The following is a 101364-nucleotide window of genomic DNA, read 5'->3' as shown; positions in this document are numbered from 1 at the left end:
GCATCGAAGCGTCGACGGCCGAAGATCTTCCCGCGAAATGAGCCAACGGGACTCAACCCTCAGACCATGACCACTAGTGGTGAAAACCTGACGCTTGGTACCCGGCGCAGAAGGCGGCTCCCGGTGGCAACCGGTCGTTCAGCGCCCCATGCGAGCACGAAATTCGGCAGTCGAATTGGTTCGGGGAAACGGTTCCGAAGGCAATTGTACACCGAGAAAGGCACAAAGCGACCCCCACCCTTCGGAGACCTGATAAGTAAGAAGGCGCTCGGGCGGCAGCGTTGCTCTCACCGTTGCGTTATGTTCTTCATAGACGGCGATTGCATGATGACGGTCATTAAAGCGACCTCCAAAGACACCATTGCCAACTACTGCCACACCGAAGGACCGTGGGTCATTGCTGGCAGCGTCCATCGAAAGTCCTATTGTTTGCGCCACGCTGTCATACCAGGCTTCGGGGTCACGAACTGTGAGAACAACCTTTGCATCAGGGTAGTGATCGCTCACTTCGCGCCAGAAATGCGCCGTTGGCCAATCGACAGCGGAACGATAGCCGGCATATGCCAGATCCCAGTTCGGGAGTTGTCCCTGGCCCGCGGCGCGCCACAGCTCTTTCTGTTCGGGGTTGGCATTCACGTCTGCCATATGGTGGCAAGGCCCGAATCCAAGATGCTCTAATGCCAGTTTCAGCGAATACGTGCCGGTGCGACCCATGCCCGCGCCAATGACATCTAGAGACATGAGCATCCTCCGAGGTGACTCAATCGCTCAAAATACCGCCCTTCCTCCTATTTCGCTACATGAAGCTCTCCGGGTCGATTCCTGCCATACCCTGCGGGTACCGGGCGTCAGGTTTCACCACTAGTGTGCTCATTCCGATGGCTCCGAAGAGATGAAGCGGGTCAGAACTGACAACCTTGGGACCGGCCACAGAGGCAAGCCGCTCGCGGGGAATTGGGATTGGAGATCTGGTGGCAATCAAGGCCACCGTCCGCAGACGGGTCACTGAGGACCGCGTCAGCGTCTCCATCCCGACCTACGACTTCCCGCATTCGATCATTGACCATACGAAGGTGAAGAAGGGGCAGCAGATCGAGCTTACCTGCGAGGTCACGCGCATAGACGAGGAAACCGGCAGGGTGACCGTCGACCTGGGAGCACTGGTGACGGTCGACATCGACAAGATCAGGCTGGTGGAGAAATACGGCCGCAGAAGCGCAAGAAGTCACTGCGCGACATGGTAGATTAAAGTTATTGCACCTCACCATTCTCGATATGCGTTCTGAATGCTGTTTTCGGAACTGCTTGCCGTTGTGGCGCGTTCATGTTCCGTATCGGGAGATAGAAACATGTCTGTGCAAAACGAAGACTATCGAACGAACAGGGCCGACTACGCGATTGCCGTGAAGCATGACCGAAATGGAAATCGCGATAAACTGCTCGCACGAAAAAAGAAGTTGCTGGTGGCACGCGATCGGAGGTTGCTAGCAAACCCATCGGAAAGCGCGCCGGAACCGAAAGCCAGGACGCGCGGTTAGCGCGGCCGGCGTCGGACGCTGCTATGCCGACTGGACCATACTCGACGGCAAATGTCGTCGATTGAATCCCCAAGGTTCGTAGGGTTCCATCTGCGGACCCCATCTGCCGGCCGGCGCCCTACAGGCAATCTACCCCAACGCTCCCCAAGCGCCCGCCAACTTCAACAAATCATCCCCGGAACCGCTCGGTGGTCCAATGGATCTTGCCGTCGATCTTCATCGGCTTGTGGATCATCAGGCGCTTTGGCAGGTGTTCGGGGTGAACCTCGAGCAAAGTGATCTTCACCGTCGGCTTGCAGCGGCTGCAGTCGAATTTGAGCTTCAGTGGGTCGACACCGCCGCCGTAGACCATCATCAGGTCGGCCGAACGGCAGTAGCGAACATTGCCGCAGCTGCATTCCGCCTTGACGAGCATGTTATGCCGGGTCGCCTTGCCCAGCGTGTCGATCGGATCGTGCGCCATGCCAATAGAAAAGGAACATTTTCCTCGCCGGTCAAGGCGCCCTTGACATTTTTGTTCTCATTTCGTTCACTATTGGCCCAGCAGCACCAGGAAGCACGGGATGATGCGCAACCGTGGCCCCTCGCCTGCCCGGATCGATCGCGAGTGGCCGCATCAAGTCGCTCTGCCTGACGACCTATGCACGGGGCGCAGCTTCACATTGATCCGGGAATTTTGCGAAGAGCGCAGGCTGGCCCCAAGGAAAAGGCTGGTGCAGGCGATATGGCCGGACCACAGATATGAAAACTGGCGGCTCTACTGCTTCACGGACGAGGCCTCCGCACAGGCGTTCCTTGACCGTTTCCCAGGCGTGATGTTCGATCCAAAGCGCGACCGGGAAAATGGCAAGGCACAAGGAGTCTGGCGCCGAACGGGCGAGTACAAGAGAATTCTCGATCTCGGGCCGCTGAGCGTCCCTGAGATCCTGCGCAATTGAGGCAACGGCATGTGCGCACGTTTCACCAGGTATATGCCATGGTCGGGGATCCACCGGCTATATCGACTGACCGCACCCGCCGAAATCGGCCGCAACGACGCGCCGCGCTACAACATCGCGCCCACGGAAGAAGTGCCGTTCGTCACGGCCGGCGAGAATGGGGATCATAAGCTGCGCCAAGGACGGTGGTCGCTGGTGCCATGGTGGGCGAAGGAAATGCCCAAGGCGGTGATGTTCAACGCCAGGATCGAAACGGCCGATACGTCCGGCGCATTCAAAGATGCCTTCCAGTCGAAGCGCTGCCTGGTCCCTGCCGACGGATTTTACGAATGGACGATATGGCCGGCCGACAAGAAGTTCCATCCTTGGCACATCTTTCTGCCGGAGCATCAACCGTTCTCATTTGCGGGACTCTGGGCCTACAATTCCAAACTCGAAGTCACGAGTTGCACGATCATCACCGGGCCGGCTTCTGACCCAATGAACCAGATCCACGAGCGCCAGCCCGTCATCCTCGACCAGTCCGCTTATGAGGCTTGGCTAGATCCGGGGACGTTAGCGGAAGCAGCAAAGCAGCTGGTTGATCTCAACCTGAATGGCCAACTGCAGTTCTACCAAGTGAGCCGGGATGTGAACGCGACCGTGAAAGACGGGAAGCCGAATGACAGCCCGCACATGATCGAACCGATAGCGCTGCTATGAGCGACGAGATTATCCGCCTTCCCGGTGCAATGGAGCCCGTTACCCGGCCCGGCATTCAGCATCATAGGTGCGAGCACCCCGGCTGCGGCAAGAATGCAGGATGGGGCTTTGCCAGGCCGCGGCAGACGCCGCACTGGTTCTGTTTCGAGCACCGCGCCGACGGTGAACAATTTCTGTGAGGAGGCGTGATGAATCAGACCGCCAAGGCGACGGACGGTCATGCTAATTAATCAACTATGTGGCTATTCTGACACAGCAATTTTCAACATTTGAGTTACAACCCATACGAGAGTGGTTTGACCGAGGGGCGAATTTATGCGGATTTTTTCAGGAATTTTCTTGGCTGCGGCCATGAGCGTAACCGGGGCCTATGCAGCAGATGTGGTAGAACCGGTGGCCTCCATGGATCTCCCATATTCATGGACAGGCTTCTATGCCGGCGCAAACGCGGGCGGGGCATTCGGGGATGTTGACGGCGACTTCATCGGAATTCTCGGAAACGCCGACATCAGCAATTTCACCGGCGGTGTCCTGGTGGGTGCGAACTATCAGTACGGGCAATGGGTCTTTGGTATTGAAGGCGATATCAATTATCTCGGCTTTGAGGAAGAATTCTCGCCAGGCGGATTCGCCGGCGGCCTCGGTGCCGAAGCTAGCTTAGATGCTTTCGCCACGATCCGTGGCCGGGTCGGCTTTGCCTTTGATCGCTGGCTACCCTACTTCACCGCCGGCGTCGCGATGGGCGATGTGGAGATTGATGAGCACGTCTTTGGCGAGAACGAGAGCAAGTTCCAAACAGGCTATGCGGTCGGAGGCGGCCTGGAGTATGCGTTCAATAGCAATTGGAGTGCACGCGCAGAATACCTCTACGTCGATCTTGGCGAGGAAGATTTTGGCTTCGATGGTGCTGGTGCTGATCCATACGACGTGGAGACGAACTTCAGCGTCGTTCGCGCCGCCATTGCCTATAAGTTCTAACAAGGGCCAAGAATCGCATAGCAGTATGCTAACTGGTGCTGATGGTTCAGCCCACCAAGAGCTGACGGCCTAACCGTCGTCAGCCGCTTCCTCCCAGAAATCCTGCAACGACGCGTGTCGAAGGTCTTCCTCGCCCCTTAGATGCTTCACGCGAGCTTTGATCCCCGGCTTGACCCACTGCGTTGCCGGCCGCTTTGGCATGTCCTTGGGCGGTGGCCCGGCGTGTTCCTGCACCCGTTTCCAGAGCCGCTCCCGCATCTCGCGGTTGACGCTCACGAACGCACTGCCGACATATTTGCGGGTGCCGGGCTCGGCCATGAGGGCGAAAGCCGGCTTGCCCCTCTCGCGTTCGACGCCAAGTAGCTCGAACTCGCTTTCGGTGAAGGACTTGGTTTTCAGCCAATTGGTGGTCGGGCCGCTGCGATATTTGCTGTCTCGACGCCCAGGCCGGCCGCGTCGATCAGATGATAGATCGCATTAGCCTCGCCTGGCATGGTCTCACTGAACTGGATGCGGCTGTCAGACCCTATGAGACCGGCCAGGATTTCCCGCCTGTCCTCCAGCACCATGTCGCGCAGATCGTGGCCGTTGAGATGCAGGAGATCGAACGCGACGAAATAGAGGTCGTGCTGGCGCCTGGTGATTGCCTTGCGCAGCGCGGCAAAGTCCGAAAGGCCAGCCTCATTCAAGACGACGACTTCGCCGTCGATGATGGCGTTCTGTACGTTGAGACCTTTGGCTGCCTCGGCCAGATCGCGGTATTTGGAGGTCCAGTCGAGTCCGCGGCGGGTGAAAATCCGAGCGGCGCCGGCGTCGATGATGATCTGGGAGCGGTAGCCGTCGAATTTGGCTTCATGCATCCAGTCATCGCCTTGGGGCGGCTTGGCGACCAAGGTAGGCATCATCGGAGGAATGAACTCAAGCCGGCCGCCGGCACTCACTCGTTTAGGCACCAAATTGACTCTAGGCTCATCCGATTTGACAGCCAGTGGAACGGAACGTGACCATTTTACTAAATTAGCAATGATGAATGTAGAGCTTATGGTAGAACTAGCCGGCGACCGCCCCAAACCCCAGCCGGTCAGGCCCGGCGGCTACTCGTGATCCTTGAGGGGCTGTCGGGCCGCTCGAACTTAATTAGTGGAGCGTAGCAACCCCTCCTCCTCGGCCGCGGCCTCGAACGCCTTTCTTACATCGTCGGGCGTGCGCTCGCCTTTAATGAGAGCGACGCAGGCCTCGATGGCCTCCTTCCACTTAGGTCCCCACTTGGTCCACTTCATGAGTTCCGCCGCGGCACCCTCGACATTGGTACATACGTAGGTGAACCCAAGTCGGTCGGTTCCGATGTAGACCGGAGGGTGAAACCAATGGATACCCATGAGGGTGCCGCCGCCATTTCCGCCTGAGTTAAGAACGGTTGGATCGCCAGCCATGGCTACCTCTCCTACCTCTGAAATTATCATTGGCCGGCAAACGGGACGGGCTAGCCAAAGTGAACGGAACGTGGTTCCGCGGCTCCCGGCGGGGTCGTGGCCAAGTGCGCGTGCTTCTGGAAGATCGCAATTTTGTCGGGGTAGGTAATCCGGATCTCGCGTCCGCACCCCTCGCACTTGTAATGGGAAACGACCTGAAACCAGCTGCCGTTCCTGATGACGGTGAAGTTGCACTGCGGGCATTGGAAAGTCAGGCCAACAGAGAAAAGGCTGGGAGAGAGGGACATTGCAGCGCTTCGCTTTCTTGAGTGCTTAACGGCGGCTCTGGTTAGTCCAGCGTCTCGACCACAAAGGATGCAGCAATAAAATCGTCGGCATCGATTCTGCCCTTGCCGTCCTCCATTACGGCTGCGACCTTTTGAAAGGCCTTCAGTTCACTTTCGGTAATCCGGGCGCCGCGCATCCTCTCATTGAGGTCGGCCACGCGCATTCGCAGCGCCTGAGACGCTCCAATCTCACGGTTTGACATGGCGATCACATTCCTCCCTTGATGGCTTCCCGCCGCACCTTTCGGCACGGCGGGCTGTCCTCCCAGTCGCATTCGTCATTCGATAATTTTGATGATCTTGCGTGTGCCCGGGTCAACGACAACGGTTCGGTTGTCGACGACAACGGTGCGGTATTTGGTGTTGGGGACTTCATGGAGCTCGACCGTCTCGGGCAGGGTTGAGCCGATATTGAGCTCCACTCCGGGGATTTTCACCGACGCGAGCGGCTGCTTTTTCACATATTCCCTGATGACCGTCTCCTGTTCAGGCTCGATGATTACGTCCTGCGCGGCAGCGGCGCCGATGCCTGCCAGCAGCAGAAATCCCGCGGCGAAAGTTGAAAGATGCATTCTCATAATGGGCTCCTTGCGTGAGTTCCGCTGAACGGCTCGTCGTGCCAGCCCCACCCAACCTCAGGCCGCCGCAAACGTTCCCTGATTGGGCTTCGGTCTGCTCAAAGGTCGGACCTAAGTCTGACATTGCTGTCCGCATAGGGGCTAGGACGGGGCGCAGCCCGGAACCGGGACTGCCAGCACTCGTTGCTCGCCATGTGCTCACAGGAGAGAGACCATGGAGAATAGTATCCACCAAGCTCGCTGGTTACTCGCTCCGGTGTTCGCCGTATCGATCACGTTCCTGGCGATAGGAATCATCGTTAGCTAGGTAGGGCCACCCCACTTGAGATCTGCGCAGCTAAGTCCCTTCCTGCGCTGATAAAGGACCACCCGCCATTCCTCGATTTGGCGGGTGGTCCGATCAGGCTGGCCAGTCCGGCTGGGCGAGGCCTGTCAGCGATCAAGGTCAAGTGGGCGGCAATCACCTCACAGCAGGTCTTCGGCAACCCCGTCGAACTTCCTGAGGCCTACGCTTGGAGGCTTCTGCTTGAGAAGGCCCTGTTCAGAAGCGGCCGCCTCGAAGGCAGCGAACGCGGCATGGTGACTGCAATGTCCGGCCAAGCATTCCTCGACCATTCGGATTGCCTCAAGTCGGGACGGCTTGTCCATAAATGGCCATGGTTGCTGAAGCGCCGTCTCAGCATCAGGTATCGACGCAACCAGCATCGATCTGTGATTCAGGTAGATCGTAATCGGTATAAACGCCGGCATCTTTGTCGCTCTCCAGAATTGAAGTGGCTAAACGCAAAGACATGGCGGTGGTTGCATGAAGTTCGTCGGGGCTGTGGGGGCTTTGCGTTGCGTCTACCGACCTAACGGCAGTTTTGACGCTAAGACGAGTTCGTCCTCGTCAGTGATACCGGCCGCATAATTTGCAAGGATCCGGGACGCGAGGGCCTCACGTAGATGTACGGGGTCGCCCTCCCTCTTGAGCCGGTCGAACACACGGCCCAGCGTAGCTACTTCGGATGCACTGAAGACGCCAGATTCTTTGGCTTTTCGATAAATCGGCATACCACCCCCCTCCGGCTAAAACATAATACGATTCAGGAGAATCTCGGGCAACCAAAAAACCGCCGCGCCTTTCAGCGTGCGAGACGCCTAGTCTTTCACGATGGGGCCGCGATTATATCTAACGAATGCCTAGCGCTTGGCAGCTAGAGCCTTTGCTTCCCGGAGCAACGATGCCCAATGGAGCCCGAGGAAGACGATAAGCTCTCGGGCCTGTTCTTCGGTGATGCCGGTTTCTTTGACCAACCGTCGAACGACGATATCAATGTTGTTCGGCGCCCTATCCTGTTCGTCAGCCATAGGAAAGCTCCTTACGCCAAACTTCCCTATTTCGCACTTGTTCCCAATCGCGCGCAACGGAAACTCAAAGCGCGCTATGTAAGATACCAACTAGCGATGGCGTACCCTACCAAGCCCAGCATTGAGAGCGCATACAGAACCAGGAAAAACGGAACTACGGACGGTTGGCTGTCGAGGGCGGCATCAGTTTCTTCCAGTTCCTCGACCAGATTGCGATCCCGCCTCCTGGCCTTCGTGACCACCAAACCGTGCGGCCCAATTTTACTCTCAGTTTCTCTCGAAATTCTTTTCGCGATATCGGCTCGGATCACTGGATCCTCGGGCAGCTCGCCCGGAAACCACTCAGGAAGATTGTCGCCATCGTTCTTGTCCATGGCGCCAACAATGTTCTCTGCCTCACCTATGTTCCAAGCTTCTTAATGTAGAATTTTGACAAAGGCGCGAACCCCAACGGCGTGGGAAGGGAAAGGGCGGCTGTCGGGAACGACAAAATCAACCGTCAACCAGCCACCCAGACCAGCAGTGCGACACCGATGGCGTAGGGAACCAGAACAACCGCTAGCGCGACCCAAAAACCTGGGTCTGCCAAAGCGGCCAACTCACTGAGAAGTTGCCTCATGCCGGCGAAACGCGCACCCGCGCCTGGTGTTCCGTGTGTGAGCAGAGCCCGCGCCCCATGAGAAAGGACGCGGGCCGATCGGTGCATATGGGCGCCAGGTGCAGCGCGCCTACTACGACTTCTTGGTCTTCGAATTCCGCTTCGGTTTCGGTGCCGATGCAGCAGGGAGAGCAGTCTCGGCTTTAAGTCGTTGCTCCCGCAGCCGAGCCGTCTTTGCATCTCGTGCGACGCGCTCAATGTCTATTAATGCCCGCGCAGCATCCGACGTGCGCTCCTGTCGGTCGTGTCTTTCTTTATCGGTTAAGCCTTGCCTTTCCCGCATTCCCTGTCTTCGGTCTGACGGTACGGCGCTTTGTTGCCGCACCGAACCATTGTCGCCAGATCGTGTTCCCCCCAAACAACAAAAAAGCCCGCCGTACATCGGTAAGGCGGGCTGCATAGACTCCCAAAAGCACACGCCGCTCCTCTGGAACCCTTCAACCACTTTGCCGCCGCAGTAACAGCCCCTTGCTTGAGATGCGGCTTCGGGTGAAGGTGCGGAACCACGGGCGACGGTGCGCGTTAGTACGACCCTTGTGAGGATGTGCCATGCCAGCTCGCCCAATCGTATCGACAGCCGCGGCGATCCTGTTCGCCGCCACAAGCATGGCTTACGCCCGGCCGGATGCGCGCACCATGACTTGCGAACAGACGCAGCAGCTGATCCAGAGCCGGCGCGCAGTCGTCCTGACCACCGGCCGCAACACCTATGATCGATATGTCCGCCAATTTGGCAATGAGTGCGACCGGCCCGCCGTGCCCGTCGCCTCCTATGTCCAGACGCTTGAGGGTCAATGTCGGGTCCATCGATGCGCGGAATGGCAGCATTTCGATTTCCCGTGAGCCGGCTTTTGATCCAATGTCTGTTCGCGCGACGTCTCTGCCCCGCTCTTCACGGAGAAAAGCGAGAGAAGCCCGCGCCTCTGGCGGAGCGCGCGGGCCCCGATCGGGCCGCATCCCGATCTGCAGCGGGCAAGCGGGGGGCCATGCCCACTGGTCACAGACAATTTTTAGAACTCTCTAAAGTTCCACCCTCACTAGGACCTCGGAAATTGCAGGAGCCGGGCGCTTGGCACTTCCGGCACGGCGGCTTATTGCGGCGCTATGCCTTTAACGAGAGGAAGGTTTCCCGGTCGCCCATACCCTCTGCCAAGATTCCGCTGCCGACCGACTAGGGCAGCTTCTGGACAGCGCATCGGCCAAACAGGTGAAGCCGGCGTTGGGTTCGCTCCGCCAACGCAAACGCTTGCAAATTCCTGCACTTGCCGATGTCTTGATCAGCGTTCGCAAAAAGCGCCGACGGAAGGAGCCGGGTTGAGAGACCGGTCGGCGGCCCTTTGGGGAAGGTGGAACGTTTTCGCCCTCCTTGCCGTTGAAGCGGTCGGGAGAACGCTCGTGGTGGACCAAGTCGCGCAAGTTCGAACTGGTAGCTGCATTTGCCGCGGCGTAACGTTTCGCGTGACCGGCGATCCGCTTCGGGTTGGCATTTGCCACTGCAGCGACTGCCGCAAAGCCAGCGGGTCGATTTTCTCTGCGTTTGCAGTGTGGCCCCGAGGGGCATTTGAGCAAATGACGGGTTTCACCAGTACGTACGCGGGCAGAAGCTTCTGCTCGACTTGCGGCGGACGCGTGCCGTCGATCCGCGACGACGAAGTGGAGGTTATGATCGGGGCCCTCGACGAGGTACCATCGGACCTAACACCCGAATACGAACTCTGGACCGTACGTCGCGAAAGCTGGCTTAGTCCTCTGCCATCCGCAACGCAGTTCGAAAAGGACGCAGAAGCCCCCGGCAATGAAGCCGAGGTAGAACCACCTGAGCCCGCAAGCTAAAGGACGCAGGCACAACGCCAGAATGAAGGCCGCGGCGAGCAGCATGGCGACTAGTTCCCAGTTAATCCGGTAGATCATCGATCGATGTAGGCCCGCGCGGGTTTAGAATCGCGGCGGTAGATTCTCCGTGGAATGCAGCCGCTGTGGGGTCCGTCGTTGTTCCCTCAACGGCGGCGGGCTCCCCCTTGGCAGGACCCGTCAGGGCAGCTATGGAGTTTCGTCCCGACCGGCCTTGCCGATCGCCTCAAGCAATGATGCCAGCGTTGGCGGCAGTTCTGGTTCGACCTCCAGCCCAAGCAGCTTGTGTACGTGATGACGATTGTCTTCGGTGCCGATCAGCTCCCGAACGGCGTCGGCAAGGGTCTTATGGCCCGCTGCATCACGCTCTGCCATGTCGCCATGTCCCAACCCCGCCCGAGCCGCAACTCGCAGGTCACGGAATGGTTCCGTTAGGAGTCACGAATGTTTTGGGACCTAGGGCCACGTATGTCGACCATCAAATCTTAATCAGATTGTTGGGTTCGCTCCGCCAACGCAAAGGCCTGCAAATTCCTGGACTTGCCGATGTCTTGATCAGCGTTGGAAATAATCGAGAAGAACGCCGCACGGGCGATGTCCTTTTTCGACGCTTCCGGATGCTCCTTCTTTGCAGCCTTCAGGAGCTGTTTCGGTGTCATCTCTGGCGTCACTACCCGCATCAGCGTGTCGCTGATCGCCTGCAATTCGGTCGGGTTCATAAGAGGTTCCTCAACAATGGGTTGCTAACGTCCTCTTCTCTAAATGTCCCCCCGGTGTCTTCTGTTCCGGTAGTTGGTTGGTCGGAATGTTTGGAACAAATTTCTGAGCGCGAAGGACTGGCTGATCAACCGGGAGCCATTAGAGGATCATTCGCTTTGGTCGAAGGCTACCGCGCGCCCAAATGCCGGAGCCGCTGCCACGATAAGCTCGATCAGATCACAGTCGGTCACTTCCCAATGGGGGCCATCTTCGCGCACCGCTGCTATGGTGGCCTTAACGGAGACGATTCCGCCGTATGGCGCTGCCACGATGACCTCCGTAACAAGGTCCCTGACTGTGCGACCGTTGGTCGTCTTAACGTTCACCCGAGGGTCTCCCCGAGCCGCTGCCCAAGCTGCCATTTGTTGCACCTTCCCGGAAAAAAACAATGTACGATTTCGTACCAAAGGGGCCGGAATGTTTGATAGACTTGGCGAAAGCGTCGGCGATAACTTCACTGGATGATTGGCGAAGTAGGTCCAAACTCATATCACCGCGGCCGCCGCCCGCGCCTCCGCAATCAGCGCGGAAATCTCTCTGCGCTGCTCGATCGCTTCACAAGTGAATCGCCCGTGGCGATAAAGGCCATGCGCGGCGCCTCTGGGTGCTCCACCGCCAGCGCCATGGAAGCGACAGACGCGATGGCCACGTACAGCCGGAGCTTTGCAGCCAATCCCGCTGCGCTTGCTGCGAGCGTGACAACGCGGTGCGCGGTTCATGGGGTTATCGATCATTTTTCTTCACCTACCCCGCCCCTATGGGCGACGTTGCCGACGATGGCCTGGCCGCCTTTTTCAACGTTCACGCGCTCGACAATCACGCGCTGCTCTCCCTTGCTGCGATAGCGCTTCAGAGCCTCGACCTGGGCCACATACGTACGGGCGAGGCGGTTTAATGCCCGTTCCTGCGATTCCCTCAACTCCCACGTCTTGGCTTGTCCCATGAACATAGCGGTATTCATCGTGGCGAGGTGGATGGCGGCCATCTGGACACCTAGCGTTGCCTCGATCTGATCCTTCGGTCGGAGCCCGCATACCATGGAGAGGGCATAATTCATTTCCCCCTCACGTACCACGGAGCCGACCTGAGCAGCCTTGGCCAGTGAATCGAGAGTGCCGGCAAGGGAAGTGCCACTATCGGCCCCTATGGCTTCGGCCAGTAGCTCATAGCCGAGTGCGGGGTCAGGGTGATCCACCGCGAGCGAAGCGATGCGCTTACCACCATCGTCGCTGATCGAGACTTTTATTTGCGGAACCGGACGCCTGTTCTCGCGGCGCTTAGCGTAGGCGGCCTGTGATGCAAGTTCCCGCGCTGTCGGCTCATACGGCTTTGCAACCGGGTTTGCCGTCTCTGTCATTGGAGGGGCGGCAAAGTGGGACATGCTACGCTGCTGCCCGCTGAGAGCCTTGCGAAGCTGCTTCTCGAATGTACTCCGACAGCGTGAGGCCTCGCGTCATTGCTGCGGCGCGAAGTGCAGACTTCTCTTCCTGCGTAACCCGAAGCCGGATGTTTTCTATCATCGCTGCGCTGAGGCGCATGGTTCGATCTCCTGCGGCGAACACAGGAAATGTATCAGTGGCGGCTGGCGCTGGCGTTCCGCATCATCGGCAATGTGCGGCATAATCCGCAAACCGACACATCAAAAAAGGCGGCATCTGAGCCGCCTTCCTTTAAGAGTTTACAAGCTAGAGCGCGAACTCTTCGACACCGAGTATGTAGGCCGATTCCTGAAAACTTTCATTCTTTCAAGGGCTATTAAATTCAGGCATTCGCCTATACTTTTGCAGTCTTGAAAGCTTGACGCTTACTGCGGCTTGCCTTGGGAGATGCCAAATGCGCGTGTCCTTGCTTTTCATTCCACTGCTGCTTTTGCACATTCCGATTGTATCGCATGCCGCCGCCATCCACGACGCCGCCATGGAGGGCGATGTCGCGGCTATCACGGCGGCGCTCGATGCGGGCGCTGATGTAGATGAGAGTGATGGAAGCGCAACGCCGCTCTATCTCGCGGTCTTTATGGGCCACATCCAAGCAGCAAAACTGCTCATGGAACGGGGTGCGGACGTCAACGCCCAGACGGCTCTTGGTTCCCCGCTGATGGCGGCCATGGGGATAGACAAGATCGATCTCTTGAATCTATTGCTGGATGGGGGCGCAGATCCAAATGCCGACGGCAGCAGCCAACCCGCCCTTCATGCCGCCGTCAATCTCGGTTGTCTCGACTGCGTCAAGGCACTGGTCGAGGCTGGCGCGGACGTGAATGCGAGGGCAGAGGACGGCAAGACACCACTCCATATGGCAAAACGCGGGGGGCAACGCGAAGTTGCCGACTACCTCATGTCACACGGCGTCGTCTTGCCAACTCCAGCCCCGATCTCGATGAAGTTGGCTTCTGCCAATGTCGAGAAAGGCCGAACCTACTTCACCCGCGTGTGTGGGCCTTGCCACAACGCCGAGCCAACGGGAGGGAACAAAATAGGACCGAACTTGTGGAGCGTCGTCGGCCGCGACAAGGCAACTATGGCAGATATGCGTTACTCCGACGCCTTGCTGAGCTGGGAGGGTGTATGGACGTACGAGGACCTGAACAAATTTTTGCTTGAGCCCATGGCCACTACGCCGGGCGTTTACATGGAGATGCCTGGTGTCTCGGACGAGACCGAACGGGTCGACCTGATCGCGTACTTGCGCACGCTCAGTGACAAGCCGAACCCGCTGCCCTGAATCGATGAGTTCTCAAGCCTGCGTCGGCTAGTTTGCTCAATAGCCACCTTTGGTGGTCCCAAGGGGCGATTGAGCAAAGGCATGGGCAACCGATGAAACGTACTAGCCCCTCACCGTTCATCGACTGGTCGTCGTTTATGAGTACACGCCCTAGCCTCGCGTTGGGAATACTGGTGCAACGCGAAACTGTCTCCGGCAGCTACAATAGACAGTCCGACAGGATCGACCCGCCACGGCGCCTTAAGATGCAACTGCTTCCCAATCCCGTATCGTTTGCACCATCTGGCAATCGTATCGGGCGAAACCCCGGCAATCCCCGCCGCCTGCTGAAGGGTGAGGGGCTTTTGAACCTCTTGAAGGTTCGCCGCCTGACTGCATGCAGCATTTTCCGTGCTTTCCAACATCGGGCTAAGCCCCCTCTCTCTTCTCGGCGAGATAGGCAGCGATGCTGACAGTTCGAATCGGTGAGGCCGGCCCAAATGTTCCGCGCTCCTTCGATGCTGGCACCCCCAAGCACATGGCGGCATTCTGACCTTTCGCAGGCATCACCGGGCAGAGCGTGCGCTGCACCTTCCAGAGGGCAGGGAACAGCGGGGCCAGACGATGCGGCATCTTCTTGCCCTGGCGGCCAAGCCTCTTTGCCAGCCATAGTGCCTGTCGCTCGCTCTTGAGCGCACCGACATCAACGCCATGCTTGCGGAGCCATTCCCGCAAAGCGAACAGCGGCTCTGGCCATTCGTAGGAGTGGCAATCTTTTCTTGATGCCTTGAGGTCGTAGAGCGCTGCTCTTGAAGGCTTGCGTCCTTTCTTCCCTCCAAAGCCTCTTGCCGACGATGAGGGAATGCGTTCGTTCGCGATTTTGACGGTCTTAGTAAAAGTCTCCTTTTCTGTAGAATTCTCGGTTCCAGTCTCTTCTCCGTCTCGTGTGACTGTCTCCGTCTCAGTCTCCTTATGTCGACAGGGTCTCGACACAGTGTCGGGATTGTGTGGGGTCATGAGGCTCTCCTGGTCATGTAGGACGAGTTCCCAAGCCTTGAACCGTTGATGGTTTCCACGGTGCTTGGGATCAGGGCCGGTTGCAGTTCGGCTTCGGCTATTTCGCGCACGGCATCACTTTCGATGTCGGAGACTACGCGAACGATGGATTTCTGATGGCTGACGTTCATTGGCTTGTTGTGGCCAAACCAGCCAATGACGAAGTACTCGTCTGTATCGGGGTCGAAGGCGAGCAAGCCGCCCTCTACCAGGTGTCGACGAGCATTCTCCATCCGCTCGACCGGCCATCCCAGGTCGGCAGCGGCGTAGGCATCAGGCATTCTGAAACAGCCCGCGCTGGTCTGATGCTCGCTGGTCAACAAGAACATATGTAGGTATCTGGCATCGTCAGTAGGCAGCGCCCGAAACTTCCTTGATCGCCAAACCTTCGGACTGATCTTTGAGAATTCGCGGCTCATGTCGCGCCGCTCCTCTCTGCCGAAAACTCACCGTAATGGTATTGTTCTGCCGCTGTGCGTGCAGCTGCCGCTTCGTCGAAGCTACCAAAGGTCCCAAGTACGCAGTTTTGTAAATCAAGACCGATGAAGGCTTGCCAGCGACCACTAGCAGTCTGCGTAACGCCGACCCTGCCACTGCTGTTTCGCTTACCTGGCCGGCGGTTGCGAGCGTTCTGGAGCGGCGTCGCCTCTCGAAGGTTTATCCAACGATTATCGGCACGCATGCCGTTCTTGTGGTCGACCTGATGGGTCGGCCACTTGCCAGTCATAATGAGCCAGATAACGCGGTGCGCTTTGTAGAGTCGGTAGTCGATCTCGACTTGAGTGTAACCTTCACTCGTCCGCGTGCCTGCTAGCGCACCACTGAGGGTGCCCGGGCGAGCGACGCGCCAATTCAGAGCGCCGGTTTCCGGATTGTAGATCAGCAGAGCCCTTGCGCGTTGGGCAGTAAGGGCCGGAAGTAGGGGGCGGGGAGCCATCATCGCACCCCCAGACCTGCCAACCGGCAAACCTCAAATGCAGTTGCCGAAGGAACTCGAAAGCGCGCTGCAATGACTGCGACGGCATATGAACCATCATCAATTGCAATTGCCGTTTCGGGGTGAGTTTGGTAAAGAGATGCCGCGACAGCATTTCTATCTACCGAACCGGTCAGCCCTGCCAGGCTGGCCGTTTCCATTTGTAGGGTCATCGTCTTATCCCCCCACCTTCGGAAGAGATTCAACGTAGCTCTGAAGCTCGGATACCAATACGAGCGTCCGCTTGCCGTTCTTGCGTGGTGTGATTTTACCGGCCTTAAATAGCTTATAGAGGCCGCTCCGGCTAATGCCGGACATGCTCACAGCATTGGCGATATCGACTGATATTGTGGTCATCTGATCTTTGTCTCCATTTGGATGCACGTGGACGTTTGTGCATGGTGTGAGGATGACAAAGAGACGAATACATAAAAACGGGGGCGCGATTAATTTGCGCGTCGATTAGCGAGGCGATTTCTCAAAGGTAGAATCGATTACCCCGCATCGATTTCCTGAGCGGGGCGCCCCGCTCCCGTCCAAGCCCGCATTGTTGACTCGGGATAGCCGGCCAAAACACGTTCGCGGATACGGTCCACTTGCTTTTTCGACACTGGGTGGGCGAGCTTATAAAGATCTTGCTTTGAATGGGTTCGGCGAGTGGGCGAGGCGTCCACAATGCGGCGAAACTCGCGTTCGAACGCTTTCGACTTCGAGCCTGGCGCCTCGTTTGGTTGCTGCTGGGCGGTCCCAGCCTTTGAGACAGTAGCCTTGAACTTATCAAGGCTCGCCCTGTCGAAATAGACGAACTGATAGCCGTCACCGCCAACGCCAGAATCAAATGGCTTGTGGGGGTTCATCTGTCCCCAATAAAAGCGAACGGCGGCGCGTTCGGTATGCCACATGTGGGCGGGCAGCGGATCGCTTATCTTGCCTCCCTCTTTGGGACGCAAAGCAGCAACCAGTTCTCCCTCTGCGCACGCTCTGACTATGTGCGCAACAGCGCCATCAAAGCGCGCCCGTAACGCAGTCAAGCTTTCGTCCGCCTGCTCTGCTAGATCCAAACCGGCGGACCATTCATCTTCAGAGAACACCAGGGGCTTTGGACCATAGGCTCGATACTCGACCGGCGTTCTTCCAAATTCGGGCCGGTGCGTTCGCAGGAGCGAGTTGATGCTTTCCTTGTGCCATGGTTTCGCGCTCGATTGGGTTAGGCGGCCAAGCTTGCCGCCGAGCAGGGGAATTCTGGGAAAGTTGAGCGGATCGCTTGAAATTGGCTCGGCCCCGGTCCAAGCCTCGCCATAAACCGCTTGGCCCACTTCAATAACCGCGCGGGCTGCGAATACGAAGCCGGGGATGTTGACAGGCCACCGGCCTGGATCTCTCCAAAATTCAATACGAGCACTCATCGCAGCACCTTCGCGATGCACCTTGAGGGCCGCAGGGAAACCGGGGTGCTTACCGGCTTGTCAGATGGCCGTCCTATCCCTGCGGTTTCGATCAGACCTTTTGAACCTTTTGAGTGTTCCAGCTATGGGCCATTCGAGAATTTTTCATCCTCTGAGTTTCACGACATTATTGCCTTTCGACGCGGCGAGATAATCGGCCCAAGCCTGCATCAGCTTGCGGCGCTTCTCCAATGCGTCAGAGCGGCGATAGGCACGTTCGGTTTCGTCCCCGACCTTATGGGCCAGGGCAGCCTCCGCGACCTCACGCGGGAAGCTGGTGGCGTCGCCGCACCAATCACGGAAGGCAGAACGAAAGCCATGAACCGTAATTGCCGCCTGTTTCATACGCCGCAGCAGCATCATCATCGCCATGTTGGATAGGGGCTTCTCACCGTCGCGGGTAAAGACAAATTCGCCGGGTTTGTTGCCCTGGCGTTGCTCGCGTAGATACTCCAGAACGGCCAAAGCCTCTTTCGACAGCGGCACCGTATGCGGCGCCCCCGCCTTCATGCGCTCTTTAGGGACATTCCAGAGCTTTGCCCTGAAATCTATTTCTGGCCATTTCGCCCCGAGCGTCTCGCCGGACCTGGCAACCGTCAGGATTGTGAATTCCAGCGCCCGAGCTGCCATGGCCTCGGCCGCTCGAAGTCTCCCCACGAATGCGGGAACGTCAGCGTAGGGCATGGCCGGCTGATGGCCGCGCTGCAACCGCTGGCGCTTGGGCAGGAGGTTTCGGAGATTGCCACGCCATGCGGCTGGATTTTCTCCAGAGCGCCAGCCCTTCACCTTGGCGAACTCAAGAACGCGCTCGATACGGCCTCGAAGCCTTGATGCGGTTTCCGCCTTCACCATCCAGATAGGCGCCAGCACTCCGAGAACGTCCTCGGTTGTGACTGTGGAAACTCGCTTTGGCCTTATGCTCTCACAAAAACTGGTGAGGGTCTGATTCCATTGGTATTCGTGCTTCGCGTTGCGCCACTCGGATTTGATGGTGGCAATGTATTTGTCTGCGCACTCCCCAAAGGTCGGCTCGGCTTCCCTAGCCTTCTCTGCAATCGGGTCGCGGCCTTCCTCCACTGCCGAACGGCAGTCCACGGCCCTCGACCTGGCTTTAGCGAGCGAGACTGTGGGATAGGCGCCTAGGCCCATCTCCCGGCGCTTGCCGTCACGAGCCCACATGAACAGCCATGACTTGGAGCCCGAAGGCGAAACCCAAAGGTACAGACCGCCGCCGTCACTATGGCGGCCGGAAGCCTTTTCCGCTTTCACGGCTACATCAGAGAGTTTGTGCAGCGTTCGGGCCATCGTCCCCACTTCTATCCCCATTTCGAAGTGGGGATAGTACGGGACGGGGTGAAACAGTCCAAGACAATTAAATCCAGAACCCCAGTATTTTCAACGTCTCCGAAGATGGTGTGGGACGCCTTGAAACGGCAGTTCGGTGGACCTCAGCTCCACCAGCGGAAATTTACTCCAGTAAAATCAAGAAGATAGCTGTAGCGGCGCACCCCGAACGCGCTCTGGCGGGCTTTGAGCTTGGGGCTTTTAAACCTGACCATCAAGCCATTCTCGCAGATCGGGGTCCTCGTGACCTTCAGGGATAGGCGGTCTCGTTCTGACGTACCAGATCACGCCAAATCCAACTGCCGCCCACGCGCCAGCAACCACGAATGTGATGATGTCAGTCACTTCAAACCCCTAAGCCCGACACATCATTAGCTCGACCGAAATCGCCCCACAAGAGCAGAATCAGGTCGTTGCGGGAGTGGGCTGGTGCCTAGCCAAGGGAAGTCCTGCTGTTGTCAGACGCCTAACTAAATCCAGCCGTTCCGCACGGCTGTCACAGCCGCTCACGATGGCCTGCTCTGCGACGATCCGATGGCATTCGTCAGACAGGTTTGCGCATTGCCGGCGGCGACACGGTTGAAGCGGCCTGCACAATCGGCATAGTAGGCCGGTCGTGAACCACGGGAGGGCCACATGAAGCTCGGATTGCTCACCGCACCGTTTGCCGACACCCCGCTTGGCGAGGTCGCCGACTGGGCAAGTTCTGCCGGCTTCGAGGCGCTGGAGATCGCCTGCTGGCCGAAATCCTCAGGCGCAGCCCGGCGCTATGCCGGCACCAGCCATATCGACGCCGCCTCGACCTCGACCTCGCAGGCCAAGGAAATCGCCGCCGCACTGGCGGAAGAGAACCTGTCGATCTCCGGCCTCGGCTTTTATCCCAATCCGCTGCATCCCGATGCCGCCCACCGCAAGGCCGTCGTCGATCATTTGAAGAAGGTGATCGTGCTGGCGAGCCATATGGGCGTGCCTGTCGTCAACACCTTCTGCGGCGGCGACGCCTCAAAAACCATCGACGCCAACTGGCAAGAGGCACTCAAACTGTGGCCCGATATCATCGCCCATGCGCGCGACAACGGCGTCAAGCTGGCTTTTGAGAACTGCCCGATGATCTTCAGCTACGACGAATGGCCGGGCGGCCACAACATCGCCTATTCGCCCTATATCTGGCGCCGCATCCTCGAGGCATGGGGCGGCGACGTCGGCATGAACTTCGACCCGTCGCATCTGGTCTGGCAGATGATCGACCAGGCCCGCTTCATCAGGGAATTCGGCCCGTACATGCTGCATGTCCATGCCAAGGACCTGATGATCGATCATGATGGCCTTTACGAGCGCGGTATCCTCTCGGCCGGCATGGGCTGGCAGGTGCCGCGCATGCCGGGGCTTGGCGATGTCGACTGGAATGTGATCTTCTCCGGCCTCTACCGCGCCGGCTACGACGGAGCCATCATCATCGAACACGAGGACCGGCGCTTTGAGGGAAGCGACGACGACGTCAAGCGCGGCTTTCTGCTCGCCCGCGACGTGCTGCGCCCCTTCGTGAAATGAGGCCCCTTTTCGAACTGAACTGAAAACAAGGTGGAGGAAGACTGAAATGAAAAAATATCTGGCAATGGTCCCGCTGCTTGCCGGCGCGGCGTTTCTGGCTTCGGTGGGCATCTCGTCCGCTGAAGCCAAATACACGATCGGCGTCTCCAACACGGTGCAGGGCAATGGCTGGCGCGAGGAGATGATCTGCGCCATCAAGGCGCAGGCGCTTGCCTCCGGCGAGGTCACCAAGCTCAACATCGCCCATCGCAACACCGACGCCGCCGGCCAGCTCGAGGATATCCGCAACCTGATCAGCGCCAAGGTCAACGCAATCGTCGTCAACCCGGCCGATCCCGCCGGCATCAAGTCAGCGCTTGAGGAAGCCACCAAGGCCGGCATCGTCGTCGTCGCCGTCGACCAGGCGGTCACCGAGCCTTCGGCCTACATCATCTCCAACAACCAGGAACAGTATGCCTATCTCGGCGCCAAATGGCTGTTCAAGCAGATCGGCGGCAAGGGCGACGTCGTCTATATGCGTGGCGCCGCCGGCGCCTCGGCCGACAGCGACCGCGACAAGGGTTTTAAGAAGGCGCTTGCCGAATTCCCCGACGTCAAGGTCGTGCATGAGGTCTTCACCGGCTGGCAGCAGGACCAAGGCAAGCAGCAGATCCTCGACTTCATCGCCACCGGATCGCCGTTCAACGGCATCTGGACCTCGGGCATCGACAATGTGATCGTCGATGCGCTGGTCGAGTCGCAGACGCCGCTGGTGCCGGTGGTCGGCGCCGACAATGCCGGCTTCGTCGGCCAGCTGAACTCGGTCGAAGGCCTTGTCGGCGCGGCGGTGACCAATCCTGGTTCGATCGGCGGCGCTGGCGTGACCCTGGCCCTGCAGATCCTGAACGGCAAGAAGCCGGCGGAGCAGACCGTTCTCGTCGAGCCGCAGCTGTGGGAGAACGCCACCGAAGAGGGCAAGGCCAAACTGAAGGGCGTCGCCGATCCGTCGCTGAGCCCGGAATGGCCGGTCTCGATCTCCATTCCGGAATGGACCACCTACACCAAGGAGCAGATCATCGCCTGCAAGGGCCCTGGCGAGTAATCGCTGCCGCGCTTCTGCCTTCTCCCCTTGTGGGAGAAGGTGGATCGGCGCGCAGCGCCGAGACGGATGAGGGGTGCTGGAAGGAATGAGAAGTTGGTGTTCCCTGGAACACCTCTCATCCGACCTCGCTTCGCGAGGCCACCTTCTCCCACAAGGGGAGAAGGCAGGATCGCCATTTTAGACAACTTGCAACGAGAGCAACGCGATTTTGACCACCAACCCTCTCCTGGACGCCACCGGCGTCGTCAAGACTTACGGCGCAGTGGTGGCGCTGCGCAACGCGTCGCTGTCAGTTCTGCCGGGTGAGGTTCACGCGCTGATGGGCGCCAACGGCGCCGGCAAATCGACGCTGGTCAAAATCCTGACCGGCGCCATCCGCGCCGATGCCGGACGTATCCTGATCCGCGGCGAGACGCGCGACGTGCGCTCGCCCGCCGATGCGCGCCGCGCCGGCCTGCTTCCCGTCTACCAGGAACCGTCGCTCATCCCCGATCTCGACGTCGCCTCCAACCTTCGCCTGACCGACACGCCGGTCGAGCCGTTCCGCGCTTGGGTGCGCGAACTCGGCATTCCCGACCTCGACATCCGCGACATCGCGCGCGACATCCCGCTGGCCGTGCTGCGCGTGCTCGATCTGGCGCGCGCGCTGGCGGTCGAGCCCGACGTTTTGCTGCTCGACGAGATGACCGCGGCACTGCCGGCGAACCTTGCCGAAAAGGTGCTTGAGGTCGTTCGCCGCCAAGGCGACAGCGGCCGTTCGGTGATCTTCATTTCCCACCGTTTCGTCGAGATATCGGCGCTTTGCGACCGCGCCACCGTGCTTCGCGACGGCGAGACTGTCGGCGTCGTCGACATCGAGCCGGGCGTCGAGGAGCGCATCGTCGAGATGATGCTCGGCGCCAGGATCGAAAAGACGCGCGTGACGGCGCGCCAGGCGGGCCAGGCCGCTTCGCCTGGGGATAGCCGTCCACGCCTCGGTGTGGCGAACCTTCGTGTCGGCACCAAGCTCAACGACGTCTCGTTCGATCTGGTGAACGGCGAAGTCGCGGGCGTCGTCGCGCTCGAGGGGCAAGGCCAGGACGAGCTGTTCGCCGCGCTTGCCGGCTCGATCCGGCCGTCCGGCGGCACCATCGAAGTGGACGGGCAGCCGGTGAAATTCGCGCATCCGGCCGATGCGATCCGCGCCGGCATCGCCTATGTGCCCGGCGACCGCACCGAAGCGCTGACCATGCAGCGCTCGGTGCGCGAAAACATCGCGCTCCCGTTCAGCGCCGCCTTGCGCAACTGGGGACCGATCAACATGGCGCAGGAACGCTCAAGGGTCGTCAGCGCGATCGAGCGTCTGCAGATCGACACCCGCGCCCAGCGCGAGGTGCAGCGCCTGTCCGGCGGCAACCAGCAGAAGGTGACGATCGCCCGCTGGATCGCCGCTGAAGCACAGACCATTCTCTGCTTCGACCCGACGCGCGGCATCGATGTCGGCACCAAGCAGGAGATTTACAAGCTGCTGCGCGAACTCGCCGACCAGGGCAAGTCGGTGCTGTTCTATACATCCGAACTCGAGGAGGTGCAGCGTGTCTGCGATCGCGTCATCGTCATCTTTGGCGGGCGCGTCGTCGATGTCTTCCCCGTCGAACTCGCCGACGAACCGGCACTGATGCGCGCCGCCTACGGCTTGCCGCGCGGCGCCAAGGTGGACGTCGGCATTCTTGCCGATATCCACTCGAGCCCGGTGGCGAAACCTTGACCCGCCTCGTCCGCCGTCAGGGCTGGGTCGCCGGCCTGCTCGTCCTGTTCGTGGTCCTGTTGGTGATCACCAGGCTCATCCAGCCGGGCTACGGCAGCGGCGATTTCGGCTCGCTGGTGCGCGCGGTGCTGCCCTACGCCTTTGCCGTGGCCGCCCAGACGATTGTCGTCATCGCCGGCGGCATCGACCTTTCCGTCGGCGCGATGATGGCGCTGACCAGCGTCACCGCCGCCACGATGATGGACGGCGCCAGCGAGGAATACGCGCTTTTCGTCGTGCCGTTCGTGCTGGCCATGGGGTTGGTGCTGGGCGCCGTCAACGGCATGCTGATCGTCGTCACCCGCGTGCCCGATATCGTCGTCACGCTGGCCACCCTCTTCGTCCTGCAGGGCGCGGCGCTGCTGGTGCTCGGCGCGCCCGGCGGCGCGGTCGCCGAATGGCTGCGGGCGACCATCGTCGGCACCGTCTCGATCCCGGGCTTGCCAGAAATCTCTGCCTGGATTCCGAAGGCGCTGGTGCTTCTGGTCGTCTGCCTGTGCATCATCTGGATACCCCTGAAGCGCTCAAAACTCGGCTTGTCGATCTACGCCATCGGCAGCAGCGAGCTCGCCGCATTTCGCAGCGGCGTGCCGGTCGCGCGCACCAGGATCATTGCCTATGCACTGTCGGGGCTTTTCGCTGCCATGGGCGGGCTGGCGCTGACCATGAGCACCGGCATCGGCGCCCCCATTCCCGGCCCCTATCTTCTGGCCAGCGTAGCGGCGGTCGTGCTCGGCGGCGTCGCACTTGGCGGCGGCAAGGGCGGACTGCTCGGCCCGATCGTCGCCGTCTTCGTGTTGCGGCTGGTGCGCACCGACCTGACGCTGCTGGCCATCGATCCCAACGTCACCGCAATCATCGAGGGCGCGATCATGGTCGCCGTCGTCATGTTCGGCGCCTTCATCACCATGCGGAGCCGCCAATCATGAGCAATGGCGTGAGGCTGGTTTATGGGGTCGGTGCTCGACGGCGCCCCCCTCTGTCCTGCCGGACATCTCCCCCACGGGTGGGGAGATTGGCAGCTTCGGCGCCTCGCTTATTCTTGGAACGCCGACAATTGGCGAAAGCCGTCGCGCCGTCCGATCTCCCCCCAAGTGGGGGAGATGTCCGGCAGGACAGAGGGGGGCGCCGTAGAACGCCATCCTGTCCCGGCATCGCGCCACCCCAATCGCGAGCAACCTCATGAGCACAACCGCGATCCAACCCGTCCCCTTCGGCCGCCGCCTCAAGCGCTTCATGGCCGACCGGCCCTTGATCCCGCTGATCATCCTGCTGGTCCTCCTGGTGCTGGTGCTGCAGATCCTGCGCCCCGGCATCGTCAACGAGCGCTGGCTCGCCAACACCGTCAAATTCGCCATTCCGCTGGCAATTCTCGCCGGCTGCCAGACCATGACCATGCTGACCGGCGGCATCGATCTGTCGGTCGGGACCGTGGCGACGATGAGCGCCTTCATCATGGCGACGCAGGTCGTCAATCATGACCCGGCGGTGGCGATCCTCATCGCCTTGGTGCCGGCGGTGCTGATCGGCCTGGTCAACGGCATCGGCGTCGGCGTGTTTCGCGTGCACCCGCTGATCATGACGCTCGGCACCAGCCTGATCGGCACCGGCTGCCTGCAGGTCTATCAGCGCACCGTCATCGCTTCGGGCGCCAAGATTCCGCCCTTCCTGGCCTGGTTGGGCACTGGCCTCACCTATGGCGTGCCCAACGCGCTGCTGCTGTTCGTGCCCATCGCCGTCCTCATCGTCTTCACCTTGAACCGCACCGGCTTTGGCCGCCTGCTTTACGCAGTCGGCGACAATGAAGGGGCGGCACGCCTGTCCGGCGTCCGCTACTGGCAGGTCATCACAGCGCTCTACGTCATCTCCAGCGTGCTCGCCGGCATCACCGGGCTGCTCTATATAGGCCTGATCAAGGCGCCGTCGCTGTCGCTCGCCGAGCCGCTGGTGCTGCCTTCGGTAGCGGCCGCGGTGATCGGCGGAACCTCGATCTTCGGCGGCCGCGGCGGCTACACCGGCACGATCATCGGGGCGCTGATCCTCACCGTGCTGACGACCCTGCTGACCATCCTACAAATGCCGGAAGGCGCGCGGCGGATACTGTTCGGGCTGATCGTGCTGTTCGTGACGGCGGCGTATTTGCGGATTATTGAGGATCGGTAGGGGAAGCGCTGGAGCCGGGGCCTCTTTTGACCGAAGCATAGTCTACGCCGCCTGAACGATCTCGACCAGTTCAACGTCGAACACCAGATCCTTTCCGGCCAACGGATGATTGACGTCGAGCTTGACGCTGGCGTCGTCGACGCCGACGACCGTCACCTGCATGGGGCGCCCTTCGGGGGTTCTGGCCTGCAATCGAGTACCGATATCGAGGTTGAGGTTGTCCGGCACCCTGGCGCGGTCGACGGTCATGACCGCTTCGGGGCGGTGGAGGCCATAGGCAGCGTCGGCGGGAACGGTGACGGTGCTTTTCGCGCCTACCTCCATGCCCTCGACATGGGTCTCAAGGCCGGGGATCACTTGCCCTTCACCGAGCTTGAATTGCAGCGGTTCGCTGCCGGAAGAATCGAATTGAGTGCCGTCGGCTAGACGTCCAGTATAATTGATGCGCACGGTGTCGCCATTCTTGGCCTGTGTCATGGCAGTCATCCTTTGGGAGTTTTTGAGGGACCGGCCAGAGTTCTCGGTCCGTTTTCGATCATCTACGCACTAAGGTGCGCGGCGCGAAACTCTAAAACTAGGGGCTTGTCTGCCGATGTAAACCCACAATGCCGATTGAGCCCCCTGCGTAAAGACAGGTCGCGGAGGAGGACGGGGATCTGTTCGCCAAGGGCGCGCATTTTTCGAGCATGTCGTGGCGACAGAGATTGCGAAGACTCTGATCGGCCACCCACCCCGGCGGCTCTTGGCGCTTTGCTGATGTTGAGCGACGTCAGTTTTCGCCCAAATCGCATCAGCCTTCACACAGCCAAGCTCCCCTGCTCCACCTCCTCCGCATTAGGATCCCCCGGTGCAGTCGCCCAGGCCAATTCCACCAGCGTCACCGTCCGCCTTCCAACCCCGTCGAGCTGGCAGACGATCAGCCCCTGCTCCTCGATATAGGTCAGTAGGCGCCGGGCGCGGCGCAGCGAGTGCGAGCCATAGGCGCGGGCGATCGGCCAGCTTCTCGCGCCACGCGTCCGTGCCCTCTGGCGTGTCAAGTTCCTCGCCAGAGTCGACGCGCCGGTCGGGGGCGACAGGTGTCGTTGCATCGATAATCACCTTGGACGAAATGCCGTTCGGCACGCCGGCCGGGTCGAGCAAGTTTTCCGACAGGTTCGGAATGGTCACGATGCCGCCCGACGGGTTGACCTTCACCGAGATCGCCCACATGGACAGGCGCGGGTTTGCCGCTCTCGACGAAACGTTTGAGCTGGAACAGCATCGCGCCCCACAGCGTGTTGCACTTCTGGAAATGCCCCCCGCGGTGCGGCCAGCCGCCATGCTTGAGCGAGATCGCGCGTTCGCCCGTCCGGCATGTCCTCAAATACGTATTCCACCATGGTGCCGACCGAGTCGCCTGGACCCTGCGTGCAGGTCCACAGCACGCCCGACGCGTCGCTACGGTCAACGCGCCAGCTGAAGTCCGGCGCACCTTCATAGGACAGCGTCCATTCGCTCCCCACTTTGCCGTCGCCGGTCACCTGGCTCGTGTTCCCTCCGCGCAAGCCATGGCGAGTCGCTATGGCATCGTGCACGGAAGACGCCACCGCCTTTACGGCAAGTTCGTGATCAATTGAATGACCCTCTGCCATTGCGGCCCTCATCCTGAAACGCAACTTGCCTTTAGGCAAAACCACGGCCGCAATTCTTTTGCAACTACAGCTTGAGATGTGCTTGGTCATTGATGATCGAGGACGGGAGCTACTACACTACTTGATCCTGCAGGAAACTGATCGATCATGGAGTAAGGTCACTTCCGCCAGAGGCAGCTCTTCTGGGTGCTTTTAAGTTTGCTTCTATGCAACTTTGAACCGCGAAGGCCGCCCTCAGCCGGCTCCCAGATATGTTTCAGCAATGCCGATGCTAGTCGACGTCGCGTCGGTACGCTCCTAGCTGGCCCAAGCGTAGAAGACGGCGAACAGCAGAAGCCACACCGCATCGACAAAATGCCAGTACCAGGATGCCGCCGTCGTGATGAAGCCGCCGCCGCCGGCTGAGCGCGCGCGGATCACCCGATATGCGGCGATCGACAGCAACAAGATGCCGATAACGACGTGCAGGCCGTGGAAGCCAGTCGTAAGGAAGAAGATCGAGGGATAGACACCGTCGCGGAATCCCACCGAGGCGAGGCTGAATTCCCGAAGCTGAAGGCCGACGAACACGCCGCCGAGCGCGATCGCCACGGTAAGCCCGATAGCCGAAAGCTGCCATCGCTCTTTCAGAAGCCAGTCATGCGCCGCTGCGACGCAGACCCCCGACGCGAGGAGGATCACTGTGTTGAGAAGCGGGCCGCCCCAAGGGTCGTCGGGGCGCATCGGCGTAGGTGGCCATGAGTTGAACCCCGCGATCTCCGGATAGATCGCGTATCGTAGGTAGACGGCGAACAAGGCGGCGAAGAACGCTACCTCGGACGCGATTAAGGCGATGATCGCGATCCTCGGGCCAAAGGTGTTTTGCGGACCATTCGCACGCTCACCACTCGTCGCCCGCGACCACGCTGTCAGAGCGATGAACAATGGCAGAAGCCCCACCGCGATCACGAGCGGACCGAGTACCGCGATGCTGCCGGCCAGCGTGCCGAACAGCGACGGGTGGAAGAGCGCGAGACCGGCGCACGCTAGCAGGAACAGCGAGACAGCAATCGCGACAGGCCATCGGCCATCCGTGCCGCCGACCTCGGTGACAGTCTTGCTCACGCGCCTGCCTCCGCGCCCGCCGTGCCACGCGGACGCGCCATCTCGGGATCGTCATCCCATTCATGCGTGAAAGCCGGGCCCCACACATCGCGGGGGGCCGGCGCGCCACGCCGCAGCGAGACCGCAAGCATCACCAGGAACAGCAGCGTGGAGGCGAGCGCGAGCACAGCGCCGAGCGACGCAATCATATTCCAGCCCAAGAAACCGTCCGGATAATCCGCGATGCGCCGTGGCATTCCTGCCAGTCCGAGGAAATGCATCGGGAAAAACAGAAAGTTGGTACCGATGAAGAAGCACCAGAAATGCAACCGTCCAACCCACTCCGGGAACATGCGTCCGGTCATGCGCGGGAACCAGTAATAGAAGCCCGCGAAGATCGCATAGGTCGCGCCGAGGCTCAGCACATAGTGGAAATGCGCGACGACGTAGTAGGTGTTGTGCAGCACTTGATCCGCGCCGGCATTGGCAAGCACGATCCCCGTCGTGCCGCCGACCGTGAACATGATGATGAAGCCCAGCGCCCACAGCATCGGCACGGTGAGGCGGATCGACCCACCCCACATCGTGGCAATCCAGGCGAACACCTTGATGCCGGTTGGCACCGCTATTACCATCGAGGCCAGCGTGAAGAAGGCACGCGGCGCGAAGCCTACACCGACGGTGAACATATGGTGCGCCCAGACGATGAAACCCAGCGCCGCAATTGATGCCATCGCCAGCACCATGCCGGGATAACCGAAAATCTGGCGACCTGAGAACCGCGAGACGATCTGGCTGATGATGCCGAAGGCCGGCAGGATCATGATGTAGACCTCCGGATGGCCGAAGAACCAGAAGAGGTTCATGAACAGCATCGGGTCTCCGCCGCCGGCTGGATCGAAAAAGGCGCCGCCGAAATTGCGGTCGGCAAGCAGCATCGCCAGCGCGGCCGCCAGCACCGGCATGGCGAGAAGCAGCATGAGCGACGAAATCAGGATCGACCACACGAACAGCGGCATGCCGAACAGCGGCAAGCGATCCTCGCGCATGTTAAGGATGGTAGTGACGAAATTGATCGCGCTGATCACGGAAGAAATGCCGGCCAAGTGCAGCGCGAGGATCGTCATGTCGACCGACGGTCCGGGCTGGCCGTCTATGCCCGACAGCGGCGGATAGAGGCTCCAGCCGGTACCCGTTCCGTCGCCGACCAGCAGCGACCCGATCAGCATGATCAAGGACAGCGGCAGCAACCAGAAGCCGAGACTGTTCAGTCCCGGAAAGGCCATGTCGCGCGCACCGATCATCAGCGGGACGAACCAGTTGCCGAAGCCGCCGATCAACGCCGGCATCACCATGTAGAAGATCATGATTAGGCCATGCGCGGTGATCAGCGCGTTCCAGGACTGGCCGTTGACGACATAGTCCATGCCCGGCTGCGCCAGTTCGAGCCGCATGTAGCCCGAGATCGCGCCGCCCAGGGTCCCCGCCATGATCGCGAATCCGAGATAAAGCGTGCCGATCGCCTTATGGTCGGTGGTGAACAGCCAGGCCGCAATCGACCGGCACTCGGGCCTATGTTCGGTGGCGCTCATTTCGCCACCTGCGCTGATATAGCGGCGGCGCTGACGACCGGATATCGCGTTGCAGCGTCCCGCACCCAGGCGTCGAAATCAGGCTGCGCCATGGCCTCGATCGCGATCGGCATGAAGGAGTGATTCAGACCGCAGATCTGGTTGCACTGCCCGTAATAGACGCCCGGCTTCTCGACGCGTGTCCAGGTTTCGTTGAGGCGCCCGGGCATGGCGTAAATCTGTAGGCCCAGTGCCGGCATGAAGAAGGAGTGCACGACGTCCGACGATGTCACCTGTATGCGCACGACAGCGCCGACCGGGACAACCATGCGATTGTCGACCGCTAGCAGACGCGGTTCACCGGCCGGAACGGAGGCCGGCGGCAACATGATGGAATCGTATGCGAAGCCGCCATTGTCGGGATAGGAATAACGCCAGAACCACTGATGGCCGCTGGCCTTTATCGTCAACTGTGCGTCGGGAATATCGCTCTCATAGGCGAGCAGCTGGAGCGACGGGGCGGCGATCGCGCCCAGCACCAGCACCGGCGCGATCGTCCAGCCGAATTCCAGCCAGGGCATGCGCGTGACTTTTGACGCCGTGGGGTGCCGGCTCGCCCGGAAGCGCAAGAGCGCGAAACCGATCAGCATGGCGACGAGCGCGACGATGCAGACGCCGATCAGCAATATGTGGTCGTGCAGCGCAACGATCCGCTCCTTCGTCTCCGAGGCTGAGACGCCGAAACTTGTCTGCCAGTTCGCCGGCGCCTGCGCCAAGCCGTGCCGTGCGTCGAGCATCATTGCGGAGACAAAAAAGAGGAAAACAGTGCCCCGCCCGCGCATGACATTTACGCCTTCAGCAGGGAGATGAGATGCGCGCCGAGGCGCGCACTGAGCGCCGCAATGGTGAGCGTGGGCGCATTCGCCGTGATGGACGGGAAGACGGACGAGCCAACGATGTAGAGGTTTGGATGGTCGTGGCTCTTCAGGTCCCTGTCGACGACCGAGGTGAGCGGGTCATCTCCCATGCGTGTCGTGCCGCCCATGATCGCGCTGTCAGCGATCGGGCCGAGCTGCTTGATCTGCGTGGCACCGAGTGCAGCCATGAGCTTGTTCTGCACATCGCGCGCGACCGCCAGCCCGCGCGCCGTGTAATCGTCAGACTTGAAGGCGATGTTCGGCCGCGGAATGCCGATCCCGTCCATCTGATCGCTCAGCGTCACGCGATTGTCCGGATTGGGAAGCATTTCGGCAGAGCTGCCAATGATCAGCTCCCGCGCGACGTGCGAACGGACTGCCGCCTTCAGCGCATCGCCGCGCAGGCCCTGTTTGATGAAGGTCGTCGCAGCCTGGAACGGACCGACCGCCCGCGCCCAGCCCTCATTGGAAGGCGAGATGCCGATGGCCGCACGCTCGTTGCGGAAATCGCCGTCCCGAAGCTCGGCAATGCCACCGGTCGAGACCGGTCCGCGATAGGTGAACACGGGATCCCTGGTCAGTCCCTGAATGCCGACATCGATCTGCGACAGCAGATTGCGGCCGACCTGGTCGGAACTGTTCGCCACGCCCGTCGGCGCATTGTCTCCCGTCGAAAGCAGTAGCAGCTTTGGCGTCTCAATAGTATGCGCCGCGATGACCACAATTTTTCCGGTCGCGCTGCCCTCGCTGCGATCCGGGCGACGGTAACGCACTTCGGCAATGCGTTTGTCCGGACCGACGACTAGCTCGTGCACCACGGCCTGCGGCTCGACATGCGCGCTGGCGCGCTCCGCGATGGCGAGATGATGCGTCGCGTCGTACTTCGCCTGGATGGGGCAGATCGGCACGCAGCTCGCATTGCCGCAGCATTGCGGGCGGCCATCCCGCCACACCGAATTGCGCGCCTGTGGAAATGGCAACACCGAGTAGCCGAGCGCCTTGGCAGCGATGCCGACCTGCTTGTCGGCATAGGTCATGGGGATCGGTGGCATCGGAAACGACTTTGAGCGCGGCGCGCCGAAATCGGCGGTGTCGTCGCCCGCGACGCCGATCTCTTCCTCGGCGGCCTGATACCACGGCTCCATGTCGCCATAGGCGATAGGCCAATCGACGCCGACGCCGAACTTCGAGTGCATCTTGAAATCGTTTGGCCGGAACCGCGCGGCGAGCCCGCCCCAGTGCCACGTGGTGCCGCCGACGATCCTCGCCTGCTGTCCCCTAAAGGTGTCCGGCCCAGCCTCGACATAGTAGGCGGAGAAGTCGGATTCTTCCGGCTGCGGCGCATAGGGCTGGTCGGGGTAAGGCGAATTCTGGCCCTTCGCGGACGAGTACTGGAATCGTGTCACAGCGGTGCCGCGATCGACGCGCGGTCCCGCCTCGAGGAACAGCACGCTGAAGCCTGCTTTCGCGATAGCCGCGCCGGCAAGCGCCGCGGCTACGCCTGAACCGACAAACACGACATCGGCGGACGCCGGCGCGGTCATTCGGAAAACCGTCCGGGCGGCGGTGCGTTCGCCCACGCGCCAAAATTCGTGTCGCATCGCGTCGGCGGCTTGGTGTAACCGCAGGCATGCCAGACGAACGCATCGAGATAGGTAAGGACGCGTTCTTCCGAGCCGTGCATGATGCTACCCGTATACCAGGCTTGGATGAGCGATTCCGACAGCGGTTTCAGCCCCGCCGACGCAACCGCGCTGTCCCATTCTGTCTCGGGCTGTTCTGTCACGATCGCATGCAGTTTTCCGAGATCGGCGGCGTCAGCGGAGAATGCCTGCAGGAACAATTCCGGAAGCGTGGCGTCGCTCGGCGACATGCCCGTCAGTATGCCTGTCAATTCGCGAAACGCGCCGAGGTCGATCGCGCTGCTCAAGGCGACCTGGCTACGGGCCGCGGCGGGCAATCCGAAGAATGCGGCGAGCGTCGAGACGGCAATGAGAAGCTCGCGTCGCCGCACTGTTGCCGGCGCAGAATGATGCGGCGCCGGCTCACCTACCTGCTTGGGCAGACGCGCATCGTCACTGCCAGCCATCGGTACCCTCGAGGCGAGCCTCTGCTGAAACAACGAGGCCGCACGCTTATCTGAAGCTACGGCTCAATCTGAGCTTGGTCAATCGACCCTTTCAAGCTCAGAACAGTCGAGCCAGAGAGCTCCACATTTGAGATCAAAAGCGCCGCTTGGGCCTGACTTTGCACGCGGCGACCTATCATGCGGTGGTCGTCCTCAGGAGGGGATAGCTAAGCCGTCGGCCGGAAATAGCCGATGTCGAGCTTGCCTTGCCACCAAACACGCGGTCCGTCAGGCCCCTCCCCAGCGTTAATCATCGCGCACGTTCCCCCTGATCAGCGCGAAAATCAGCGTGGAGCGATCTCTGCGACGAGATCGTTCGTCGTCTTGACCCCCGCCATGAAGCCGGCGGCATTGAATTCGTTCATGACGAAGAAAGCGCCGACGCCGCGTGTCGGTGCAATCGCAACATAGAGAAACATCCCTTGCAGGCCGCCGCTCTTCTGGAGGATGAGCGGGCTATGCTCGGTGGGGAGCATGATGACCCATCCGAGACCCATGGCGTCCATCGGGCCGCCGTCATCCAGCCCCACCACCGACGCGAGCCCGTCCCGGTACAAAAAAGCCGCGTGGTTCAAAAGCCGCAGCTCGGCATCGGCCGCAGAAGGCTTGTTCTCGACATGCCAGTTCATCCAGCGCAGCAGGTCGTCCGCGGTCGAGTACAATCCACCGGCGCACTCCATGGCTGTGCTCGTCGGCACGATGGGCATGGCGCTGCCGTCGAAGTTATGGCCCTGCATCAGGCGCGGCTCGTCCTCCGGTCTTGCGTTGAAAACCGTGTCTTTCATGCCGAGAGGATCGAGGACACGCTCCCGAAGGAGCTCGGCATACGGCTTTCCAGAGACATTCGCGAGCGCCGCTCCAAGGAGGTCGTATCCGAAGTTCGAATAGAGAACGGCGGTGCCCGGCGCGAACAGCAACGGATTGTCCTTGAGGGCGGCAATCTGCGCCTCTTTGGTGTTCGTAGAGAAGGGGTCGGAGGGGGGCGCCTCGGCCACTGGCACCTCCCGCGGAAGGCCGGAAGCTTGCGCGACGAGATCGATCAGGCGAAGGGCGCGGCCATCCTTCTCAGGGAGCGTGACGTCCCAGCCAAGGCGATCCTGCAGCCGGTCGGTGAGCTGTACCTTGCCGTCGATCGCCAGCGAGGAAAGCACACTGCCGCAGAACACCTTGCTCACGGATGCGATGCGGAACATTGTGTCGCCGTCGGGCACTTTTTCACTCCCGTCGGCAATCTTGCCGAAACCGGCCAGGGCCGTCTCGCCGTTGCGCACGGCGCCGAAGATCAGGCCAGGCACTTCGGTGGAGAGATACAGGATCGTACCGTTGAACTGCACCGCTTCCGTCAGCAGCTTGTCCTCGGTATGTCCATAAGAGGGAAGGGTGACGGCTGCGATTGCCGTCAAAGCGATGGCCATAAGTCGGCGCGATCGAGACAAACGCATTGCCGAAATCCTTTGAGGAAGCTGCAGAATAAAATCTTCGGAAAAAGGGCCGCCGCGTAGTATCTTACCATCTCTCCAGAAGCAGGAGATGTCAACAGAATGAACCGAAGGGGTAATCGGCGGCGGTAGCGTAGTTTCGGCGGCTATTTGCGCTACAGTCCTGCCGTATTTCTTGTCCTTCGTCAGTTGATCGGGGCTGATCTCTTCATTAGCAAACCGACTCGCGGGTAATTTAGAAGATATGTGAAGCGCCGTCGGCAGGAGGGAGTGCTGTAGCGTCGAACAATTTACAATAGGCGGATCTGCGTCGCGCCAATCGTCGGCGTATGATGAAGACCGGGCAGAAGAGCTGTGGCGGGCCAAGGCCCTAGCTGCGCAAAAAAGACTCGCCGCTGTACCTGCCGCTTGGCCATACATCGCCTTGATGCGTGGCATTTCCCTTGCGCGCTCGGCCGCCGCCTCACACAGCCAAACGCCCCTGCTCCACCCCCGCAGCACCGGGATCCCCCGGCGCCGTCGCCCAGGCCAGTTCGACCAGCGTTACTGTCCGCCTTCCAACCCCGTCGAGCTGGCAGACGATCAGGCCTTGCTCCTCGATATAAGTCAGCAGGCGCCGGGCGCGGCGCAGCGAGTGCGAGCCGTAGGCGCGGGCGATCGCCGCGTCGCTCGGGCAGGGCCAGCCCTCCTTCGCCGCGCGGGCGATCATCATGAACACGCCCTGCATATCCTCGGGCAGCAGCGAGGCGCGCGCCGAGACGTCTTGCCAGGCGTCATCCCCTGCCATGTCGGAGCCGAGGCCGGCGCGGGCGCGCGTCAGCATGCGGCGAAAGGCGGGCAGGTCCGGCACCACCGAGGCGAGGCCTTCTATCCGGCAGCGGACCACGAACTCCTGATAAAGCACGCCGATGACCCGGAAGCCCGCGTCGGGCTGCGCCAGAACGGCGTGCAGGACACGGTCGACGCGCTCACGCCGCTCCGCCAGATCCTCGGCGCTGATCGGCGGCTCCGACGGTTCGGGGCGGATTTCCAGCGCCGCCGACTTCGCCGCCATCAGCTGATCGAGAAGGTCCGGCGACGACCGGCGCTGCGGCCGGACCGTTTCCGGCGGCGGTGCTGCCAGGATGATGGCGCGGGCGTCCTCCAATGCCGCTTCCGGAAGCGGTATCAGCCGCGGGGTGCCGTTGCGCGGACTTGTATCGGTCGGGCCGATGCGCAAGCCGAGCGGACGGCGCGACAGCGCCGGGCCGAGCGCCATGAACTGGCCGCGCTCCAGGTCGCGAAAAGCCTCCGCCTGTCGCCGCTCCATGCCCAAAAGGTCGGCGGCGCGCGCCATGTCGATGTCGAGAAAGGTCCGCCCCATGAGGAAATTGGAAGCCTCGGCGGCGACGTTCTTGGCGAGCTTGGCCAGCCGCTGGGTTGCGATGATACCGGCAAGCCCGCGTTTGCGGCCACGGCACATCAAATTGGTCATAGCGCCGAGCGAGAGTTTGCGCGCCTCGTCGGAAACCTCGCCGGCCACTGCCGGCGCGAACAGCTGCGCCTCGTCCACCACCACCAGCATCGGATACCAGTGGTCGCGGGCGACCTCGAAAAGCCCGCCGAGGAAGGCGGCGGCGCGCCGCATCTGGTTCTCAGCGTCGAGCCCCTCGAGATTGAGAACCGTCGAGACGCGGTGGATGCGAGCCCGCTCGCCGGCGCTCTGCAGGCCGCGCTCGGTATGCTCCTCGGCGTCGATCACCAAATGGCCGAAACGGTCGCCCAGCGAGACGAAGTCGCCTTCCGGGTCGATGATGGTCTGCTGCACCCAGGGCGCACTCTGCTCCAGCAGCCGGCGCAGCAGATGGGATTTGCCGGAGCCCGAATTGCCCTGCACCAGCAGGCGCGTCGCCAGCAGCTCCTCAAGATCCAGTGCCGCCGGAGTGCCTGCGGTCGTGTGGCCCATCTCGATCGCAACGGTCATGTCTCGACTCTCCTTGAGGAGAGGGCTTATCAACCGCATCACAGCCCGTCGAGCGCCGATGGCCGGCGGCTCGGTGTTGCGCACAGCTCGACGCGGCGCGCGGCGTCAGTTCGTTGACGTAAGCATCACAGGCGCGAGGGGCTGCCGTCTGATCAGGATGATGGCGAAAAAAGCCAGTATGCCGAGCATGCCTGCTGCAGCGGTGAACCAGAGCGATGGCTGGACGCCCAAGCCTGCCATCGCCATCGCAAGGGCAAATGGCGCAAGGGCTGAAGAGAACTGACGCGCGGCCGTCACCCAGCCGAGCCGGGCGCCGTAGCGCTCCCGTCCGAACAGTTCCAGCGGCAGCGTGCCGCCGACGATGCTGGCGAGGCCCGAGCCCAATCCAAACAGGATGACGAAGGCGATGGCGCCGGCCACCGACGGTGTCGTCGCCAGCAGGACGACAAGGCCGAGCGGCAACAATGTCGCGCCGATCACCGCGAGCCAGGTCTGCGCAAGCCGGCCGCCGAACAGCATGTTGATCAGCCGGCTTGCCACCTGGGACGGGCCGAAAAGCGTGGTGACGACAAGCCCGGCGGAGCCAAGCCCGAGCGCCGCCGTCAGCGGCACCATGTGAACGAGGATCGACGACAGCACGAAACCCTCGATCGCGAAGCCGCCAAGCATGAGCAGAAACACTCTGCTGCGGTCGCGCGCGGTGAAGGCAACCGGTCCGCCCGCCGGGCCGGCGGCAGCAGGTGTCGCCGAAGCGTTTTTGTCCGCCCGACGCGACAGCCGCGCCAGCCAGGCATGGATGGGCAGGCAGATGGCGACATTGATGAACGCAAAGGCCAGATAAACCTCGCGCCAGCTCAGGTATTCGTGCAGTGCTGCCGTCAGCGGCCAGAACAGGGTGGAGGCGAAGCCGGCGATCAGCGTCAGATGGGTGATGCTGCGCTGCGCCCTGGCGCCGCCGATCTGGACGATCGCGACAAAAGCGGCGCTATAGAGCACGAAGGCGGACGCCAGCTCCATCGCCATCAGCGCCAGCACGAAGCTCACCCGGCCGGGTGCTATCGCGCAAGCGACAAGCGCTGCTGCGGCCGCAAGCGAGCCAAAGGCCATCACCCGGCCGGCGCCGAAACGATCGGCCCAGCGCCCGGCTGTCGGCGGAAACAGGCCACCCGCCAGCAGCGACGCCGACAGGGCGCCGAAAACCCATTGTTCCGGCCAGGCAAACTCGAGCGCGATCGACGGCACCAGGATGCTAAAACTGTAATAGAGCGTGCCGTAGCCGATGATCTGCGTCAGCCCCAACGCCCAGAGTGCGGCAGCCGGGATTTTCCGGTCGCTCATGGAGCGGCGATCTCGAGATCGTCGCTGCGCACTGCTGCGATCGCTTGCGTGCTGCCACAGCCGCACCCAGACTTGCCGCTCGCCTTTGCCTTGGCGTCTTCGGCACAGCAGGCATCGACAGCAGCCGGCGCCGGTCCGCCGCAGCAGCCCTGGGACAACGCGCCTGAAAGTGACACCGGCACCGTGCAGACGCCGGTTTTGGGCAACACCAGCTGCACGGCATCGGCGGCAGTCATGTCGCCGGCAAGCGCCGCGGCGACCGAGCGGACCTGCTCATAGCCGGTCAGCAGCAGGAACGTCGGCGCCCGGCCATAGCTTTTGACGCCGACCGTGTAGAAATCGGGCTCGGGGTGGCTGAGTTCGCGATGACCATGCGGCGGGACATCGCGGCAGGAGTGCTCGTTGGGATCAATGAGCGGCCCGAGCGCCTTGACGCCTTCGAGCCATGGATCGAGGTCCAGCCGCAGCTCCCGGGTCAAGGCGAGATCGGGGCGCTGCCCCGTCGCGGCGATGATTCGGTCGACGGGTCCGAGCGTGCGCAATCCGTCTTCTGTCTGGCCTTCGACCATCAGCCGGCCGTCGATCTCGCGAATGGCAACAATGGCAAAGCCCGTGACCAGCCGCACGCGTCCGCTCTCGGCAAGCTGCCGGACATCCGAGCCAAGTTCGCCGCGCGCCGGCAGGGCGTCGGCATCGCCGCCGCCGTAGATGCGGACAAGGTCGGTGCTGCGCGTCACCCATAGTGCCGAGGTGCCGGGCTCGGTTTGCGCGAGCTCCGCCAATTCCAGCAAGGCGTTGGCGGCGGAATGGCCGGCGCCGGCCACCAGTGTCGTGCGGCCCGCATAGAGGTGGCGGTCGCGGCCGAGAACATTTGGTATGCCGTAACCGATGCGATCGCCAAGTTCCGTCTCGCCTTCGGCCGGCAAGCCGCCGGCACCGAGCGGGTTCGGCGTCTGCCAGGTGCCGGACGCATCGATGACGGCACGAGCGCTGTCCCGGCGCGTGCCGTTCGCCGTTTCGACCAGCAGCATGAACGGCCGCGTCTCCCGCGCCTTGCTCAGAACCTTGTCGGCTCCCCAGCGGGAAATGGCGACAACGCGGGCACTGGTCTCCATCGACGGCGCAAGTTCGGCAAGCTTTGCCAGCGGCGCGAGATATTGGTCGACGATTTCATCCGCTGTGGGGAACGCCTCCGGCTCGGGCATTTGCCAGCCGTGGCTCTCGAGAAGTTTTCGGGCGACCGCATCGACACAATAGCGCCATGGCGTGAAAACCCGGACATGACCCCAATCCCGAAGGCTCGAGCCGACAGAAGAACCAGCCTCGTAAACCCTAACCGGAAGGCCACGGCTGACCAGTTGGGCGGCCGCCGCCAGGCCAACAGGTCCGCCGCCGATGATAGCGATCGGGAGATCGTTTTCAGAAACCATGACACCCCTTCTATGTTTCTAGGATTATAGAAATACCAGTCAAAAAAAGAGTTACGCAGCAGCCTCGCCGACAGCAGGGCCGCATGCGGCATCGGCACAACATTCATCGGCAAGAAAGCCAAGGAGATCGTTCATCACAGGGTAATTGGCACGGCAGATCAGCGTCGTTGCCTGACGTTCCTGGGTGACCAGGCCGGTCAGGATAAGCCGGTGGAGATGATGCGACAGGGTCGACGCAGCGATGCCGAGGGCTTCCTGCAGATAACCGACCGGTCGTCCTGTTTCGCCTGCCCGCACCAGCGTGCGATAAAGATTGAGCCGCGTCGGATTGCCGAGCGCTTCGAGCTGTTTTGCTGCTTGTTCGAGTTTCATGGAAATAACGTAGCGCCGAGACAGCGCCGCGTCAATATTATTTCGAAAATTTTCGAATTAATGCATGTCGCGCAAAAGTGTGCAGCGGTTTTGCGATAACGACATGCATAAAACAAGCAGACGCACCCCCCTCAAATCGACCGCTGATTGATCCGCTTGGCAACCGCTTCGGCGCTTTCGACGCGCTCGGAATAACGATCCGTGAGATAGGCGGACCGATCACGCAGGAGCAGCGTGAACTTCACCAGCTCCTCCATCACGTCGACGATCCTGTTATAGTATGGTGACGGCTTCATGCGGCCAGCCGCGTCGAACTCGTTGAAAGCCTTGGCTACCGACGACTGGTTGGGGATGGTGACCATCCGCATCCAGCGGCCGAGGAGACGAAGCTGGTTGACGGCGTTGAAACTCTGCGAGCCGCCCGACACCTGCATCACCGCCAGCGTGCGGCCCTGCGTCGTCCTGACGCCGCCGGCCGAGAGCGGCAGCCAGTCGATCTGCGCCTTCATCACTCCGGTCATCGAGCCATGCCGCTCGGGCGAGCACCAGACCTGCGCTTCCGACCAGATCGACAGGTCTCGCAGTTCCTGGACTTTGGCGTGCTCGGCCGAGGTCGAATCCGGCAGCGGCAGGCCGGACGGATTGTAGATGCGCACCTCGGCGCCGAGGCGGCGCAAAATGCGAGCCGCCTCCTCCGTCGCGAGCCGGGAGTAGGACCGCTCGCGCAGCGAGCCGTAGAGCATCAGCACGCGAGGTTTTTGGATCGACCGCGGCACATCGAGCAGCGCCTGCAGGTCGATCGGCCGGAACTGGTCTTCGTCGACGTTCGGAAGCGAGTCTTCGGGCACCAGGTCAGGCAACGCGCTTGCCCTGCGCGTCGATGACGACCTCGCCGTCTTCCTTGGTGAACGGCCCGATATCCGGATTAGGCAGGATGTCGAGAACCGCTTCGGACGGCCGTGCAAGCATGGTGCCGAGCGGCGTCACCACGATCGGCCGGTTGATCAGGATCGGATGCGCCAGCATGAAATCGACGATCTCGTCGTCGGTCCATTTGGGGTCACCGAGATTGAGTTCGGCGTAAGGCGTACCCTTCTCGCGCAGCAATTGGCGGGGCGTCATTCCCATCGCCTTGATCAGCTCGACCAGCCGTTCGCGCGACGGCGGGTCTTTCAGATATTCGATCACCTCAGGCTCTTCGCCGGACTGCCGGATGATGGCGAGCGTGTTGCGCGAGGTGCCGCAGTCGGGGTTGTGATAGATGGTGATGGTCATTTCGCGGCTCTCATCTGTCTGATTGGCTTGGGCTCAGCGAGCAGCCATCCTGCCAAGGCCATGGCAAGCAGCGCACCCAGCAGCTCGGCGACGATGAACGCCGGCAGGTCAACTGGACGGATGCCCGCGAAGGTGTTTGACACCGCCCGCGCAATGGCGACTGCCGGATTGGCGAACGAGGTCGAGGCCGTGAACCAATAGGCCGCGGTGATGTAGAGCCCGACCAGCCAGGGGATGGCATCCGAACGGAAGCGAAGGCCGGCCAGAATAGTGAAGACCAGGCCGAAAGCAGCCACCAACTCCGCAATCCATTGTCCGTTTCCGGTCCGCACAGTTTGCGAGATCTGCAGAATCGGCAGTTCGAACATGGCGTGCGCCAGCAGCGTTCCGGCGACGCCGCCGACAATCTGGGCGACGACATAGGCCAGTGCAGCGTTGGCTTCGATTTCGCGCCGCAGCGCAAAAACCAGCGTCACCGCCGGATTGAAATGCGCCCCGGAAATCGGTCCCAGTATAGTGATCAGCACCACCAGGATCGCTCCAGTCGGAAGCGTGTTGCCGAGCAAGGAGAGACCCACATCATCCGTCAGACGATCCGCCATGATGCCGGACCCGACGACCGTCGCGACGAGCATCGCCGTGCCGAGCGCTTCCGCGACGATGCGGCGGGACAGGTCTGCCGCCATGATATCAGCCGGCCTTCGGCAGATCGCGGCCGATTTCATCGAGCCGTTTCTGCAGGGCGAGCTTGTCGATGGTGTTCATCGGCAGGCTGACGAAGATCGAGATCCGGTTGTTGAGCATGCGATAGGCTTCGGCAAAGGCCAGATGCTTTTCGGCGTCGGTGCCGTTCACGGCGGCCGGGTCGGGCACGCCCCAATGCGCGGTCATCGGCTGTCCCGGCCAGACCGGGCAGGCTTCATTGGCCGCGTTGTCGCAGACGGTGAAAACGAAATTCATCTCGGGGGCGCCAGGAGCCGCGAATTCCTGCCAGTCTTTCGAGCGGGCGAAGGATGTGTCGTGGTTGAGGGTTTTCAACAGCTGGAGCGCGTAGGGATGGACCTCTCCCTTCGGGTGCGATCCGGCCGAATAGGCCCTGAACCTGCCGGCGCCGACACGGTTGAGGATCGCTTCGGCGAGGATCGACCGTGCCGAATTGCCGGTGCACAGGAAAAGCACGTTGTATGGGTCATTCATGGGGTGGTCCTCCCTTCTAGCAGTTGCAAGTCACGGCCTGAATGACCGGCTGGCAGAGCTCCGGCGCGCCGTTACAGCAATCCTCCATGAGATAGGCAAGCAGATCGCGAAAGCCGGTCATGTCGGCAACGTAGCGGATCGTCCGGCCGTCGCGCTCGGCGCGGACCAGGCCGGCATGGTCGAGAACCTTCAGATGCGCCGACATGGTGTTCTGCACCGCACCGAGGCGCGCGGCGATCTCGCCGGCGGGAACACCATCTGCGCCCGCCCGCACCAGCAGGCGAAACACTTCGAGCCTTGTGTCCTGGCCAAGCGCTGCCAATGCGAGAAGAGCGGTGTTCTTATCCATGTATCCTGGAATCCGGAATTATCGATGTATATGGCCGGGCATGTGACAGTCAGATGACATAGGCAAGAGGCCGGCCACTTCTGAGCCGCTGCATTCTTCGGCTGATGTCACGGAATGGATCCCAGGGTCTGCGCCGCGTCGCTTCGCTCCTTGCTCCGCCCTGGGATGACGAAGTGGAGGATGATTCGGCTAATCCTAGAGGTTGGCGGTTTGCCACTGGACCGAATTGTCGACGTTCGCTGCCGGCCCAGACCTGTCAAAATCACTGTGCCGAGGAACTTAGTTGCGCAGGGCGAACGAGAATGGCGCGGTGCGGGTTATGCGGGAGCCGAGTTCCGGCGGCGGCTCCGGCACCGACGCGCCCTGTAATGCGCTGAGCGCCGCGCTATCGAGGTCTGGATCGCCAGAGGAACGAGCCAGCCGGGCGGACAGGACCCGGCCGGATCCGTCGATCGTGAAGGTCACGCTCGGACTGCCTTCAGCGCGCCGGGCCTTCGCCGCCCTTGGATAGTTTGTGTGCCGTCTTATCCATGCACGCAACCGCGAATTCCACCTGTCCGGACTGACGCCGGATCTCGCAGCCGCTGCTTTGGTCGATTTCGGGGCGGCCGCCCTGGCTGCGGATGTCGCAGCGACACTGGCCGTCGTCCGCGGCGGTGCGGCCTTTTCCTTTTTCGGACGCTTTTTGGCTTCTTTGACAGGCTTCTTCGCCTTGACCTCAGCCGGCTCCTTTACCTCAGTCTTTGCCTGTTTCTTTGGCTTGGCCTCGACGGGTTTGTCGACCGGTTTCGGCTGCGGCAGCGGAACGACCACTTCCGGCGTGACGGCTTCGGCAATTTCGGGCACGACCTCCTCGAGCGGCGGCTGGTCGACCCGTTCGGCCACTGTCGGCGGGGTCGGCTCGACCGTGTCGGCCGGAGCGGCCTCCGATGGCTCGGTGACCGGCTCGGCCTGCTCGACGGGTGGTTCGGGCGGAGGCTCCGTTTCGGTTATCTCGGGCTCCTCGGCCGGGCCCGGCTGATCGGGCGCTATCTCATCCGATATCGGTGCCGGCTCGGCCGGCGTGAGCGCCATTGGCGACAGCTCGATCACCTGCGCCTGCGGCGGCCCGCCATCGGGCTCGGCCGGGCGCCAGCTCTGCATCGCATAGCCGACCGCGGCATGCGCCATCAGGACCAGCGCAGCCGCGCCCGCCCACCAGGCGATCTCGCGCGCGCCGAAACGCCGCTGATCGGCCATCGGCAGGGCGGCCGCCGGCGACATTATTGGCCGGTTCCGACTTGCGGCGCCGCGGCATCGCCGGGCGCTGTCTCGAGGCCAACCAGCGCGATCTTCAGATAGCCGGCGCCGCGCAAAAGGTTCATCACCTCCATCAGCTCGCCGTAGCCGACCGCCTTGTCGGCGCGCAGGAAGATGCGCGTCTGCCTGTCGCCTTTTGTCCTGCCGACCAGCGCGGCGGCGAAGGCTGCGCGCGGCACGCTGTCGTTGCCGATCGCCAGGCTGAGATCGTTCTTCAGCGTCAGGAACAGCGGCGTCTCCGGTCGAGGCGCAGGCGTTTCGGTCGAGCCCGGCAGGTCGACATTGACATCCACGGTCGCCAGCGGCGCCGCGACCATGAAGATGATCAGCAGAACCAGGATCACGTCGATGAACGGCGTGACGTTGATCTCGTGATTTTCCTCGAGATCGCCGTCGATGTTCTCTCGAATTCTAGCCGCCATGGCGTCGCTCCGTGTTCATTCCGCGGCCATCTGCTTTGCCGGCGCGACCGTGCGGAAATCCAGATCCCGGCTGACCAGCCGCTCGACCCCTGCCGACGCATCGGCAAGGATCTGCCTGTAGCCGGCTATCGATCGCGCGAAGACGTTGTAGATGACCACCGCCGGGATCGCCGCGACAAGGCCCATCGCCGTGGCCAGCAAGGCTTCCGCAATGCCCGGGGCAACGACGGCGAGGTTGGTGGTCTGCGCCTGCGAGATGCCGATGAAGGCGTTCATGATGCCCCAGACGGTGCCGAACAGGCCGACGAAGGGCGCGGTCGAGCCGATTGTCGCCAGCACGCCGGTGCCGCGCGACATGCGCCGCGCCGCCGCCGCCTCGATGCGCGACAGGCGCGAGGTGACCCGTTCCTTCAGCCCGTCGCCGGACACATGGTCGAGCGAGCCGGCCGAAAGCGCGGTCTCTTCCTCGGCTGCCCGCACCAGCAGGGCGCCAGGACCGTTATTATGGCCAAGCGCGCGCCCGGCCTGGTTCAACGTCGCGGCATTGCCGATCGCTTGTGCCGCGCGGCGGGCGCGCAGCTTGCCGCCTAGGATCTCCAGCGATTTGGCCAGCCATATCGTCCAGGTGACGAAGGACGCAAAAGCCAACCCGATCATCACCGCTTTCACGACGATGTCGGCCGCCATGAACATGCCCCATGGCGACAGGTCACGCGGCAGGGTCAGGGACGTTGCCGTCGAAGGGCCAGTCTCGGTAGGCGTTGTCTCGATAGGTGTTGTCACGCCGGGCTGCGTCGCCGGTGGCGCGGCGGCGTCTGGCGCAGCCTGCCCAGGCACTGGAGCCGGCGCCTCGATCGCCGGGGCCGCGCCCGGTTGCTCCTGGGCGGCTGCCTCCGGTTGCTCCTGGGCGGCTGCGCCGCCGGCCGACAGGATGGCGGATGCGAGCAACGCCGCGAACAAACCATGTCTGGACAAGGGCTTCTTCCTTATTCTCACGGTGGCCTCATTGCACATAGCCGATGGGCTGGCCGGTGACGGGGTGCGCAAACACGCCCATCTCGACACCGAAAATTCCTTTGAGCACGTCGCCCTGCATGATCTGGTCCGGCGTGCCGCGCGTCAGCAGCCTGCCGTCCTTCAGCGCGATCAATTCGTCGCAGTAGCGCGCCGCCATGTTGGGATCGTGCAGCACGACGACGACGCACAGGTCGCGCTTGCGGCTGAGGTCCCTGACCAGCCCCAGCACCTCGACCTGATGGGCGATGTCGAGCGCCGAGATCGGCTCGTCGAGCAGCATGACGCCGGCATTCTGCGCCACCAGCATGGCCAGCCATGCGCGCTGGCGCTCGCCGCCGGATAATTCGTCGACCAGCCGGTCGGTGAAGTCAGCCATATCGGTCAGGACAAGCGCCTCCTCGACATGGCGCCTGTCCTCATGCCCGAAACGACCGAGCGCGCCATGCCAGGGATAGCGGCCGAGCGTCGCCAGTTCGCGCACCGTCAGGCCGGTCGCCGCCGGCGTCGTCTGCGGCAGATAGGCGAGCGCGCGCGCCAGTTCGCGCGCGCCCCACTGCACCAGCGGCCGCTGCGCGAAGGTTATGCCGCCCGAGCTTGCCGGCTGCTGGCGCGCCAGGAGCTTGATCAGCGTCGACTTGCCCGAGCCGTTGTGCCCGATCAGCCCATAGACGCGCGAGCGTTGCAACTCGAGTGTAACCGGACCGAGCAGCGTCCGCTCGCCGACGGCGAACCGCACCGCTTCGACATGGAAGGCAGTCTGGGCATGAATTCCTGCCACGGTCTCGGCCTCACTCCAGCTTTGCGCGCATTTCGAAATCCGGTTTTCGGCAATCCGGTTTGCGGGCGCCGATGTCCGGTTGACTATGAAACATGAGTTTACTAGTCAACAATGAAGATGACTTTTGAGTCAACAAAATGTCGTGACGCGCCGGATTTGCGTCGAAACACGAAATGTGGAGCGCGCCGAGATGGTCGTTGGTTCAGGTCGCGGAAGAACTTAAAGCGAAGTGACTGCGCGCCGAAACCTGCTGGTCGCGGCGATGTCGCTGCCGGTGCTGCTTGGCGGCGGTCACGCCGTCGCGCAGGAGGCGACCACCACTCTCGACCCGATCAATATTCAGGAACGCGTCGAAAGCGCCTTTGGGACGGTCGACGGCTATGTCGCCACCCAGGGCTCCACCGCTACCAAGACCGAACCACCGCTGATCGAGACGCCGCAGTCGATATCGGTCATCACCAAAGACCAGATGGAAGCGCAGGCGGTGGACAGCCTGAACAGCGCGCTGCGGTATACGCCAGGCGCAACCGGCAATCTCTACGGCACCGACAATCGTGGCCACGGCTTGCAAATACGCGGCATTTCGAACTCCAGCGGCGTTTTCTACAAGGACGGGCTGCAGCTCAAGGAAAGCAATTTCACGCCTGTTCACGGCGCTCGATTCCTACGGTGCCGAACGCTACGAAATCCTGCGCGGGCCGGCATCGGTTCTTTACGGCTAGGCAAGTCCTGGCGGCATCATCAACTATGTCAGCAAGCGTCCGACCGAGGAGAACCTCCGCGAGGTTGAGCTCGGCGCCGGAAGCTTCGACCGCTATGAAGGAAAGTTCGACTTCAGCGGGGCTGTCAACGCCGACAAGTCGCTGCTGTTCCGCCTCACCGGCGCCGCCCACACCGGCGATACGCAGACAGACTTCGTCGAGGACGACCGCATCTTCATCGCGCCGGCGCTGACCTGGCAGCCCGATGCCGATACCAGCCTGACCATCCTCGCCAACTATCAGCGCGACCGGTCCGGCTGGGCGATGCAGTATCTGCCGGCATACGGCACGATCAGGCCGGGCAGGGACGGAAAATACCTGCCGAACAGCATGTTCGTCGGCGAACCGGGCTTCGACACCTACGACAACGACCAGGCGTCGATCGGTTACGAGTTGGATCACCGCCTCAACGAGACGTGGCAGGTTCGCCAGCATGTCCGCTACGTCTATCTGAAGACTATGAGGAAGGCGTCTTCGGCGGCGGGCTTCTGAAATGATGAGGGCGATTATTCCCGCTATGCCGATGCCGGCGGCAGCAGGCTCAGCGGCGTGACCATCGACAACCAGGCGCAGGCCGATTTCGACACTGGGCCGCTCGCCCACACGCTGCTTCTCGGCCTCGACTACAAGCGCTACACCTACCGCGACTATGCCGCCAGCAACGATATGACCGACGATGATTTCAACATATTCGACCCGGCCTATGGCTACCCGGTCGGCGAAATGACGCCCTATACCGACACCGACACCACCCAATCGCAGGTCGGCCTCTACGCACAGGACCAGATCAAGCCGGGCAACTGGCGACTGACGCTGGGCGGCCGCCAGGACTGGGCCGACGCGAAAGTCCACGACAATCTGGCCGGCGCTTTCGGTCCCCGCCAGAAGGACGACGCCTTCACCAGCCGCGCCGGTCTGCTTTATCTCGCCGACAATGGCCTTGCCCCTTATGTCAGCTATTCCGAATCGTTCCAGCCGGTGTCCGGCCCCGACAGCAACGGCAATCCGCTCGTGCCCGAAACCGGCAAGCAGTACGAGGTCGGGCTGAAATACCAGCCGGTCGGCTGGAACGCCTTCGTCACCGTTTCGGCGTTCGACCTGGCCCGGCAGAATGTCGTACGCTATGGCGGTGTTGGCGCGCCCAACGACATCTTCCAGACCGGCGAGATCAGGTCGCGCGGCATCGAGCTGGAAGCTGTTGCGAGCCTCGATTCAGGCTTCGATTTCCGGGCGGCCTATACATATCTCGACACCGAGATCACCAAGGCCACCTCGATCACCGTCGATGACGATAGTGGCGAGACAATCAGCGATGAGGGCAACACCCCATTCGGCGTGCCGGAGCATGCGGCCTCGCTGTGGGCGAATTACACCGTCGGCAGCGGCAAATTGGAAGGCTTCGGGCTCGGCGCCGGCATCCGCTATGTCGGCTCGACCTTCGGCGACGACGCCAACACTTTCAAAGTGCCGGCAGTCACGCTTGTCGATGCCGCACTCCACTACGAATGGAGGAACGCCGAGCTGAACCTCAATGTCAGCAATCTGTTCGACAAGCGCTATGTCGCCTCCTGCTACGCGGAAAGCTTCGGCTGCTTTTATGGCGAGGGTCGCCGGATCAACGGCTCGGTGAAGTACACATGGTGACCCGCGCGTGCAGGCCCGGACCCAATTGGCGCCACTGACGCGGCGCCGGTGCCTGGCCGGCCTGGCCGCGACGAGCCTAGGCCTGCGCGGCGGCCCGGCGCATGCCGCTCCGCCGCCGCGCATCGCCTGCCTCGAATGGACCTCGGCCGAGATGGTCATCTCGCTCGGGATCGGCCCGGTGGCGGTCGCCGACTCAAAAGGTTACCGCGACTGGGTCGCGGGACCGGCTCTTCCTGCCGGCTGCCTCGATCTCGGCTCGCGCGGCGAGCCCAATCTCGAACTGCTCCTCGAACTCAAGCCCGACCTTATCACCGGTGCCTATGGCTATGGGCTGGACGAATCTCCGTTCAGGCGGATCGCGCCGCTGCATACGGTGCCCTTCTACGATGGCACCGAAGCGCCTTATCGCCAGGCCGAGAATGAGACGCTGAAACTTGGCTCAAAACTCGGCCGCGAGGCTGAAGCTCAGCGCCTCATCCAGGCGACGGCGGCGGCCATCGCCCAGATCAGGGCACGTTTTTCACAACGGGCAAAACAGCCGCTCGCGGTGATCAGCATGTTCGACGACCGTCACGTCCGTGTCTACGGCAAGGGCAGTCTGTTCCAGGACGTGCTCGACAGGTTGAGCCTCACCAACGCCTGGACGGCGCCGACCGATAGCTGGGGCTTTTCCATGCTGGGCATCGAAGAGCTGGTTGCGATCGGCGAGGCCCGCGTGATTTCCCTCGATCCGATCCCGCCGCATGTGAAGATCAGGATCGACCAGAGCAGCCTCTGGGCGAACCTTCCCTGTGTCAAGGCCGGCAACGTCAGGACAATCCCGCCGGTATGGCCGTTCGGCGGGCTGGCCGCCGCTGCCCGTTTTGCGACGGTTTTGGCCCGGGCATGACCATCATGCAGTCCACGGCCAGCCATCGTGCTCGTTTCAAGGCAGGGATGCTCGTCGCCCTCGTCGGCCTGCCGGCGGTGCTCGCCGCCTATCTCACCGCTGCCGGGCTTTTGCGCCTGTTGCCCGCCGACATGTGGTGGCAGTCGCTCGTGGCGACCGACTTTTCCGATCCGCGGCAGCTGCTTTACCGGCATGCCTTCCTGCCGCGCCTGGCGATCAGCCTGCTGGCCGGCGCGGCGCTCGGCCTGACCGGCGCGCTGCTCCAGCAGCTGCTGCGCAATCCGCTCGCCGAGCCGACGACCATCGGCACCAATGCAGGCGCCACCGTCGCCCTGACGATCGCCACGCTCTACGCGCCGTGGCTGCTGGAGCAAGGTCGCGAATGGATGGCGCTCGCCGGCGGCGCCCTGTCGACGCTGGCGGTTTTGGCTCTGGCCCGGGGCCGGAGTTTCTCGCCGGTCGCGATCATCATTTCCGGCCTGGTGGTCAGCCTCACATGCAGTTCGGCGAGCGCCCTGCTGATGGCGGCCAACCGCGAATATTCCGAGGAACTCTTCATCTGGCAGAGCGGTTCGCTGATCCAGAACGGCGATGCCGTAGTGCTCGGGTTCGCGCCATGGCTGGCGATGGCCGGCATTGCCGCCTTCCTTCTGCTCCGGCCGCTGCGGCTTCTCGACCTGAGCGACGAGGGAGCCGAAAGCCTCGGAACGAATCCCGCGATGACACGGCTGGCCGGGATGACCGTCGCCGTCGCTCTGAGCAGCATGGTGGTCGCAGCCGTCGGCGTCATCAGCTTCGTGGCGCTTGCGGCGCCGGCGCTGGTCAGGCTCGCCGGCGCACGGACCCTGCGCCAGCGCATGATCTGGGCGCCGCTTGCGGGCGCCATGCTGTTGTGGCTGACCGACCGGCTGGTGCAGGTCCTGCCGTTTACCTCCGAAATCCCGGCAGGCGTGGCGACTGCTTTCCTCGGTGCGCCGCTGCTGTTTCTTCTCCTGCCGAAATTGCGCACCAGCCCGGATCGGGACGGCACCATGCTGGCTTCCGTGCGCAGGCGCAGCGGGTGGCCCTGTCTGCTGCTCGGGCTCGTCGCGATGGCGCTTCTTCTCTGCGCCGCGCTTGTCATCGGGCGAGGCGCGACCGGCTGGCACGTGGCCTCGGCCGCCGAACTTGCCGACCTGCTGCCGCTCAGAGCGCCTCGCATCGTCGTCGCGGTTTGCGCTGGCATGATGCTTGGCGTGGTCGGCACGCTGATGCAGCGGATGACCGGCAATCCGATGGCGGCGCCCGAGGTGCTGGGTATCTCAGGCGGCGCCTCGCTAGGCATACTGCTGCTCTTCGTCGCGACTTCTGATGTCAACCGTCCGGCGATGATCGCGGCCGGTCTCGTCGGGGCGCTGGTCAGCCTGGCGATGGTTTCGCCGACCGCCCGCCGGCAGCCCCTCGCGCCTGATCGGTTGCTGCTTTCCGGGGTCGCCGTGGCGACGATGGCGTCGGCATTCTCGGCGGTGATGCTCGCCAGCGGCGATCCTCGGCTCGATACGCTGATCGGCTGGCTGTCCGGCTCCACCTACCGAGCCACCGCCGCCGATGCCTCAATCGCTGCCGTGACGGCGACTGCTCTGCTCGCCATCGTGCCCCTCACCAGCCGCTGGCTGGAAATCCTGCCGCTTGGAGAAGCCGCCTCGCGCGGGCTCGGGCTTGGCCTGTTTCGCGTGCGGGTCGTCCTCCTGGTGCTTATCTCGGTGCCGACGACAATAGCCACGCTGGTCATCGGGCCGCTGAGCTTCGTCGGATTGATGGCGCCGCACCTGGCCCGCATGCTCGGTCTTCAACGCGCGTTGCCGCAGCTTTTCGCTTCCGCGATGCTTGGCGGGATGATGCTTGTCTCGGCCGACTGGACCGGCCGGATGCTGATTTTCCCGTGGCAGATTCCGGCGGGTTTGCTTGCTGCCCTGGTTGGCGGGCCTTACTTCATGGTGCTGATGTGGAAAGGCCGGCAATGGCCACGCGCTTCGGGTTGGCGACCACAAAGCGCATAGCACGCGCTCAGCCGGCGCGTGCTTCGCGGATCACGCGAGGCGCAAACGCGCCGGGCTGAGGGACATCGGCCTCGCGGCGCGTCAGCGAATTGCGCAGCAGCGCGATCACCTCGCGGCCCGCCGCCGCGATGCCGCCCGGCCTGTCGACACCGACGATCATGAACTCCTCGATTCCCAGGGCAGCATAAGGAAGCAGGGAAAGCGCGACTTGTGTCGGCGGCCCGACAAATTCGACCGCCTTCTGGCAGGAAGCGTTGCCCTCCGAACGGATCCGGACGGGGAGCGCGAAACGCAGCTTGCCGGCCCGACCGTGTTCGGCGGCGGCATTGCGAACCCGCTCCATCAGTTGCCGGATCTCGTCGAGCGAACCCGGCGTCAGCTCGAAGACATCGGCATGCCGCCCGGCGACCCTGAGCGCCGTTCCGGACCGTCCGCCCATGCGGATGCTCACCCCGGCGCTACGCGGCCCCTTGCGCGGCACATAGCCGCCGCTGACGCTGTAGAAGGCGCCTTCATGGTCGAACGGCCTGTCGTTCGACCACAACCGTTTCAGCAGCACCAGATATTCATCGATGCGCTGCCAGACAACCGTATGACCGACCGGGCGTGTTTCGGCATCGTCGTCGTTCAGCGGCTCGCTGAGCATCCTGAGCGACAGCCGACCGCCGCTTTTCGCGTCGAGGGCCGCCAATTGCCGTGCCGCCACCGTCGGGTCGATCACACCAGCCCAATGCGTGAGAACGATCTCGAGCGAAGAAGTGCGGTCCAGCGCCCGGGCGGCAATATCCATATTGGTCAGCAGCCCGGCCGGATCGTCGACGACGATTTTCTGGAAACCGATGTCCTCGATCAGCGACAGCTTTGTCGCGGTTTCCGCGAAATCGTAGAAAAACGGCGCGGTTGGGTCGGCCGGGTGAGTTTTACCGGGAACATGCGTGAACTCGAACGGCATTGCCATCTCCTCCATCACGTTGGGGTCAAGCGCGCGAAAGCGCACCGGGACTCGGTTCATTCAACTCCGATATCGCGAAACGGCAGACAGCTATCCCTTTAGTCAGGCCCGATGACTCGCGGGCTCCAAAGTCAGGGAACAAAACCCAGAACGACCGCCCCGGTGAACACGAACGCAAGGGCAAAGACGAGATAGGCAAAGGCGCCCGCATAGGCCGGCCGCCAAGTCTGCTCGGAACCGAGACTTTGGCCTTTGCGGGCAGTGTGGGTGTTCTGGAAATAGGACATATCGACCTCCGTCTCGGCAGTTAATCTATTAAATCAGTAGACTTTGTCGAGTGCTATTTTCCAGCGATCCTTAGAATGTTTTTCTCCAACCTGAGCACAATTTGGTTTGTTTGCTGCTTAGCGCGGCACTTTCCGAGGCCGATCGGCTCGATGGCAAAACGCCCGGTCGTGCGGGCGGGCAGGGATGGGCGGAGCGGCCGCCTAGTTGGCGGGCGGCCTGTAAGCTTCCAGGCCGAACAGCATCAGCACGAGCGACACAAGGAAGAACCCGACCGCGACGCCGAGCGCGATCCGGGCGTAGAGTCTATAAACGTCGCCCATGATGGTGCCGAACACCCGTCGTGCCGAGGCATCGGCTGGGCGCGATTTCTCATCGAGGTAGAGCCAGACTTCGGTGTGCTTGGGATTTTTGAAGGCTGCGGTCGTGGCTTTCCACATCAGCGCCAGAACCATGGTCAGCGTGAGGAACGCGCCGGAGCGAAATGCAGACACCGGGTTGAAGGAGAATCCGACCATGACACAGCCAATGGCAAGCGAGCCGAACATGACGGCGCGCCCGATGCACCCCACAGCAACCCGCCTGATCTCATCCATCGGCGCCCTCGGCAGCAAGCTCGCCGACAATGTGCGAGCGCTGCGACCGTATCAAATCACTTTAAGGCGAATGTGCCGCCAGGACGGGTATACCTCTGGGAATTCAGCATGGGCGTGCAGGCGCGCGACTCCCCAGCGCAACTTTGCGAACGCAACAGCCTGAAATACGGCCATCGACGCGGCCGGCCGGCGCCCTCTATGTTGCATGGCAAGCCGGATCGAACCTTTCCGCACCGACAGGCGCTGCCTCGGACAGGCATTGTCTGGGCAAGACATCCGGCAGAGGAAGGCTATCGGCTATGCCGAAGGAGACGGAATTGAAGCCGCCGAGCGGCGCGACACCGCTGATAGCAATTGCGGCTGCCGCCGTCGACACCGAAACAACCGGGCCCGACGCCACCAGGGCGCGCGTGGTCCAGATTGGCGCGATCGGCATCGCGCATGGCAAGGTCGTCCGGGAAACTCAGCTCGATCTCCTCATCGATCCCGGTGAAGCAATCCCGTCCGAGGCTTCGCTCGTCCATGGCATCACCGATACCGATGTTGACGGAGCCGGCAGCTTCCCGGATGCATGGGCACAATTCCAGGAGTTCGTCGGCGACCGCATCCTCGTCGGCCATTCGATCGGCTTCGACCTGGCGGTATTGGAACGCGAATGCCGACGCGCCCGATTGCCCTGGAAAAAGCCTCGGGCGCTGTGCGTCCGGCTTCTTGCAACCATAGCAAATCCCAATCTGGCAGACCATTCGCTGGAAACGATCGCCGGATGGCTTCGCCTGGAGATAACCGGCCGGCATTCGGCTCTGGGCGATGCGATTGCGGCCGGAGACATCTTTGCCGCGTTGATTCCGGAGTTGCGCAAACGCAACATCCGAACACTTGGAGAGGCCGAGGTTGCCTGCCTTGCCCTTTCGGACGCTCTCGAAGCCGGCCATCGCGCCGGCTGGGCCGAGCCGGTGTCGCGACCCCAGGCTCCGGCGTTTCAGCCGGTTGATCCCTATGCCTATCGCCATCGCGTCGGCAGCCTCATGAGCAGCCCGCCAGTCGTGGTGAAGTCGACCAAACCGACAAGGCAGGTCATCGACCTCATGGTCAAGCGCAAGATCAGCTCGGTCCTCGTGTCCGAGCGTGGAACGCCGGATCAAGCGATTGAGGCGTATGGCATCGTTACCGAGCGTGACCTGCTGCGCCGCATATCGTCCGACGCCGAGCGGGCTTTTGACATGCCGGTCGGAAAAATCGCGACGCGACCGCTGATAAGCATCCGCGCCGCCGCCTTCGCTTATCGGGCGATCGGCCGCATGGATCGGCTGAAGGTCCGCCACCTCGCCGTCCGCGACGAAGGCGGCATGCTGGTCGGCGTGCTTTCGGCGCGCGACCTGCTGAGGCTTCGCGCCGCCGCTGCCATCGATCTCGACGACACGATCGAACATGCCAGGGATGCCGCCGAACTGGCGGCCAGCTGGTCGATGCTGCCGGGCGTGGTACGATCGCTCATCGGCGAAGCAATCGACCCGCGCGTGGTGGCGGAAATCATCAGCGACGAACTTTGCTCGCTTACCCGCCGCGCCGCGGTGCTTGCCGAACAGCAGATGCAGATAGAAGGTCACGGCCCGCCGCCCTGCGCCTACGCCGTGCTTGTGCTCGGCTCGGGCGGCCGTGGCGAAAGCCTGATGGCCCCCGACCAGGACAACGCAATCGTCTTTGCAGATGGCGAGCCGGATGGGCCCGAAGATCGCTGGTTCAAGAATCTCGGCGCCAGGCTCGCCGACATGCTCGACATCTCAGGCGTGCCGTATTGCAAAGGCGGGGTAATGGCCTCGAATGCCGCATTCCGCGGTAGCCTCTCCACCTGGAAGCGGCGCGTCGAGGATTGGGTTCGCCGCCTGCGGCCTGAGGACCTGCTCAACGTCGATATCGTCTACGACCTGCGACCGGTGCATGGCGACACCGCACTGGCCGCGCAGTTCATCGAATATGCCTATGACCGTGCCCACGCCGAGCCGGTGTTCGCGAAGCTGCTCGGCGAGCAGATGACGACCGGCAGTCCCTTCACTGTCTTTGGCGGCTTTCAGCTTGAAAATGGCCGGCTGGACATCAAGAAGCATGGCCTTTTTCCAATCGTCGCGACCGCACGCACGCTTGCAATTCGCCAAGGCATCCGCGAGCGGAGCACCCGTGCCCGGCTCGAGCAACTGATCGCCCTGGATATTGGCGGCGAGCCCGACATGAAGGCGATGCTGGCCGGCCACGCCATGCTGGTCGGCTTGCTGCTCGCTCAGCAGACGCATGACATCTACGCCGGTATACCGGTATCCAACCGCGTCGAGATCAATGCGCTGGCGCGCGAGCAGCAGGCACAGCTCAAGAGCCTCATCAAGCGCCTTCAGTCGGCACCCGACCTGGTGCGGGACCTGCTGTTCGCATCGCCGGCGACGCTCGGACAGTAAACAAACTCAGCTGCGCGCGGCGCCAAGCAGTTGGTCGACGAGGGCGCTGCGGTCGGCCTTCACCAGGAAATCCTCATGCGCGCGCAGCAGATTCATTCTCAGGAAGTTGAAGATATAGTCGTAATCGTTGGTCAGCAGATTGGGGTGGATCGGTACCATCTCGAAAACCGTTCGCGCCAGCGGCTCGGGGATCTCGCGCACCGGCCGCGGCGGGCCGATCTGGGTGGCGGCGAGGCGCTGGCGGGTGAGCTCGGCGGCGTCCTCCCAGAAAGTGGGGGGCGAGCCCGCCGGAACGGCATATTTGGAGAAGCTTGCCAAGGCGACTTTTTCCAGCGCCGCCGGCAGGCCCCGCTGGCGCAAGCCGGCGGGTTCGCGCAGCGCACCCTCCACCATTTCCGCCATCATGGCGTAACACGCAGGGTAGGCGCGCCAGCGTGAATGGTTCAGCGCCGCCTGGAACTCCTTCTCGCTGAACAGCTTCTGCCAGTAGACTCCTGCCCTGACGCGGCAGAACTCGACGATGCTTTTCTGGGCCAGGAAGGCGGCGCGAGAATCCATGAAGTCAGCCAGTTCGCCGACGCTGACGATCGGCTGCGGCTTGCGCAGGAACTCGGGCAACAAATTGTTCAGCAGGCCCATGGCGCTCTCCTTCGGTCTTGTTTCCAACCGATATTGACCGTTTAGCCCTCGCGACGCCGCACGGCCAGCCCTCTTACCGATTCAAGTCCTCCCACCGATTCTCCAGTCCTCTCACCGATTCTAAAGTCGTATGAACAGGCGCGACAAGAAGTGATACTCATACAAAGTTACGGTCGGCTGATTCTATACCTGGCCGCGACCTATGCCGGAGGGCTTCCGCGTCAGCGGAAGAGGCAAGCTTTAAACGGCGCCTTGCGGTCGAGACGGTTCGCAAGCTGCCAATCAAGGGAGGGTTCAAGCTATGGCGACGCCAGACCGCGTAAGTTATTGGAACAAGACCAGGGGCCTCATGTTTACCATGCTGGGTCTGTGGGTATTCTTCGGTTACGTCATCCACATGTTCGTGGAGCAGCTCAACACCATCGTCATATTTGGCTTTCCGCTCGGCTTCTACATGGCCGCTCAGGGTTCGCTCATCGCCTTCGTCGTCATGCTGTTCTGGTTCGCACGGCGCCAGAACGCAATCGACGAAGAGCATGGAGTCCATGAAGAATGATCGGGGGAACTTCAATGGCTAACACGACAGCGACTACGGCAGGCGGACGCGACTTCACCTCCAATCTCGGCCGCATCTACGGCATCTACACCGGCGGCTTCATAGCTTTCATCATCCTGATGGCGATCATCAGCGCGATGGGCGTCCCCAACAGAATCATCGGCTATCTGTTCGTGGCGTTCACGATCACAATCTATGCCGTGATCGGCATTCTCAGCCGCACCATGCAGGTCGGCGAGTACTACGTGGCGGGGCGCAGGGTCCCGGCGATCTACAATGGCATGGCGACCGGCGCTGACTGGATGTCAGGCGCATCCTTCGTCGGCATGGCCGGCACGCTCTATCTGCTCGGCTATGACGGCCTCGCCTTCGTGCTGGGCTGGACCGGTGGCTACGTGCTCGTGGCCATCCTTGTTGCGCCCTATCTGCGCAAATTCGGCGCCTATACTGTTCCAGACTTCCTGTCGGCGCGCTATGGCGGCAATCTGGCACGCTTTATCGGCGTGGTCGTGCTGTTCTCCTGCTCATTTACCTATGTGGTGGCGCAGATCTACGCGACCGGCATCATCTCGGCACGATTCCTCGGCCTCGACTTCAACGTAGCAGTCTATGTCGGCCTCGCCGGCATCCTGGTCTGCTCGATGCTGGGCGGCATGCGCGCCGTCACCTGGACGCAGGTCGCACAGTACATCGTGCTCATCATCGCCTACCTGATCCCAGCCATCTGGATGTCCACCGTGAAAACCGGCGTGCCGATCCCGCAATTGATGCAGGGACAGGCACTCGCAAGCATCACCGCGCTTGAAACGGCGCAGGGCATCGCGGTGCATCACATCACGCCGTTCGTGCATGGCGGCTACAACGCGCTCAACTACTTCCTGCTTATTTTCTGCCTGATGGTCGGAACGGCATCCCTGCCGCACATCCTGATGCGATACTTCACCACCCCGTCGGTGCGTGAAGCGCGCGTCTCGGTCGCCTGGTCGCTGCTGTTCATCTTCATCCTCTATTTCACCGCGCCCGCCTATGCGGCGTTCGCCAAGTTGACGATGCTCGACCTGGTGGCGTCGGGCCTGACGCCCGAGAACATCGGTGAGAAAGCCGGATGGATGATGCGCTGGGCGGCAGCGGACGGCACGCTCGTACAGATCTGCGGCAAGGCTGCCACTGACGCGGCAGCAATTGCAGCGGCCTGCGCCGAAAAGGGCGTGACAGCGCTTTCGTTTGCCGACATCAACCTCAACGCCGACATGATCGTGCTGGCCACGCCGGAAATGGCCGGCATGCCCTACGTCATCTCGGGCCTCGTCGCCGCCGGCGGACTTGCCGCCGCGCTGTCGACTGCGGATGGCCTGCTGCTGGCCATCGCCAACGCGCTCAGCCACGACATTTACTACAAGATGATCGACCAGAATGCTCCGACCGCCCGCCGTCTGGTGGTGTCGCGTATTTTGCTCGTGCTCGTGGCCATCGCCGCCGCCTACGTGGCGTCGACCAAGCCGGGCGACATCCTCGCCATGGTGTCTTGGGCATTCTCGCTTGCCGCCGCGGGTCTGTTCCCTGCGCTGGTGCTCGGCGTTTGGTGGAAGCGCACAAACTCTGCCGGCGCTGTCGCAGGCATGATCGCCGGTTTTGGCATCTGCCTCTATTATTTGCTCGGCACCCGCTACGGCGCAGTAGGATTTTACGAGACGTGGAGTGGCCTGTCCGCGGCACCGGCTGACGCCGTTGCAAAATATGCGGAGCTGAAGGCGGCTTGGGCTTCTGCTGCTCCGGACGCTCAGGCCGCTGCATGGGCGGCACTCGACAAGCATGCCCAGACCATCGCCAACTGGTGGGGCGTCAAGAACCTGTCGGCAGCCGCGTTCGGCCTGCCTGTCGGCTTCCTGGTCATGATCGTTGTCTCCAGGCTGACCAGGGAACCATCTTTGGCAATGCAGGAGTTCATCGAGGAACTGCGTGTGCCGCGTGGCAAGCAGATGATGGAAGAAAAGACTGCCTGATCGCGCATAGCGATCGGCGCTCAAGGCGGGGTCCGGTGACGGACCCCGCTTTCATTTTGGAGGCGTCGCTGGCATAACGCGGCGCCGCCGCTGCTTGGACACTCCCCCATGAACGATTTCTGGTCCTATTGGTATTTCCACATCCCGAATTTCATCCTTGCCGCGGTGATGTACACTCTGATGGGGCGTCTCCTGCTCGGCCTCTTCGTGCCCGAAAGCTGGGACAACTACATCTGGCGCTTCTTCAAGAGTGTCACGGACCCGTTCCTGCGGGCCGTGCGGAGCATTACCCCGTCGATCCTGACCCAGCCGGTGGTGATCGTCTTCAGCGTGCTCTGGCTTATGGCCTTGCGCGTGTTCTACCTCGTCTTTCTGATCAATTTCGGCATTGCGCCGATGGCTTCGCAGGGGGGTTGAGGCAATGGACAGAAACGGTCTTGTCCCGGTCATGGCGGTCGCCATCGTCAACGGCATCTTTTCGCCGTGGGTGCTGATGGTGTTCCTGTTCTATCCGATCTGGTATCCGGGCTGGGCGCCTCCCCTGAGCCAGATCGTCTACATGGCAAGTGCGCTGATCCTGTCGACGATGACCATCATGCTCGCCGGCGTGCCGGCCGCTCTCTATGAGCGCTGGTCGGCGCGCCCCAGGAGCATCGTCGTCGCGTCGATCTGGCTTGCCGGCACGGTTTTGCTGACGCTGCCGGCGCTGCCGAATGTGATGCGGGCGCTAAGCGGTGGCTGAGAATTCCCTTCCCCGCCCTGTCAGCGTTCTTCGCGGCGGAACGGCTTGAGGAGCGCCGAAGGCGCGACGGCGTTGCGTGACATCACCGCCATGGCGACGATGGTGAAGATGAAGGGCAGCATCAGGAACGCCTCATAGGGGATATGGCCGAGCCCGCTCGCCTGCATGCGCAGTTGCAGGGCATCGACGAAGGCGAACAGCAGGGCGGCCCCTGCCGAACGCCAGGGATCCCAGCGGCCGAAGACGACGAGCGCGATCGCCACCCAGCCACGCCCGGAGACGAGGCCGAAGGTGAAGGCGTTGAACTGCACCATCGACAGGAAAGCCCCGGCCAGCCCCATCAGGGCACCGCCAAGGATCACCGCCTGGAAGCGAGTGGCGATGACGCCGACGCCGGCCGAATCGGCGGCGCGCGGATTTTCGCCGACCATGCGCACCGACAGGCCCCACGGAGTCCGATAGAGCACGAAGGCGGCAAGGGGAACAGCTGCCATCGCCATGTAGACCAGCGAAAACTGGTTGAACACGGCTGGTCCGAGCACCGGGATGTCGGAGAGAACAGGGATCGGCAGCGTTTCGAAACTCTTGATGCTGGGCGGCACCGAATGCTGGCCGAAGATCAGCCGGTAAAGGAAATAGGCGAGGCCCGACGAGAACAGCGTCACGCCGATGCCGCAGACATGCTGGCTGAGGCCGAGAGCCACCGTGAACAGCGCATGCACGGCACCCATCAGCGCACCGGTCAGCACCGCCGCAAGCACGCCGAGCCACAGGCTGCCGCTGAGGCTGGTCGCGGTGAAGCCGGTCATCGCCGACAACAGCATGATGCCTTCGATGCCGAGATTGAGCACGCCGGCCCGCTCCGAGAACATCTCGCCCAGCGTCGCGAAAGCCAAAGGCGTGGCGATGCGGATGATCGCGGCGAGGAAGCCGACTTGAAAAATCTGTTCGAGCACGACGCTCATCGTGCGGCGCCGACGCGGCGGATGCGATAGGCCGTGAACAGCAGCGCCACCAGCATGGCGAGCAGCGCGGTGCCCTGGATAACGTCGCTGAGGAAGGCCGGAACGCCGGTGGCCCGCGACATCGCCTCGGCGCCGGTCATCACGGCGGCGAGGAACAGCGCCGCCGGCATCACGCCAAGTGGATTGAGCCTCGCCAGCATGGCGACGACGATGCCGGAATAGCCATAGCCCGGCGAGATGTCGCTCATCACTTGGAAATGCACGCCGCCGACCTCGCTGACGCCGGCAAGCCCGGCGAGCGCCCCGGACAGCAGCGCCGTCGAGATCAGCACCCGTTCGACATGGACGCCGCCATAGCGCGCGGCCTCGGGATTTTCGCCGATGACCCTGATCCTGAAGCCGAGCGTCGTGCGCATGATCAGGAACCAGATGACCGGCGCGGCCACGAAAGCCGCCACGACGCCGAGGTGCAGCCGCGTGCCTTCGAGCAGCACCGGGAAATTGGCTGAATCCTCGATCGGCGGCGAGATCGGGTAGCCGCTGAAACTGTCTTTCCACGGGCCTTCGATCAGCGCCATCAACGCGTAGAAGATGACCGAGTTGAGCAGCAGTGAACTAACGACATCATCGACTTTGAATTTCACCCGCAGCGTTGCCGGGATCAGGGCGACCCCAGCACCGGCGGCGGCGCCGGCGAGCGCCATCATCAGCATGGCAAGCGGCCCCGGCATCGGAATGGCGCCGACGGCACAGCTCGCCACCGCACCGGCAAGCAACTGCCCCTCGGCGCCGATATTCCAGAATTTGGCGCGGAAGGCGACCGCCACGGCAAGCCCGGTGAAGATCATCGGTGTTGCGCGCACGAGCGTTTCGGTGATCGCGTAGCTGTCGCCCAGCGACGCCGAGAACATCACGCCATAGGCCTCGATCATCCCGGCACCGGCCAGCGCAATGAGGCCGCTGCACAGCACCAATGTCGCGCCGATGGCCAGCAACGGCAGAGCCAGGTTGAACCAGGCGGGCGTTGAGGTGCGGGCTTCGAGGCGGAACATCAACTATGGCCCTCCGCTCCGGTCATCATCAGTCCGAGCCGCGCGATCGTGGCGTCGGCGCTGTCCAACGTGCCGGCAATGCGCCCCTCATACATCACCGCGATGCGGTCGCAGAGCATCAGCAGCTCTTCGAGGTCTTCGCCGATGACGACGATGCCGCAGCCCCTGGCACGCATGTCGAGGAACTTTTCGTGGATGAAGCGCGCCGCACCAATGTCGAGGCCGCGCGTCGGCTGCGACACGATCAGCACCTTGGGGTCGAAGGCGAGCTCACGCGCCAGCAGCGCCTTTTGCAGATTGCCGCCGGACAGCGCTCCGGCCCGCGTCATCGGCCCGGGGCAGCGTATGTCATAGGCCTTGATCTGTTCTTCGGCGAAGGCGCGGATCGCATCGGGCCTGAGGAGACCGTTGCGGCTGAACGCCCCGGTGCCGATGCGCGGCAGCACCATCGAATCGGCAAGCGGCAGGTTGGTGACCAGTCCCGTCGTCATCCGGTCTTCCGGGATGCGCCCGAGACCGAGCGCCTGCACCTCGCGCGGCGAGAACCGCGAGACAGCTTTGCCGGCTATCGTCATCCGGCCGGCATCGGGCGCGCGAACGCCGGAGATCACCTCGGCAAGCGCCCGCTGGCCGTTGCCCGAGACACCGGCAATGCCGAGGATCTCGCCGGCGCGCACCAAAAGCGAGACATCGCGCAGCGCCATGCCGGAATGGCGCGACGTCGAGATGCCGTCCAGGGTCAGCACCGCGGCACCCGGTGTCGACGGTCCCCTGGCCGGCGGAACGATCTCGTGGCCGCACATCAGCCGCGCCATCTCCGAGGATGTCGTGCTGGCAGGTGCGTCGACGCGCCCGGCCACGCGGCCATGCCGCAGCACGACGCAGCGATGGGTCAACGCCCTGACCTCGTTGAGCTTGTGCGAGATGAAGATGATGCCGAGACCCTGGGCAGCCATCGACCGCAGCGCCGAAAACAGCCCGTCGACCTCTGTCGGCGCCAGCACCGCCGTCGGCTCGTCGAGGATCAGCAGCCTTGCACCGCGAAACAGCGCCTTGACGATTTCGAGCCGCTGCTGCTCGCCGATCGACAGCGCCGAGACGGGAAGGTCCGGATCGAGCGTGAGGCCATGCTGGCGGCCGATCTCCGCCAGTCGCGCCAGCCCGCCGGCGCGGTCGATCCGGCCCGATTTGCCGGGAATGCCTATCAGCAGGTTTTCCAGCACCGAAAGCCGCGGCGCCAGATGAAAATGCTGGTGCACCATGCCGATGCCGGCGGCGAGCGCATCGGCCGAGTTGTTGATCGTCACCGGCCGGCCCTGAACCAGGATCTCGCCGGCGTCGGGGGCATAGGCGCCGAACAGCACGTTCATCAGCGTCGTCTTGCCGGCGCCGTTTTCACCCAGCAGCCCGAGAATTTCGCCGGGTGCGACGCTAAGATCGACGGCCTCGTTCGCCATGACGGCGCCGAAGCTCTTGGAGATGCCGCGCATTTCGATGAGAGGGGCGGGCAAAGGCGAGGGTGCTCCTGGTGGGAGATGGCGCTGATATCCCTCCCCCTCGAGGGGAGGGTGGCCCGAAGGGCCGGGTGGGGTCCGCTGTGACGCGCTCCATCCTTATCGGTCTAAAGCTCGAGGCAGCTGAGATCACCCCACCCGCCTCGCTTCGCTCGGCACCCTCCCCTCAAGGGGGAGGGCTGCGCCGCTCAATCCGAAACCGGCGTGTTCTCGTCGACGACGACACGGAAATTGCCGTCGAGGATTTCGGCCTTCTTCTTCTCGACCAGCTCCTTGACGTCGGCGGGCAGCGTCTTGTCGAATTTGTGGTAGGGCGCCAGAAAGGAGCCGCCCTTGGCCATGCGCGAGAAATCGCCATAGTCCTGCGCGGTGAAGACGCCGGCCTTGACCAGTTTGATCGCATGCTCGACTGTCGGATACATGTCCCAGACCGGGCCGGTGATCACCGTGTCCGGGCCGAGGTTGGACTGGTCGGACATGTTGGAGATGGCGAGGATCTTCCTCTCGACTGCCGCTTCGATGACGCCGAAACGTTCGGCATAGATCACGTCGACGCCGGCGTCGATCTGGGCGATAGCCGCTTCCTTGGCCTTTGGCGGGTCGAAGAAAGAGCCGATGAATGCGACCTTCCTCTTGATGTCAGGATTGACCTCGCGGGCGCCGGCAAAGAAGGCATTGACCAGCCGGTTCACTTCCGGAATGCCCATCGCCGCAACGGCGCCGATCGTGCCTGATTTCGACATCTTTCCGGCGATCAGGCCGGAGAGATAGGCGGGCTCGTGGATCCAATTGTCGAAGACAGCGAAATTCGGCTCGGCCGGCCCGGCGCCGGAGCCGAACAGGAAGGCGACTTTCGGAAACTGCTTGGCGGTGCGGCGGGATTCGCGTTCGGCAGCGAACGCATCGCCCAGCACCAGCTCATAGCCGCCTTGCGCATATTCGCGCATCACACGGCTGAAATCGGCCGTCTGCACCTTCTCCGACCATTTGTATTCGATGCCGAGTTCCTTCTCGGCCCTCTGCAGGGCGACATGGATCTGGTGGACCCATGGCTCCTCGGTCGGCGTGGCGAAGATCGCCGCCACCTTCAGCTTCTTGTCCTGCGCCAAGACCTGGCCCGGCAGCATGGTTGCCGCCAGGCCGAGCGCGCCGAGTTCCAGCAAATCGCGTCGCGAAAGCCCTCCGCGTTTCGATTGGATTTTGCTCTTCCCGTTTTCCATTGCATGCCCCTCTGATTGGCGCCGTGTCGAGCCGGCTGTTTCTTTGGATATCAGGCGAGGGAACTATGGAACGGCATCCGACCTTTGTCCACATGGTCAAATTTGTCGGGAAGCTGCAGCCGGCTGCCCTCCTCGCAAGACCACGGCGGCAGTGGACTGCTTGCTCAATGCTTGATGCGATCGCGCATGGCGTACCAGAGCATGCCGAGCACATAGAGCGGGCCGCGCAGGGCGGTACCGCCGGGAAATGACATTGGCTTCAGCGTCGAGAACAGATCGAGCCGCGACGCATCGCCGGTGATCGCCTCGGCAAGCAGCTTTCCCGACAGCGTCGACAGGATCACGCCCTTGCCGGAATAGCCATGCGCAAAATAGACTTCGCCATAGTGGCCGACATCCGGCAGGCGCGATGTCGTCACCGAGACCAGCCCGCCCCAGGCATGCTCGATGCGGCGGCCGCGCAATTGCGGAAAGGTCTTTTCCATATGCGGCCGCACGAAGCCGGCAATGTCGGCGGGCGGCGACGGCGTGTAGCGCTCGCCACCGCCGAACAGCAGGCGGCCGTCCGCCGACAGCCGGTAGTAGTTGACGACGAAGCGTGTGTCGGAAACGGCGGCATTGCTTGGGATGAGGTCGCTGGTGTCGTCCAGCGGCTCGGTCGCGATGATGTAGTTGCCGACCGGCATGATGCGGCTGTTGACGCGCGGTTCGAGCCCCTGAAGCAGCGCGTCGCCGGCCAGCACGACATGCCGGGCCCGGACCGAGCCCTTGGCCGTGGAAACCCGGATGGAAGGTTCCCGCTCCAGCCGCAGCGCCACCGAATTCTCGTGGATGGTAACGCCTGCCGCTGCCGCGGCGCGAGCAAGACCCAGCGTGTAGTTCAGAGGATGCATATGGCCGCCGAGCTTCTCGTACATGGCGCCGTGATAGGGCGTGTTCACCATTTCACGCGCCCGCGCCGCCGACAGCATCTCGACCTCATGAAAGTTCATTACTGTGGCAAGGCACTCGGCCTCTTCCTCGAGATCGCGCAGGTCGGAGCCGTTTATCGCACCGGCCAGATGGCCGGTGAGCCGGAGGTCGCAATCGAAGGCATGGCGCTCGATCAGGTCGAGCACCAGCCCGCGCGCCTCGAGGGCGAGATCAAAAAGCGCCCGCGCCCGTTCGGGCCCATAAAGCTTGGCCAGGCCCTTGGCGCCCTTGCGCAGGCCTGGAATGATCTGGCCGCCATTGCGCCCCGACGCCCCCCAGCCGATCTTGCCGCCTTCGAGGAGCACCACCTTCAGCCCGCGCTCGGCGGCATGAAGGGCTGCGGACAAGCCGGTGCAGCCGCCGCCGACCACCACCAGATCGGCGTCGACGTCGGCCTGCAGCGCCGCCGGATGATCAGGGGCTGGATTGGCGGTCGCGACATAGTAGGATCTGCCGATGTCCAGGCCGGAATTGAAGCCCATCATCAGACCTTGAGCAGCAGGTGGTCGCGTTCCCAGCTGGTGACGACGCTCTGGAACAGGTCGAGCTCGACGCTTTTGACGCGCAAATAGGTCTGGACGAAATCCTCGCCGAGCAAGTCCCGAACCGGACTGCAGGCGGCGAAACGGTCGAGCGCCTCCTCCATGGTTTTCGGCAGCGTGCTCTTGCTGCGATAGGCGTTGCCCGATGCCTCGGGCGAACGCGAGAGCTTTTCCTCGACGCCGAGATAGCCGCAGAGCAGCGAGCCGGCCATCGCCAGATAGGGGTTGGCATCGGCGCCGGGCAGCCGGTTTTCCACCCGCCGTGCGGCCCGCCCGCCGGCCGGCACGCGCAGGCCGCAGGAGCGATTGTCATGCGACCACTCGATGTTGGCGGGCGCGCTGTGGTTCGGCCGGATGCGGCGGAACGAATTCACGTTCGGCGCAAACAGCGGCATCACCTCCGGAATGTATTTCTGCAGGCCGCCGATGAAATGCCCGAACATCTCGGTGTCGGCATCGTCACGCCCGGCGAACAGCGTATTCCCGGCCTCGTCGATGACCGACATGTGGAGATGCATGGAGCTGCCGGCCTGTGCGGCGATCGGCTTGGCCATGAAGGTCGCATGCATGCCATTATCCTGCGCGGCCCGGCGCGTCATCCGCTTGAACAGCAGCACCTTGTCGGCCAGCGGCAGCGCGTCGCCATGCAGGAAATTGATCTCCAACTGCGCCGTGCCTGACTCGTGGATCAGCGTATCGAGCGGCAGCCCGGCCTTTGCGGCATGGTCGTAGAGCCGCTGGATCACCGGCTCGAATTCCTCCAGCGCCGCCATGTCATAGGGGTGCTGCACGGTTTCGGAGCGGCCATTGCGCCCGACCGGCGCGATCAACGGCCGATCGGGATCGGGATTGGGCGCGGTCAGGTAGAATTCGAGCTCCGGCGCCACCACTGCCCGCCAGCCGCGCTGGTGATAGAGATCGAGCACGGCCCTCAACACATGACGTGGCGAGGCCATCCACGGCCGGTCGTCCATGTGAAACGCATCGGCGAAGACATAGGCCTTTTCAGCTCCAGCGCCGGGCGCAAGGCAGAGCGTCGCGACATCCGGCACCATCCGCATGTCGGGATCCTGATAGGCGAAGCCCTCGTCGTTGGAACCGGAATAGCGGCCGTCTATGCAGACCAGGAAGGCGCTGCTCGGCAGGTAGAGCGCGCGGTCTTCGAGCGACTTCAGGAACTTGGCCGTTGGCAACGCCTTGCCACGCAAGACGCCGTTCACGTCCGGCACCAGGCACTCGACTTCCCTGATCCCCTGCTGCTCCAGCCATCGCTTCGGATCGTCCGTCGGGGTCATTTGCGGTGCATCCGTTGTCGTGGTGTTGAGCATCAGGTCACGTCCTTGCGAGGGCGAGAATGGCTTCGGCGGCGGCGTCAGTTCCCGGCGCCCGCGCCATGGTGGCCGCATTCTCCTTGAGGCGAAAGCGCATCTCGCCGTCGGCCATTAGGCCAAGGATAGCCTGTTCCAGTTCGTCGTCGCTCCAGCCATCGCGGCTGAGGTAGCGGCCGACGCCGGTTTCCTCGGCGCGTTGCGCATTGTCGTGCCCGTCCCAGCAATAGGGCATGATCAGCGACGGCACGCCGAAACGCAGCGCTTCGCAAAAGCTGTTGTTGCCGCCGTGATGGATGAAGAGATCGGACTTGGCGACAACCGACGGTTGCGGAAACCAGGCGTCGAGATAGACATTGTCCGGAACCGCGCGATAGCTGTCGCGCAGACCGCCGACATTGACGATGAAGCGGGCCGGAAGCCGGTCGAACACGGCGAGCATGCGCTCGATCAGCCCGACATCCATCGCGCCCAAGCTGCCGAAGCTGAGATAGACCAGCGGCCCGTCATTGCGTGGAAAGACCGGCACGTCGAACGGCCCTTCCGAACGGACGCAGCCTTCGAGATAGACGAAGCGGGCCGGGTCGAGCGGCTCGGCGCGCTGCCTGCGCACGATGGTTGGGGTCAGCAGCAGATTGAGATCGGGCGAAGCTTCGAGAAAAAGCCCCTCCGGCAAGGGCGCAAGGCCGGCGTCGGTCCGAAGCCGGTTGAACCGGTCATGTGCCGGAGCGACGGCTGCCAGGTAGCGCGCCTCGAAGGCCGCGCGACCGGGGTCGTCGGCGGCGAGACCGGACAGATAGGGCGGTACATCGGCGTCGGGCAGCTCGGTCTCGGCGCAGGAGACGACGCGCACCCATGGGCAACCGGCGGCAGCAAGTGCTGGAAACATGACGACGTTGTCGAGCACCACGGCGTCCGGCTTCAACCGGGTCAGCAATTTGCGCAGCGGCGCCTCGGCATTGACCGCGGTATCGACGATCGCTTGCCAGGTCGGGGCGACGTAGGTTTCGAGCTGGTCGATCGGGCTCAGCCTGAAATGCGGCAGATGCCGGCGCACGAAAGCCTGCCAATAGCTCTGGCGTTCGCTGTCGGTCAGCGGATCGTCGGTCGGCAACTGGTATTCCTGAAACCCGTAGTCGGCGAACACGCCGGAAAAGCCGGCGTGACAGATGAACACCGGCCGCGCACCCCTTGCGCGCAAGGCCTGCGCGATGCCGACGCAATTGAGCGCGGCACCGAAGCTCGCTTCGGGAAACAACGCGATAGTCGGGCTGGTTTTGCGCGTCACTGTTCTCGTGGTCCTCGTCAATCCGGCCGGCTGATCATGCCGAACAATGCGGGGGCGCCGCGACTGGCCGCCTGCGGCCGCTGGCTGCGGGACAATCGCAGATGGACGCGAAGCAGGTCGGCTGCAACCTCATACTGCCGGCTTTCCAGTTGGTCGAGTATGGTCAGGTGCTCGCGCAGCGATTGCTTCAGCCGGAAGACGTTGACGCCGGCATAGGTCCCCGGCAGCCGGCGCAGCCTGAGATGGTCCGACAGCGCGTCGGCGACGAACCGGTTGCTGGAGCCGTCGGCGATCATGCCGTGAAAGTCGATGTCCAGCCGCTGGAACTCTCTGATATCGAATGTGGCGTCGGGCAGCGCCAGCAGCGCCTCCATGCCCTGGCGCAAGGCTGCCGCGCGGGTCCCGTCCAGCCGAAAGCCAGGCGCCAGAATGGCGGCGGGTTCCAGCATCAGGCGGAACTCATAGCTTTCCCCTTGTGCCTCCGGATCGTCTGGCGCTCGCCTGAACAGCCAGGACTGTCCCGGTGCGCGATCCAGAAGATTTTCGTCTGTCAGTTTCTTTAGCGCTTTTAGTACTATCCTTCGTTCGGCACTGTAGCGCCGCATCAACGCGCCGATGGTCACCGTCTGATCCAACCGGCGCGCCGACCGATCGCGCAGGATCATCTCCGCGAGTTCGTCCTCCTCGGCGGTTGGGAGGTCAGTGGCAAGCGTCGCCTGCTTGGTGAGGTCAACGGCCAGCCGATAGCCGGATTCGGCTTCCCATCGGACGACGCCTTTTTCGGTGAGCAGGCGCAGCGCGGCCCGCACCGGGGTCCGCGAGACGTTGCAGAGCGAGGCGATCTGCTGTTCCGGGAGATGGGCGCCGGCCTCGAAGCCGCGCTGCCGGGCTACATCGAGAATGCGCTGCGCGAGATCAAGATGATTGGTGCGCGGGCGTCTGGCAACGGCTTGCATGGCGTTTCTCGTGAACGGGCTCGACCGCTGCGGTTTTACCAATTGCCCTTGCGGGCGCGATCGGCTGGATTTCGCGGCGATTTTCCAAATTATGGATTGACGTACTTTTTTCTGCAATAGTACTGTGGGTTCAATCGGCAATAAAAAGACCGGGGAACAGGATCGAAGCGGCGGCATGGTCGCAAGCGCTGGTCCGACGATTGATTGAATTCGACGATCAACCAGAATGGGAGTCTGTCATGACCGCCACCACCCTGCGGCACCGTTCGTTAAAAACTTCCGCGATCGCGCTTGGCCTCGCTATGGCGCTGTCGGCGCCGGCGGCCGCCGCCGACCTCGTCATTTCCAACTGGGACGGCTACATGGCGCCGGACGTCATGGCCGCCTTCAAAGCAGCGACCGGCGTTTCCGGCGAGGTCGTCGTTCACGCCACCAATGAGGAGATCATGGGCAAGCTCGTTGCTTCGGGCGGCAAGGGCTATGACGTGGTCTTCGTTTCCTCGCCGTTCGCAGAAGTGCTGAACAATCTCGGCCTGATCGAGACGATCGACCACGCCAAGATCCCCAATCTCGCCAATCTCTATCCTGAGGCGGCCAAGCTGCCGCACGATGTCGGCAACAATTTTTCCGTGCCTTACACCTGGGGCACCACCGGCCTCTGCTACCGCTCGGATCTGGTGAAGACCGAGCCGGCCAGCTGGAACGATCTTCTCGCCCCGTCCGAGGCGCTCAAGGGCAAGACCACGATGCTGGCGACCGACCGCTGGCTGCTTGCCGCCGGGCAGCTCGCCAAGGGCTATTCGGTCAACGAAACCGATCCGGCCAAGCTCGCCGAGGTCAAGGACCTGCTGATCTCAGCCAAGAAGACCTTGCTCGCCTATGACGACACCACCTTCTATTCGAAGCTGGTTTCGGGCGAGGCGCTGATGGTGCAGGCATGGGATGGCTGGTGCAACTATGGCATCGCCGAGAATCCGCAGATTAAATACACCATACCCAAGGAAGGCTCGGACCTGTGGGTCGATACGATGGTGGTGATGAAGGCATCGGCCAACAAGGACGCCGCCTTCCAGTTCATCAACTTCATGCTGGACGCCAAGAACCACGCCTGGGCGGCTCAGAACATCGATTACAAGGTGCCGAACAAGCCGGCTATGGAAAGCCTGCCGGCGGATTTCCTCGCCAAATTCCCAAATATGAACATGCCTGTGGCCGAACTGGTCAAGTTCGAGCAGTTGCGCGACGTCGGCGACGCCCAGCGCGACTATTCGAAGATCGTCAGCGAGATCAAGGCGGCGCAGTAATTTCGGCATCTGGAATCAGGCTTGCGTTCCTTCACGCCCCCCTCTGGCCTGCCGGCCATCTCCCCCTCAAGGGGGGAGATCGGCTGGATTGCAGCCGCTCGCCAATCTCCGGCGCAGCACCCCCTCATCCGGCCGCTTCGCGGCCACCTTCTCCCCGCTGGGGAGAAGAGGCTGACGCCAAGGTCGGCGACCTTCTCTCCCCTCGGGGAGAGGTCGGATTGCCCCGAATTGCCCTTCGCAATTCGGTTGGCACTCCGGGTGAGGGGGCGCTTTTCCAAACACAATTTCGATGCCTTTGAGATGGCCTCAAGGCCAGAGGAGGGTGCGACATGAGATCGTTCACACCTTCTCGCTCCTCCTTGCTGATGGCGCCGGCGCTGGCCTGGCTCACCGCCTTGATGGTGGTGCCATGCGCGCTGGTGCTGGCGCTCGCCTTCTTCCGGCGCGGCATTTATGGCGGCATCGAATACAGCTTCACGCTGGAGAATTTCGGGCTGGTGCTCGACCCGCTCTATGCCGGCATCTTCCTCAATTCGGCGCGCATCGCCGGCACGGCAACGCTGATCGCGGTGGTGATCGGCTATGCCGCCGCCTATGCAATCGCGGCAGCACCGCGCCGGTGGCAGCCGGTGTTCCTGTTCTTCGCCGTCTTGCCTTTCTGGTCCAATTACCTGATCCGCACCTATGCGTGGATCGTGCTGCTCAACCGTGAAGGCCTGATCACCCAGCTCTTGCGCTGGTTCGGCTATACCGGTGAGCCGCCGTCGATGCTTTATACCGAAGGCGCCGTCATCGGCGGTCTGGTCTACAATTACCTGCCTTTCGTCATCCTCGCCTGCTACGCGCCGCTGTCGCGGCTCAATCCGGAGCTCGCCGAGGCATCGCGCGATCTCGGCGCTTCGGCCATGACCACATTTCGCCGGATTATCCTGCCGCTGACGGTGCCGGGCATCGCCGCCGGCGCGGTGTTCGTCTTCGTGCTGTCCATCGGCAATTTCGTTACGCCGGCACTGCTCGGCGGCGGTCGCTTCCAGATGATCGGCAATCTTGTCTACGACCAGTTCCTGACCGCCAATGACTGGCCGTTCGGCGCAGCGCTGGCGATGGCGCTGATCGCCATCATGCTTTTGGTGCTGACGGCGCAGGCCCTGGCTGCCGATCGCGCCGCGGGCCGTATCGCCGAAGCGAAAGGCGGCGCCGATGACTGAGCGCTCCCCCGCCACACGGCGCACGCTCTGGCTCATGCTTTCGCTGGTCTTCGCCTTCCTCTACATTCCGATCGCCGTGCTGGTGGCGCTGTCTTTCAATCAAGGCGGGCTGCCGACCGTCTGGTCGGGCTTTTCGCTGAAATGGTATGCCTCGCTTGCCGGAAACGCCGCGATCCTTTCCGCCGCCCTCAACACGCTGATCGTGGCTCTGGTCTCCACAGCCATCGCCACGCTGCTTGGCACCTTGCTGGCGATCGGCGTCGAAATGCGCCGGCAGTACGGAAGCGGCCTTGAGGCGCTGATCTTTGCGCCGATGATCATTCCCGACATCGTGCTGGCGGTGGCGCTGCTCAGCTTCTTTTCCATGCTCGATTTCACCCTGGGCCTGCACACCATCATCCTCGCCCATGTCGTGTTCAATCTCGCCTTCGTCTGCTCGGTGGTGCGCGCGCGGCTAAAAAGCTTCGACTGGTCGATCGTCGAGGCCTCCGCCGATCTCGGCGCTTCCGCGCTCACCACCTTCAGGCGGGTGACATTGCCGGTCATCCTGCCGGCGGTCGTCGCCGGCGCCCTGCTCGCCTTCACCCTTTCGGTCGACGAGTTCATCATCGCGTTCTTCACCGCCGGCGCCGGCCGCGCCTCGACCACGCTGCCGATGCAGATCTATTCGATGATCCGCTTCGGCATCACGCCGGAGATCAATGCATTGGCGACCATCGTCATGGCGGTCTCAATCACCGCGCTGACCCTGTCGCAGCGACTCAACCGCGGAGTCATCGGCCAATGAGCGAGCCCCGCAGGCTGCTGGCGATCGACAAGGTGTCGAAGAATTTTGGCCGGGTGACGGCCGTCGACGGCATCTCGCTCGATATCCGCGAGAACGAGTTCTTCGCCTTGCTTGGACCTTCGGGCTGCGGCAAGACCACGCTGCTGCGCATGCTGGCCGGTTTCGAGACGCCCAATGAGGGGCGCATCCTGCTCGACGGCCGCGACATCGCCAAAACCCCGCCCAACAGGCGGCCGGTCAACCTGATGTTCCAGTCCTACGCGCTGTTTCCGCATATGAGCGTCCGGGCCAATATTTCCTACGGCCTTGAAATGGAGCGCTTGCCAGCAAACGAAATCCGCTCCCGCGTCGACGCCATCCTGGCGACGACCGAGCTTGTCGCCTTCGCCGACCGCAAGCCGGAGCAATTGTCGGGCGGCCAGAAGCAACGCGTCGCGCTTGCCCGGGCGCTGGTCAAGCGGCCGCGGCTGCTGCTGCTCGACGAGCCGCTCGGTGCGCTCGACAAGAAATTGCGCGGCGCCATGCAACTGGAGCTGAAGCGGCTGCAGCACGAAGTCGGCATCACCTTCGTCATCGTCACCCATGACCAGGAGGAATCGCTCGTTATGGCCGACCGAATGGCGGTGCTGAGGGACGGCAAGCTGCTGCAATGCGACACGCCGCATGCGGTCTACGAACATCCGGCCGACCGTTTCGTCGCCGACTTCATTGGCGTCATGAATTTCGTGCCGGGCAAAGCCGCCAACGATGGCGTGCTGGCAGCCAATGGTGCGCGGATATCAGGCATGGTTCCCGAAATACTTTCGCCCGGCGCTGCGGCGGTCGCTTCGGTGCGGCCCGAGCGCATCCGGCTGTTCCCGCCGCCAGAGACGGCTAACCGTGTTGCCGGCACCGTCGAGGCGCTCGCCTATCACGGGCTCGACCTGCAGCTGCATGTCCGCACCGCTCTGTCACAAAAACCGTTCCTGGTGCGCGTAACCGCCGACGCCGCCGACCGCCGCCCGGTCGCATCGGGCGATGCGGTCGAGCTCGGCTGGGATGCCGCCGACGTCAGAATTTTCGCAGATTGATTGAAGGAGAACTTTCATGGCGCAGAAGACCATCGCGTTTTTTCCGGAAGCGGCCTATGGCCCGGCGCTCAATTCCGTCGGCATCGCCCAGGCGGTCGAGGCGCGCGGCCACAGAGCGGTGTTCCTGTCGGACCCCGGCTTCGTCGACGTCTACAAGGGCTACGGCTTCGAGGCGCATCCGGTGAACCTGTCCGAGCCGATGCCGCCCGAGCAGATGGCCAAGTTCTGGGAAGACTTCATCAACGGCCACATCCCGAATTTTCGCAAATCGCCCTACGACCAGGTCGACAACTACGTGAAGGATTGCTGGACGGCGATCGTCGACAGTGCCAAATGGGCTGAGAAGGACCTGCCCGGCGTGCTTGCGACGATCAAGCCCGACGTCATCTGCGTCGACAACGTCATCCTGTTCCCGGCGATCAAGCAGTATGGCAAGCCGTGGGTGCGCGTCATCTCCTGCTCGGAAAACGAGATCGAGGACGAGGACATCCCGCCGCATCTGTCCGGCTGCCGCGAGAACGACCACGTCTGCCATCAGCGCTACCGCGACCATTTCAACGCGGTCATCAAGCCGATCCATGACGACTTCAATGCGTTCTTGAAAGCCAACAACGAAGCGCCGTATCCGATCGGCCAGTTCTTCGAGGCCTCGCCTTACCTCAACCTGCTGCTTTATCCCGAGGCGGCAAAGTTCAAGCGCCGCCATCCACTCGACCCGGCAAAATTCCAGTATCTGGAAGGCTGCGTGCGGCAGGAGAAGCCCTACACCGTGCCGACCTTTGCCGAGAACAATGACGGGCCGCTGCTCTACGTCTCGTTCGGCAGCCTTGGCGCCGGCGATGTCGATCTCTTGAAGCGCATCATCGCGACGCTGGCCAAGACTCGCTACCGGGCGCTGGTCAATGTCGGCGGCTACAAGCACCAATACGCGCAAGTGCCCGGTAACGTCATCGTCGAGAGCTGGTTTCCGCAGCCCTCGGTGATCCCGCAGGTCGATGCGGTGATCCACCATGGCGGCAACAACTCGTTCACCGAGTGTCTCTACTTCGGCAAGCCGGCGATCATCATGCCCTATGTCTGGGATGGCCACGACAACGCGACCCGGGTCGAGGAGACCGGCCACGGCTTCGGCATGCCGCGCTACGACTGGATCGACGCCGAGCTGATCGCCAAGATCGAAACCTGCCTGACCGACCCGGCAATCAGGGCCAAGCTGGCGAAGACGTCGGCGCAGATGCAGGCGCAAAACGGCCCGGAGAAGGCAGCGGGGCTGCTGGAGAAACTGCTGTGACCGGGCGGATGGGTATGGCGTTCCTTCGCGCCCTCCTCTGTCCTACCGGACATCTCCCCCACTTGGGGGGAGATTGGCCGTCATCACTGATTTCGCCAATCACAAATGTCGCAAGAAGAGTGCCGCCGCCAGAGCTGCCAATCTCCCCCCTCGTGGGAGAGATGTCCGGCAGGACAGAGGGGGGCGCCGTAGAGCGAGACGATCGCGAAGTCATGCATCGCGCCGGCGGAGCACCCACATGACCTCCTCTGTGCCACATCTCCACCAAGCCTCGACCCGCACCGACCTCGTCGACTGGGGCGCACAGCCCAATTCGCTGGAAGGTGCTTCGCACTCCACCGGCAGGCTCGTCCACAAGGGGCCGAACAACCAGCCGGAATCCGGCATCTGGGTCTGCACGCCCGGCCGCTGGCGGCTGGCGATCCCGCGCGACGAACTGTGCCATTTCGTTGCCGGCCGCGCGACCTACCGATCGGACAACGGCGAGGTGATAGAAGTCTCCGCTGCCACGGTGGTCATGTTCCCGGCCGGCTGGACCGGCGAATGCACCGTCCACGAGACCATCCGCAACATTTACATGCTGGCCTGAAGCCAGCCACTGGAGCTTCACGACATGCCGACACCGATCATGAAATCGCCGCTTGCCCTCACCGACCTCGTCGACTGGGGCGTCATCCCCACGATGATCGAGGGCGACTCCCATACCTCCGGCAAATTGCTGCACAAGGGGCCGGAAGGCCGCTCCGAATGCGGGCTGTGGGTCTGCACGCCAGGCAAATGGCACTGCCACGTCACCCGCGACGAATTCTGCCATTTCCTAGAGGGCCGCTGCACCTATGTCCACGAATCTGGCGAGGTGATCGAGATCGAACCCGACACCGCGGCGTTCTTTCCGCAGGACTGGAAGGGCGTCTGCACCGTCCACGAGACCATCAAGAAGGTCTACATGATCCGCTGAGCGACTTGAAAGGACGACCATGGACTTCTCACCTGACCGGCCGGCCTTCTTCGTCAATCCGGATTATCGGCCGATGACCGGCGCGGCAAAACCGGTGATCGATCCGGCGACGCTGGAAACCGTCGGCGCCATCGCGGCTGCAACCGACGGCGAGATCGACGCCGTGCTCACCGCTGCGGCCAAGGCGCAAGCTGCCTGGAAAAAGCTCGACGCCAAGAGCCGCGCCGGGCATCTGCATGCAGTCGCCAACGCCATCGAGGCGGCCGACTTCACGCGCTGCGCCGAGCTTATGGTGCGCGAGATGGGCAAGCCCTATCCGGAAGCAATCGGCGAGATCGCCAATTGCGCGCCGATCTTCCGCTACTACGCCGAGATGGCGCGTGACGATGCCGGCAAGATCGCCGGCACGACGCAGGCCGGATCGTTCCAGTATGCGCGCTACGAGCCCTACGGCACGTCGGTGCACATCATGCCCTACAATTTCCCGATCCTGTTGATGTGCTGGACCGTCGCCGCCTCGCTCGCCGCCGGCAATGCCTGCGTCATCAAGCCGGCCGAAGCGACGACACTGTCGACGCTGGAGTACATGACAGTGTTCCGCTCCCTGCCTGAGGACCTGGTTTCCTGCCTGCCCGGCGCGGCGGCCACGGCGCAGGCTTTGATCGCCTCCGACCGCACCCATGCGGTTGCCTTCACCGGTTCGGTCGCCGCCGGCAAGGCAGTCGCCGTCGCTTGCGCCGAGCGCATGAAGCCATGCGTCATCGAGGCCGGCGGCAGCGATCCGCTGATCATCAGCCGACACGCCCCGCTCGACGTGGCGGCCGCCGGCAGCGTCACCGCAGCGTTCCATCTCACCGGCCAGGTCTGCACCTCGGCCGAACGCTTTTTCGTCGTCGATGCCGTTCACGACCGCTTTGTTGAGCTGTTTGCGCAGAAGACACGGGCGCTGCGCATCGGCAACGGCCTCGACAAGACCGAGATCGGGCCGCTGGTCAGCGAGGCGGCGCGGGCGAAAGTCATGCGGCTGGTCGACGATGCCGTGCGCAATGGTGCCGAGGCGATCACCGGCGGGCGTATTCCGCCGGCGCACAATGTCGGCTGGTTCTACGAGCCGACGATCCTGACCGGCGTCACCCCCGACATGGCGATCGTGCGCGAAGAATGTTTCGGGCCAGTCGCCGCGATCTGCCGGGTCAAGGATTTCGACGAGGCGATAGAACTTGCCAATGACAGCCCGTTCGGGCTCGGCGCCTCGGTGTTCACCACTGATCTTGCCGAGGCGCATGAGGCTGCGGAGCGGCTTGAGGCAGGGATGGTCTGGGTCAACAATCCGCTGATCGACAACGACGCACTGCCGTTCGGCGGCTGGAAGGCGTCGGGCCTCGGCCGCGAACTTGGTCGCCAGGGGCTGGATGCCTTCCGCCGCTCGAAGATGGTGATCATCGACCACAGGCCAGCGATCCAAGACTGGTGGTATCCCTATCCCGACAGCTGGTTCCGCGAATCTGGCGGGCGCAAGCACGTATGAGATGACCAGGTCAGCCCCGCCAAGGGCCGCCGCTTGCTAGCGCAGCGCTTTCTGCCCGCCGGCGGCAGTGATGACGCCGACGATGATCAGCCCGGTCAGCAACAGACGGACGCCGGCGCTGACGCCGAACGTGTTGAGCATGGTCAAAAGCAGCACCAGGAACAGGGCCGCGCCCCATACACCCGGCACATTGGCCTTGCCGCCGGCTACCGACGTGCCGCCGATGACGACGACGGCGATCGAGGCCAGCAGGTACTCATTGCCGATATCGACATTGGCGCCGCGGAAATAGCCGGCGAGCAGCGCCCCGTCGAGGCCGCCGAGCGCGCCCGACAGCGTGTAGGTAAGAAAGCGGATGCGGCCGACATTGACGCCGGCCAGCCACGCCGCGCGGATGTTCTGGCCGATCGCCAGCACCGAACGGCCATAGATCATGCGCTGCAGCGCGATCGCAGCGCCGATGGAGAACAGCACGGTGAGGATCGCCAGCACCGGAATGCCAAGAATCTGCCAGTTGGTGAAACTGGCAAAGCCCGGCGGCGGCTTGATCTGCAATCCGCGGCCATAGCTGATGTCGATCGACTGGATGATGAAGCTCGCCGACAGCGTGGCGATGATCGGTGGAATGCGCAGCGCCCAGATCAAGAGATAATTGGCGGCGCCGATCGCCATGCCGCAGGCCAGCGCCGCCAGCAGCCCGACCGCGATCATTGAATCATTGCCGTCCATCACCTTCATGGCGACCGCGCTGGCGAGGCCGATATTGGCGGGCAGCGACAGGTCGACATTGCCGGGACCGAGCGTGATCACGAACATCTGGCCGACACCGACGATGACGGTGAAGACGGCGAGCGAAAGTGCCGCCGTGATCATGCCGCCGCCGCCATATCCGCCGGTGAAGGTGATCGTCGCCAGCCACACCAGCAGCGCACCGATGAAGGACCATATCCAGGGTTTTGCGAGCAGCAATCGCAACGATGCCATCCCCTCACCTGTCCCTGCGGCTGATCAGCACCCGGGCCGCCAGCACGATGATGAGGATGGCGCCGTTGGCGGCCACCTGCCAATCGGGCGGGATGTGCATGAAGGTCAGCAGCGGCGAGGCGGCGAGCGCCAGCGTCAGCGCGCCGATTACCGCGCCGATCGGCGATACCCGGCCGCCGACGAATTCGCCGCCACCGAGGATGACGCCGGCGATCGAAAGCAGCGTGTAGCCATTGCCGATATTGGCATCGGCCGAGGTGGTGATGCCGATCAGGGCCATGCCGGACAAAACGCCGAACAGACCGGTCAATGCGAACAGCACGATCTTGGTCTTGAGCAGCGACCAGCCGGCACGGCTGAGGGCCGCGGCATTGCCGCCGGAGCCGCGCAGGATCACGCCATACGAGGTGCGCATCAGCCCGAAATGGACGACCGCGGCAATCAGCAGCGCCGCAATGATCGGGAAGGGAACGAAGGGCGGCTTGAAGGCCATGAGCGACAGCAGCCAGTCCGGTGCCTTGCCGCCGGGTTTCGGCAGGATGAGGATGGCCAGACCCTGCCAGACAAAGCTCATGCCGAGCGTCACCACGATCGAAGGCAGATTGCGCAGATGGATCAATGCGCCGAGCAGCGCATAGACGCCGATCGACCCGAGCAGGATCAAGACGCCGACCAGCGGCGCGTCCTTCAGCCACGTCGCCGTGACGCAGCCGACGAAACCGACGAAGGTGCCGATCGACAGGTCGAGCTCGTTGCCGGCGATGACGAACATCTGCGCGATCGTGGCCAGGGCGATCGGGACCGCCAAATTGAGCATCAGGCTGAAGCCGAAATAACTGATGGCGCGCGGGTTGAGCCAGGCGATCGCCAGCAGCACCAGCATCAGCGACATCGCTGGCAGCAGCCCGCGCAGCAGACGCGCCCGCGCCAACGCGCTTCGCTCGGAAGAACTCTTAGGACCGGTCTCGACGGGTGCTGCCGTCATCTCAGGCCGCGTCGCCGAACGAGGACTGAATGATCTTTTCCTCGGTCAACTCGTCGCGACCAAGCTTGGCGACGATCCGGCCGTTCTTGAAGACATAGACGTGGTGGCAATTGTCGAGCTCTTCGGTTTCCGTGGTGTACCAGAGGAAGGTGCGGCCGCGGCCGGCCTCTTCGCGCACGAGGTCGTAAACTTCGAGCTTGGTGCCGATGTCGACGCCGCGCATCGGGTCGTCCATCAGCACGATCCTGGCGTCGGAACCGAGCGCCCGGGCAAACAGGGCCTTCTGCTGGTTGCCGCCGGACAGCGAGAAGATGTTGTTGTTCATGTCGGGGGTGCGGATGCCGATTTTCTTTTGCCAGAAGTCGGCGAGTTCGGCTTCGCGCCGCGGCGAGATCAGCAGGCCGTTGCGCAATCGCGCCAGCGAGCGGATGCCGATGTTTTGCGCAATCGACCATTGCGGAAAGATCCCGTCAGACTGGCGGTCGCCGGCCACCAGCGCCACCGGCGCGGTGACCTCGATGCCGGTTTTGGTGCGCGCCGCGGCTGCGAAAATCGCCAGCAGCAGATCGGTTTGGCCATGACCGGCAAGCCCGGCAAGGCCGATGATCTCGCCGGCATGCGCCACAAGTTCGTTGCCGTCATCTTGCCGCGCCGGGCGGGCCCGGACCCGGAGCGGGCCGGTCTCCGGCTTTTGGGTCGCGATTTCGGCCGCGATCTTCTCACGCGCTGCCGCTCCACCCATGGTCGTCACCAGCCTGTCGCGATCGAAAGCCTTAGCCGCATCCGACGCAACGACCTTGCCGTCGCGCATCACCACGATGCGGTCGGCATTCCCGAGCACCTCGCCCAGAACATGCGAGATCAGAATGCAGCTCTTGCCCCCGGCGACAAAGCGCCGGACGAAACCCAGCAACTGGCCGGCCGTGTGCGCGTCGAGCGAGGATGTCGGCTCGTCGAGGATGACCAGCTCGAGCGGATCCTGCGTCACCGTGAAGGCGCGCGCCACCTCGACCATCTGCCGCCTGCCGATGGAAAGGTCGCTGGCGATATCGGCGGCGGAGATGCTGTGGCCCGGGAATATCTCGTCGAGCTTGGCCGCGATCAGATCGGCCGCCTTGCGCCGCCAACCAAAGCCGCGCAGCGCCGGGTGGTTGATTCGCGTGTTCTCGGCAACGCTGAGATTCGGGCACAGCGACAGTTCCTGGAACACGCAGCGTATGCCCAGTTGTTGGGCGCGCGGCACCGAATAATTATCTTCGATGCCGCCACGCACCGCGATCCGACCGCTGTCGGGCACGAGCGTGCCCGCCACCATATGCATGAGCGTCGACTTGCCCGCGCCATTGTGGCCGACGAGACCGACACATTCGCCGGCGCCGACGTGGAAATCCACCCCGGCGAGCGCCCGAACGGCGCCGAAATGTTTTTCGGCTCCGTCCAGTCTGACAATATCCGCGTCACCCCTAGGCATCCCTGGCGATATCCGGTTGGCGACGCAGCTGGCAACGTGCCACGCTCACTTGATGTTGGCTTTGATCGCCGCGATGGCGTCTTCCTGGGTGTATTCGTGGCTGGCGACGCCGCCCTTCGGGATGTTCGGCAGCTCTGCCTCGAAATTATCCTGGGTGAAGGCGAGGTATGGCACCAACAGGTCATGCGGCACATCCGTGCGGCCGTCGAGCACCTGCTGCGCCACCCAGAAGGCCAGCGACGACACGCCCGGCGCAATCGACGCCGACCAGGTCTGGTAGCCATCCTTGTCCTTCTGTTCCTTCCACCACTGCAATTCGTCCTGACGGTTGCCCATGATGATGGTCGGGCGCGGTTTGCCGGCGGCGGCGAAGGCCTGTGCCGCGCCATAGCCGTCGCCGCCCTGATCGACGACGCCGACGATTTCCGGCAGCGACGGCAGGATCGTCGCGACCGCCTTCTGCGCTGTGGTCTGGTCCCAGTCGCCGGTCACCGAACCGACGATCTTGAACTCGGGATGGGCGGCGACGCCTTCCAGAATCCCGGCATGGATAGCGTCATCGATCGACGTGCCGGCAAGGCCGCGGATTTCCAGCAGATTGCCGCCCTCGGGATGGAACTTGGCCATCTGCTCGACTTCCTGCCTGCCCATGTCCTTGAAGTCGACGACGACGCGGTAGGCGCAGGGCTCGGTGACGATGCCGTCGAAGGAGACGACGACGATGCCGGCATCGCAGGCCTGCTTGACAGCGCCGTTGAGCGCGTCCGGCGAGGCGGCGTTGATGACGATGGCGTCATAGCCTTGCAGGATCAGGTTCTGGACCTGGGCTGCCTGGGTCGGCACCTCCTTGTCGGCCGTCGTGAAAATGTCCGCGGCGGCGACCACCCCGTCGGCGACCGCCTTCTTGGTGACGATGGCATAGCTGTCGAGCATCGCCTGCCGCCACGAATTGCCGGCATAATTGTTGGAAAAGGCGATCTTCTTGTCGCTGGTGTCGGCAAACGCGGCGCCTGACGAGAGCATCGCCGCAAGGGCACTCAGGACGAGTATCTTCTTCATCTGTTATCCTCCCATGGATTGCTGGTTGTTGTTGGCTGCTGGCGGCTGTTATGACGACCCTCGTTTCAATATTGTCAGACAAATTTAGATGGGCGCACTTGTCAACAGCGATCGATGAAGGTTTGACGATCAACTTGCGGTGCAATGATTGAAAAGGCTTCGGCTCCTGGTCTAGGGATGGGACAGGAGATCGAAATCGAGATGGCAGCGACGCCGACTGATGCGCTGGGCGCACCCGGAATTCCGGCGCGCTGGACGTCGAGCACCAAGAGCGGCGTCGGAACCGCGCTTTCGCCGGCCTGCCCTGTCTGGTTCACGATCAGCCACGGCATTCTCAACGAGGTCTATTATCCCCGCCTCGACAGCGCCTGCACGCGAGACATGGGACTGGTCGTCACCGGCCCCGGCTTCTATTTCTCGGAAGAAAAGCGCGATGCCGTGCACAGCCTCGAGCCGTTCGAGGATGGGGTGCCCGCCTACAGGCTGATCAACACCGCCGCCACCTACCGGATCGAAAAGCGTATCGTTACGGACCCGGAACGCCCCGCTCTGCTGCAGGAAATCAGCTTCACGCCGCTGAAAGGCACACACGCCGACCACCGCGTCTACGCGCTGCTGGCGCCACATCTGGTCAACGCCGGCATGGCCAACACTGCCTGGGTCGGCGACCACGAGGGAACGCCTGTCCTGTTTGCATCGGGACGTGGCGTTTGCCTGGCGCTCGCCTCGTCGCTGCCCTGGGGAGCATGCTCGGCCGGCTATGTCGGTGTCTCCGACGGCTGGCAACAACTCCGTCGTGACGGCCGGCTCGACCCGACTTGCCGCAGGGCCGAGGACGGCAATGTCGCGCTGACCGGCGAGATCGGCTTTTCGGCTGCCAGCCCGACGGCGTTGCTGGCGCTGGGTTTCGGAACGACGCTGCAAGAGGCGGCGGAAAATGCCTCGGCCAGTCTGAAGCGGGGTCTTGCGCCCGCGGCCAAATCCTACGTCGAAAAATGGCGCAAATGGCAGGCTGGCTTGCTGCCGCTGGACCGGCAGGTAGCGGGGATCAACACCTATCGTGTCAGCACGGCGGTTCTGGCAACGCATCGCTCATCCACCGGCGCGGGCGTCGCCAGCCTGTCGATCCCGTGGGGCTTCAGCAAGGGCGACGACGATATCGGCGGCTATCATCTGGTCTGGCCGCGCGATCTGGTCGAAACCGCGGGCGGCTTCCTCGCCGCCGGCGATCCGGCGCAAGCGCTGGAGATCCTCGCCTATCTTCGCTCGATCCAGCAGCCGGATGGGCATTGGCCGCAGAACGCCTGGCTCGACGGATTAGCCTATTGGCCGGGCATCCAGATGGACGAATGCGCGTTTCCGCTGCTGCTCGCAGACGCGCTGCACCGGGCTGGGCATCTGGCAGACGCCGTGTTGCGCTCCTTCATGCCGATGATCGAGCGCGCCGCTTCTTACGTCGTGCGCAACGGTCCCGTCACCGGCGAAGACCGTTGGGAAGAGGATGCCGGCTACAGCCCGTTCACGCTGGCCGTCGAGATCGCCGCTCTGCTGGCCGCGGCCGACATGTTCGAAACTTGCGGCAAAGCAGAGCCGGCAAATTATCTGCGGGAAACCGCCGATGTCTGGAACGACCAGATCGAGCGCTGGACCTATGTCACCGGCACTCCACTCGGCGAAGAGGTCGGCGTCGAGGGCTATTACGTCCGCATCGCGCCGCCCGACACCGCCGGCGCGGCGTCGCCGAAGGACGGCTATGTGCCGATCAAGAACCGGCCGCCGGGCGATAGCGACCGGCCGGCCGAGGCGATCGTCAGCCCGGATGCGCTGGCGCTCGTCCGCTTCGGCCTCAGGGCCGCCGACGATCCGCGCATCGTCGACACCGTCAAGGTCATCGATGCGCGGCTGCGCTGCGATCTGCCGCAGGGGCCTGCCTGGTATCGCTATACCAGCGACGGCTATGGCGAGCACGCCGACGGCGCGCCCTTCGACGGGACCGGCCAGGGCCGACCCTGGCCGCTGCTGGTCGGCGAGCGCGCCCATTACGAACTGGCGGCGGGACGCAAGGACGAAGCAGCGAGCCTGTTAAAGACCCTGGAGGATTCTGCCGGGTCTGGCGGCCTGCTGCCCGAGCAGGTCTGGGATGGTCCCGACATGGCCGAACACGAACTGCGGCACGGCGGACCGTCGGGCAGCGCCATGCCTCTGGTCTGGGCGCATTCGGAGCATATCAAGCTGCTGCGCTCGCTCAGTGACGGCGCCGTCTTCGACATGCCGCCGCAAGGCGTGAGGCGCTACATCGAGGACAGGACCGTGGCGCCGCGCCGGACATGGCGCTTCAATCACAAGCTCCGCGCCATGCCCGCCGGCAAGCTGCTGCGCGTCGAACTGCTGGCCCGGGCGGTGGTCCATTGGAGCAACGACGATTGGGCAACCATCCGTGACGCCGCGACCATCGAGAACGCCTTCGGCATCCATCTCACGGACCTGCCCGTTGCCGATGTCCCGCCGGGCAATAGGATCGTCTTTACTTTTTTCTGGCCCGATGCCGGCCGTTGGGAGAATGTCGACTTTTCCGTCGGTATCGACAAGCCGGATAACCAGTAGATCTTCTATCCCTCAAGAAACCAGGACGAGCAACATGCAGATCGGAATGATGGGACTGGGCAGGATGGGCGCCAACATGGTGCGGCGCCTGCTGCGCGATGGCCACGAATGCGTGGTCTACGACATCAACCCGGCCAGCGTTGAAGCCCTTGTGACGGCTGGCGCGATCGGAGCCGCTTCGATGGAGGAGTTCGTCGGCAAGCTGACCAAGCCGCGCAGCGCCTGGCTGATGCTGCCGGCGGCGATCACCAGCCGGATCGTCGACCAGGTGGCCGACCTGATGGAGCCGGGCGACATCATCGTCGACGGCGGCAATTCCTATTATCACGAGGCTGTCGACCACGCCGCGCGCCTGGCATTGAAAGGCCTGAACTATGTCGATGTCGGCACCAGTGGCGGCGTCTGGGGCCTTGAGCGCGGCTATTGCCTGATGATCGGCGGCCCCGACAGTGCGGTCCAGCATCTCGACCCGGTCTTCGCCACCCTGGCTCCAGGCGCCGATGCCGGGGTGCCCGCCCCCGGCAAGGATGCCGGAACCGCCCCGTTCGGCTATCTCCACTGCGGGCCGAGTGGCGCCGGTCATTTCGTCAAGATGGTCCACAACGGCATCGAGTACGGCGTCATGGCCGCCTATGCCGAAGGCATGAACATCCTGAAGTCGGCGAATGCCGGCAAGCGACAGCGGACGGCCGACGCCGAAACCAGTCCGTTGGAAAACCCGCAATATTACCAGTTCGACATCGATATCGCCCAGGTTGCCGAGGTCTGGCGGCATGGCAGCGTCATCGGCTCCTGGCTGCTCGACCTCACGGCGGGCGTATTGAAGGCCGATTCGGGGCTGACGCAGTTCGGCGGACGGGTTTCGGATTCCGGCGAAGGCCGCTGGACGCTGAAGGCGGCGATCGACACCGGCGTGCCGGCGCCGGTTCTGTCCTCGGCCCTGTTCGACCGGTTCGCCTCGCAAGGCGAATCCGAATTCGCCGACAAGCTGCTGTCCGCCATGCGCTATGCCTTTGGCGGCCATGTCGAAAAGCCGAAGACCGGCTCGTGACGGCGAAGACACGCTCATGAACCAGGAACGGTCCGACACGCTGGTGCTTTTCGGGGCGACCGGCGACCTCGCCCACAAAAAAATCTTCCCGGCACTTTACGCCATGGTCGCCAAGGGAACGCTGACCGAGCCGGTGATCGGCGTCGCTTTCGACGCCTGGGACCTGAAGCAGTTGCAGGCGCGCGCCCACGACGGCATCGTCAAGGCCATCGGAAAGGTCGACGAAAAAATCTTCGCTAAACTAGCCTCGCTGCTTCGTTATGTCAGCGGCGACTACCGCAGCGCCGCGACATTCGAGAAGCTGAAAAGCGCGCTCGGGACCGCGCAGCACCCGCTGCACTATCTGGCGGTGCCGCCGACCATGTTCGAGACGGTCATCCAGGGCCTGGAACAGTCGGGCGCGGCCCAGGGCGCGCGCCTGATGGTGGAAAAGCCGTTCGGTCACGATCTGCAATCGGCGCGCTGGCTGAACCGGGTCCTTCACCTGGTGTTCGACGAGCAGTCGATCTTTCGCATCGACCATTATCTCGGCAAGGAGGCGATCCAGAACCTGCTCTATTTCCGCTTCGCCAATTCCTTTCTCGAGCCGATCTGGAACCGCAATTTCGTCGAGAGCGTGCAGATCACCATGGCCGAGGATTTCGGCGTCGAAGGCCGCGGCCGCTTCTACGACGAGGTCGGCTGCATCCGCGACGTCATCGAGAACCATCTGCTCAACATCCTGCTGCTGCTTGCCATGGAGCCGCCCGTTGGCCGCTCGGCCGACGATCTGATCGATGAGAAGGTGCAGGTGCTGCGGGCGATCCGGACGCTGACCAAGGACGATGTCGTGCGCGGCCAATTCAAAGGCTATCTCAGCGAGCCGGGCGTCGCGCCGAATTCGCCGGTCGAGACCTTCGCGGCGGTGCGTTTCTTCGTCGACACCTGGCGCTGGCGGGACGTGCCCTTCTTCATCCGCGCCGGCAAATGCATGCCGGTGCACGCCACCGAGGTCATCGTGCGGCTGAAGCGGCCGCCGCTCGACGTCTTCGACCCGATCAAGCCCGGAGATGCGAATCACGTCCGTTTCCGCATCGACCCGCAGGTGGCGATCTCGATCGGCGCCCAGCGCAAGGCCGCTGGTGACGACATGATCGGCGAGCAGGTCGAACTCACCGCGCTCGACGACAGCAAGGGCGACATGCCGCCCTATGAGCGGCTGATCGGCGACGCCATGAACGGCAACGGCCAGTTGTTCACTCGCCAGGATGCCAGCGAGCTTGCCTGGCGGATCGTCGGCCCGGTGCTCGGCGATACCACGCCGCCACACCTCTATGAGCCGGGAGCATGGGGTCCCGCCGATGCGATGGCCGGGTTCGGACCGCCGAACGGCTGGATCAACCCGGCGAAATGAACTCGGAGGCGACGCAATGGCCAAAGCGGCGAAAAAGCTGGCACCGGACAGCGAAAAGATCGTGCTTGTGATCGATATCGGCGGCTCCCATGTCAAGATCCTCACCAGCGCCGGCGGCCAGGAGCGCAGAGCCGATTCCGGACCCGGCCTGACGCCGCAGCAGATGATCGCCGCCGTGCAGACGCTCGCCAATGGCTTGCCCTACGATGTCGTCTCGATCGGTTATCCCGGCCCGGTGCACCACAACAGGCCACTGGCCGACCCCGCCAATCTCGGCAAGGGTTGGGTCGGATTTGACTTCGCAACGCAGTTCGGCAAGCCGGTGAAGCTGGTCAACGACGCGCTGATGCAGGCCGTCGGCAGCTATGAAGGCGGGCGCATGCTGTTCCTGGGTTTCGGAACCGGACTCGGTGCTGCGATGGTCCTCGACAACGTCGCCCAGCCGATGGAGCTCGCGCATCTTCCCTACAGGAAGGGCAGCAGCTTCGAGGACTATGTCGGCGAACGCGGCCTTGAAAAGCGCGGCAAGAAGAAATGGCGCAAACACGTCTTCGACGTCGTCGAGCGGCTGCGCGCCGCCCTTCAGCCTGACTATGTGGTCATTGGCGGCGGCAATGTCGACAAACTCGACGAATTGCCTGCCGGTTGCAGGCGTGGCGACAACACACGCGCCTTCGACGGGGGATTTCGACTGTGGCGCGACAAATCCCTGATTGTCTGATATTATAGCGGTTCGGGCCCAAACCTGTTGATCTGGCCCGGCCGTTAGTATTGTTATTCAAAATAATGTGTGGCGTGGTGCGGCGTCATTGCGTTATGCAGATTTGCCGACTAGGAATTCTGCGACCCCACTAACGGAGAAAATAGATTGACCGACGACAGCAACAAAGCCCGCACGGACATCGACCTTCTCGAGCTGACCGCTCACATCGTGTCCGCTTACGTCGAGAAGAACCGCTTGCCCGCTTCCGGCCTCGGCGATCTCATCGCCAGCGTCAGCGCGTCGATAGGTGGGCTCGGCCAGCCCGCCGTTCCGGTCGCAGCACCGCTGATCCCGGCGATCAATCCCAAGAAATCGGTGACTCCAGATTACATCATCTGCCTCGAAGACGGCAAGAAGTTCAAATCCCTGAAGCGCCATATCGGCGTTCATTTCGGACTGACGCCGGATGCCTACCGCGCCAAATGGGGCTTGCCGGCTGACTATCCCATGGTCGCCCCCACTTATGCGGCCTCGCGCTCGCAGTTGGCGAAGGCGATCGGCCTTGGCCGCAAGGCCGCCCCGCCGGCGCCGGTCAAGAAGACCAGGAAGCCGAAGGCCACGGTCTGACGCGCTCCAAGCCGGCAAACGGAAGTCTCGAAGATTAGCGGGACAGCGCCCCGTCTGTCCGGCAGGACAGAGGGCGCGCGGGGGAACTCGACCTGCGCGCCTAACAACCTCTCCACCTCCGCCGAGCTGTGCAATTAGCATGGTAGCCGGAAATCCTTGATCCAGAGCCTATTTTTGCGCGCACCCCGCACCGAACTGCGCTAAAAGCGCGGTGGTCGGACCAGCGCCCTCGTGGAAGTGCCCCGCCGGCCGACTTCTTTGCCACGGGGCCTGATTCATGACACCCGTATCTCACGCACCGCCCGACCGGCGCTATGCCGCCTTCCGGCACAAACCCTTCCTGAGCTATTGGGCGGCACGCTTCCTCGCCACATTCGCCACCCAGATCGTGTCCGTCGCCGTCGGCTGGCAGGTCTACGACCTGACCCGCGATCCGTTCGATCTCGGCCTTGTCGGCATTGTCCAGTTCCTGCCTTCGCTGGTGCTGGTGCTGATCACCGGGGTGGTCGCCGACCGTTTCGGCCGCCGCCTGATCATGGCGCTGATGGTGCTGCTGGAGGCGATCTGCGCGCTGGCCCTGCTGCTGCTGACGCTGCGCGGCCTTAGCGGACCGGGATTGATCTTCGGCGTGCTCGCCATGTTCGGCATCGCGCGCGCCTTCTTCGGACCGGCAGCAGCGTCGCTGTTCGCCAACCTCGTGCCGCCGGAGGATTTTGGCAACGCGATCGCCTGGAATTCGTCTGCTTGGCAGACGGCGACCATCGTCGGACCGGTCGCCGGCGGCCTGCTCTACGGGCTCTCAGCGCAAGCGGCATACGGCACCGCTGCCGTTCTGATGTTTGTCGCAGCGGTGCTGGTCTTCACCATCCCGAAGCCTGCCCAGCGCAGCGAGACCGACAGGCCGACGATGCAGACCCTGTTTGCCGGCTTCGGCTATATCTGGAGCGAGAAGATCGTGCTCGGCGCCATTTCGCTCGATTTGTTCGCCGTGCTTTTGTCCGGCGCCACGGCGCTGCTGCCGGTCTATGCGCGCGATATCCTCGAACTCGGCCCATGGGGCCTGGGACTGTTGCGTTCGGCGCCGGGGATCGGCGCCATCTGCGTTGCCATCTGGCTGGCCGGACATCCGATCCGCAACCATGCCGGCGTGGTCATGCTCGGCTTCGTCGCGCTGTTCGGCGCCTTCACGGTGCTGTTCGGCCTTTCCACCATCACTTGGCTGTCGATCGCAGCGCTCGCCTTGCTCGGCGCCGCCGACATGTTCAGCGTCTACATCAGAGAGACGCTGATCCAGCTGTGGACGCCGGACAAGGTTCGCGGCCGCGTCAACGCCGTCAATCAGGTTTTCGTCGGCGCCTCCAACGAGCTCGGCGAATTCCGCGCCGGCACCATGGCGGCATTGATCGGCACCGTGCCCGCGGTGGTGATCGGCGGCGTCGGCGCAGTCGTTGTCGCCGGGCTGTGGGCGGTGCTGTTCCCGCAGCTGCGCAAGGTTCGCCACCTCAACGGGCGAAACTGATCCCAGGGCGCACTGATCCGGGCAAAACTAGATCAGATCAGGACAGCGCCGGCTTGCCGAAGATCGTCTGCAGGAATTCGCCGAGCCAGCGCTTGAGATGCATGTCCCAGATCAGCCGGCCGCCGAGATGATCGCGACCGGGCTGCGCGCCGGGCAACTCGAAGCGATGCGCGCCGCGAACGACCCAGCGCTGCATCATCGCCCTTGTCAATTCGCCATGGAATTGGATGCCCCAGGCATTGTCGCCATAACGAAAGGCCTGGTTTGGATAGGTTTCGGCCGTCGCCAGCAGCGTCGCGTCCTTCGGCAGCGAAAAGCCCTCGCGGTGAAACTGATAGACCATCTCGGGCCAGCGCATCAGCTTCTTGCCGTCCTCGGTCGCTGTCAGCGGATACCAGCCGATCTCGACCAGCCCCTCGCCATGACCCTCGACCTTGCCGCCAAGATGGTTGACCAGCATCTGCGCGCCGAGGCAGATGCCGAGCAACGGCCGGTTCTCCCTGAGCGGAATTTTTAGCCAGTCGGTCTCACGGCGGACGAAGTCGTCCTCGTCATTGGCGCTCATCGGTCCGCCGAACACCACGGTTCCGGCATGGCCGTCCAGTGTTTCCGGCAAGGCGTCGCCGAGCGGCGGGCAGCGGAGATCGAGGTCGAAGCCTTCTTCGATAAGCATGTGGCCGACGCGCCCGGGGCTCGAACTCTCCTGATGCAGCACGATCAGGATTTTTGGTCTCGGCCTCGGCGTGGATGGCATGGGGGATCCCGTCTATTCGTCGCTCGATGTTCCAGCCGCGCCCGGCACTTCGGCGGCCGCCTTGCGGCGTGCCTCGACGCGGTCGTGGCGTTCGACATCCATCAGCTCGGCGACGCGCCAGACGATATTGTCCTCGAGCTCGTGCAATTCGCCATCGGCATAGACGATTTCCCACATCAGGCCGATGAAGGCTTTTCGCGCGTCCGGATCGAGCTGACGCTTCAAAACGCTGGTGAAGGCGTAGAGGTCGATCGCCTCATTGTCGGCCCGCTCGCCGGCAGCGGCAAGCGCGTCGAGCTCGTCGCCGCTGATCGAATAGCTTTCCGCCAGCACCGCCTTGAACCGCTCCCATTCGGCATCCTGACGCAAGCCGTCGGCACTCATCACATGGTAGAGAAGGGCGGATGCGGCAACGCGCGGATCATCGGCGTCGTTGCGGGCGCTGCCGTCTCCCGGCAGGTCCTTCAGAAACGACAGAACGCGTTCGAACATGTGATTCCTGCTTCCCATCCGCCAAAACTTTCAAGCTTAGCCAAATCAAAACAATCGAAACCTGCGTGGTGATTTTTGCTCTTCGTCGTCCGGATCGACGCCGGGATCGTCGGGCAGCCGGGCCATTTCCTCCGCCGGTTCGACAGCGTCGCCATCCGGCGGCACCGCGGCAGACGCCGTGGCGGTGACCGGCGCAACATCGTCTTCGCCAGTTTCCGATGCCGCCACGGCGGTCGGTCTTTCGGCCGAACCAGCGGGGTTCAGCTCGATCACATTTTCCTTTTCCGGCTTCGTTGGCGCCGCAATTGTTGGCACCGCGGCGGCCGGCGCATCCTCGTCACTGTCGATGAGCTGGCCGAGCCGCTCCATCGGCGCACGCCACTCGAAGGCGTCGAGCTTGCCGGTGATCGGCGACACCGGCGCCCAGCGTTCGGAAACGACGCCGTCGGCGACCCAGGCCGGATCGCGCGGTGCACGTACTGCCTTGGACAAAAGCTGCCGCACCTTGCCCTGATCGCCGGTCTCGGCCTCCTCGATGTCGGCCAGAAGCAGATAGGCGCCTTCGCGGCGATCCATGCGGATAGCCGCCTCGGCCTCTTTGCGGGCGGTTGAAAAGTCCTGCGCGTCGAGCGCGGCGCGCGCCACCGCCAGCGACGATTCGGCGTGGTTCTTCTTCATCTCCTGCAGCTTCTTCGCCCGGTTCAGCCGGTCGAGCACGGCATCGCCCGGCCGGGCGTGGGTGTAAAGCTCGGCGATCTCTGGATGCGGCTCGGCTTTCCACGCCGCTTCGAGTATCTTCGCGCCCTTGCGCACATCATTCTGTCTGAACAGCAGTTTGGCTGCGTTCACCGCCGCCGGCGCGAAATCCGGCCGCAGCCGGTTGGCCTCCAGAGCAGCGGTTTTGGCGGCGTTGGGATCGCTGTCGATCAGCCCCTGCGCCTTGGCGGTGAGCAGCACGGCGCGACGCCGGTTGGCGGCATCGCGCTCGATCTGCCGCGTCGATTTCTGCGCCTCGACCAGTTTCAGCGCGCCGTCCCAGTCGCCACGCCCGGTCAGGTCTTCCAGCGTCGATTCGGCGGCCCAGGCCAGTTGCGGCGCCATCGCCGCAGCGCGGCCGGCGTAGTGCCGCGCCGCGTTGCGGTCGCCGAGGCGTTCGGCCTCGAGATAAAGCCCGCGCAGGCCGAGCAGCCGCATTTCGGGGTCGTCGAGCATAGTCTCGAACTTTTCGCGGGCACCCTCATGGTCGCCTTCGAGCAGCGAGGCTTGCGCCTCCAGCAATTGGATCAGCGGCTCCTGGTCGGAGCGGATCAGCTTTGCCGCTTCCTTGGTCTTCTTGCGGGCGAGCGCCCCGTCACCGGCGCCGGCGGCAATCATGCCGGTCGACAGCGCCTGATAGCCACGATCGCGACGGCGCACGCGGAAATAGCGCGAGATGGTGTAGGGGCTGTTCCACAGCGCCTTGAGCAGCCACCAGACGATCATCACCGCGGCAACCACGGCAACGACCGCCACCGCCGCCACCATCAGGCTGACCTGGTATTGATAGCCGCTGAAGGTGACGACCATCTCGCCTGGCCGGTCGGCCAGCCAGGCGAAACCCAGCCCGAGCGCGAAAACCACGGCGAGGAAAAGCAGAATGCGAATCATCGGGTTTCCCTCACGCCTTCATCGCACTGGCGATCAGCGCGTCAACCTGCTTCTCGACCTCGATTCGCGCCTTCAGTTTGCCGGCAAAATCGGCGCCGGCAGCCTTCACCGCCTCGGGCAGCATATCGTATTCGCTGAGCGCCTTGGCGTAATCGCCCTGATTGACCGCCACCTCCATGCGAGCGACGATTTCCGGAGCGCCAGCGCCTTCGACTGCACCGATCGGCCTGACCTTGACCAGCGATTGCGCGCTCGACAGCAGGTTTTGCAGGAAGCCGGCATTCTGGTCGACGGGCTCGGAGGCAGCGACCATGGCGTTGGCGGCGGCAGGCATTTCGGTTGCGATCTCCGCCCGGGTCGGAACGCCCGTTTCGGCGTAGGGACGCAAGGCTGCGATCTCTGGAGCATCCGGCGAAATCGCCGCAAAGGTTTCGAGTTCGGCGGCGAATGGCGCACCACGGTCGAGTGCTGCCTTCAGCGCCGATGCGGCGATGGCGAGCGCAACCTTGGGCTGCCCGGCCTGTGCCTCGACCTTGCCGGAAAGCTGAGACACCGACCGTTCCAGCGCTGCAAGCCGGCCGTCCTGTGCCTTCGCCGTCTCGCCGGCGGATTTCACCGCCGCGTCGAGCCCGGCCAGCTTTTCATTGAGCGGCCCGAGATCGACCGGCGCCGTGTTGCCGGTCTGGCCAAGCGCCGCAACCGCCGTCTCGATCTGCCTGACCTTATCGCCGAGGGCTGCAAGCCCGGCAGTGTCGCCTGCTCCGCCCTGCTCGATCGCCGATTGCAGCGCCGCGACATCCGTCTTGACCTGATCCAGCGCCGACGACAGCCCGTCCACCTTGGCCGAGGCGTCATTGTTGCCGGCTGTATCCTTGAGCCCGGCAATCTCGCTCTTCAGCGCAGCGATTTCGCTGTTGACGCCATCGAGCGACACGCCGCCCGAGGATAAATCGCCAACCCCTGGCGCGCCGAGCAGGCCGGCAAACTGCAGCCCTCCGGCGGCAGCCAGCGCGATGACGCCGCCGATAATGCCGGCAGCGATGCCGTTGATGCCGCCATGCTTCGGCTGCGCTGCCATGTCTTCAGTCCCTGTCTGGGTTTCCTTCGGCGCGTCTGCGGCGCCCGCCTTGGCCGAAGCGTCCTTGGCCGATGCGTCGTCGAAACTGTAGTCGAAGGCCCGCTTCGCCGATGCCTCCGAGCCGGCCGGATAAGTCGGCTTGGGCCCTTCAGGAGTTTTGGCACCGCCCTCGGCCGGCTGTTCCGAGCCGTCCGGCGGGGCCGCTTCGGCATGTTCCCACGGCTCGATGTCGGTCTGGTCGGCATGGACGGGTTCTTCAGGCGCTTCCGGCTGCGACGCGCTTGCCGCCTCCTCCGCCTTCGCCTCGTCGGTCCGCCCGTTGGCGGCATCCTCGTCGGCAACGCGCGAGACAGCGCCGGGCTCGAGCTCGATGGTCACCGGCTCGCGACGGCTTTTCGAATGCCGCATCTTCGGCGTCTTGACCATGCTTGGGCTCCGCAAGTTTCGCTTCGGGATGGTTCAGAAAGGGTCTAGCACATCACCAAGCGGTGAAAAGGGGCGGCGTGATGACACGGGGTCAAGGCGACGTCCGCAAAAGCTCCAGCAGCGCCTCCTCGCTGGACTCCGGCGCAACGCGGAGCTGTTCTGAGGCAACAGTCTCCAAGGCTGCGGCGATACGTCCGGACAGCGCAAAAAAACATGACTTTTTAAAAAGCTCACGCAGCGCCGGCCGCCCAGCCAGTGCCTGCAGCGCTGTGGCGGCCTTGGCCGAATAGAGCAGCATTGCCTCGACCGGCCGGCCGGACAAGCGCGCAAGAACGGCCTCATCGGAATAATCCAGCGCGACAGTGTCATAGGTCTCGACGGCGCGAACCTGAACGCCTGCCGACTGCAGCCGCTGCTCGAAACCCGAATAACGCACCCGCCCGCACAAATAGACGATGGTTTGTCTGGCGTAATCGCCGGCAAGCGCATCCGCCAGCGCCTCGGCATCGCCCGGCCCTTCGCTGACCGACAGAAACCCGGCCGCATGGGCGGCCTGCGCTGTCCGTCTGCCGACGGCATGGCAAGGCAAACCGGCGAGCGCCGTGCTGATTTCTTTCGGCGCATGGCGCACGGCATTGGCGCTGGTGACGGCAACGGCCGCGGCATTGGCTGCGACCCTGTCCGGATCAACCGGCAGCGCCACCGTTTCGGTCAGCGGCAGCAGGATCGGCTTAAAACCCAGGTCCTCGAGCCGCTGTGCCGTGCGCGAAGCGCCCGGCTCCGGCCTCGTCACCAGGACGCGACGCATGTCAGGCCCAGCCGTCGAAGAATTTTTCGCCGGCCTTGGCCCGCACGGTCCTGGCGGCTTCGTCGCCGATGCGCGCGGCATCCTGCGCCGGGCCTTCCGCCTTGACCTCATGCGATTGCGCGCCGTCCGGCGAGATGATCAGCCCGCCGAAGAACACCGTTTCGGCCGATATCGTCGCATGGCCGGCAATCGGCGTGCGGCAGGAACCGTCGAGCGCCGCCAGGAAAGCGCGTTCGCAGGCCAGCGCCTGCCCGGTCGGCACGTCGTGGACTGCCGTCAGCATTCTTTCCACATCGAGGTCGCCGATGCGGCTTTCGATGCAGATCGCGCCTTGCCCCGGCGCCGGCGGAAAGCTGTCGAGCGGCATCAGGTCGGTGATGACATCTTCGAGTCCGAGCCGCTTCAGCCCGGCATAGGCAAGGATGGTGCCGTCGGCGACGCCCTCGTCGAGCTTGCGCAGCCGCGTCTGCACATTGCCGCGGAACATCACCACCTCGAGGTCCGGCCGCATCCGCCGGATCAGCGCCTGACGCCGGAGCGACGACGAACCGACCTTCGCGCCGTGCGGCAATCCGGCGATCGTTTTGGCCGCCTTGCCGACGAAGGCGTCGCGGGCATCCTCGCGCGGCAGGAAGGCAGACAGTTCCAGTCCGTCGGGCAACACCGTCGGCATGTCCTTCGACGAATGCACGGCGATGTCGATGCGGCGCGCCAGCAGCGCCTCCTCGATTTCCTTGGTGAACAGCCCCTTGCCGCCGGCTTCCGACAGCGGCCGGTCCTGGATGCGATCGCCGCTGGTCGAGATGACGACCACCTCGAATGCCTCAACCGGCATGCCGTGAGCGGCCATCAGCCGCGCCTGCGTTTCATGCGCCTGCGCCAGCGCCAGCGGGCTGCCGCGTGTTCCGATTTTCAAGGTTGTTTGCATGGCGCGCTGTCCGTGATAACCCCCGGCAGATCGAGGCCGTTTCCGGGCTTTCTCCTAACGGGGAAAGGCTGGTTGCACAATCTCCAGGGATGGCAACGAATTGATCCGCGTTCTGGGCATTGAGACGAGTTGTGACGAGACCGCCGCCAGCGTGGTAGCGCTGGACGGCGGCGGCGCGCCGAAAATCCTGTCTGATATCGTGCTCAGCCAGATCGAAGAGCATGCCGCCTTCGGCGGCGTCGTCCCGGAAATCGCCGCGCGCGCCCATGTCGAGGCGCTGGACGGCATCATCGAGGCCGCGCTTGCCGATTCAGGCGTCGATCTCGCCGATATCGACGCGATCGCTGCGACCGCCGGCCCCGGCCTCGTCGGCGGTCTGATCGTCGGGCTGATGACGGCCAAGGCGATCGCAGCCGCGGCGAACAAGCCGCTGATTGCTATCAACCACCTCGAAGGCCATGCGCTGACCGCGCGGCTGACCGACGGGCTCGACTTTCCCTATCTGTTGCTGCTGGTGTCCGGCGGCCACACGCAGATCGTTGCGGTGCGTGGCGTTGGCGACTACCAGCGCTGGGCAACAACCATCGACGATGCGCTCGGCGAAGCTTTTGACAAGACGGCCAAGATGCTCGGCCTGCCCTATCCGGGCGGGCCGAATGTCGAGAAGGCGGCGGCGACCGGCGACGCCGCGCGCTTCGCCTTCCCGCGACCGATGAAGGGCTCGGCGCAGCCCGATTTTTCCTTTTCCGGGCTGAAGACCGCCGTGCGCCAGGCAGCGACGGCCATTGCCCCTTTGAGCGACCAGGACGTCGCCGACATCTGCGCCTCCTTCCAGGCGGCGGTTGCGGATGCGCTGGATGACCGTGTTTCGAGGGCGCTGAACCGTTTCCGCAAGGAGTTTCCGAGCGAGCTGAAGCCTGCGCTCGTCGTTGCAGGCGGTGTCGCCGCCAACCGGACGATCAAGACCACACTCGAAGCCCTGTGCGAGAAGGCCGGCTTTGCCTTCGTCGCGCCGCCGCTCAAGCTCTGCACCGACAATGCGGCGATGATCGCCTGGGCCGGCATCGAGCGGCTGCGCGCCGGCATATCGGGTGAAAACACCGCTGATTTCGTGCCGCGTTCGCGCTGGCCGCTGGACAGCATCTCCGCTCCGATGGTCGGCTCGGGCCGGCGCGGAGCCAAGGCATGAGCGGCAGCGGGCACAAGGTACCAAGCGGCTGGCGCGTTGCCGTGCTCGGCGGCGGTGCCTGGGGCACGGCGCTGGCGCTGGCCATGTTGCGCGCCGGCCATTTCGTCCGCCTCTATGCGCGCGACTTGGAGACCGTCGCCGCGATCGACCGTGGCGAAAATCCGCGCTATCTGCCTGGCATCGCGCTCCAGGCCGGCATCGTGGCAACGAGTGATATCGAGGCTGCGCTCGACGGCGCCGACTGCGTGCTGGCGGTGGCGCCGGCGCAGTCGCTGCGCGCCATGCTGGCCACCGCGAAAGCCCATATGCCGAAAGACGTCCCGCTGGTCCTCTGCGCCAAGGGCATCGAGCGCGACACCGGCGCATTGCTGTCGGCGATCGCTGGAGAGATCCTGCCTGAAAATCCGGTCGCCGCCCTATCCGGGCCGAGCTTCGCCACTGACGTCGCCAGGGGGCTGCCGACGGCCGTGGTGGTCGCCGCCGGCAATGAGGGTCTGGCGGCCGACCTGGCCGCGCGCTTTTCGGCGCAGAATTTGCGCTGCTATTCGAGTGACGACCTCATCGGCGTCGAGATCGGCGGCGCGCTGAAGAACGTCTTCGCCATTGCCGCCGGTGCGGTCACCGGCGCCGAGCTCGGCGCCAGCGCCCAGGCCGCCATGGTGACGCGCGGCTTCGTCGAATTGCGCCGCATCGGCGCTGCTTTCGGCGCTAGGCCGGAAACGCTGATGGGACTTTCCGGCCTCGGCGACCTGTTGCTCACCTGCTCGTCCGCCCAGTCGCGCAATTTCGCCTACGGGCTGGCGCTGGGGCAAGGCAAGCCGCTTGCCGGGCTGCCACTGGCCGAAGGGGTGCCGACGGCGGCGATCGCCGCCCGCATCGCCACCGAGCGCAACATCGACGCGCCGATCATCACCGCCGTCGCCGCCATACTGGACGGCACGATCACCATCCGCCAGGCTGTGTCGGCGCTGATGACAAGGCCGCTGAAGACCGAAACCGACGTGTAATGTTGAACAATCCGGAGATGGAAAGATGCTGTTTGCGCTGATTTGCAAGGACAAGCCTGGAAGCCTGCAGGTGCGGCTCGATACGCGGCCCGAGCATGTTGCCTTTTTGGAGGGACTGAACGGCGAGAACAAGCTGGCCTTCGCCGGTCCGTTCCTCGACGCCGACGGCAAGCCGAACGGCAGCCTCGTCGTGGTTGAGGCGCCCGATCTGGAGGCGGCAGAAGCGCTATCGGCGGCAGACCCTTTTGCCAGGGCAGGGCTGTTCGAAAGCGTCGAAATCCGGCAATGGAATTGGACCTTCAACAAGCCAGTGAGTGCATGACTCCGAAAATCGGAATCGATTTTCGGAAAGGATCATGCGCAAAATCAAAGTGCTACAGCGTCCTTTGCGCGTCTGAAAGACGCGCGGCGCTGTAGCTGATCTCCAGCCGCGGAGGAGCAAAAAATGAACTACTGGCTGTTCAAATCCGAACCCTCGGTCTTCTCCTTCGAGGACCTCAAGGCGAAGGGCAAGGCCGGCACGCAATGGGACGGCGTGCGCAACTATGCGGCGCGCAACAACATGAAGGCGATGCAGATCGGCGATCTCGGCTTCTTCTACCATTCCAACGATGGGCTCGACGTGGTCGGCATCGTCGAGGTCTGCGCGCTGGCCCATCAGGACACCACTACTGACGATCCGCGCTGGGAATGTGTCGATATCCGCGCCGTCAAGGATGTGCCGAAGCCGGTGACGCTGGAGCAGGTCAAGGCCAACCCCAAGCTTGCCGAGATGGCGCTGGTCCGACTCGGACGGCTTTCCGTGCAGCCGGTGACGCCGGCCGAATGGAAAGAGGTCTGCCGCATGGGCGACCTGACGCCGGCGCCGTGACGGCGCTGACGCCAAACAGCGCGAGAAACTTCATCCTCGACAACACGGCGCTGATGGCACCGCCGCATGTGCCGGAGATGCTGCTGCATCTGGCCGACGAGGCGCATGATCTGTGGCAGCGGACAGAGGACGAACTGGCCGAAATCGGTGTGCCGCCGCCTTTCTGGGCCTTCGCCTGGGCCGGCGGCCAGGGCCTTGCCCGCTACATCCTCGACAATCCGTCTGATGTGCAGGGCAAGCGCGTGCTCGACTTTGCCTCCGGTTCCGGCCTTGTCGCCATTGCGGCAGTGAAGGCCGGCGCGGCAGAGGTGATCGCCGCCGACATCGACCCGTTCTGTGCGACCGCGATCCGCCTCAACGCCGAGGCCAATGGCGTCGGGATAATGTTTCTTGGCACCGACTGCATCGGAACCGATGCAGGCTGGGATGTGGTCCTGGCCGGTGACGTCTTCTACGACAAATCCTTCGCCGACCGGCTGAAGCCATGGTTCGCGACGCTCAAGGCGCGTGGCGCCGACATCCTCGTTGGCGATCCCGGCCGCTCCTATCTGCCGAAAGCTGGACTGGAGCCGCTCGCCATCTACGAGGTGGCGGTAACCCGGGCGCTGGAAGACGCGCTGGTCAAACGCACCACCGTCTGGCGGTTTTCTTGACGGCATTGCCGAACAGGCGTTCCATCACGCTTCGATTTTGAGAATACGCATGCCGTTGTCCCAAAACCGCTGGGCACCCCCGGCTCGGGCCCGGGGGCATGCTTTTGAGCGACATGCTTCCGGGGAGGAAATCATGGATTTTTCAGCAGTGAACTGGCTGGCGGTGATCGTCGCCGCGGTGGTGGCGTGGTTGTTCGGCGCTGCCTGGTACATGGGCCTGAGCAAGCCGTGGCTAAAGGCCACCAGGCTTGATCCGGCGACCATGAGTAAATCGCCGCTGCCCTTCGTAATCAGCTTCGTCGCGGAAATTGTCATGGCGCTCGTCATGTCTCTGATCGTCGGAGCGATGACCGGTGGCGAACCGAACCTCGTTGCCGGGCTCGTCTTCGGCTTCGTTCTCTGGTTCGGATTCGTCGCCACGACGCTATCCGTCAATCATCGTTACCAAGGGTTCGGCTGGGACCTGACCATCATCGACTGCGGCCACTGGCTCGGCGTGCTGCTTATCATCGGCGCGGTGATCGGCTGGTTCGGCGCGGCGGATGTCGCGGGCTGACGCTGCCGCCATGAAAAAATAGGTCGATGACTGCCGGCTGATCACTCAGAGCGACCTGAAGCTCATCCAAGCGTCGGCTCCGGCTGCGGGTTGTGAACTTCGTTGAGGAGCCAATCCCTGAACGCCACGATCCTGGGGTCGTTGGCGGATGCGATGGGATAGACCAGGAAGTAGGCGAAGTCGGGCGGAACCTTGATGCCAAGTTCGAAGGGCCGGATCAGCCGGCCCTCGGAAAGGTCGTTCGCCACCATGGCAAAATCGGCGAGAGCAACGGCATTGCCGTCGAGCGCGGCCTGAACGGCGTCGGTCGAGGTGCCGAACACGATCGTCCGGCTGTCGTCGAAATCGTCGACGCCGGCCGCCGCCATCCACATCCGCCAGTTTGGCCAGGTCACGCCTTGTCGCGCCCACTCGATATGGGCGAGCGTGTGATGGAAGAGATCGCGCGGCTCGCGCAGCGGCGGGCCGGAGGCCAGCAGGCTGGGGCTGCACACAGGGATGATGATGTTGTCGAACAGCCGGTGGGTGCAAAGGCCGGGATATTTTCCCGCGCCGAAACGGATGCCGACATCGACGTCGTCCAGGTCGAAATCGCGCAATTCAGAAGCAATGTCGAAGCGGAGCTCGATGCCCGGTCGCTGCTTGCGAAAATCGTCGACGCGTCGCATCAGCCATTTTGTCGCGAACTGGGCGTCGAGTGTCACTTTCAGCAACGCCGTTCCACGCGCCAGCTTGTGCGCCCGTGAGACGGCGCGGCCAAGCAGGTCGAGCGCGTCGGTCGAGGCCTCGAACAGCACCGCGCCCGCCTCGGTCAGCCGGATGGTGCGGCTGGTGCGCGTGAACAGCACGATGCCGAGCTGATCCTCGATTTCCTTGATCTGGTGGCTGACCGCGGCCGGGGTCAGGCCAAGTTCGTCCGCGGCGCGGGTGAAATTGAGGTGCCGGGCGGCTGCTTCCAGCGTCCTCAGTGCACGGGTTCCAGGCAGCAGGCGCGCCATCAGAATAGGACGAGGAGAGGCCGGTCGAGCATTTTCAATCCTCAAACAAAACTTGAAGATGCAGAGAAAACTACTCGTTTCTCGTTTTAATTTCAATCCGTCATGATGTGACCATCGTACAAACATCAAACCGGACTTGATGTCCGGAGAAGCCGGATTGCACCATGTCTCACATCGTCTTGAGTCCTGTAACCGTCCGCCCGGCCTGGCTGCGCGCGGTGTCTGATTGGTTCCGCCATGCAAAAATGGCGGTCAACCTCCCGCCCGAGAACGTCGACGACCTTTCGGACCGGCAATTGCGCGACATCGGCGCCGAGCGCAAGGATGTCGCGCGCGCGATGGACCGGGAACTCGGCCGGTTGGGTCTGCTCGATATCGGCTGGCAGAGGCCGCGGGAGTAGGGGAGTAGGGGAGTAGGGGAGTAGGGGAGTAGGGTAACGAAAAGGAAGCGGCGCGCCTGCGCAACCCTACTGACACTTTCTTCCTCCCCTATTCCCCTATTCCCCTATTCCCCTATTGCCCTACTGCCCTACTGCCCTACTGCCCTACTGCCCTACTCCCCTACTCCCCTACTCCCCTACTGCCCTACTGCCCTAC

The 101364-nt window shown here is 63.1% G+C and carries 108 protein-coding genes and 1 pseudogene; 43 read left to right on the top strand and 66 right to left on the bottom strand.

Annotated elements, in window-relative coordinates; all coding sequences use genetic code 11:
• Positions 1-138 precede the first annotated feature (138 nt).
• Entirely contained in the window at positions 139-741 is a 603-nt protein-coding gene (locus tag AC0L2Z_RS20720; protein WP_473629175.1) for a sulfotransferase family protein, read from the bottom strand.
• A gap of 230 nt (positions 742-971) precedes the next feature.
• Between AC0L2Z_RS20720 and AC0L2Z_RS20715 the strand changes: the two genes are divergently transcribed.
• Positions 972-1244 carry a hypothetical protein gene (locus AC0L2Z_RS20715; RefSeq protein ID WP_473629174.1) on the top strand — a complete coding sequence of 91 codons (273 nt, stop codon included), beginning with the start codon at positions 972-974 and terminating at the stop codon, positions 1242-1244.
• A gap of 463 nt (positions 1245-1707) precedes the next feature.
• On the opposite strand, the gene AC0L2Z_RS20710 is transcribed toward AC0L2Z_RS20715, so the two are convergent.
• Positions 1708-2001 (bottom strand): hypothetical protein, encoded by a 294-nt coding sequence (locus AC0L2Z_RS20710; protein ID WP_473629173.1) that lies wholly within the window; start codon positions 1999-2001, stop codon positions 1708-1710.
• A 250-nt stretch (positions 2002-2251) separates the two neighbouring features.
• Between AC0L2Z_RS20710 and AC0L2Z_RS20705 the strand changes: the two genes are divergently transcribed.
• The 3 genes from AC0L2Z_RS20705 (at position 2252) to AC0L2Z_RS20695 (ending at position 4156) form a co-directional block, all read left to right on the top strand.
• Positions 2252-2476 (top strand): hypothetical protein, encoded by a 225-nt coding sequence (locus tag AC0L2Z_RS20705; RefSeq protein ID WP_473629172.1) that lies wholly within the window; start codon positions 2252-2254, stop codon positions 2474-2476.
• A 9-nt stretch (positions 2477-2485) separates the two neighbouring features.
• Positions 2486-3178, top strand: a complete 693-nt coding sequence (locus AC0L2Z_RS20700) for an SOS response-associated peptidase (RefSeq protein ID WP_473629171.1) — start codon at positions 2486-2488, stop codon at positions 3176-3178.
• A gap of 315 nt (positions 3179-3493) precedes the next feature.
• Positions 3494-4156, top strand: a complete 663-nt coding sequence (locus tag AC0L2Z_RS20695) for an outer membrane protein (protein ID WP_473629170.1) — start codon at positions 3494-3496, stop codon at positions 4154-4156.
• Between the two features lie 69 nt (positions 4157-4225).
• Here AC0L2Z_RS20695 and AC0L2Z_RS20690 read toward each other — a convergent pair whose 3' ends face one another.
• The 8 genes from AC0L2Z_RS20690 to AC0L2Z_RS20655 form a co-directional block, all read right to left on the bottom strand.
• Positions 4226-4474, bottom strand: a complete 249-nt coding sequence (locus AC0L2Z_RS20690) for a hypothetical protein (protein WP_473629169.1) — start codon at positions 4472-4474, stop codon at positions 4226-4228.
• Between the two features lie 77 nt (positions 4475-4551).
• Entirely contained in the window at positions 4552-5016 is a 465-nt protein-coding gene (locus tag AC0L2Z_RS20685; RefSeq protein ID WP_473629168.1) for an ATP-dependent DNA ligase, read from the bottom strand.
• Between the two features lie 273 nt (positions 5017-5289).
• On the bottom strand, positions 5290-5589 hold the full coding sequence (locus AC0L2Z_RS20680) for a DUF982 domain-containing protein (protein ID WP_473629167.1): 300 nt from the start codon (positions 5587-5589) through the stop codon (positions 5290-5292).
• Between the two features lie 328 nt (positions 5590-5917).
• Positions 5918-6166, bottom strand: a complete 249-nt coding sequence (locus AC0L2Z_RS20675; protein ID WP_473629166.1) for a hypothetical protein — start codon at positions 6164-6166, stop codon at positions 5918-5920.
• A 27-nt stretch (positions 6167-6193) separates the two neighbouring features.
• Complete coding sequence (locus AC0L2Z_RS20670) at positions 6194-6493, bottom strand: DUF1236 domain-containing protein (RefSeq protein WP_287260821.1); 300 nt, start codon at positions 6491-6493, stop codon at positions 6194-6196.
• A 465-nt stretch (positions 6494-6958) separates the two neighbouring features.
• Complete coding sequence (locus AC0L2Z_RS20665) at positions 6959-7243, bottom strand: DUF982 domain-containing protein (protein ID WP_473629165.1); 285 nt, start codon at positions 7241-7243, stop codon at positions 6959-6961.
• 432 nt (positions 7244-7675) lie between these two features.
• Positions 7676-7843: a hypothetical protein gene (locus AC0L2Z_RS20660; RefSeq protein WP_287260824.1), complete on the bottom strand. Its 168-nt coding sequence runs from the start codon at positions 7841-7843 to the stop codon at positions 7676-7678.
• Positions 7844-7917: 74 nt separating this feature from the next.
• The gene (locus AC0L2Z_RS20655; protein ID WP_287260825.1) at positions 7918-8217 is read right to left on the bottom strand and encodes a hypothetical protein; all 300 of its coding nucleotides are present in this window, start codon (positions 8215-8217) and stop codon (positions 7918-7920) included.
• 833 nt (positions 8218-9050) lie between these two features.
• Here AC0L2Z_RS20655 and AC0L2Z_RS20650 point away from each other — a divergent pair.
• Positions 9051-9344: a hypothetical protein gene (locus AC0L2Z_RS20650; RefSeq protein WP_287260827.1), complete on the top strand. Its 294-nt coding sequence runs from the start codon at positions 9051-9053 to the stop codon at positions 9342-9344.
• Between the two features lie 261 nt (positions 9345-9605).
• Entirely contained in the window at positions 9606-10334 is a 729-nt protein-coding gene (locus AC0L2Z_RS20645; RefSeq protein ID WP_473629164.1) for a GFA family protein, read from the top strand.
• Positions 10335-10541: 207 nt separating this feature from the next.
• On the opposite strand, the gene AC0L2Z_RS20640 is transcribed toward AC0L2Z_RS20645, so the two are convergent.
• The 5 genes from AC0L2Z_RS20640 to AC0L2Z_RS20620 all read right to left on the bottom strand — a co-directional run bounded on the left by AC0L2Z_RS20640 (position 10542) and on the right by AC0L2Z_RS20620 (position 12631).
• Complete coding sequence (locus tag AC0L2Z_RS20640) at positions 10542-10727, bottom strand: hypothetical protein (protein WP_287260829.1); 186 nt, start codon at positions 10725-10727, stop codon at positions 10542-10544.
• 110 nt (positions 10728-10837) lie between these two features.
• Positions 10838-11071, bottom strand: a complete 234-nt coding sequence (locus AC0L2Z_RS20635; RefSeq protein WP_287260831.1) for a hypothetical protein — start codon at positions 11069-11071, stop codon at positions 10838-10840.
• 147 nt (positions 11072-11218) lie between these two features.
• The gene (locus AC0L2Z_RS20630) at positions 11219-11437 is read right to left on the bottom strand and encodes a hypothetical protein (RefSeq protein ID WP_287260832.1); all 219 of its coding nucleotides are present in this window, start codon (positions 11435-11437) and stop codon (positions 11219-11221) included.
• Positions 11438-11841: 404 nt separating this feature from the next.
• Entirely contained in the window at positions 11842-12492 is a 651-nt protein-coding gene (locus AC0L2Z_RS20625) for a hypothetical protein (protein ID WP_473629163.1), read from the bottom strand.
• A gap of 1 nt (position 12493) precedes the next feature.
• Positions 12494-12631 (bottom strand): plasmid mobilization protein, encoded by a 138-nt coding sequence (locus AC0L2Z_RS20620; RefSeq protein WP_419697165.1) that lies wholly within the window; start codon positions 12629-12631, stop codon positions 12494-12496.
• A 313-nt stretch (positions 12632-12944) separates the two neighbouring features.
• On the opposite strand from AC0L2Z_RS20620, the gene AC0L2Z_RS20615 reads away from it, so the two are divergent.
• Positions 12945-13835, top strand: a complete 891-nt coding sequence (locus tag AC0L2Z_RS20615; RefSeq protein WP_287260836.1) for an ankyrin repeat domain-containing protein — start codon at positions 12945-12947, stop codon at positions 13833-13835.
• Between the two features lie 408 nt (positions 13836-14243).
• Here the strand turns inward: AC0L2Z_RS20615 and AC0L2Z_RS20610 are convergent, their stop codons facing one another.
• From AC0L2Z_RS20610 to AC0L2Z_RS20580, 7 genes are all read right to left on the bottom strand, one after another.
• On the bottom strand, positions 14244-14831 hold the full coding sequence (locus tag AC0L2Z_RS20610) for a hypothetical protein (protein WP_473629162.1): 588 nt from the start codon (positions 14829-14831) through the stop codon (positions 14244-14246).
• Entirely contained in the window at positions 14828-15289 is a 462-nt protein-coding gene (locus AC0L2Z_RS20605) for a hypothetical protein (protein ID WP_473629161.1), read from the bottom strand. The genes AC0L2Z_RS20610 and AC0L2Z_RS20605 overlap by 4 nt, the downstream gene beginning before the upstream one ends.
• Complete coding sequence (locus tag AC0L2Z_RS20600; protein ID WP_473629160.1) at positions 15286-15810, bottom strand: HNH endonuclease signature motif containing protein; 525 nt, start codon at positions 15808-15810, stop codon at positions 15286-15288. Before AC0L2Z_RS20600 ends, AC0L2Z_RS20605 begins: the two co-directional genes overlap by 4 nt.
• Entirely contained in the window at positions 15807-16019 is a 213-nt protein-coding gene (locus AC0L2Z_RS20595) for a hypothetical protein (RefSeq protein ID WP_473629159.1), read from the bottom strand. Before AC0L2Z_RS20595 ends, AC0L2Z_RS20600 begins: the two co-directional genes overlap by 4 nt.
• A 4-nt stretch (positions 16020-16023) precedes the next feature.
• Entirely contained in the window at positions 16024-16203 is a 180-nt protein-coding gene (locus AC0L2Z_RS20590; RefSeq protein WP_473629158.1) for a helix-turn-helix domain-containing protein, read from the bottom strand.
• Between the two features lie 137 nt (positions 16204-16340).
• A complete protein-coding gene (locus tag AC0L2Z_RS20585; RefSeq protein WP_473629157.1) occupies positions 16341-17252 on the bottom strand; it encodes a hypothetical protein in 912 nt (303 codons plus the stop codon).
• Between the two features lie 144 nt (positions 17253-17396).
• Complete coding sequence (locus tag AC0L2Z_RS20580) at positions 17397-18596, bottom strand: tyrosine-type recombinase/integrase (protein WP_473629156.1); 1200 nt, start codon at positions 18594-18596, stop codon at positions 17397-17399.
• A 675-nt stretch (positions 18597-19271) separates the two neighbouring features.
• Between AC0L2Z_RS20580 and AC0L2Z_RS20575 the strand changes: the two genes are divergently transcribed.
• The 5 genes from AC0L2Z_RS20575 to AC0L2Z_RS20555 all read left to right on the top strand — a co-directional run bounded on the left by AC0L2Z_RS20575 (position 19272) and on the right by AC0L2Z_RS20555 (position 25216).
• Positions 19272-20186, top strand: coding sequence for a sugar phosphate isomerase/epimerase family protein (locus AC0L2Z_RS20575; protein WP_023800490.1), 915 nt, complete (start codon positions 19272-19274; stop codon positions 20184-20186).
• A 46-nt stretch (positions 20187-20232) separates the two neighbouring features.
• The gene (locus tag AC0L2Z_RS20570; protein ID WP_473629155.1) at positions 20233-21267 is read left to right on the top strand and encodes an ABC transporter substrate-binding protein; all 1035 of its coding nucleotides are present in this window, start codon (positions 20233-20235) and stop codon (positions 21265-21267) included.
• A 208-nt stretch (positions 21268-21475) separates the two neighbouring features.
• On the top strand, positions 21476-23014 hold the full coding sequence (locus AC0L2Z_RS20565; protein WP_287281918.1) for a sugar ABC transporter ATP-binding protein: 1539 nt from the start codon (positions 21476-21478) through the stop codon (positions 23012-23014).
• Positions 23011-23982, top strand: a complete 972-nt coding sequence (locus AC0L2Z_RS20560; RefSeq protein ID WP_128181350.1) for an ABC transporter permease — start codon at positions 23011-23013, stop codon at positions 23980-23982. The genes AC0L2Z_RS20565 and AC0L2Z_RS20560 overlap by 4 nt, the downstream gene beginning before the upstream one ends.
• Positions 23983-24235: 253 nt before the next feature.
• Positions 24236-25216 (top strand): ABC transporter permease, encoded by a 981-nt coding sequence (locus AC0L2Z_RS20555; RefSeq protein WP_473629154.1) that lies wholly within the window; start codon positions 24236-24238, stop codon positions 25214-25216.
• Between the two features lie 42 nt (positions 25217-25258).
• On the opposite strand, the gene AC0L2Z_RS20550 is transcribed toward AC0L2Z_RS20555, so the two are convergent.
• The 21 genes and pseudogenes from AC0L2Z_RS20550 to AC0L2Z_RS20450 form a co-directional block, all read right to left on the bottom strand.
• Complete coding sequence (locus AC0L2Z_RS20550; RefSeq protein WP_473629153.1) at positions 25259-25693, bottom strand: FKBP-type peptidyl-prolyl cis-trans isomerase; 435 nt, start codon at positions 25691-25693, stop codon at positions 25259-25261.
• 320 nt (positions 25694-26013) lie between these two features.
• Positions 26014-26208, bottom strand: a pseudogene (locus AC0L2Z_RS20545) (ATP-binding protein); the annotation flags it as partial.
• 936 nt (positions 26209-27144) lie between these two features.
• Entirely contained in the window at positions 27145-27951 is an 807-nt protein-coding gene (locus AC0L2Z_RS20540) for a cytochrome c oxidase subunit 3 (protein WP_473536414.1), read from the bottom strand.
• Positions 27948-29522, bottom strand: a complete 1575-nt coding sequence (locus AC0L2Z_RS20535; RefSeq protein WP_473536415.1) for a cytochrome c oxidase subunit I — start codon at positions 29520-29522, stop codon at positions 27948-27950. Before AC0L2Z_RS20535 ends, AC0L2Z_RS20540 begins: the two co-directional genes overlap by 4 nt.
• Complete coding sequence (gene coxB / locus AC0L2Z_RS20530; protein ID WP_473629152.1) at positions 29519-30301, bottom strand: cytochrome c oxidase subunit II; 783 nt, start codon at positions 30299-30301, stop codon at positions 29519-29521. The genes AC0L2Z_RS20535 and coxB overlap by 4 nt, the downstream gene beginning before the upstream one ends.
• Positions 30302-30348: 47 nt before the next feature.
• On the bottom strand, positions 30349-31962 hold the full coding sequence (locus AC0L2Z_RS20525) for a GMC family oxidoreductase (RefSeq protein WP_023800498.1): 1614 nt from the start codon (positions 31960-31962) through the stop codon (positions 30349-30351).
• Positions 31959-32507 (bottom strand): sugar dehydrogenase complex small subunit, encoded by a 549-nt coding sequence (locus AC0L2Z_RS20520; protein ID WP_023800499.1) that lies wholly within the window; start codon positions 32505-32507, stop codon positions 31959-31961. The genes AC0L2Z_RS20525 and AC0L2Z_RS20520 overlap by 4 nt, the downstream gene beginning before the upstream one ends.
• A gap of 323 nt (positions 32508-32830) precedes the next feature.
• Positions 32831-33988 carry a D-alanyl-D-alanine-carboxypeptidase/endopeptidase AmpH gene (ampH, locus tag AC0L2Z_RS20515; protein WP_128168633.1) on the bottom strand — a complete coding sequence of 386 codons (1158 nt, stop codon included), beginning with the start codon at positions 33986-33988 and terminating at the stop codon, positions 32831-32833.
• 460 nt (positions 33989-34448) lie between these two features.
• Positions 34449-35948 (bottom strand): helicase HerA domain-containing protein, encoded by a 1500-nt coding sequence (locus tag AC0L2Z_RS20510; RefSeq protein ID WP_473629151.1) that lies wholly within the window; start codon positions 35946-35948, stop codon positions 34449-34451.
• A gap of 105 nt (positions 35949-36053) precedes the next feature.
• Complete coding sequence (arsK, locus tag AC0L2Z_RS20505; protein WP_473629150.1) at positions 36054-37286, bottom strand: arsenite efflux MFS transporter ArsK; 1233 nt, start codon at positions 37284-37286, stop codon at positions 36054-36056.
• A complete protein-coding gene (locus tag AC0L2Z_RS20500; RefSeq protein WP_473629149.1) occupies positions 37283-38716 on the bottom strand; it encodes an FAD-dependent oxidoreductase in 1434 nt (477 codons plus the stop codon). Before AC0L2Z_RS20500 ends, arsK begins: the two co-directional genes overlap by 4 nt.
• 51 nt (positions 38717-38767) lie before the next feature.
• Positions 38768-39088 (bottom strand): ArsR/SmtB family transcription factor, encoded by a 321-nt coding sequence (locus AC0L2Z_RS20495; protein WP_023800502.1) that lies wholly within the window; start codon positions 39086-39088, stop codon positions 38768-38770.
• Positions 39089-39219: 131 nt separating this feature from the next.
• Complete coding sequence (arsH, locus tag AC0L2Z_RS20490; protein WP_473629148.1) at positions 39220-39948, bottom strand: arsenical resistance protein ArsH; 729 nt, start codon at positions 39946-39948, stop codon at positions 39220-39222.
• A complete protein-coding gene (gene arsC / locus AC0L2Z_RS20485; RefSeq protein WP_023800504.1) occupies positions 39941-40363 on the bottom strand; it encodes an arsenate reductase (glutaredoxin) in 423 nt (140 codons plus the stop codon). Before arsC ends, arsH begins: the two co-directional genes overlap by 8 nt.
• A complete protein-coding gene (locus AC0L2Z_RS20480) occupies positions 40360-41049 on the bottom strand; it encodes an aquaporin (protein ID WP_023800505.1) in 690 nt (229 codons plus the stop codon). The genes arsC and AC0L2Z_RS20480 overlap by 4 nt, the downstream gene beginning before the upstream one ends.
• A gap of 4 nt (positions 41050-41053) precedes the next feature.
• On the bottom strand, positions 41054-41560 hold the full coding sequence (locus tag AC0L2Z_RS20475; protein ID WP_023800506.1) for an arsenate reductase ArsC: 507 nt from the start codon (positions 41558-41560) through the stop codon (positions 41054-41056).
• Positions 41561-41576: 16 nt separating this feature from the next.
• The gene (locus AC0L2Z_RS20470) at positions 41577-41909 is read right to left on the bottom strand and encodes an ArsR/SmtB family transcription factor (protein ID WP_077380823.1); all 333 of its coding nucleotides are present in this window, start codon (positions 41907-41909) and stop codon (positions 41577-41579) included.
• A 279-nt stretch (positions 41910-42188) separates the two neighbouring features.
• The gene (locus AC0L2Z_RS20465) at positions 42189-43172 is read right to left on the bottom strand and encodes a TonB family protein (RefSeq protein ID WP_023800508.1); all 984 of its coding nucleotides are present in this window, start codon (positions 43170-43172) and stop codon (positions 42189-42191) included.
• On the bottom strand, positions 43172-43630 hold the full coding sequence (gene exbD / locus AC0L2Z_RS20460) for a TonB system transport protein ExbD (protein WP_473629147.1): 459 nt from the start codon (positions 43628-43630) through the stop codon (positions 43172-43174). Before exbD ends, AC0L2Z_RS20465 begins: the two co-directional genes overlap by 1 nt.
• Before the next feature lie 15 nt (positions 43631-43645).
• Positions 43646-44605 (bottom strand): tonB-system energizer ExbB, encoded by a 960-nt coding sequence (gene exbB / locus AC0L2Z_RS20455; protein ID WP_287057689.1) that lies wholly within the window; start codon positions 44603-44605, stop codon positions 43646-43648.
• A 28-nt stretch (positions 44606-44633) separates the two neighbouring features.
• Positions 44634-45425, bottom strand: coding sequence for an ATP-binding cassette domain-containing protein (locus AC0L2Z_RS20450; protein ID WP_128173647.1), 792 nt, complete (start codon positions 45423-45425; stop codon positions 44634-44636).
• 262 nt (positions 45426-45687) lie between these two features.
• On the opposite strand from AC0L2Z_RS20450, the gene AC0L2Z_RS20445 reads away from it, so the two are divergent.
• The 5 genes from AC0L2Z_RS20445 to fhuB all read left to right on the top strand — a co-directional run bounded on the left by AC0L2Z_RS20445 (position 45688) and on the right by fhuB (position 50758).
• Positions 45688-46215 (top strand): TonB-dependent receptor plug domain-containing protein, encoded by a 528-nt coding sequence (locus tag AC0L2Z_RS20445; RefSeq protein WP_473629146.1) that lies wholly within the window; start codon positions 45688-45690, stop codon positions 46213-46215.
• Between the two features lie 235 nt (positions 46216-46450).
• On the top strand, positions 46451-46678 hold the full coding sequence (locus AC0L2Z_RS20440) for a hypothetical protein (protein ID WP_473629145.1): 228 nt from the start codon (positions 46451-46453) through the stop codon (positions 46676-46678).
• Positions 46679-46735: 57 nt separating this feature from the next.
• On the top strand, positions 46736-47830 hold the full coding sequence (locus AC0L2Z_RS20435) for a TonB-dependent siderophore receptor (protein WP_473629144.1): 1095 nt from the start codon (positions 46736-46738) through the stop codon (positions 47828-47830).
• Positions 47831-47837: 7 nt separating this feature from the next.
• The gene (locus AC0L2Z_RS20430) at positions 47838-48719 is read left to right on the top strand and encodes an ABC transporter substrate-binding protein (protein WP_473615424.1); all 882 of its coding nucleotides are present in this window, start codon (positions 47838-47840) and stop codon (positions 48717-48719) included.
• Complete coding sequence (fhuB, locus tag AC0L2Z_RS20425) at positions 48716-50758, top strand: Fe(3+)-hydroxamate ABC transporter permease FhuB (protein ID WP_473629143.1); 2043 nt, start codon at positions 48716-48718, stop codon at positions 50756-50758. Before AC0L2Z_RS20430 ends, fhuB begins: the two co-directional genes overlap by 4 nt.
• 7 nt (positions 50759-50765) lie before the next feature.
• On the opposite strand, the gene AC0L2Z_RS20420 is transcribed toward fhuB, so the two are convergent.
• From AC0L2Z_RS20420 to AC0L2Z_RS20410, 3 genes are all read right to left on the bottom strand, one after another.
• Positions 50766-51710, bottom strand: a complete 945-nt coding sequence (locus AC0L2Z_RS20420; RefSeq protein ID WP_023800515.1) for an LLM class flavin-dependent oxidoreductase — start codon at positions 51708-51710, stop codon at positions 50766-50768.
• Between the two features lie 131 nt (positions 51711-51841).
• Entirely contained in the window at positions 51842-51997 is a 156-nt protein-coding gene (locus AC0L2Z_RS20415) for a hypothetical protein (protein WP_023800516.1), read from the bottom strand.
• Positions 51998-52198: 201 nt separating this feature from the next.
• Positions 52199-52591: a hypothetical protein gene (locus tag AC0L2Z_RS20410; protein ID WP_023800517.1), complete on the bottom strand. Its 393-nt coding sequence runs from the start codon at positions 52589-52591 to the stop codon at positions 52199-52201.
• Between the two features lie 299 nt (positions 52592-52890).
• On the opposite strand from AC0L2Z_RS20410, the gene AC0L2Z_RS20405 reads away from it, so the two are divergent.
• Positions 52891-55041 carry a DUF294 nucleotidyltransferase-like domain-containing protein gene (locus AC0L2Z_RS20405; protein WP_473476082.1) on the top strand — a complete coding sequence of 717 codons (2151 nt, stop codon included), beginning with the start codon at positions 52891-52893 and terminating at the stop codon, positions 55039-55041.
• Between the two features lie 6 nt (positions 55042-55047).
• On the opposite strand, the gene AC0L2Z_RS20400 is transcribed toward AC0L2Z_RS20405, so the two are convergent.
• Complete coding sequence (locus AC0L2Z_RS20400) at positions 55048-55680, bottom strand: hypothetical protein (protein WP_473629142.1); 633 nt, start codon at positions 55678-55680, stop codon at positions 55048-55050.
• A gap of 301 nt (positions 55681-55981) precedes the next feature.
• On the opposite strand from AC0L2Z_RS20400, the gene AC0L2Z_RS20395 reads away from it, so the two are divergent.
• From AC0L2Z_RS20395 to AC0L2Z_RS20380, 4 genes are all read left to right on the top strand, one after another.
• Positions 55982-56236, top strand: coding sequence for a DUF4212 domain-containing protein (locus AC0L2Z_RS20395; RefSeq protein ID WP_473476078.1), 255 nt, complete (start codon positions 55982-55984; stop codon positions 56234-56236).
• A 14-nt stretch (positions 56237-56250) separates the two neighbouring features.
• On the top strand, positions 56251-58239 hold the full coding sequence (locus AC0L2Z_RS20390) for a sodium:solute symporter family protein (protein WP_473476076.1): 1989 nt from the start codon (positions 56251-56253) through the stop codon (positions 58237-58239).
• Between the two features lie 108 nt (positions 58240-58347).
• A complete protein-coding gene (locus tag AC0L2Z_RS20385) occupies positions 58348-58656 on the top strand; it encodes a YggT family protein (RefSeq protein WP_128173652.1) in 309 nt (102 codons plus the stop codon).
• Positions 58657-58660: 4 nt separating this feature from the next.
• Positions 58661-58981, top strand: coding sequence for a hypothetical protein (locus AC0L2Z_RS20380; RefSeq protein ID WP_091592307.1), 321 nt, complete (start codon positions 58661-58663; stop codon positions 58979-58981).
• A 20-nt stretch (positions 58982-59001) separates the two neighbouring features.
• Here AC0L2Z_RS20380 and AC0L2Z_RS20375 read toward each other — a convergent pair whose 3' ends face one another.
• From AC0L2Z_RS20375 to AC0L2Z_RS20340, 8 genes are all read right to left on the bottom strand, one after another.
• Positions 59002-59946, bottom strand: a complete 945-nt coding sequence (locus tag AC0L2Z_RS20375) for an ABC transporter permease (protein ID WP_473629141.1) — start codon at positions 59944-59946, stop codon at positions 59002-59004.
• Entirely contained in the window at positions 59943-60998 is a 1056-nt protein-coding gene (locus AC0L2Z_RS20370; RefSeq protein ID WP_473629140.1) for an ABC transporter permease, read from the bottom strand. Before AC0L2Z_RS20370 ends, AC0L2Z_RS20375 begins: the two co-directional genes overlap by 4 nt.
• Positions 60998-62509 carry an ABC transporter ATP-binding protein gene (locus AC0L2Z_RS20365; RefSeq protein WP_473629139.1) on the bottom strand — a complete coding sequence of 504 codons (1512 nt, stop codon included), beginning with the start codon at positions 62507-62509 and terminating at the stop codon, positions 60998-61000. The genes AC0L2Z_RS20370 and AC0L2Z_RS20365 overlap by 1 nt, the downstream gene beginning before the upstream one ends.
• A gap of 191 nt (positions 62510-62700) precedes the next feature.
• Entirely contained in the window at positions 62701-63732 is a 1032-nt protein-coding gene (locus AC0L2Z_RS20360; protein WP_128168651.1) for a BMP family protein, read from the bottom strand.
• 164 nt (positions 63733-63896) lie between these two features.
• The gene (locus tag AC0L2Z_RS20355; RefSeq protein WP_473629138.1) at positions 63897-65189 is read right to left on the bottom strand and encodes an NAD(P)/FAD-dependent oxidoreductase; all 1293 of its coding nucleotides are present in this window, start codon (positions 65187-65189) and stop codon (positions 63897-63899) included.
• Positions 65189-66541 (bottom strand): glutamine synthetase family protein, encoded by a 1353-nt coding sequence (locus AC0L2Z_RS20350; RefSeq protein ID WP_473629137.1) that lies wholly within the window; start codon positions 66539-66541, stop codon positions 65189-65191. Before AC0L2Z_RS20350 ends, AC0L2Z_RS20355 begins: the two co-directional genes overlap by 1 nt.
• A 37-nt stretch (positions 66542-66578) precedes the next feature.
• Entirely contained in the window at positions 66579-67862 is a 1284-nt protein-coding gene (locus tag AC0L2Z_RS20345) for a glycosyltransferase (protein WP_128173658.1), read from the bottom strand.
• Positions 67863-67879: 17 nt separating this feature from the next.
• Entirely contained in the window at positions 67880-68818 is a 939-nt protein-coding gene (locus AC0L2Z_RS20340; RefSeq protein ID WP_473629136.1) for a GntR family transcriptional regulator, read from the bottom strand.
• Between the two features lie 239 nt (positions 68819-69057).
• On the opposite strand from AC0L2Z_RS20340, the gene AC0L2Z_RS20335 reads away from it, so the two are divergent.
• The 8 genes from AC0L2Z_RS20335 (at position 69058) to AC0L2Z_RS20300 (ending at position 76964) form a co-directional block, all read left to right on the top strand.
• Positions 69058-70122, top strand: a complete 1065-nt coding sequence (locus AC0L2Z_RS20335) for a polyamine ABC transporter substrate-binding protein (RefSeq protein ID WP_128168655.1) — start codon at positions 69058-69060, stop codon at positions 70120-70122.
• A 365-nt stretch (positions 70123-70487) separates the two neighbouring features.
• Positions 70488-71330, top strand: a complete 843-nt coding sequence (locus tag AC0L2Z_RS20330) for an ABC transporter permease (RefSeq protein ID WP_473629177.1) — start codon at positions 70488-70490, stop codon at positions 71328-71330.
• The gene (locus AC0L2Z_RS20325; protein ID WP_473629135.1) at positions 71323-72117 is read left to right on the top strand and encodes an ABC transporter permease; all 795 of its coding nucleotides are present in this window, start codon (positions 71323-71325) and stop codon (positions 72115-72117) included. Before AC0L2Z_RS20330 ends, AC0L2Z_RS20325 begins: the two co-directional genes overlap by 8 nt.
• Positions 72114-73187, top strand: coding sequence for an ABC transporter ATP-binding protein (locus AC0L2Z_RS20320; protein ID WP_473629134.1), 1074 nt, complete (start codon positions 72114-72116; stop codon positions 73185-73187). Before AC0L2Z_RS20325 ends, AC0L2Z_RS20320 begins: the two co-directional genes overlap by 4 nt.
• A gap of 16 nt (positions 73188-73203) precedes the next feature.
• Entirely contained in the window at positions 73204-74478 is a 1275-nt protein-coding gene (locus tag AC0L2Z_RS20315; RefSeq protein WP_473629133.1) for a glycosyltransferase, read from the top strand.
• Positions 74479-74716: 238 nt separating this feature from the next.
• On the top strand, positions 74717-75067 hold the full coding sequence (locus AC0L2Z_RS20310) for a cupin domain-containing protein (RefSeq protein WP_473629132.1): 351 nt from the start codon (positions 74717-74719) through the stop codon (positions 75065-75067).
• A gap of 24 nt (positions 75068-75091) precedes the next feature.
• Positions 75092-75436 (top strand): cupin domain-containing protein, encoded by a 345-nt coding sequence (locus tag AC0L2Z_RS20305; protein WP_128173665.1) that lies wholly within the window; start codon positions 75092-75094, stop codon positions 75434-75436.
• A gap of 19 nt (positions 75437-75455) precedes the next feature.
• Positions 75456-76964, top strand: coding sequence for an aldehyde dehydrogenase family protein (locus AC0L2Z_RS20300; protein WP_473629131.1), 1509 nt, complete (start codon positions 75456-75458; stop codon positions 76962-76964).
• 36 nt (positions 76965-77000) lie between these two features.
• Here AC0L2Z_RS20300 and AC0L2Z_RS20295 read toward each other — a convergent pair whose 3' ends face one another.
• From AC0L2Z_RS20295 to AC0L2Z_RS20280, 4 genes are read right to left on the bottom strand one after another with little or no spacing between them, the layout of a single operon-like run.
• Positions 77001-77948: an ABC transporter permease gene (locus AC0L2Z_RS20295; RefSeq protein WP_128181260.1), complete on the bottom strand. Its 948-nt coding sequence runs from the start codon at positions 77946-77948 to the stop codon at positions 77001-77003.
• A gap of 4 nt (positions 77949-77952) precedes the next feature.
• Entirely contained in the window at positions 77953-78933 is a 981-nt protein-coding gene (locus tag AC0L2Z_RS20290; RefSeq protein WP_473629130.1) for an ABC transporter permease, read from the bottom strand.
• A 1-nt stretch (position 78934) separates the two neighbouring features.
• Positions 78935-80404 (bottom strand): ATP-binding cassette domain-containing protein, encoded by a 1470-nt coding sequence (locus AC0L2Z_RS20285; protein WP_473629129.1) that lies wholly within the window; start codon positions 80402-80404, stop codon positions 78935-78937.
• A gap of 45 nt (positions 80405-80449) precedes the next feature.
• A complete protein-coding gene (locus AC0L2Z_RS20280; RefSeq protein WP_473629128.1) occupies positions 80450-81463 on the bottom strand; it encodes a substrate-binding domain-containing protein in 1014 nt (337 codons plus the stop codon).
• Between the two features lie 201 nt (positions 81464-81664).
• On the opposite strand from AC0L2Z_RS20280, the gene AC0L2Z_RS20275 reads away from it, so the two are divergent.
• From AC0L2Z_RS20275 to AC0L2Z_RS20250, 6 genes are all read left to right on the top strand, one after another.
• Positions 81665-84067 carry a glucan 1,4-alpha-glucosidase gene (locus AC0L2Z_RS20275; RefSeq protein ID WP_473629127.1) on the top strand — a complete coding sequence of 801 codons (2403 nt, stop codon included), beginning with the start codon at positions 81665-81667 and terminating at the stop codon, positions 84065-84067.
• A gap of 34 nt (positions 84068-84101) precedes the next feature.
• A complete protein-coding gene (gene gnd / locus AC0L2Z_RS20270) occupies positions 84102-85118 on the top strand; it encodes a phosphogluconate dehydrogenase (NAD(+)-dependent, decarboxylating) (protein ID WP_236384605.1) in 1017 nt (338 codons plus the stop codon).
• 16 nt (positions 85119-85134) lie between these two features.
• Entirely contained in the window at positions 85135-86511 is a 1377-nt protein-coding gene (gene zwf / locus AC0L2Z_RS20265; protein WP_473629126.1) for a glucose-6-phosphate dehydrogenase, read from the top strand.
• A 16-nt stretch (positions 86512-86527) separates the two neighbouring features.
• A complete protein-coding gene (locus AC0L2Z_RS20260) occupies positions 86528-87232 on the top strand; it encodes an ROK family protein (RefSeq protein ID WP_473629125.1) in 705 nt (234 codons plus the stop codon).
• A gap of 147 nt (positions 87233-87379) precedes the next feature.
• On the top strand, positions 87380-87841 hold the full coding sequence (locus tag AC0L2Z_RS20255; RefSeq protein ID WP_473629124.1) for a Ros/MucR family transcriptional regulator: 462 nt from the start codon (positions 87380-87382) through the stop codon (positions 87839-87841).
• A gap of 277 nt (positions 87842-88118) precedes the next feature.
• Positions 88119-89360, top strand: coding sequence for an MFS transporter (locus tag AC0L2Z_RS20250; RefSeq protein WP_473629123.1), 1242 nt, complete (start codon positions 88119-88121; stop codon positions 89358-89360).
• 37 nt (positions 89361-89397) lie between these two features.
• Here the strand turns inward: AC0L2Z_RS20250 and AC0L2Z_RS20245 are convergent, their stop codons facing one another.
• From AC0L2Z_RS20245 to hemC, 6 genes are all read right to left on the bottom strand, one after another.
• Positions 89398-90114, bottom strand: a complete 717-nt coding sequence (locus AC0L2Z_RS20245) for a glutamine amidotransferase (RefSeq protein WP_091592267.1) — start codon at positions 90112-90114, stop codon at positions 89398-89400.
• A 12-nt stretch (positions 90115-90126) separates the two neighbouring features.
• Positions 90127-90606: a tellurite resistance TerB family protein gene (locus AC0L2Z_RS20240; RefSeq protein WP_473536449.1), complete on the bottom strand. Its 480-nt coding sequence runs from the start codon at positions 90604-90606 to the stop codon at positions 90127-90129.
• Positions 90607-90651: 45 nt separating this feature from the next.
• Positions 90652-92253, bottom strand: a complete 1602-nt coding sequence (locus AC0L2Z_RS20235; RefSeq protein WP_473536450.1) for a heme biosynthesis HemY N-terminal domain-containing protein — start codon at positions 92251-92253, stop codon at positions 90652-90654.
• A gap of 10 nt (positions 92254-92263) precedes the next feature.
• On the bottom strand, positions 92264-93757 hold the full coding sequence (locus tag AC0L2Z_RS20230; RefSeq protein ID WP_473629122.1) for a COG4223 family protein: 1494 nt from the start codon (positions 93755-93757) through the stop codon (positions 92264-92266).
• Positions 93758-93848: 91 nt separating this feature from the next.
• Entirely contained in the window at positions 93849-94565 is a 717-nt protein-coding gene (locus AC0L2Z_RS20225) for a uroporphyrinogen-III synthase (protein ID WP_473629121.1), read from the bottom strand.
• Between the two features lies 1 nt (position 94566).
• A complete protein-coding gene (hemC, locus tag AC0L2Z_RS20220; RefSeq protein ID WP_473536453.1) occupies positions 94567-95493 on the bottom strand; it encodes a hydroxymethylbilane synthase in 927 nt (308 codons plus the stop codon).
• A 103-nt stretch (positions 95494-95596) separates the two neighbouring features.
• On the opposite strand from hemC, the gene tsaD reads away from it, so the two are divergent.
• The 6 genes from tsaD (at position 95597) to AC0L2Z_RS20190 (ending at position 99769) form a co-directional block, all read left to right on the top strand.
• The gene (gene tsaD, locus AC0L2Z_RS20215) at positions 95597-96682 is read left to right on the top strand and encodes a tRNA (adenosine(37)-N6)-threonylcarbamoyltransferase complex transferase subunit TsaD (protein WP_473536456.1); all 1086 of its coding nucleotides are present in this window, start codon (positions 95597-95599) and stop codon (positions 96680-96682) included.
• On the top strand, positions 96679-97689 hold the full coding sequence (locus AC0L2Z_RS20210; protein ID WP_236384588.1) for an NAD(P)H-dependent glycerol-3-phosphate dehydrogenase: 1011 nt from the start codon (positions 96679-96681) through the stop codon (positions 97687-97689). Before tsaD ends, AC0L2Z_RS20210 begins: the two co-directional genes overlap by 4 nt.
• Before the next feature lie 25 nt (positions 97690-97714).
• Complete coding sequence (locus AC0L2Z_RS20205; RefSeq protein ID WP_027154810.1) at positions 97715-98011, top strand: YciI-like protein; 297 nt, start codon at positions 97715-97717, stop codon at positions 98009-98011.
• 123 nt (positions 98012-98134) lie between these two features.
• Positions 98135-98560 carry an EVE domain-containing protein gene (locus AC0L2Z_RS20200; protein WP_027154811.1) on the top strand — a complete coding sequence of 142 codons (426 nt, stop codon included), beginning with the start codon at positions 98135-98137 and terminating at the stop codon, positions 98558-98560.
• A 53-nt stretch (positions 98561-98613) separates the two neighbouring features.
• Positions 98614-99213, top strand: coding sequence for a class I SAM-dependent methyltransferase (locus AC0L2Z_RS20195; RefSeq protein ID WP_473629176.1), 600 nt, complete (start codon positions 98614-98616; stop codon positions 99211-99213).
• A gap of 133 nt (positions 99214-99346) precedes the next feature.
• Complete coding sequence (locus AC0L2Z_RS20190; RefSeq protein ID WP_128173696.1) at positions 99347-99769, top strand: DUF1761 domain-containing protein; 423 nt, start codon at positions 99347-99349, stop codon at positions 99767-99769.
• A 62-nt stretch (positions 99770-99831) separates the two neighbouring features.
• Here the strand turns inward: AC0L2Z_RS20190 and gcvA are convergent, their stop codons facing one another.
• Complete coding sequence (gcvA, locus tag AC0L2Z_RS20185) at positions 99832-100767, bottom strand: transcriptional regulator GcvA (RefSeq protein ID WP_091592246.1); 936 nt, start codon at positions 100765-100767, stop codon at positions 99832-99834.
• A gap of 164 nt (positions 100768-100931) precedes the next feature.
• On the opposite strand from gcvA, the gene AC0L2Z_RS20180 reads away from it, so the two are divergent.
• Entirely contained in the window at positions 100932-101168 is a 237-nt protein-coding gene (locus AC0L2Z_RS20180; protein ID WP_128173681.1) for a hypothetical protein, read from the top strand.
• Positions 101169-101364 lie beyond the last annotated feature (196 nt).

The organism is Mesorhizobium sp. WSM4850, assembly GCF_055811735.1.
This window is presented reverse-complemented; position numbering and strand designations above follow the sequence as displayed.

Coding starts and splice junctions, on each gene's coding strand:
- AC0L2Z_RS20720 (WP_473629175.1), bottom strand. CDS start 741: ATGTCTCTAGATGTCATTGGCGCGGGCATGGGTCGCACCGGCACGTAT.
- AC0L2Z_RS20710 (WP_473629173.1), bottom strand. CDS start 2,001: ATGGCGCACGATCCGATCGACACGCTGGGCAAGGCGACCCGGCATAAC.
- AC0L2Z_RS20700 (WP_473629171.1), top strand. CDS start 2,486: ATGTGCGCACGTTTCACCAGGTATATGCCATGGTCGGGGATCCACCGG.
- AC0L2Z_RS20695 (WP_473629170.1), top strand. CDS start 3,494: ATGCGGATTTTTTCAGGAATTTTCTTGGCTGCGGCCATGAGCGTAACC.
- AC0L2Z_RS20690 (WP_473629169.1), bottom strand. CDS start 4,474: ATGGCCGAGCCCGGCACCCGCAAATATGTCGGCAGTGCGTTCGTGAGC.
- AC0L2Z_RS20685 (WP_473629168.1), bottom strand. CDS start 5,016: ATGCATGAAGCCAAATTCGACGGCTACCGCTCCCAGATCATCATCGAC.
- AC0L2Z_RS20680 (WP_473629167.1), bottom strand. CDS start 5,589: ATGGCTGGCGATCCAACCGTTCTTAACTCAGGCGGAAATGGCGGCGGC.
- AC0L2Z_RS20670 (WP_287260821.1), bottom strand. CDS start 6,493: ATGAGAATGCATCTTTCAACTTTCGCCGCGGGATTTCTGCTGCTGGCA.
- AC0L2Z_RS20665 (WP_473629165.1), bottom strand. CDS start 7,243: ATGCCGGCGTTTATACCGATTACGATCTACCTGAATCACAGATCGATG.
- AC0L2Z_RS20660 (WP_287260824.1), bottom strand. CDS start 7,843: ATGGCTGACGAACAGGATAGGGCGCCGAACAACATTGATATCGTCGTT.
- AC0L2Z_RS20655 (WP_287260825.1), bottom strand. CDS start 8,217: ATGGACAAGAACGATGGCGACAATCTTCCTGAGTGGTTTCCGGGCGAG.
- AC0L2Z_RS20650 (WP_287260827.1), top strand. CDS start 9,051: ATGCCAGCTCGCCCAATCGTATCGACAGCCGCGGCGATCCTGTTCGCC.
- AC0L2Z_RS20645 (WP_473629164.1), top strand. CDS start 9,606: ATGCCTTTAACGAGAGGAAGGTTTCCCGGTCGCCCATACCCTCTGCCA.
- AC0L2Z_RS20640 (WP_287260829.1), bottom strand. CDS start 10,727: ATGGCAGAGCGTGATGCAGCGGGCCATAAGACCCTTGCCGACGCCGTT.
- AC0L2Z_RS20635 (WP_287260831.1), bottom strand. CDS start 11,071: ATGAACCCGACCGAATTGCAGGCGATCAGCGACACGCTGATGCGGGTA.
- AC0L2Z_RS20625 (WP_473629163.1), bottom strand. CDS start 12,492: ATGTCCCACTTTGCCGCCCCTCCAATGACAGAGACGGCAAACCCGGTT.
- AC0L2Z_RS20620 (WP_419697165.1), bottom strand. CDS start 12,631: ATGATAGAAAACATCCGGCTTCGGGTTACGCAGGAAGAGAAGTCTGCA.
- AC0L2Z_RS20615 (WP_287260836.1), top strand. CDS start 12,945: ATGCGCGTGTCCTTGCTTTTCATTCCACTGCTGCTTTTGCACATTCCG.
- AC0L2Z_RS20610 (WP_473629162.1), bottom strand. CDS start 14,831: ATGACCCCACACAATCCCGACACTGTGTCGAGACCCTGTCGACATAAG.
- AC0L2Z_RS20605 (WP_473629161.1), bottom strand. CDS start 15,289: ATGAGCCGCGAATTCTCAAAGATCAGTCCGAAGGTTTGGCGATCAAGG.
- AC0L2Z_RS20600 (WP_473629160.1), bottom strand. CDS start 15,810: ATGATGGCTCCCCGCCCCCTACTTCCGGCCCTTACTGCCCAACGCGCA.
- AC0L2Z_RS20595 (WP_473629159.1), bottom strand. CDS start 16,019: ATGACCCTACAAATGGAAACGGCCAGCCTGGCAGGGCTGACCGGTTCG.
- AC0L2Z_RS20590 (WP_473629158.1), bottom strand. CDS start 16,203: ATGACCACAATATCAGTCGATATCGCCAATGCTGTGAGCATGTCCGGC.
- AC0L2Z_RS20585 (WP_473629157.1), bottom strand. CDS start 17,252: ATGAGTGCTCGTATTGAATTTTGGAGAGATCCAGGCCGGTGGCCTGTC.
- AC0L2Z_RS20580 (WP_473629156.1), bottom strand. CDS start 18,596: ATGGCCCGAACGCTGCACAAACTCTCTGATGTAGCCGTGAAAGCGGAA.
- AC0L2Z_RS20575 (WP_023800490.1), top strand. CDS start 19,272: ATGAAGCTCGGATTGCTCACCGCACCGTTTGCCGACACCCCGCTTGGC.
- AC0L2Z_RS20570 (WP_473629155.1), top strand. CDS start 20,233: ATGAAAAAATATCTGGCAATGGTCCCGCTGCTTGCCGGCGCGGCGTTT.
- AC0L2Z_RS20555 (WP_473629154.1), top strand. CDS start 24,236: ATGAGCACAACCGCGATCCAACCCGTCCCCTTCGGCCGCCGCCTCAAG.
- AC0L2Z_RS20550 (WP_473629153.1), bottom strand. CDS start 25,693: ATGACACAGGCCAAGAATGGCGACACCGTGCGCATCAATTATACTGGA.
- AC0L2Z_RS20535 (WP_473536415.1), bottom strand. CDS start 29,522: ATGAGCGCCACCGAACATAGGCCCGAGTGCCGGTCGATTGCGGCCTGG.
- coxB (WP_473629152.1), bottom strand. CDS start 30,301: ATGATGCTCGACGCACGGCACGGCTTGGCGCAGGCGCCGGCGAACTGG.
- AC0L2Z_RS20525 (WP_023800498.1), bottom strand. CDS start 31,962: ATGACCGCGCCGGCGTCCGCCGATGTCGTGTTTGTCGGTTCAGGCGTA.
- AC0L2Z_RS20520 (WP_023800499.1), bottom strand. CDS start 32,507: ATGGCTGGCAGTGACGATGCGCGTCTGCCCAAGCAGGTAGGTGAGCCG.
- ampH (WP_128168633.1), bottom strand. CDS start 33,988: ATGCGTTTGTCTCGATCGCGCCGACTTATGGCCATCGCTTTGACGGCA.
- AC0L2Z_RS20510 (WP_473629151.1), bottom strand. CDS start 35,948: ATGACCGTTGCGATCGAGATGGGCCACACGACCGCAGGCACTCCGGCG.
- arsK (WP_473629150.1), bottom strand. CDS start 37,286: ATGAGCGACCGGAAAATCCCGGCTGCCGCACTCTGGGCGTTGGGGCTG.
- AC0L2Z_RS20500 (WP_473629149.1), bottom strand. CDS start 38,716: ATGGTTTCTGAAAACGATCTCCCGATCGCTATCATCGGCGGCGGACCT.
- AC0L2Z_RS20495 (WP_023800502.1), bottom strand. CDS start 39,088: ATGAAACTCGAACAAGCAGCAAAACAGCTCGAAGCGCTCGGCAATCCG.
- arsC (WP_023800504.1), bottom strand. CDS start 40,363: ATGACCATCACCATCTATCACAACCCCGACTGCGGCACCTCGCGCAAC.
- AC0L2Z_RS20480 (WP_023800505.1), bottom strand. CDS start 41,049: ATGGCGGCAGACCTGTCCCGCCGCATCGTCGCGGAAGCGCTCGGCACG.
- AC0L2Z_RS20475 (WP_023800506.1), bottom strand. CDS start 41,560: ATGAATGACCCATACAACGTGCTTTTCCTGTGCACCGGCAATTCGGCA.
- AC0L2Z_RS20470 (WP_077380823.1), bottom strand. CDS start 41,909: ATGGATAAGAACACCGCTCTTCTCGCATTGGCAGCGCTTGGCCAGGAC.
- AC0L2Z_RS20465 (WP_023800508.1), bottom strand. CDS start 43,172: ATGTCGCCGGCGGCCGCCCTGCCGATGGCCGATCAGCGGCGTTTCGGC.
- exbD (WP_473629147.1), bottom strand. CDS start 43,630: ATGGCGGCTAGAATTCGAGAGAACATCGACGGCGATCTCGAGGAAAAT.
- AC0L2Z_RS20445 (WP_473629146.1), top strand. CDS start 45,688: ATGTCGCTGCCGGTGCTGCTTGGCGGCGGTCACGCCGTCGCGCAGGAG.
- AC0L2Z_RS20440 (WP_473629145.1), top strand. CDS start 46,451: ATGCAGTATCTGCCGGCATACGGCACGATCAGGCCGGGCAGGGACGGA.
- fhuB (WP_473629143.1), top strand. CDS start 48,716: ATGACCATCATGCAGTCCACGGCCAGCCATCGTGCTCGTTTCAAGGCA.
- AC0L2Z_RS20420 (WP_023800515.1), bottom strand. CDS start 51,710: ATGCCGTTCGAGTTCACGCATGTTCCCGGTAAAACTCACCCGGCCGAC.
- AC0L2Z_RS20415 (WP_023800516.1), bottom strand. CDS start 51,997: ATGTCCTATTTCCAGAACACCCACACTGCCCGCAAAGGCCAAAGTCTC.
- AC0L2Z_RS20410 (WP_023800517.1), bottom strand. CDS start 52,591: ATGGATGAGATCAGGCGGGTTGCTGTGGGGTGCATCGGGCGCGCCGTC.
- AC0L2Z_RS20405 (WP_473476082.1), top strand. CDS start 52,891: ATGCCGAAGGAGACGGAATTGAAGCCGCCGAGCGGCGCGACACCGCTG.
- AC0L2Z_RS20400 (WP_473629142.1), bottom strand. CDS start 55,680: ATGGGCCTGCTGAACAATTTGTTGCCCGAGTTCCTGCGCAAGCCGCAG.
- AC0L2Z_RS20395 (WP_473476078.1), top strand. CDS start 55,982: ATGGCGACGCCAGACCGCGTAAGTTATTGGAACAAGACCAGGGGCCTC.
- AC0L2Z_RS20390 (WP_473476076.1), top strand. CDS start 56,251: ATGGCTAACACGACAGCGACTACGGCAGGCGGACGCGACTTCACCTCC.
- AC0L2Z_RS20385 (WP_128173652.1), top strand. CDS start 58,348: ATGAACGATTTCTGGTCCTATTGGTATTTCCACATCCCGAATTTCATC.
- AC0L2Z_RS20380 (WP_091592307.1), top strand. CDS start 58,661: ATGGACAGAAACGGTCTTGTCCCGGTCATGGCGGTCGCCATCGTCAAC.
- AC0L2Z_RS20375 (WP_473629141.1), bottom strand. CDS start 59,946: ATGAGCGTCGTGCTCGAACAGATTTTTCAAGTCGGCTTCCTCGCCGCG.
- AC0L2Z_RS20370 (WP_473629140.1), bottom strand. CDS start 60,998: ATGTTCCGCCTCGAAGCCCGCACCTCAACGCCCGCCTGGTTCAACCTG.
- AC0L2Z_RS20360 (WP_128168651.1), bottom strand. CDS start 63,732: ATGGAAAACGGGAAGAGCAAAATCCAATCGAAACGCGGAGGGCTTTCG.
- AC0L2Z_RS20355 (WP_473629138.1), bottom strand. CDS start 65,189: ATGATGGGCTTCAATTCCGGCCTGGACATCGGCAGATCCTACTATGTC.
- AC0L2Z_RS20350 (WP_473629137.1), bottom strand. CDS start 66,541: ATGACCCCGACGGACGATCCGAAGCGATGGCTGGAGCAGCAGGGGATC.
- AC0L2Z_RS20340 (WP_473629136.1), bottom strand. CDS start 68,818: ATGCAAGCCGTTGCCAGACGCCCGCGCACCAATCATCTTGATCTCGCG.
- AC0L2Z_RS20335 (WP_128168655.1), top strand. CDS start 69,058: ATGACCGCCACCACCCTGCGGCACCGTTCGTTAAAAACTTCCGCGATC.
- AC0L2Z_RS20330 (WP_473629177.1), top strand. CDS start 70,488: ATGGCGCCGGCGCTGGCCTGGCTCACCGCCTTGATGGTGGTGCCATGC.
- AC0L2Z_RS20325 (WP_473629135.1), top strand. CDS start 71,323: ATGACTGAGCGCTCCCCCGCCACACGGCGCACGCTCTGGCTCATGCTT.
- AC0L2Z_RS20320 (WP_473629134.1), top strand. CDS start 72,114: ATGAGCGAGCCCCGCAGGCTGCTGGCGATCGACAAGGTGTCGAAGAAT.
- AC0L2Z_RS20315 (WP_473629133.1), top strand. CDS start 73,204: ATGGCGCAGAAGACCATCGCGTTTTTTCCGGAAGCGGCCTATGGCCCG.
- AC0L2Z_RS20310 (WP_473629132.1), top strand. CDS start 74,717: ATGACCTCCTCTGTGCCACATCTCCACCAAGCCTCGACCCGCACCGAC.
- AC0L2Z_RS20305 (WP_128173665.1), top strand. CDS start 75,092: ATGCCGACACCGATCATGAAATCGCCGCTTGCCCTCACCGACCTCGTC.
- AC0L2Z_RS20300 (WP_473629131.1), top strand. CDS start 75,456: ATGGACTTCTCACCTGACCGGCCGGCCTTCTTCGTCAATCCGGATTAT.
- AC0L2Z_RS20295 (WP_128181260.1), bottom strand. CDS start 77,948: ATGGCATCGTTGCGATTGCTGCTCGCAAAACCCTGGATATGGTCCTTC.
- AC0L2Z_RS20290 (WP_473629130.1), bottom strand. CDS start 78,933: ATGACGGCAGCACCCGTCGAGACCGGTCCTAAGAGTTCTTCCGAGCGA.
- AC0L2Z_RS20285 (WP_473629129.1), bottom strand. CDS start 80,404: ATGCCTAGGGGTGACGCGGATATTGTCAGACTGGACGGAGCCGAAAAA.
- AC0L2Z_RS20280 (WP_473629128.1), bottom strand. CDS start 81,463: ATGAAGAAGATACTCGTCCTGAGTGCCCTTGCGGCGATGCTCTCGTCA.
- AC0L2Z_RS20275 (WP_473629127.1), top strand. CDS start 81,665: ATGGCAGCGACGCCGACTGATGCGCTGGGCGCACCCGGAATTCCGGCG.
- gnd (WP_236384605.1), top strand. CDS start 84,102: ATGCAGATCGGAATGATGGGACTGGGCAGGATGGGCGCCAACATGGTG.
- zwf (WP_473629126.1), top strand. CDS start 85,135: ATGAACCAGGAACGGTCCGACACGCTGGTGCTTTTCGGGGCGACCGGC.
- AC0L2Z_RS20260 (WP_473629125.1), top strand. CDS start 86,528: ATGGCCAAAGCGGCGAAAAAGCTGGCACCGGACAGCGAAAAGATCGTG.
- AC0L2Z_RS20250 (WP_473629123.1), top strand. CDS start 88,119: ATGACACCCGTATCTCACGCACCGCCCGACCGGCGCTATGCCGCCTTC.
- AC0L2Z_RS20245 (WP_091592267.1), bottom strand. CDS start 90,114: ATGCCATCCACGCCGAGGCCGAGACCAAAAATCCTGATCGTGCTGCAT.
- AC0L2Z_RS20240 (WP_473536449.1), bottom strand. CDS start 90,606: ATGTTCGAACGCGTTCTGTCGTTTCTGAAGGACCTGCCGGGAGACGGC.
- AC0L2Z_RS20235 (WP_473536450.1), bottom strand. CDS start 92,253: ATGATTCGCATTCTGCTTTTCCTCGCCGTGGTTTTCGCGCTCGGGCTG.
- AC0L2Z_RS20230 (WP_473629122.1), bottom strand. CDS start 93,757: ATGGTCAAGACGCCGAAGATGCGGCATTCGAAAAGCCGTCGCGAGCCG.
- AC0L2Z_RS20225 (WP_473629121.1), bottom strand. CDS start 94,565: ATGCGTCGCGTCCTGGTGACGAGGCCGGAGCCGGGCGCTTCGCGCACG.
- hemC (WP_473536453.1), bottom strand. CDS start 95,493: ATGCAAACAACCTTGAAAATCGGAACACGCGGCAGCCCGCTGGCGCTG.
- AC0L2Z_RS20210 (WP_236384588.1), top strand. CDS start 96,679: ATGAGCGGCAGCGGGCACAAGGTACCAAGCGGCTGGCGCGTTGCCGTG.
- AC0L2Z_RS20205 (WP_027154810.1), top strand. CDS start 97,715: ATGCTGTTTGCGCTGATTTGCAAGGACAAGCCTGGAAGCCTGCAGGTG.
- AC0L2Z_RS20200 (WP_027154811.1), top strand. CDS start 98,135: ATGAACTACTGGCTGTTCAAATCCGAACCCTCGGTCTTCTCCTTCGAG.
- AC0L2Z_RS20195 (WP_473629176.1), top strand. CDS start 98,614: ATGGCACCGCCGCATGTGCCGGAGATGCTGCTGCATCTGGCCGACGAG.
- AC0L2Z_RS20190 (WP_128173696.1), top strand. CDS start 99,347: ATGGATTTTTCAGCAGTGAACTGGCTGGCGGTGATCGTCGCCGCGGTG.
- gcvA (WP_091592246.1), bottom strand. CDS start 100,767: ATGGCGCGCCTGCTGCCTGGAACCCGTGCACTGAGGACGCTGGAAGCA.
- AC0L2Z_RS20180 (WP_128173681.1), top strand. CDS start 100,932: ATGTCTCACATCGTCTTGAGTCCTGTAACCGTCCGCCCGGCCTGGCTG.